This is a genomic window from Glycomyces sp. NPDC046736 (assembly GCF_040645615.1).
Lineage (GTDB): Bacteria > Actinomycetota > Actinomycetes > Mycobacteriales > Micromonosporaceae > Glycomyces.
This window is the reverse complement of sequence record NZ_JBEYYO010000010.1, coordinates 11,259-126,601: the sequence shown is the minus strand read 5'-3', so window position 1 is coordinate 126,601 and position 115,343 is coordinate 11,259. Positions and strand designations below refer to the sequence as shown.

The 115,343-nt window shown below is 70.2% G+C and carries 93 protein-coding genes (1 of these 93 only partly in view); 58 read left to right on the top strand and 35 right to left on the bottom strand.

The genetic code is table 11. The annotated features are described in order from the left end of the window. The 4 genes from AB0B28_RS12125 to AB0B28_RS12110 all read right to left on the bottom strand — a co-directional run. On the bottom strand, positions 1 to 110 hold the 5' end (the start) of the coding sequence (locus AB0B28_RS12125) for a TetR family transcriptional regulator (RefSeq protein WP_360119984.1). It extends 508 nt beyond the left edge of the window; the window shows 110 of its 618 coding nt (coding positions 1-110); its start codon is at positions 108 to 110; the stop codon falls past the left edge of the window. 9 nt (positions 111 to 119) lie between these two features. After that, positions 120 to 857, bottom strand: a complete 738-nt coding sequence (locus tag AB0B28_RS12120; protein WP_360119983.1) for an ABC transporter permease — start codon at positions 855 to 857, stop codon at positions 120 to 122. Positions 858 to 859: 2 nt separating this feature from the next. Beyond that, positions 860 to 1,630, bottom strand: a complete 771-nt coding sequence (locus AB0B28_RS12115) for an ABC transporter ATP-binding protein (protein ID WP_360119982.1) — start codon at positions 1,628 to 1,630, stop codon at positions 860 to 862. Positions 1,631 to 1,741: 111 nt separating this feature from the next. Then, positions 1,742 to 3,136 carry an alkaline phosphatase PhoX gene (locus AB0B28_RS12110; protein WP_360119981.1) on the bottom strand — a complete coding sequence of 465 codons (1,395 nt, stop codon included), beginning with the start codon at positions 3,134 to 3,136 and terminating at the stop codon, positions 1,742 to 1,744. A 278-nt stretch (positions 3,137 to 3,414) separates the two neighbouring features. Here AB0B28_RS12110 and ligA point away from each other — a divergent pair, with 278 nt between their 5' ends. From ligA to AB0B28_RS12090, 4 genes are all read left to right on the top strand, one after another. Then, the gene (gene ligA / locus AB0B28_RS12105) at positions 3,415 to 5,607 is read left to right on the top strand and encodes an NAD-dependent DNA ligase LigA (RefSeq protein WP_360120064.1); all 2,193 of its coding nucleotides are present in this window, start codon (positions 3,415 to 3,417) and stop codon (positions 5,605 to 5,607) included. A 374-nt stretch (positions 5,608 to 5,981) separates the two neighbouring features. Next, on the top strand, positions 5,982 to 8,009 hold the full coding sequence (locus tag AB0B28_RS12100; RefSeq protein WP_360119980.1) for an EAL domain-containing protein: 2,028 nt from the start codon (positions 5,982 to 5,984) through the stop codon (positions 8,007 to 8,009). Positions 8,010 to 8,105: 96 nt separating this feature from the next. Beyond that, on the top strand, positions 8,106 to 9,077 hold the full coding sequence (locus AB0B28_RS12095; RefSeq protein ID WP_360119979.1) for a sigma-70 family RNA polymerase sigma factor: 972 nt from the start codon (positions 8,106 to 8,108) through the stop codon (positions 9,075 to 9,077). A 119-nt stretch (positions 9,078 to 9,196) separates the two neighbouring features. Beyond that, positions 9,197 to 9,451, top strand: a complete 255-nt coding sequence (locus AB0B28_RS12090) for a hypothetical protein (RefSeq protein ID WP_360119978.1) — start codon at positions 9,197 to 9,199, stop codon at positions 9,449 to 9,451. A 36-nt stretch (positions 9,452 to 9,487) separates the two neighbouring features. Here the strand turns inward: AB0B28_RS12090 and AB0B28_RS12085 are convergent, their stop codons facing one another. Beyond that, entirely contained in the window at positions 9,488 to 9,907 is a 420-nt protein-coding gene (locus AB0B28_RS12085) for a VOC family protein (RefSeq protein ID WP_360119977.1), read from the bottom strand. Between the two features lie 283 nt (positions 9,908 to 10,190). Here AB0B28_RS12085 and AB0B28_RS12080 point away from each other — a divergent pair, with 283 nt between their 5' ends. The 9 genes from AB0B28_RS12080 (at position 10,191) to AB0B28_RS12040 (ending at position 18,845) form a co-directional block, all read left to right on the top strand. After that, the gene (locus AB0B28_RS12080) at positions 10,191 to 10,547 is read left to right on the top strand and encodes a DUF485 domain-containing protein (protein ID WP_360119976.1); all 357 of its coding nucleotides are present in this window, start codon (positions 10,191 to 10,193) and stop codon (positions 10,545 to 10,547) included. Continuing rightward, positions 10,547 to 12,229: a cation acetate symporter gene (locus tag AB0B28_RS12075; protein ID WP_360119975.1), complete on the top strand. Its 1,683-nt coding sequence runs from the start codon at positions 10,547 to 10,549 to the stop codon at positions 12,227 to 12,229. Before AB0B28_RS12080 ends, AB0B28_RS12075 begins: the two co-directional genes overlap by 1 nt. A 192-nt stretch (positions 12,230 to 12,421) precedes the next feature. Further along, a complete protein-coding gene (locus tag AB0B28_RS12070) occupies positions 12,422 to 13,417 on the top strand; it encodes a histidine kinase (protein ID WP_360120062.1) in 996 nt (331 codons plus the stop codon). 22 nt (positions 13,418 to 13,439) lie between these two features. Next, on the top strand, positions 13,440 to 14,192 hold the full coding sequence (locus AB0B28_RS12065; RefSeq protein WP_360119974.1) for a LytTR family DNA-binding domain-containing protein: 753 nt from the start codon (positions 13,440 to 13,442) through the stop codon (positions 14,190 to 14,192). 22 nt (positions 14,193 to 14,214) lie between these two features. Then, positions 14,215 to 14,574 carry a hypothetical protein gene (locus tag AB0B28_RS12060; protein ID WP_360119973.1) on the top strand — a complete coding sequence of 120 codons (360 nt, stop codon included), beginning with the start codon at positions 14,215 to 14,217 and terminating at the stop codon, positions 14,572 to 14,574. Next, complete coding sequence (locus AB0B28_RS12055) at positions 14,574 to 16,103, top strand: cation acetate symporter (protein ID WP_360119972.1); 1,530 nt, start codon at positions 14,574 to 14,576, stop codon at positions 16,101 to 16,103. Before AB0B28_RS12060 ends, AB0B28_RS12055 begins: the two co-directional genes overlap by 1 nt. 181 nt (positions 16,104 to 16,284) lie before the next feature. Further along, on the top strand, positions 16,285 to 17,070 hold the full coding sequence (gene erm, locus AB0B28_RS12050; RefSeq protein ID WP_360119971.1) for a 23S ribosomal RNA methyltransferase Erm: 786 nt from the start codon (positions 16,285 to 16,287) through the stop codon (positions 17,068 to 17,070). A gap of 81 nt (positions 17,071 to 17,151) precedes the next feature. Beyond that, on the top strand, positions 17,152 to 18,264 hold the full coding sequence (locus tag AB0B28_RS12045) for a response regulator (protein ID WP_360119970.1): 1,113 nt from the start codon (positions 17,152 to 17,154) through the stop codon (positions 18,262 to 18,264). Positions 18,265 to 18,293: 29 nt separating this feature from the next. Next, on the top strand, positions 18,294 to 18,845 hold the full coding sequence (locus AB0B28_RS12040) for a GNAT family protein (RefSeq protein ID WP_360119969.1): 552 nt from the start codon (positions 18,294 to 18,296) through the stop codon (positions 18,843 to 18,845). Here the strand turns inward: AB0B28_RS12040 and AB0B28_RS12035 are convergent. Next, the gene (locus AB0B28_RS12035; RefSeq protein ID WP_360119968.1) at positions 18,842 to 19,729 is read right to left on the bottom strand and encodes an oxidoreductase; all 888 of its coding nucleotides are present in this window, start codon (positions 19,727 to 19,729) and stop codon (positions 18,842 to 18,844) included. The genes AB0B28_RS12040 and AB0B28_RS12035 overlap by 4 nt on opposite strands. Positions 19,730 to 19,886: 157 nt before the next feature. On the opposite strand from AB0B28_RS12035, the gene AB0B28_RS12030 reads away from it, so the two are divergent. From AB0B28_RS12030 to gatB, 5 genes are all read left to right on the top strand, one after another. Continuing rightward, on the top strand, positions 19,887 to 21,650 hold the full coding sequence (locus AB0B28_RS12030) for an ABC transporter ATP-binding protein (RefSeq protein WP_360119967.1): 1,764 nt from the start codon (positions 19,887 to 19,889) through the stop codon (positions 21,648 to 21,650). Continuing rightward, a complete protein-coding gene (locus AB0B28_RS12025; protein ID WP_360119966.1) occupies positions 21,647 to 23,467 on the top strand; it encodes an ABC transporter ATP-binding protein in 1,821 nt (606 codons plus the stop codon). Before AB0B28_RS12030 ends, AB0B28_RS12025 begins: the two co-directional genes overlap by 4 nt. 377 nt (positions 23,468 to 23,844) lie before the next feature. After that, positions 23,845 to 24,144, top strand: coding sequence for an Asp-tRNA(Asn)/Glu-tRNA(Gln) amidotransferase subunit GatC (gene gatC / locus AB0B28_RS12020; protein ID WP_360119965.1), 300 nt, complete (start codon positions 23,845 to 23,847; stop codon positions 24,142 to 24,144). A gap of 2 nt (positions 24,145 to 24,146) precedes the next feature. Further along, a complete protein-coding gene (gene gatA / locus AB0B28_RS12015) occupies positions 24,147 to 25,646 on the top strand; it encodes an Asp-tRNA(Asn)/Glu-tRNA(Gln) amidotransferase subunit GatA (protein ID WP_360119964.1) in 1,500 nt (499 codons plus the stop codon). 4 nt (positions 25,647 to 25,650) lie between these two features. Then, complete coding sequence (gene gatB, locus AB0B28_RS12010; RefSeq protein ID WP_360119963.1) at positions 25,651 to 27,138, top strand: Asp-tRNA(Asn)/Glu-tRNA(Gln) amidotransferase subunit GatB; 1,488 nt, start codon at positions 25,651 to 25,653, stop codon at positions 27,136 to 27,138. Positions 27,139 to 27,196: 58 nt separating this feature from the next. Here gatB and AB0B28_RS12005 read toward each other — a convergent pair whose 3' ends face one another. Beyond that, positions 27,197 to 27,754: a hypothetical protein gene (locus AB0B28_RS12005; RefSeq protein WP_360119962.1), complete on the bottom strand. Its 558-nt coding sequence runs from the start codon at positions 27,752 to 27,754 to the stop codon at positions 27,197 to 27,199. Positions 27,755 to 27,884: 130 nt separating this feature from the next. On the opposite strand from AB0B28_RS12005, the gene AB0B28_RS12000 reads away from it, so the two are divergent. Together AB0B28_RS12000 and mgtE are read left to right on the top strand one after the other, a co-directional pair. Beyond that, positions 27,885 to 30,866: a BTAD domain-containing putative transcriptional regulator gene (locus AB0B28_RS12000; protein WP_360119961.1), complete on the top strand. Its 2,982-nt coding sequence runs from the start codon at positions 27,885 to 27,887 to the stop codon at positions 30,864 to 30,866. 322 nt (positions 30,867 to 31,188) lie between these two features. Then, positions 31,189 to 32,535, top strand: coding sequence for a magnesium transporter (gene mgtE / locus AB0B28_RS11995; protein ID WP_360119960.1), 1,347 nt, complete (start codon positions 31,189 to 31,191; stop codon positions 32,533 to 32,535). Between the two features lie 101 nt (positions 32,536 to 32,636). Here the strand turns inward: mgtE and AB0B28_RS11990 are convergent, their stop codons facing one another. Together AB0B28_RS11990 and AB0B28_RS11985 are read right to left on the bottom strand one after the other, a co-directional pair. After that, on the bottom strand, positions 32,637 to 34,211 hold the full coding sequence (locus tag AB0B28_RS11990; protein WP_360119959.1) for a metallophosphoesterase: 1,575 nt from the start codon (positions 34,209 to 34,211) through the stop codon (positions 32,637 to 32,639). Then, on the bottom strand, positions 34,212 to 35,363 hold the full coding sequence (locus AB0B28_RS11985; protein WP_360119958.1) for a PQQ-dependent sugar dehydrogenase: 1,152 nt from the start codon (positions 35,361 to 35,363) through the stop codon (positions 34,212 to 34,214). A gap of 131 nt (positions 35,364 to 35,494) precedes the next feature. On the opposite strand from AB0B28_RS11985, the gene AB0B28_RS11980 reads away from it, so the two are divergent. Further along, positions 35,495 to 36,406: a 2-hydroxyacid dehydrogenase gene (locus AB0B28_RS11980; protein WP_360119957.1), complete on the top strand. Its 912-nt coding sequence runs from the start codon at positions 35,495 to 35,497 to the stop codon at positions 36,404 to 36,406. 191 nt (positions 36,407 to 36,597) lie between these two features. Here the strand turns inward: AB0B28_RS11980 and AB0B28_RS11975 are convergent, their stop codons facing one another. After that, on the bottom strand, positions 36,598 to 37,029 hold the full coding sequence (locus AB0B28_RS11975; protein WP_360119956.1) for a PH domain-containing protein: 432 nt from the start codon (positions 37,027 to 37,029) through the stop codon (positions 36,598 to 36,600). A 136-nt stretch (positions 37,030 to 37,165) separates the two neighbouring features. On the opposite strand from AB0B28_RS11975, the gene AB0B28_RS11970 reads away from it, so the two are divergent. The 7 genes from AB0B28_RS11970 to AB0B28_RS11940 all read left to right on the top strand — a co-directional run bounded on the left by AB0B28_RS11970 (position 37,166) and on the right by AB0B28_RS11940 (position 46,225). Further along, a complete protein-coding gene (locus AB0B28_RS11970; RefSeq protein WP_360119955.1) occupies positions 37,166 to 37,669 on the top strand; it encodes a hypothetical protein in 504 nt (167 codons plus the stop codon). A 327-nt stretch (positions 37,670 to 37,996) separates the two neighbouring features. Then, complete coding sequence (locus AB0B28_RS11965; protein WP_360119954.1) at positions 37,997 to 40,036, top strand: ABC transporter substrate-binding protein; 2,040 nt, start codon at positions 37,997 to 37,999, stop codon at positions 40,034 to 40,036. Positions 40,037 to 40,057: 21 nt separating this feature from the next. Continuing rightward, entirely contained in the window at positions 40,058 to 41,053 is a 996-nt protein-coding gene (locus tag AB0B28_RS11960; RefSeq protein WP_360119953.1) for an ABC transporter permease, read from the top strand. A gap of 4 nt (positions 41,054 to 41,057) precedes the next feature. Further along, positions 41,058 to 42,197: an ABC transporter permease gene (locus tag AB0B28_RS11955; RefSeq protein WP_360119952.1), complete on the top strand. Its 1,140-nt coding sequence runs from the start codon at positions 41,058 to 41,060 to the stop codon at positions 42,195 to 42,197. Positions 42,198 to 42,204: 7 nt separating this feature from the next. Then, positions 42,205 to 43,242: an ABC transporter ATP-binding protein gene (locus AB0B28_RS11950; RefSeq protein WP_360119951.1), complete on the top strand. Its 1,038-nt coding sequence runs from the start codon at positions 42,205 to 42,207 to the stop codon at positions 43,240 to 43,242. After that, the gene (locus AB0B28_RS11945; protein WP_360119950.1) at positions 43,239 to 44,234 is read left to right on the top strand and encodes an oligopeptide/dipeptide ABC transporter ATP-binding protein; all 996 of its coding nucleotides are present in this window, start codon (positions 43,239 to 43,241) and stop codon (positions 44,232 to 44,234) included. Before AB0B28_RS11950 ends, AB0B28_RS11945 begins: the two co-directional genes overlap by 4 nt. Before the next feature lie 11 nt (positions 44,235 to 44,245). Next, complete coding sequence (locus AB0B28_RS11940) at positions 44,246 to 46,225, top strand: beta-galactosidase (RefSeq protein ID WP_360119949.1); 1,980 nt, start codon at positions 44,246 to 44,248, stop codon at positions 46,223 to 46,225. Here the strand turns inward: AB0B28_RS11940 and AB0B28_RS11935 are convergent. The 4 genes from AB0B28_RS11935 to AB0B28_RS11920 all read right to left on the bottom strand — a co-directional run bounded on the left by AB0B28_RS11935 (position 46,222) and on the right by AB0B28_RS11920 (position 48,853). Beyond that, entirely contained in the window at positions 46,222 to 46,719 is a 498-nt protein-coding gene (locus tag AB0B28_RS11935; protein ID WP_360119948.1) for a Pycsar system effector family protein, read from the bottom strand. The genes AB0B28_RS11940 and AB0B28_RS11935 overlap by 4 nt on opposite strands. Positions 46,720 to 46,793: 74 nt before the next feature. After that, a complete protein-coding gene (locus tag AB0B28_RS11930; RefSeq protein ID WP_360119947.1) occupies positions 46,794 to 47,318 on the bottom strand; it encodes a hypothetical protein in 525 nt (174 codons plus the stop codon). Between the two features lie 31 nt (positions 47,319 to 47,349). After that, entirely contained in the window at positions 47,350 to 48,096 is a 747-nt protein-coding gene (locus AB0B28_RS11925) for a Crp/Fnr family transcriptional regulator (protein WP_360119946.1), read from the bottom strand. 91 nt (positions 48,097 to 48,187) lie between these two features. Continuing rightward, on the bottom strand, positions 48,188 to 48,853 hold the full coding sequence (locus AB0B28_RS11920; RefSeq protein ID WP_360119945.1) for a DUF3159 domain-containing protein: 666 nt from the start codon (positions 48,851 to 48,853) through the stop codon (positions 48,188 to 48,190). A 113-nt stretch (positions 48,854 to 48,966) separates the two neighbouring features. Here AB0B28_RS11920 and AB0B28_RS11915 point away from each other — a divergent pair, with 113 nt between their 5' ends. From AB0B28_RS11915 to bfr, 4 genes are all read left to right on the top strand, one after another. After that, entirely contained in the window at positions 48,967 to 49,977 is a 1,011-nt protein-coding gene (locus AB0B28_RS11915) for a hypothetical protein (protein WP_360119944.1), read from the top strand. A gap of 182 nt (positions 49,978 to 50,159) precedes the next feature. Beyond that, entirely contained in the window at positions 50,160 to 51,167 is a 1,008-nt protein-coding gene (locus AB0B28_RS11910; protein ID WP_360120060.1) for a GntG family PLP-dependent aldolase, read from the top strand. 112 nt (positions 51,168 to 51,279) lie between these two features. After that, positions 51,280 to 51,465: a (2Fe-2S)-binding protein gene (locus AB0B28_RS11905; RefSeq protein ID WP_360119943.1), complete on the top strand. Its 186-nt coding sequence runs from the start codon at positions 51,280 to 51,282 to the stop codon at positions 51,463 to 51,465. A gap of 160 nt (positions 51,466 to 51,625) precedes the next feature. Next, entirely contained in the window at positions 51,626 to 52,108 is a 483-nt protein-coding gene (gene bfr, locus AB0B28_RS11900; RefSeq protein WP_360119941.1) for a bacterioferritin, read from the top strand. A gap of 176 nt (positions 52,109 to 52,284) precedes the next feature. On the opposite strand, the gene AB0B28_RS11895 is transcribed toward bfr, so the two are convergent. Next, complete coding sequence (locus AB0B28_RS11895; RefSeq protein WP_360119939.1) at positions 52,285 to 52,764, bottom strand: GNAT family N-acetyltransferase; 480 nt, start codon at positions 52,762 to 52,764, stop codon at positions 52,285 to 52,287. An 84-nt stretch (positions 52,765 to 52,848) separates the two neighbouring features. Next, a complete protein-coding gene (gene proC, locus AB0B28_RS11890; RefSeq protein WP_360119937.1) occupies positions 52,849 to 53,655 on the bottom strand; it encodes a pyrroline-5-carboxylate reductase in 807 nt (268 codons plus the stop codon). A 147-nt stretch (positions 53,656 to 53,802) separates the two neighbouring features. Between proC and AB0B28_RS11885 the strand changes: the two genes are divergently transcribed. The 6 genes from AB0B28_RS11885 to AB0B28_RS11860 all read left to right on the top strand — a co-directional run bounded on the left by AB0B28_RS11885 (position 53,803) and on the right by AB0B28_RS11860 (position 62,635). Further along, on the top strand, positions 53,803 to 55,215 hold the full coding sequence (locus AB0B28_RS11885) for a cytochrome ubiquinol oxidase subunit I (protein WP_360119935.1): 1,413 nt from the start codon (positions 53,803 to 53,805) through the stop codon (positions 55,213 to 55,215). 15 nt (positions 55,216 to 55,230) lie between these two features. Continuing rightward, the gene (gene cydB / locus AB0B28_RS11880; protein ID WP_360119933.1) at positions 55,231 to 56,241 is read left to right on the top strand and encodes a cytochrome d ubiquinol oxidase subunit II; all 1,011 of its coding nucleotides are present in this window, start codon (positions 55,231 to 55,233) and stop codon (positions 56,239 to 56,241) included. Next, the gene (gene cydD / locus AB0B28_RS11875) at positions 56,238 to 57,935 is read left to right on the top strand and encodes a thiol reductant ABC exporter subunit CydD (protein WP_360119931.1); all 1,698 of its coding nucleotides are present in this window, start codon (positions 56,238 to 56,240) and stop codon (positions 57,933 to 57,935) included. The genes cydB and cydD overlap by 4 nt, the downstream gene beginning before the upstream one ends. A 322-nt stretch (positions 57,936 to 58,257) precedes the next feature. After that, positions 58,258 to 59,982: a thiol reductant ABC exporter subunit CydC gene (cydC, locus tag AB0B28_RS11870; protein ID WP_360119929.1), complete on the top strand. Its 1,725-nt coding sequence runs from the start codon at positions 58,258 to 58,260 to the stop codon at positions 59,980 to 59,982. A gap of 76 nt (positions 59,983 to 60,058) precedes the next feature. Next, a complete protein-coding gene (locus tag AB0B28_RS11865) occupies positions 60,059 to 60,700 on the top strand; it encodes a 2'-5' RNA ligase family protein (protein WP_360119927.1) in 642 nt (213 codons plus the stop codon). A gap of 231 nt (positions 60,701 to 60,931) precedes the next feature. Beyond that, a complete protein-coding gene (locus AB0B28_RS11860; protein ID WP_360119925.1) occupies positions 60,932 to 62,635 on the top strand; it encodes a stealth family protein in 1,704 nt (567 codons plus the stop codon). 74 nt (positions 62,636 to 62,709) lie between these two features. On the opposite strand, the gene AB0B28_RS11855 is transcribed toward AB0B28_RS11860, so the two are convergent. Further along, positions 62,710 to 64,749, bottom strand: coding sequence for a M3 family metallopeptidase (locus AB0B28_RS11855; protein ID WP_360119923.1), 2,040 nt, complete (start codon positions 64,747 to 64,749; stop codon positions 62,710 to 62,712). Positions 64,750 to 64,889: 140 nt separating this feature from the next. On the opposite strand from AB0B28_RS11855, the gene AB0B28_RS11850 reads away from it, so the two are divergent. After that, on the top strand, positions 64,890 to 65,684 hold the full coding sequence (locus AB0B28_RS11850) for a metallophosphoesterase (protein WP_360119921.1): 795 nt from the start codon (positions 64,890 to 64,892) through the stop codon (positions 65,682 to 65,684). Positions 65,685 to 65,842: 158 nt separating this feature from the next. Here AB0B28_RS11850 and AB0B28_RS11845 read toward each other — a convergent pair whose 3' ends face one another. Further along, positions 65,843 to 66,097, bottom strand: coding sequence for a hypothetical protein (locus AB0B28_RS11845; protein ID WP_360119919.1), 255 nt, complete (start codon positions 66,095 to 66,097; stop codon positions 65,843 to 65,845). Positions 66,098 to 66,491: 394 nt separating this feature from the next. Between AB0B28_RS11845 and AB0B28_RS11840 the strand changes: the two genes are divergently transcribed. The 3 genes from AB0B28_RS11840 to AB0B28_RS11830 all read left to right on the top strand — a co-directional run bounded on the left by AB0B28_RS11840 (position 66,492) and on the right by AB0B28_RS11830 (position 69,468). Next, complete coding sequence (locus tag AB0B28_RS11840; protein ID WP_360119917.1) at positions 66,492 to 67,730, top strand: helix-turn-helix domain-containing protein; 1,239 nt, start codon at positions 66,492 to 66,494, stop codon at positions 67,728 to 67,730. A 129-nt stretch (positions 67,731 to 67,859) separates the two neighbouring features. Beyond that, entirely contained in the window at positions 67,860 to 68,684 is an 825-nt protein-coding gene (locus tag AB0B28_RS11835) for a Nif3-like dinuclear metal center hexameric protein (RefSeq protein ID WP_360119915.1), read from the top strand. 1 nt (position 68,685) lies between these two features. Continuing rightward, positions 68,686 to 69,468, top strand: a complete 783-nt coding sequence (locus AB0B28_RS11830; RefSeq protein WP_360119913.1) for a hypothetical protein — start codon at positions 68,686 to 68,688, stop codon at positions 69,466 to 69,468. A gap of 399 nt (positions 69,469 to 69,867) precedes the next feature. Here AB0B28_RS11830 and trpD read toward each other — a convergent pair whose 3' ends face one another. Both trpD and AB0B28_RS11820 read right to left on the bottom strand, forming a co-directional pair. Then, on the bottom strand, positions 69,868 to 70,929 hold the full coding sequence (trpD, locus tag AB0B28_RS11825; protein ID WP_360119911.1) for an anthranilate phosphoribosyltransferase: 1,062 nt from the start codon (positions 70,927 to 70,929) through the stop codon (positions 69,868 to 69,870). Positions 70,930 to 70,951: 22 nt separating this feature from the next. Continuing rightward, entirely contained in the window at positions 70,952 to 71,386 is a 435-nt protein-coding gene (locus AB0B28_RS11820; RefSeq protein WP_360119909.1) for a hypothetical protein, read from the bottom strand. A 189-nt stretch (positions 71,387 to 71,575) separates the two neighbouring features. On the opposite strand from AB0B28_RS11820, the gene AB0B28_RS11815 reads away from it, so the two are divergent. From AB0B28_RS11815 to AB0B28_RS11800, 4 genes are all read left to right on the top strand, one after another. Then, positions 71,576 to 72,190: a heme-copper oxidase subunit III gene (locus AB0B28_RS11815; protein WP_360119907.1), complete on the top strand. Its 615-nt coding sequence runs from the start codon at positions 71,576 to 71,578 to the stop codon at positions 72,188 to 72,190. A gap of 189 nt (positions 72,191 to 72,379) precedes the next feature. After that, complete coding sequence (locus tag AB0B28_RS11810; RefSeq protein ID WP_360119905.1) at positions 72,380 to 73,189, top strand: c-type cytochrome; 810 nt, start codon at positions 72,380 to 72,382, stop codon at positions 73,187 to 73,189. Continuing rightward, the gene (locus AB0B28_RS11805) at positions 73,186 to 74,304 is read left to right on the top strand and encodes a Rieske 2Fe-2S domain-containing protein (protein ID WP_360119903.1); all 1,119 of its coding nucleotides are present in this window, start codon (positions 73,186 to 73,188) and stop codon (positions 74,302 to 74,304) included. The genes AB0B28_RS11810 and AB0B28_RS11805 overlap by 4 nt, the downstream gene beginning before the upstream one ends. After that, positions 74,301 to 75,878, top strand: coding sequence for a ubiquinol-cytochrome c reductase cytochrome b subunit (locus AB0B28_RS11800; RefSeq protein WP_360119901.1), 1,578 nt, complete (start codon positions 74,301 to 74,303; stop codon positions 75,876 to 75,878). Before AB0B28_RS11805 ends, AB0B28_RS11800 begins: the two co-directional genes overlap by 4 nt. Before the next feature lie 231 nt (positions 75,879 to 76,109). Here the strand turns inward: AB0B28_RS11800 and AB0B28_RS11795 are convergent, their stop codons facing one another. From AB0B28_RS11795 to AB0B28_RS11775, 5 genes are all read right to left on the bottom strand, one after another. Beyond that, positions 76,110 to 77,837 (bottom strand): HD domain-containing protein, encoded by a 1,728-nt coding sequence (locus tag AB0B28_RS11795; RefSeq protein ID WP_360119899.1) that lies wholly within the window; start codon positions 77,835 to 77,837, stop codon positions 76,110 to 76,112. Between the two features lie 290 nt (positions 77,838 to 78,127). Then, entirely contained in the window at positions 78,128 to 79,873 is a 1,746-nt protein-coding gene (locus tag AB0B28_RS11790) for a DEDD exonuclease domain-containing protein (protein WP_360119897.1), read from the bottom strand. Positions 79,874 to 79,883: 10 nt separating this feature from the next. Further along, positions 79,884 to 82,241, bottom strand: a complete 2,358-nt coding sequence (locus AB0B28_RS11785; protein WP_360119895.1) for a transglutaminaseTgpA domain-containing protein — start codon at positions 82,239 to 82,241, stop codon at positions 79,884 to 79,886. Continuing rightward, on the bottom strand, positions 82,238 to 83,482 hold the full coding sequence (locus tag AB0B28_RS11780) for a DUF58 domain-containing protein (RefSeq protein WP_360119893.1): 1,245 nt from the start codon (positions 83,480 to 83,482) through the stop codon (positions 82,238 to 82,240). The genes AB0B28_RS11785 and AB0B28_RS11780 overlap by 4 nt, the downstream gene beginning before the upstream one ends. 2 nt (positions 83,483 to 83,484) lie before the next feature. Next, positions 83,485 to 84,489: a MoxR family ATPase gene (locus AB0B28_RS11775; RefSeq protein WP_360119891.1), complete on the bottom strand. Its 1,005-nt coding sequence runs from the start codon at positions 84,487 to 84,489 to the stop codon at positions 83,485 to 83,487. 320 nt (positions 84,490 to 84,809) lie between these two features. On the opposite strand from AB0B28_RS11775, the gene leuS reads away from it, so the two are divergent. Beyond that, a complete protein-coding gene (gene leuS, locus AB0B28_RS11770) occupies positions 84,810 to 87,626 on the top strand; it encodes a leucine--tRNA ligase (RefSeq protein WP_360119889.1) in 2,817 nt (938 codons plus the stop codon). Between the two features lie 174 nt (positions 87,627 to 87,800). Then, positions 87,801 to 89,228, top strand: coding sequence for an endo-1,4-beta-xylanase (locus tag AB0B28_RS11765; RefSeq protein ID WP_360119887.1), 1,428 nt, complete (start codon positions 87,801 to 87,803; stop codon positions 89,226 to 89,228). Positions 89,229 to 89,290: 62 nt separating this feature from the next. On the opposite strand, the gene AB0B28_RS11760 is transcribed toward AB0B28_RS11765, so the two are convergent. Continuing rightward, positions 89,291 to 89,761: a DNA starvation/stationary phase protection protein gene (locus AB0B28_RS11760; RefSeq protein WP_360119885.1), complete on the bottom strand. Its 471-nt coding sequence runs from the start codon at positions 89,759 to 89,761 to the stop codon at positions 89,291 to 89,293. Between the two features lie 238 nt (positions 89,762 to 89,999). Here AB0B28_RS11760 and AB0B28_RS11755 point away from each other — a divergent pair, with 238 nt between their 5' ends. The 5 genes from AB0B28_RS11755 (at position 90,000) to AB0B28_RS11735 (ending at position 95,806) form a co-directional block, all read left to right on the top strand. Beyond that, entirely contained in the window at positions 90,000 to 92,297 is a 2,298-nt protein-coding gene (locus AB0B28_RS11755; RefSeq protein ID WP_360119883.1) for a TIM-barrel domain-containing protein, read from the top strand. After that, positions 92,298 to 93,689: a xylulokinase gene (xylB, locus tag AB0B28_RS11750; protein ID WP_360119881.1), complete on the top strand. Its 1,392-nt coding sequence runs from the start codon at positions 92,298 to 92,300 to the stop codon at positions 93,687 to 93,689. It begins immediately after the preceding gene. A gap of 14 nt (positions 93,690 to 93,703) precedes the next feature. Then, on the top strand, positions 93,704 to 94,876 hold the full coding sequence (gene xylA, locus AB0B28_RS11745; RefSeq protein ID WP_360119879.1) for a xylose isomerase: 1,173 nt from the start codon (positions 93,704 to 93,706) through the stop codon (positions 94,874 to 94,876). A gap of 184 nt (positions 94,877 to 95,060) precedes the next feature. Next, a complete protein-coding gene (locus AB0B28_RS11740) occupies positions 95,061 to 95,255 on the top strand; it encodes a type II toxin-antitoxin system VapB family antitoxin (RefSeq protein ID WP_360119877.1) in 195 nt (64 codons plus the stop codon). Beyond that, on the top strand, positions 95,246 to 95,806 hold the full coding sequence (locus AB0B28_RS11735; RefSeq protein WP_360119875.1) for a PIN domain nuclease: 561 nt from the start codon (positions 95,246 to 95,248) through the stop codon (positions 95,804 to 95,806). The genes AB0B28_RS11740 and AB0B28_RS11735 overlap by 10 nt, the downstream gene beginning before the upstream one ends. A 51-nt stretch (positions 95,807 to 95,857) precedes the next feature. On the opposite strand, the gene AB0B28_RS11730 is transcribed toward AB0B28_RS11735, so the two are convergent. Both AB0B28_RS11730 and AB0B28_RS11725 read right to left on the bottom strand, forming a co-directional pair. Continuing rightward, complete coding sequence (locus AB0B28_RS11730; RefSeq protein WP_360119873.1) at positions 95,858 to 96,397, bottom strand: N-acetyltransferase family protein; 540 nt, start codon at positions 96,395 to 96,397, stop codon at positions 95,858 to 95,860. Between the two features lie 67 nt (positions 96,398 to 96,464). Beyond that, on the bottom strand, positions 96,465 to 96,953 hold the full coding sequence (locus AB0B28_RS11725; RefSeq protein ID WP_360119871.1) for an Imm1 family immunity protein: 489 nt from the start codon (positions 96,951 to 96,953) through the stop codon (positions 96,465 to 96,467). Between the two features lie 325 nt (positions 96,954 to 97,278). On the opposite strand from AB0B28_RS11725, the gene AB0B28_RS11720 reads away from it, so the two are divergent. Continuing rightward, complete coding sequence (locus AB0B28_RS11720; protein WP_360119869.1) at positions 97,279 to 100,152, top strand: BTAD domain-containing putative transcriptional regulator; 2,874 nt, start codon at positions 97,279 to 97,281, stop codon at positions 100,150 to 100,152. On the opposite strand, the gene AB0B28_RS11715 is transcribed toward AB0B28_RS11720, so the two are convergent. The 6 genes from AB0B28_RS11715 to AB0B28_RS11690 form a co-directional block, all read right to left on the bottom strand. Then, complete coding sequence (locus AB0B28_RS11715; protein WP_360119867.1) at positions 100,142 to 100,936, bottom strand: ABC transporter permease; 795 nt, start codon at positions 100,934 to 100,936, stop codon at positions 100,142 to 100,144. The genes AB0B28_RS11720 and AB0B28_RS11715 overlap by 11 nt on opposite strands. Continuing rightward, positions 100,933 to 101,889, bottom strand: a complete 957-nt coding sequence (locus tag AB0B28_RS11710; protein WP_360119865.1) for an ATP-binding cassette domain-containing protein — start codon at positions 101,887 to 101,889, stop codon at positions 100,933 to 100,935. The genes AB0B28_RS11715 and AB0B28_RS11710 overlap by 4 nt, the downstream gene beginning before the upstream one ends. A 116-nt stretch (positions 101,890 to 102,005) precedes the next feature. Further along, positions 102,006 to 102,872 carry a hypothetical protein gene (locus tag AB0B28_RS11705; protein ID WP_360119863.1) on the bottom strand — a complete coding sequence of 289 codons (867 nt, stop codon included), beginning with the start codon at positions 102,870 to 102,872 and terminating at the stop codon, positions 102,006 to 102,008. A 143-nt stretch (positions 102,873 to 103,015) separates the two neighbouring features. Next, entirely contained in the window at positions 103,016 to 103,960 is a 945-nt protein-coding gene (locus AB0B28_RS11700; protein ID WP_360119860.1) for a carbohydrate ABC transporter permease, read from the bottom strand. Next, positions 103,957 to 104,940 carry an ABC transporter permease subunit gene (locus tag AB0B28_RS11695; RefSeq protein ID WP_360119858.1) on the bottom strand — a complete coding sequence of 328 codons (984 nt, stop codon included), beginning with the start codon at positions 104,938 to 104,940 and terminating at the stop codon, positions 103,957 to 103,959. Before AB0B28_RS11695 ends, AB0B28_RS11700 begins: the two co-directional genes overlap by 4 nt. 81 nt (positions 104,941 to 105,021) lie before the next feature. Next, positions 105,022 to 106,710 carry an extracellular solute-binding protein gene (locus tag AB0B28_RS11690; RefSeq protein WP_360119856.1) on the bottom strand — a complete coding sequence of 563 codons (1,689 nt, stop codon included), beginning with the start codon at positions 106,708 to 106,710 and terminating at the stop codon, positions 105,022 to 105,024. Positions 106,711 to 107,001: 291 nt separating this feature from the next. On the opposite strand from AB0B28_RS11690, the gene AB0B28_RS11685 reads away from it, so the two are divergent. From AB0B28_RS11685 to AB0B28_RS11675, 3 genes are all read left to right on the top strand, one after another. Continuing rightward, complete coding sequence (locus AB0B28_RS11685) at positions 107,002 to 108,243, top strand: ROK family transcriptional regulator (RefSeq protein ID WP_360119854.1); 1,242 nt, start codon at positions 107,002 to 107,004, stop codon at positions 108,241 to 108,243. Between the two features lie 335 nt (positions 108,244 to 108,578). Then, on the top strand, positions 108,579 to 111,398 hold the full coding sequence (locus tag AB0B28_RS11680) for a glycoside hydrolase family 3 C-terminal domain-containing protein (RefSeq protein ID WP_360119852.1): 2,820 nt from the start codon (positions 108,579 to 108,581) through the stop codon (positions 111,396 to 111,398). An 11-nt stretch (positions 111,399 to 111,409) separates the two neighbouring features. Beyond that, entirely contained in the window at positions 111,410 to 112,381 is a 972-nt protein-coding gene (locus tag AB0B28_RS11675; protein ID WP_360119850.1) for a LacI family DNA-binding transcriptional regulator, read from the top strand. A gap of 95 nt (positions 112,382 to 112,476) precedes the next feature. Here the strand turns inward: AB0B28_RS11675 and AB0B28_RS11670 are convergent, their stop codons facing one another. Beyond that, a complete protein-coding gene (locus AB0B28_RS11670) occupies positions 112,477 to 113,202 on the bottom strand; it encodes a M23 family metallopeptidase (RefSeq protein ID WP_360119848.1) in 726 nt (241 codons plus the stop codon). Positions 113,203 to 113,578: 376 nt separating this feature from the next. Here AB0B28_RS11670 and AB0B28_RS11665 point away from each other — a divergent pair, with 376 nt between their 5' ends. Continuing rightward, positions 113,579 to 115,198, top strand: a complete 1,620-nt coding sequence (locus AB0B28_RS11665; protein WP_360119846.1) for an ABC-F family ATP-binding cassette domain-containing protein — start codon at positions 113,579 to 113,581, stop codon at positions 115,196 to 115,198. Positions 115,199 to 115,343: the final 145 nt, after the last annotated feature.

Genomic DNA, 115,343 nt, shown 5'->3' with positions numbered 1-115,343 from the left:
GAGATCGACCCGTACCCCTCGGCCGCGAACAGGGAACGGGCGGCGGCCAGGATCTCGGCCCTCGTGTCCGGGTTGCCCGACCGCCGTCCGCTTCGTTTGGTTCTCGCCACACCGAAACCCTAGTTGGTGCGCCGCCGCAGGGTCGCCGCTCCGAGCACGGTTGCGACGACGACCGCACCGAACACGATCGCGAGGTCGCCCCACATCGCGTCGGTGACCTCCGCGTTGGTCCGCACCTCGGTGAGCGCCTTGACCGCGTACGTGAGCGGCAGCGCGTCCGAGACCCCTTGCAGCCACCCGGCCATCTGGTCGGCGGGCCAGATCAGGCCGCACAGGAACAGCTGCGGGATCACGAACACCGGCATGAACTGGATCGCCTGGAACTCGGTGGTCGCGAACGCGGACACGAACAGCCCCAAGGCCATCCCCAGCAGCGCGGTGACGATGCAGATGAGGAACACCGCCCACGTCGGCCCAGCGGTCTCCAGGCCGAGGAACGCGAAGGCCACGGTGGCCGCCACCGCGGTCTGGGCCGCCGCGGCCGTGCCGAACGCGATCCCATAGCCCACCACCAGGTCGAGTTTCCCTGTGGGCGTGGTCATGAGGCGTTCGAGCGTGCCGCCGGTGCGCTCGCGCAGCAGCGTGATCGAGGTGATCATGAACATGAGCATGAACGGGAACGCGGCCAGCAGGATGAGGCCGACCTGGGCGAACACCTGCGGCGCGTCGTCCATGATGGCGCTGATCAAAGCGATGATCAGCGCGGGCACGGCCAGGATCAGCCCTACGGTGCGGTGGTCGCCCAGTAGCTGCCGGAGAATGCGCCCGGCGGTGATGAACGTGATGCGGACCGACACGGCTACTCGCCTCCTTCGAGTTCGCGGATGAGGTGCAGGAACGCGGCTTCGAGGTTTGCGGCCCGAGTCGAGGCGCGCAGCTGGGCGGGCGTGTCGTCGGCGATGAACCGGCCCTCGCGAAGCAGCAGGAGCCGGTCGCAGCGGTCGGCCTCGTCCATCACGTGGCTGGAGACCAGCAGCGTGGCCCCGCCCGCGGCGAGGTCCCTGAACTGGTCCCAAAGTTCCTCGCGGATCACCGGGTCCAGGCCCACCGTGGGCTCGTCGAGCACGAGCACTTCGGGTTCGATGACCAGCGCGCACGCGAGCGAGGTGCGGGTCTTCTGCCCGCCGGAGAGGTTCCCGGCCAGCTTGTTGGCGTGGTCGCCCATGCCGACGCGCTCGATCGCGCGCATCGCCTCGTGCTTGTCGCGCCCGTAGAGCGCGGCGAAATAGGCCACGTTGGCCTTCACCGAGAGGTCGCGGTAGATCGAGGCGTCCTGGGTGACGTAGGCGACGCGGCGGCGCAGCGGCTTCGACCCGGCCGGGTGGCCGAGCACGTTCACCGTGCCGCCCTTGACCTTCTGGGTGCCGACGACGGCGCGGATGAACGTGGTCTTGCCCGAGCCCGAGGGCCCGAGCAGTCCGGTGACCGACCCGGCGGCGATCTCGGTGTCGACGCCTCTGAGCACGGGGTTCCCGCCGCGGTCGACCACGAGTCCCGCGACCGAGATCGCGGCTTTCGGGGTGGGTGGCATGATCGCCTCCAATAATTCAACGACTGATGAATTCAACATACCATGAATTTCTGACCTGGCGTGGAACCCATGCGTGTCGCCTCAGTGAACACAGAAATCCGGCCGCGCGTCTGGAGGCACGCGGCCGGATCGACTCGGAGAAAGACTCGGTTACAGCGCCCCGGCGCTCCAAGGGCCCCAGATCGCGACCGTGCGACCCGGATCGTCGGCGCCCCACAGGTTCGCGAACAGCACCTTCCCGTCAGGAGAGAACACCGCGCCGCCCAGGTCGCCGCCCGCGACCTTCGCGAACGCGAACACCTCGCCCTCGCGCGTCATGCCCCGCAGCGCTGGCAGGCCCCGCCCGGTGTCCTCGCACAGGATCAGGCTCCCGCCCGGCGAGACCGCCATGCCCTGCGGGAACGACAGCAGCGACGCGTCAGGGGACTCGAACACCAGCTTCAACGTGCCGCCGCCGTGCCCCCGCGGCCGGTACTCCCACAACTGGCCCTCGCCCTCGTCGCCGCCCGAGACCGCCGCCAGGTACACCGCGCCGTCGGCGTAGAAGCACCCGGTCAGCCGCCCGAACACCGCCGCGCCCCGCGCCCAGCCCTGGTTGAACACCGCGAGCGGATCGTCCTCTGCCGCGGCCGGATCGGGCTCGGCGACGTCCACCCACTCGACGTACACGCCCCGCTCGGGGCGCTGGTTCACGCGCGTGTCCACATTCCACTCGCCCGCGACCTTGAGCATCTGGAGCCGCCCGCCCTCGGCCAGGTCCCCCGGCACCTCGGGCACGAACCGGTAGCACCCGGCCGTGGGCTGGTCCTCCGCCAGGTACACCGTGCCCGAACGCGGGTCCACCGCCACGTCGCCGTGCGCGAAGCGGCCCATCGACTTGAGCGGCAACGCCTCAGCCTCGCCGTCCTCGGCCGAGGGCACCTCGAACACGTAGCCGTGGGCCGCGCCCCAGCCCGCGCCGGTCCCCGCGCAGGTCGCCTCCGCGGCGAGCCACGAACCCCACGGCGTCGGCCCGCCAGCGCCCGAACCCACTACGCCCGACAGCGACTGCCAGGCCTCCTCGAAATGCGGCTCGCCGTCGCGCCAGACGATCCCGAGCGTGGTGGTCCCGCCCGCGCCGAGCGCGTCGTAGCGTCCCTCCGGGCTGCCGCTCGGCGACCCCGCGCCGGGACGGCCCCGCTCGCCGTGCCCGCGCACCAGCCGCCACTCGCCGCGCCGCCCGGTCGGGAAGCAAGCCATGCCGCCGTGCGAGGCGGGCACCGAGCCGCCGTCGCGCATCGCCGAACCGGCCGCGGAGAACACCGCGAAGTCGAAACCCTCAGGGAGCCACATCGTCTGCTCGCGGCCCGAGACCGCGTCCGAGCGCACGACCTCGCGCAGCGCGCCGTAGCCGCCGGACCGCACCCGGTCCCGCTCGCCGTCCCGCGCCGCCGCGGCGCGGGCCGCGAGGCCCTCCATCGCCGCGATCGCGAAGCGGTCGACACCCGAAGGGCCGCGCCGCAGGAAGCTCCGGCGGTTCGAGCCGCCGGTCGTCAAAGTCGCCAAAGCCTGGGCTCCTTGCTGTGCCGCCGCGCGGACCGCTGCGTCCGCGGCGGAGAGGGGGCGTTGCGGGCAGTACGCGCTGATCCTCCCGGCCGCAGTGGAGCCCCGGGGAATCACAAGGTGAACGGAAGGTGACCGCTTGTGCAACCCTGGCCCCGGACGGGATCCTCCGGCCTCCCCGAAACGTCGGACCCAGCTGACACAATGGGGCCGTGAGCACGACTGACGCAGGCGACACCGCCGGACCCGACCGCACCGCAGGTCCCCTCGACACCGACAGGCTGACGGACCTGAGCTTCGACGACGCCCGCGAACGGCACGCCGACCTCAGCGTCGAGATCACCGGGCACCGCCGCCGCTACTACGAGGACGACGCACCCACCGTCTCCGACAGCCAGTTCGACGACCTCATGCACGAACTGGTCGACATCGAGACCCGCTACCCCGAGCTCAAGAACGCCGACTCGCCCACCGAGCAGGTCGGCACCTTCTCCGAGGCCTTCGCCCCCGTGGTCCACCTGGAGAAGATGCTCAGCCTCCAGGACGTGTTCAGCCTCGACGAGGTCCAGGCCTGGGCCGACCGCATCACCGCCGAAGTCCCCGACGAGCCCTACCTCTGCGAGGTCAAGATCGACGGCCTCGCCGTCGACCTCGTCTACGAGAACGGCCGCCTCGTCCGCGCCGCCACCCGCGGCGACGGCACCACCGGCGAAGACGTCACCGCCAACGTGGCCACCATCGGCGTCATCCCGCAGCGCCTGACCGCCGCCGACGGCTTCCCCGTACCCGCGCTCCTCGAAGTCCGCGGCGAGGTCTACTTCCCGACCGCCGACTTCAAGCGCCTCAACGAGACCCAGGTCGCGGCCGGGAAAGCCCCGTTCGCCAACCCGCGCAACGCCGCCGCCGGGTCCCTGCGCCAGAAGGACCCGGAGAAGACCGCCGAACGCCCCCTGAGCTTCATCGCCCACGGCCTCGGCGCGCTCGACGGCTTCGCGCCCGAGTCCCAATCCCACTCCTACGCCGCGATCAAGGCCTGGGGCCTGCCCACCAGTCCCTACTGGCGCGTCGTCGCCACCATCAAAGAGGTCTTCGAGTACATCGCCGAATTCGGCGAGCAGCGGCACACCCTCGTCCACGAGATCGACGGCGTGGTCGTAAAGATCGACGACATCGCGGTGCAGCGCCGCCTCGGCGCGACCTCCCGCACCCCCCGCTGGGCCGTCGCGTTCAAATTCCCGCCCGAGGAGGTCAACACCAAGCTCCTCGACATCAAGGTCTCCATCGGACGCACCGGCCGCGCCACCCCCTACGCCGTGCTCGACCCCGTCCGCGTCGCCGGGTCCGAAGTCGAGTTCGCGACCCTCCACAACGCCGACCAGGTGGCCGCCAAGGGCGTCATGATCGGCGACACCGTCGTGGTCCGCAAAGCGGGCGACGTGATCCCCGAGATCGTCGCCCCCGTCGTGGCCGCCCGCACCGGCTCCGAGACCGCGTTCACCATGCCCGAGCGCTGCCCCGAATGCGACTCGGTGCTCGCCCCCGCCGCCGAAGGCGACATCGACCTGCGCTGCCCCAACGCCCGCTCCTGCCCCGGGCAGCTGCGCGAACGCCTCGCGTTCGCCACCGGCCGCTCGTGCTTCGACGTCGACCGCATGGGCTACATCGCCTGCGCCGCCCTCGTCCAGCCCCTCGAACCGGCCCAGCCCGTCCTCACCGACGAAGGCGGCGTGTTCGACCTGAAGATGGACGAGCTGCTCCCGATCCGCGTGGTCGTGCGCGACCCCGACTCCGGGCTCCCCAAGATCGACGAGAAGACCCAAAAGCAGAAGGTCGTCACCCCCTTCGCCCGCCAGGCCGACAAGAAGACCGGCGAGATCCTGCCCCGCAAGAACGCCGAGGAGATGCTCCAGAACCTCGAAGCGGCCAAGGCCCAGCCTCTGTGGCGCGTGGTCAACGCCCTCTCGATCCGCCACGTCGGCCCCGTCTCGGCGCAGGCCCTCGCCGAGCACTTCCGCGACCTCGACCGCATCGCCGAGGCCGGCGAAGAGGAGATGGCCGCCGTCGACGGCGTCGGCCCCACCATCGCCGCCGCCATCAAGGACTGGTTCGCCGTCGACTGGCACCGCGAGATCGTCGAGCGCTGGCGCGCGGCCGGGGTGCGCATGCGCGACGAGGAGCCCGACCCCTCCGAGGCGCTGCCGCAGACCCTCGACGGCCTCACCGTGGTCATCACCGGCGGCATCCCCGGCTACACCCGCGAGGGCGCGGCCGCGGCGGTCAAGGCCCGCGGCGGCAAGACCACCTCCTCGGTCTCCAAGAAGACCGGCGCGGTGGTCGCGGGGGACAAGCCGGGGTCGAAATACGACAAGGCGGTGCAACTGGGCGTCCCGATCGTCACCGGGGAGGGCTTCGAGGCCTTCCTGACCGAAGGCCTGCCCGAGCCCGAACCGGCCGCCGAACCCGAGGAGTCCTGACGTCGCGGGCCGCCAGGCGACGGGAGCGAACCAGAATGATCACAACTCGGTAACGATCCGTATTCCGGGGCGGGGGGACCCTCGTTAGTTCAGGGCAGAGTCTTCTCGTGAGTGTTGAGCGATGTGTCTCGGGCCCGGTTCCCCTTGTCGTCAACGGTCCGCCGAGTCCGAAATCGACCCCGGAGGACCCTGCCGCCGATGAATGGACAACGGTTTCTGTTACGAGCATGTCGCGCCTGGTCACAAGTGTGCCGCATGTGCCCCCGGCGTTGTCTGGGAGCGGAATTCGCGATATGACAGAGGAGTCGGCCACGGCCGTGCTTCGGTGATTCTGGCGCGTCACCGGGGAACCGCGTGGCAGTGGGAGGAGCGATATGGCCACGACGCTCATGCGCAACACTGCGCCTAGGGAGCATCCAGGCCGTTTCTACGGCTTCATGACGCTGGTCACCGCCTGCGCGGTGGTCGGTGCCGTCGCCGTGACCGCGTACGGGGGCGCGCCCGACGGGGGCTGGTTCAGTGCGCCCTTCGCGTTCTGGTTGACCGCGGGGCTGGCCCTGGTCGCCGAGCTGCGGCCGACCCGCTGGGGCGGCCTGTGGATGTCGCCGATCGCCTCGATGTACCTCGTCTACGTGCTCGCGACGATGGTGACCTGGGGATTCCTGCCCGCACTGATCGTGCAGTCGGGGGCCATCCTCCTGCTCTCGATGCAGATCGGCTCCAACGGCTGGCGCACGGTCTTCAACATCTCCCAGCAGGGCGTCGCGCTCATCCTCGCCTGGCTGGTGTGGAACGCCGTCGACGGCGGCGCGGCTTGGAACGCTTCACTGGCCCAGCTGCTCGCCGTGCTTGCCGCGGGCACGGTCTGGACCCTCACCAGCTCGTCCCTGGTCGCGACTCGGCAGGCCCTGCGCATGGGCGGCGGCTGGGGCGACCTGTTCGGGCAGTGGATCCGCAGCGAGTGGGCCCTGCGGGCCACCCAGATCGCGATCGCGCCGATCCTGGCCACGGCCGCGATGACCTCGTGGTGGCTGGTCGCGGCCTCGGCGATCCCGATCTTCAGCGTCTACCGCATCCTCCAGGCCGCGGCCGATCGCGAGAAGGAGGCCGACCACGATCCGCTCACCGGCCTGCTCAACCGCAAGGGCTTCCAGGAGGTGGTCGACGGCAAGCTCGCCGACGGGGCCGAGACCGGCACCGCCGTGGCCGTGCTCATCCTCGACCTCGACCGCTTCGCCGACGTCAACTCCGCGCTCGGCCACGAGGTCGGCGACCGGCTCCTGGTCGAGCTCTCGCGGCGCTTCACCGCCGACAAGCCCCCCGGGAAGGCCATCGCGCGCCTGGGCGGCGACGAGTTCGCGTTCGTGTGGTCCGAACTGGACGGCATGACCGACCCGCTCGAATGCGCGCGTGAGATCCGGGCCCGCCTGGACGCCCCGATCGTCCTGGGCGACGCGAGCCTCGAAGTGGACGGCTCGGTGGGCATCGCGGTGTTCCCCGACGACGGCGCCGACTTCCAGACCCTGTTCCGCCACGCCGACATCGCGATGTACGAGTCGAAGCAGCGCGCCTCGATGTTCGCCCGCTACGCCCCCGAGTTCGACCACCACTCGCCCGAGCAGCTGCTGCTCCTGGGCGACGTGCGCCGCGCCCTCGACCACCCCGACGCCCCCGGCGTGAACCTCTTCTACCAGCCGCAGGTGCGCCTGGTCGACGGCGAAGTCATCGGGGCCGAGGCCCTGCTGCGCTACCACCACCCCGAGCGCGGCGTGGTGAACCCGGCCGAGATCATCGAGACCGCCGAGCACTCCTCGGTGATGCGGATGCTCACCGAGCGGGTCGTCGACATCGCGCTGCGCCAGCTCCGCACCTGGAACGAGGCCGGCTACCACCTGCGGATGGCCGTGAACGTCTCGGTGCGCGACCTCCAGTCGCCCGAGTTCACCGACTTCCTGACCGATCGGATCGACGCCTACGGGGTGGACGCCGAGAAGCTCCAACTGGAGATCACCGAGTCGGCGCTCATGGCCGACCCGCGGCGCGTGGTCGTCAACGTCCAGCGCCTCTCCGACCTCGGCGTGGGCATCAGCCTCGACGACTTCGGCACCGGCTTCTCCTCGATGCAGCACCTGCGGCGCCTCCCGGTCACCGAGATCAAGATCGACAAGTCCTTCGTGACCACCCTGATCGACGACCCGGACAACGCCGCGATCGTCTCGACCACGATCGACCTGGGCCGGGCCCTGGACGTCGAGGTCGTGGCCGAGGGCGTCGAGGACGAGAAGGTCCGCAAGCAGCTCGAGGGCTGGGGCTGCCACGCGGGACAGGGCTGGCACTTCGCCAAGCCCATGAGCGCCGACGCGTTCGAACGCTGGATGGCCGAGCACCGCAAGGACCGCTAAGCGCCACAAGGGAGTTCGCGTGGGGCCGTCGACCTGGACCGGGCCGCTTCGGTTCGCGGCCTTCTCTTTGTCGGTGGGGTGTGCGAGGCTGTGCCTATGAACGTTGTGCTCAATGACGAGGTGCTCGCCGAGTTCGAGCCGCACCGCCGCGAGCTGTGCGCGTACGCCTATCGGATGCTCGGCTCCTCGTTCGAGGCCGAGGACGCCGTGCAGGAGGCCTTCACCAGGGCCTGGAAGTCGTACGGTTCCTTCGAGGGCCGCTCCAGCCTGCGCTCGTGGCTGTACAAGATCACCACGAACGTGTGCCTGGACATGATCAAGGGCCCGCAGCGCCGGGCCCGGCCGATGGACCTGGCCCCGGCCTCTGACGCGGGCACGCCGCTCCCGGCCCCCGAGCCCGACTACATGTGGGTCGAGCCGATCCCCGACTCGATGGCCTTCGGCGCCGACCCGGCCGCGGCCGCCGAGGCCAAGGACACGCTGCGCCTGGCGTTCGTGGCGGCCGTGCAGCACCTGCCCGCGAAGCAGCGCGCGGTGATGCTCATGCGGGAGGTCCTGCGCTTCTCGGCCGCCGAGACCGCCGAAGCCCTCCAGCTGAGCCCGGCCTCGGTCAACAGTGCGCTCCAGCGGGCGAAGGCCACCATGGAGAAGGTCCACCCCACCCCGCAGGACGAGTACAGCGTGGACGACGCCGAGGTCCGCAAGATCGTCGACGGCTACGTGAGCGCGTTCGAGGCCTACGACATGCAGGCCCTCACCGCACTGTGCACGCAGGACGCCTCGCTGTCCATGCCCCCGATCCCGCTGTGGGTCCAGGGCCACGAGTCGATCGAGCACTTCATGCTCACCACCGGCTCGGCCTGCCGCGACTCCAAGCTGGTCCCCGTGGGCGCCAACGGCATGCCCGCCTTCGGCCACTACAAGCCCAGCGACGAGCCGGGCCTGTGGCTCCCCTGGTCCATCACCATCCTCGAACTCACCGGCGGCAAGATCTCGGGCCTCAACTACTTCCTGGACACCCCGAAGCTCTTCCCGCTCTTCGACCTCCCGAACGAATACCGCGAATAACCCGTCCAGGGCCCGGCGCGCGAGCGCCGGGCCCGCCCGCCGTCCCCGTTGGAGGTTCCGGATTGGAAGAACCCGGCGAGACCCCTACTCCCGCTGAGCTCCCGAATGGAGGACTCGACATGGGCGCGTTGAAACCCTGGCACTTCTTGATCGTGCTCGCCCTGCTGCTGCTCATCGCCGCGGTCGTGGTAACCGTGGTGCTGGTCGCCAACGCCGGCAAGAAGAAGCAGTACCCCTACCCGCCTCCGTACCCGCCGCCCGGCGCGCAGCAGTGGCAAGGCCATCCGCCTCAGGCCCCGCCTCCGCCGCTCCAGCCGGGGACCCCGCCCCCGAACCAGGACCCGCCCACCGATCCTCCGTCCCGACCGATCTGACCCTGACGGCCGCCTCGCTTTGCGGGGCGGCCGGTCTCAGGCTTGGGGGTAGGGCATGTGGAACGGTTCCCATTGGTGGCCGTCGAGGTCGATGAAGGTGCGGCCGTACATGCCGATCTCGGCTTCCTGGGCGCGGCGGTCGTTCTTGACGACCTCCTCGGTGCCGCCTGCCTTGACGGCCGCGTCGGTGAGGTCGTCGACCGCGTCGCGGCTGGGCAGGGCCAGCGCGTAGGCGGCCGAGGAGTACGTCAGCGTGTCGGCGATGGGGCGCTCGGCGAACGTGGTGTAGAAGTCCTTGGCCAGCAGCATGAGGCAGATGTTGTCGTCGACCACGACGCAGGCGGCGTTCTCGTCGGTGAAGTCGGGGTTGACGCTCCAGTCGAGGGCCTCGTAGAAGCCCCGGGCCCGGTCGAGGTCGTCCACCGGCAGATTCAGGAAGATCATCTTGGTCGCCACGGGTATCACCGCTCCTAGAGTCGAATGCGCCTTCAACTGTGCAGACGAGTCCGGTTGAGCGGATTCATCGCTCGTGCGAGAAGTTCTTCTCACGCCGTTCGTCGCCCGTTCGCGGACCGCTCACCGGCACCTCGTCGCGCCCTCGCCGCAGGACGACGACGGTCCGGCGACACGCGTCACATCGATGCTTCTCTCTGCCTCATGCGCCTCCTAGGTTCCTTGTAAACCCGTCACCGTGCCGCCCAGCGACCGCACGGCAAGCCCTTCAAGGAGGAATGGCCCGATGGCAGACACGCCCACCCGCGAGGGACCCCCGCCCGAGGTCACCGAGGAACAGCTCGTCGCGATGCACGACGACCCCCGCTTCGTCGACCTCAAACGCCGCCTGTTCCGGTTCATCGTCCCCGCCACGTTCGGCTTCCTCGGCTGGTACCTGCTGTACGTGCTCCTCTCCGCCTACGCCCGCGACTTCATGGGCATCGTCCTCTTCGGGCACATCAACGTCGCGCTCCTGCTCGGCCTCGGCCAGTTCGTGTCCACGTTCGGCATCGCCTGGGCCTACTCGCGCTACGCCTCGCGCCATTACGACGACCACGCCGACGCCCTGCACGACGAGATCGTCTACGGAAGGGAAGACTGATGGAACTGCTCGCCCAGACCGGAGACGACTCCACCCGGAACCTGACGCTCTTCCTGGTCATCGTGATGACCCTCGTGACCGTGTTCATCACGATCTGGGGCCACCGCTACACCAGCACCACCGCCGACTTCCACTCCGGCGGCCGCAACTTCAAGTCCTGGCAGAACGGGTTCGCGATCGCCTCCGACTACATGTCGGCCGCCTCGTTCCTCGGCATCGCCGGGACCATCGCCCTCTACGGCTACGACGGGTTCCTCTACTCGATCGGCTTCCTCGTCGCCTGGCTCGTGGCCCTCCTGCTCATCGCCGAACTCCTGCGCAACTCCGGCCGCTTCACCGTGGCCGACGTGCTCTCCTACCGGATGCGCCAGCGCCCGGTCCGCACCGCCACGGCCATCTCCACCCTCAGCGTCTCCACGTTCTACCTGCTCGCCCAGATGGTCGGCACCGGCGCGCTCATCGCGCTCCTGCTCGGCATCCAAGAGGGCGACACCTTCATGGGCATGGACGCCGACACCGCCAAGATCGCCGGCATCGTGTTCGTGGGCGCCATCATGACCTTCTACGTCGCCTTCGGCGGCATGAAGGGCAACACCTGGGTCCAGATCTTCCAGGCCGTGATCCTCGTCGGCGGCGCCGCGCTGCTGGTGTTCTTCGTGCTGATGAAGTACAACTTCAACATCTCCGAACTGCTCGGCCAGGCCGCCGCCGCGTCCGGCCACGGCACGGCCTTCCTCGAACCGGGACAGACGTACGGCGTCGAGGTCGACGGCGACGCGATGCAGACCATGTGGAACAAGCTCAGCTTCCTGAGCCTGGGCCTCGCCCTGGTCCTGGGTACCGCGGGCCTGCCGCACATCCTCATCCGCTTCTACACCGTGCCCGACGCCAAGACCGCTCGCCGCTCCATCAACTGGGCGATCGGCCTCATCGGCTCGTTCTACCTGATGACGCTGGTGCTCGGCTTCGGTGCGGCGGCGATCGTCGGCTACGACGCGATCGTCACGCAGAACGCGGCGGGCAACACCGCCGCACCGCAACTGGCGCAGACGGTCGGCACCGACTTCGGCGGGTCGATCTTCGGCGCGGTCCTGCTCGCGATCATCGCCTCCGCGGCGATGGCGGCGATCCTCTCGACCGTGTCCGGCCTCGTGATCGCCGCGTCCTCGTCGTTCGCCCACGACCTGTACAACAGCGTCATCAAGCGCGGCAAGGCCACTGAGCAGCAAGAGGTCAAGGTCGCCAAGTTCGCCTCCATCGGGGTCGGCGCCGTCGCGATCGTCCTGGCGATCTTCTCGCAGAACCTCAACGTGGCGTTCCTGGTCGGACTCGCGTTCGCCGTGGCCGCCTCCGCGAACCTGCCCACGCTGCTGTTGAGCCTGTTCTGGAAGCGGTTCAACACCAACGGGGCCCTCTGGGGGATCTACGGCGGCCTCATCAGCGCCCTCGCGCTGGTGGTCTTCTCGCCCACGTTCTCCAGCACGCCTTCCTCGCTGCTCGGCGAAGGCGTGAACATCGCCTGGTTCCCGCTGACCAACCCGGCGCTCGTGTCCATCCCGTTCGGTCTGGCGTGCGCCGTCATCGGCACGCTCACCTCGAACGAGAGCAACCCGAGCCGGTTCGCGTCCATGCAGGTCCGGGCCCTGACAGGTGCAGGCGCCGAAAGGGCCGCCAAGCACTAGTCACGGTCGCGGGGAGGACTGGAACAGTCCTCCCCGCGCCGCCTTGGCAACCGATGCCACCTCGCCCGCGAATGTGCCCCACGTTACAGTTGCCGGGTGATCCCCGATCGCATCTACGCCTCGCTCCGCACCGCGAGGCTGACCCCTCAACGCCAGCGTCGGCGCGCGGGAAGCGCGGCGACGCTCGCTTCGCTGCGCCTGACCCGCCAGATCGGCGAAGCGCTCGCTGACGGCCTGTCCGGCAAAGGCGTCCAGGTCGCGGCCCGTCGCCTGGCCCGGCTCCTCGACGCCGAAGGGGTCGCGCTGGCCGACTGCGACCGGCTCCTGGCCGTGGCCGGGTCCATAGATTCGGAAGCGGCCCAAGGGCTCCTGGTCGAGACGCTCGACCTGCTCTCGCCGGTCACGGCCCCGCCGCTGCGGGCCGCGCCCCTCGTGGTCTCCGGCGACCTGGCCGGGTGCCTGCTCGTCTCCGGCGACGTGGGGGACGCCGAGCTCGCCGAGGCCGCCCACCTCGTCGCCACCGCTCTCGACCACGCCGACCTCGACCGCTCCCGCGAGCGCATCGCCGCCGCCGACCTGCGCACCCTCCGCGCCCAGATCTCCCCGCACTTCATGCACAACGCCCTCGCCGCGATCAGCGCCCACACCCGCACCGACCCCGAGCGGGCCCGGGAGCTGCTCACCGACTTCTCCGACTACCTGCGCTACTCGTTCGCCAACACCGGCGACTACGCGACCGTGGCCGACGAGCTCCAGGCCGTCCAGACCTACCTCGAACTCCAGCGGGCCCGCTTCGACGACCGCCTCGACATCACCGTCCGCATCGCTCCGGAGGTCCTGCCCGTGCCCATCCCGTTCCTGGTGGTCCAGCCGATCGTGGAGAACGCGGTGCGCCACGGCTTCGAGTCGCGGCCCGGCATCGGCCACATCGCGGTGCGCGGGTTCTCCGAAGGGGCCCTGTGCGTCATCGAGGTCGAGGACGACGGCGCGGGCATGGAACCGGACGACGCCAAGGCCATCCTCACCGGCAGTCGGGAAGGGGCCGGGCGCATCGGTCTGGCCAATGTGGACCGTCGCCTGCGGGCCGTGTACGGCCCCGAATACGGCCTCTGGCTCGACACCGCCCCCGGGGCCGGGACCAAGGCCACCGTGAGAATCCCCCGCTACGCCCGAGGAGTCCACCCATGACCGCGAATCGGAGCCCTCGCCGATGACCCAGCTGCGCGTGCTCGTCGTCGAAGACGAGCCCTCCACCCGCACCGAACTGGCCGGACAGCTCGCCGAGCAGCCCCGCGTGGGCGAAGTCGCCTGCGCCGCAGGCGGAGACGAGGCCGTGCGCCTCCTCGGCTCCGGTTCCTTCGACGCGGTGTTCCTCGACATCGCCATGCCCGGCCTCACCGGCATGGACGTGGCCCGCATCCTCAAACGGCTCTCCGACCCGCCCGAGATCGTGTTCGTCACCGCCTACGACAACCACGCCGTGGAGGCATTCGGGCTCGGCGCGGCCGACTACCTGCTCAAACCCTTCCGCCCCGAACGCCTCGCCGAAGCCGTGGCCCGCCTGGGCCGCCGCGCCGGACCCACGGTGGGGGAGAAGGCCGACGACCTCGCCGTGGTCCAGGTCGAACTGGCCGGACGCACCGTCTTCGTGCGCCGCGACGACATCGCCTACGCCGAAGCCCACGGCGACTACGTGCGCCTCCACTGCGCAGGTGGCGAGGGACAGCGCTCGCACCTGCTGCGCCAATCCCTCACCTACCTCGAACAGGTCTGGGACGCCGCCGGATTCGTCAGGGCCCACCGCTCCTTCCTGGTCAACCTCGCCGCGATCACCGAACTGCGAGTCACCTCCACGGCAGGCCTCGTGGCGGTGACCGACGCGGGCGAAGTCCCGGTGAGCCGCAGACACTCCCGTCTCCTGCGAGAACGCCTGCTCCAGGCCGCCAGGGACGGCGGACGATGACAGCCCGGCGGAGCGCTCGACCATGAACCAGCGTGTGCGCGTCACCAGTCCGCAGACCCGGCTCGCGCTGCGCCGCAAATCCGACGCGATGGGGCGGCTCTCGCACCTCGCCGGGCGCCCCCCGATCCCGTCCTCGGCCATCGACCTCGCCGCCGCCGAACGTGCACTCCAACGCCAACGCCGCCTCGCATTGCGCACCGCCGCCTCGCTCGTCCTCTGCCTCGCCCTCCTGCTCGCCGCCGCCGCGCTCGCCCCCGGGCGCATCGGCTGGATCGCGTTGTTCTTCGCGCCCTACCCGATCCTGCTGATCCTCGCCGCCGTCCACGTGCGCCGCGCCGAGCGGATCGAGGCCGAGCACCTGCCCGCGAAACCCGGTTCCTGATGCTCGGGATCGTCTCCATCGGCCTCGTCATCGTCGCCAGCGTCGCGATCGGCGTCTGGGGCGTGCGCGCCGCGCGCTCGACCCCCGACTTCCTCGTGGCCTCCCGCAGCATCGTGCCCGGCTGGAACGCGCTCGCCATCGCGGGCGAGTACGTCTCGGCCGCATCGGTGCTCGGGCTCGCCGGACTGCTGGTCAAGAACGGCGTCGGCGCGATGTGGTACGCCGTGGGCTTCACCGCCGGATACGTGCTAGTCGCCGCCCTCGTGGCCGGACCCATGCGCCGCAGCGGCGCCTACACCGTGCCCGACTTCGCCGAATACCGGCTCGGCTCGCCCAGGCTTCGCCGCATGTGCGGCCTGGTGGTCCTGGTGATCATGCTCCTGTACCTCCTCCCACAGTTCAAAGCCGCCGGAGTGGTCCTCGAACTCGTCTCCGGCATCCCCTACTGGATCGGCGTGGTCGGCGCCGGACTCGTGGTCTCCTCCACGATCGCCGTCGGCGGGATGCGCTCGGCCACCTACGTCCAGGCCTTCCACTACCTCGTCAAGCTCGCGTTCATCGCCGGACCGGCCGTGTTCCTCATCGTCCTCGCCGGACCCGAACGCCGCGACGCCGCGCTCGACCCGATCGTCGACGCCGACTGGACCCGCCCCCTGCTCGACCTCGACGGTTCCGGCCACGCCCTCCTCGCCACCGTCTCGGTCCTGGTCGCGACCACCCTGGGCGCTATGGGACTCCCGCACGTGGTGATGCGCTTCCACACCGTCGCCGGAGCCCGCGCCGCCCGCCGCGTGGCCGTCGGGGTGATCGTCCTGCTCAGCCTCTTCTACCTCTTCCCGGTCGTCTACGGCCTCCTCGGCCGCATCGTGACCCCCGACCCCGAAGAGACCGACGTCGTCCCCGTCCTCGTCCCCGGCGAGATCGTCCCCGGCACCCTCGGCGCGGTCCTCACCGCGCTCGTGGCCGCGGGCGCGTTCGCCGCGTTCCTGTCCACCTCGTCGGGGCTCCTCCTCGCCCTCGCCGGAGGCCTCTCGCACGACCTGTTCGGCGGGTCCCTCTCGCGCCTGCGCCTCGGCGTCGCCGTGGGCACCGCCCTCGCCGTGGCCCTCGCGCTCCCCGCCGAAGGCGTCGACATCAACGTGCTCGTCGGCTGGGCCTTCGCCGTGGCCGCCTCCACGTTCTGCCCCCTGCTCACCCTCGGCATCTGGTGGCGCGGCCTCACCTCCACCGGCGCGACCGCGGGCCTCCTGGTCGGCGCGGGCTCCTCCACCGGGGCCGCGCTGGCCTCGGTCGTGCTCGACCTCCCGCCCGGCCCGTTCGCGATCCTCCTCGCCCAACCAGCACTGTGGACGGTCCCGTTGGCGTTCGCGACCATGGCGATCGCGTCCCGGCCCGGCTCGGTCCCCGACTGGGCCGACGAGGCCGTGCTGCGCCTCCACGTACCCGGACGCCACAGCACCGGAGACACCGGGGCGATCCCGCGGGCCCGGCGCGGAAAAGGGCTCGACACCGCCCGGCCCGCCGATTAACCTCGCGGGCATGTCAGGTTCTCCCGGGTCGAACGCGTGCGCCGCGTTCGGCTCCTGCTTCATCAGGTTGCGCGCGGCGGCCTAGGCCCCGCAAGCGTCTCACCCGACCCTCGGTCGGGTCCTCAACCCTGCGCGGCGCTAGGCGAATCACCGTCCTGATTCGACTACCCGGAGAACTCCCATGTCCCGCAGTCATCTTCCGCGCGCCTCGAAGCGCAAGCGCCTGTCCCAGAACTTCCTCACCGACGCCGCCCTCGCACGCCGCATCGTCACCGAATCCGGGGTCGGGCCAAGCGATCTCGTCGTCGAGATCGGCCCCGGCGGCGGCATGCTCACGCGTCCGCTGCTCGAACGCGCAGGGAGCGTCCTGGCCTACGAGAAGGACCGCCACTACGCCGAACGGCTCCGCTCGCGCCTGGGCCACCACGACCACTTCACGGTGCGCCTGGGGGACTTCCGCGACGCCGACGCACCGGACGAGCCGTTCGCCGTGGTCGCCAACGTCCCGTTCGCCATCTCCACCGACATCGTGCGCTGGTGCTTCGACGCCCGCGCCCTCACCAGCGCCGACCTCTTGGTGCAGCGCGAGTTCGCCCGCAAGCACGCGGGCGGCTACGGGCGATGGTCGAAGCTCGCGGTGACCGCCTGGCCGCACCACCGCCTCAGCCTGGGCCTGCGCGTCCACCGCGAGCGCTTCGATCCCGTTCCGGCCGTGGACGGCACGATCCTGCGCATCGAGCACCGCGAACGACCCCTCTTGCCCGCCAGGGCGATGCGCGACTACCTCGACCTGGTCGACCTCGGCTTCGCCGGGGCGGGCGGCTCGCTCACGGCCTCGCTGCGCCGCGTCGTCCCTCCCCGGCTCGCCTACCGCGCGTGCGCCGAAGCGGGCATCGCCCGCGACCAGCCGGTCGGCCTGGTCCCGCCCGACCGCTGGATCGCCCTGTTCAAGGCGCTCGACAGTTAGAAGGACACGGGGTACCGGTCCGGTTGCGGTTGCCGTTTAAGGTGGACTTGCCCGGCCCGGTACCCCCATCTTGGAGCCTCCATGAGCGAAGCCATCTGGATCGAGCTGATCAAGGTGCTCCCGGCGTTCCTGTGGATCGGTTTCGGGTTCATCGCCCTGGCCATCGCGAAGCGGATCTTCACCGCGCAGGCCCCGCGCATGACCAAGGTCGAGACCCCTTGGGTCACCGTCGAACTCGCCCAGCAGGCCATCGAGCAGGCCACCGTCCGCGGCCCCGAACCGGAGCCGGTCCGCCCGGACCCGGACTTCGGGCTGTGGCCCCCCGGTCCGGAAGGAGCCGAACCTCCTCACGACATGGGCGGCGAAGCCGGGCATGACGGGCCGCTCGCGGCCCCGCCCTACGACCCGAGCCCGCCCGGATACGCGCCGCGGCAGCGCCAGCCGGTAGGCGCGACGCCCCCGGCGGACGACAAGGCCACGAACGACACTCCCGACTCCACCGAACCGTCCGCGCCTCAGTCTCAACCGCCGGTTGAGCAGGGCGAGACGATCCCTGTCCCACCGGACCTTGAACCCCTCCCGGTGACGAGGCCCCCGGATTCCGCCTTCCGCCGCCGCTCCCCGTATCCGCCGCTGTACTCGAACCCGCCCTACAACCGCGAGCCCCTGCCCGAGCTCCCGTACGGCCCGCAGGCCCACGCCCTCGGGGTCTACGGCCGCCCGCCCTCGGACGCCCCGAAGGGCCTGCGCGCGGCCAAGCGCCTCGCCTACGCGGCCGACCGCCTCCAAGGCGGCGCGATCCTGTGGGTCGACGACCAGCAGGAATGGAACGAGCCGCTCATCCGCCTGTTCCGCACCGCCGGGATGACCGTCGACGCGGTGTCCTCGACCGACGAGGCCCTGCACGAACTGCGCCGGGGCCAGTTCGACCTGGTCATCACCGACATGCGCCGCGAGCGCGAACCGGGCGGCGACGACGCGGGCACCGAACTCCTCGACCGCATGGTCGCCATGGGCGTCCCGACCCCGGCGGTGTTCTTCTCCGACCACCCCGGCGTCCAGACGAACCTCCACCCGCGCGCGGTGATCGCCACGAGCGACCCCGAGCAGCTGGTGGACACCGTGGTCGACATCGTCGGCACCCGCTCCCGCCCGGCCCCCTCGACCTGGCTCGACCGCATCCGAGGCACCTGACCGGTGACGGGCGCGGCTACAGTGCCCGAATGGCATTGACCCGCGCGACCCCGCTCCACCTACGGCCCTGGACCGGGGACGACCTCCCCGCCGTCCTCGACGCGCTCGCGAGCCCCGACATGGACCGGCAGTTCCCCAAGCGCGACACCGACGAAGCGCGCGCCCAGGCCTGGCTCGACTGGGCCACCGGCCTGACCGCGCGGCCCGCCGGGTTCGCATTCGCTGTGTGCGGCGAGGACGACCGGCCGGTCGGGAACGTCGCGGCCGCGAACGTCGATGCCCACGACGTCGCCTGGGTCTCGTACTGGACCGGCCCGAGAGGCCTCGGCATCGCCGCGGCCGCGCTCGCCGGACTCGTGCCCTGGCTCCACGACGCCGCCTCCATCGCACGCCTCGAACTGGGCCACCGCCGCAACAACCCCGCCTCCGGCAAGGTCGCCGAACGCGCCGGGTTCCTCCACGAAGGCGCCGAGCGCGGCAAGCTCGCCTACGACGGCCAGCGCTACGACACCCTCCGCTGGGCCCGCCTCGCAGGCGACCCCAGGGCCGAACCCGACCGCCCGGTCGAGATCCGCTTCTAGAACCGGTATTCGACCCCGGTCAACTCCTCCGAGAGCTCCCAGAGCCGCCGCGCCGCCTCCAGGTCCCGGCCCGATCGCGCCGGACGCACCACCGCCGGGTACCCCTTGCGCTGCTTCCTGCCGTCGGGGCCGATGTACTGGCCCCCTTCGGCTTTCGGGTCTGTCGCGGCATAGAGCTGCGGCAGCGCCCCCAGCTCGGCGCTCTGGCAGATCAACGGCATCACCATGCGCGCCACCGCGGGCAGCGGCTGCGGATAGCTCTTCACCAGGTCCGTCGAAGCCAGGCCCGGATGCGCCACGAGACTGCGCACCGGACTCCCGGCAGCACGCAGCCGCCGGTCGAGCTCCAGCGCGAACAGCATGTTCGCCAGCTTCGACTGCGCGTAGAACTTGAACGGCCCGTAGCCGTCCGCGCCCGTCAAGTCCTCGAAACGGATCCGGCCCCTGCCGTGGGCCAGGGAGCTCACGACCACCACCCTCGGGTCCGCGCCCTCCGCGAGCCGGTCGAGCAGCAGCCCGGTCAGCGCGAAGTGCCCGAGGTGATTGGCCGCGAACTGGCTCTCGTGCCCCTGCGGGCTCAGCCTGCGCGGCGGGCACATGATCCCGGCGTTGTCGACCAGCAGGTCGAGTCCATTGTCGTACCCGTCGGCGAACGCCCGCACCGAGTCCAGGTCGGCCAGGTCCACCCGCCGCACCTCGACGCTCCCGCCGATCGCCTCGGCGGCCCCGCGTCCTTTGGCCTCGTCACGCACCGCCAGCACCACGTGCGCGCCGCGCCGCGCGAGCTGCCTCGCCGTGGCGAACCCCAGGCCCGAATTCGCTCCCGTCACGATCGCCGTCCGCCCCGACTGGTCGGGAATGTCGTCGCTGGTCCACCCGGTCATGCGCGCTCCTCACTCGTCGCGTCGAGTCTCCCTCCCTCCGAGAACACCGAGGGTGTCAGGGCTCACCCCAAGCCCGGATCGCACGAAACCCCAGCTCACCGCCCCGGTGCTATGTAAATGGTTTGCCGTTGTCAGACCCCGGCTTTACGCTCGGCAAGTGAGGTTCCTCCGCGCTCCCGAACTGCCGCTCGACGACCCCCTCAGATCCGAGGGGTTCAGGGCTGCCCGCGCGCTGCCCGCCGGCGACGCCGACTTCAAGCCCGCCCCCGGCACGCCCTGGCGCTACATCGTGTGGCTCGCCTCGCGCCGCAAAGGCCTCATGACCGCCGCGCTCGTCACCTCCGGGATCGCCCTCGGCGCGCTCCCGGTGCTGCCGTTCTTCCTGACCGGCGCGGTCGACGACGGCCTGCGCGAACGCGACTGGGGCGCCCTGGTGGCCTGGTCCCTCGGGATGGTCCTGGCCGGGTTCTTCACCGCCGCCGCGATCGTGGTCTCCCACCGCCTCACCGTGTACTGGCGCATGGACGCCGCCTACCGCACCCTCCAGCTCGCCACCCGCAAGGTCAACCGCCTCGGCGACGACCTGCGCCGCCAGGTCACCACCGGCCAGGTCGTCTCGGTGGGCGCCACCGACATCAACCGCATCGCGTGGGCCGTGGACTCGCTCTCGCCCATCGCCGGGTGCGGCATCGGCCTCATCGCCGTGGGCGTCCTGCTGTTCAACACCTCCGTGGCCCTGGGCCTGACGATCTTCATCGGCGTGTTCATCGTCGGCATCGTGACCGGCCCGGTCCTCACCAAGCTCCAGTCCAGCCAGGAGCGCTACCGCGAACGCGTCGGCGACATCGCCGACCGCGCCTCCGACATCGTCTCCGGCCTGAGAGTCCTGCGCGGCATCGGCGGCGAGGCCCGCTTCAACGCCTCCTACCGCAAGGACTCCGACGCGCTGCGCGAAGCCGGATACAAGGTCGCCGGACCGGCCGCGTGGCTCAACGCCCTCGGCGAGGGCGCCCCCGCGATCCTCCTCGGCGTGGTCATCTGGATCGCCGGACGCCAGGTCGCCTCCGGGGACCTCACCCCCGGCCAGATGGTCGCCGCGTTCGGCTACACCGGTGCGCTCATGCTGCCCGTCCACTGGCTCATCGGCTGCTCCTACCGCATCATCGAAGGCCGCGTGGCCGCCGGGAAGGTCTGCGAACTCCTCGCCGTCCCCGAACGCGAAGCGCCCGAACAGGTCCTGCCCGGCCCCCGCGAAGGCGCCGAACTCCACGACCCCGAATCCGGGCTCACCGTCGCCGGGGGCGAACTGCTCGCCGTGGCCTCGGCCGACTCCGACCAGATCGCCACCGTGTTCGACCGCCTCGGCGGCTATACCGACTCCGGTGCCCGCTTCGGCGACGTGCCCGTGGCCCAGCTCGACCGCGACGAACTGCGCCGCCGCGTCCTGGTCGCCGAACACGACGCGTATCTGTTCGCCGGGACCGTGGCCCAGATCGTGGCCGCCCGCGACGGGCACGACCGCGTCGAGACCGCCGTCGAGGCCGCCTCCGCGGCCGACGTGGTCGAGTCCCTCCCCGAAGGCCTCGACACCGAGGTCGACAACCAGGCCCGCACCCTCTCCGGCGGCCAGCGCCAAAGGCTCCGCCTCGCCCGCGCGATCGCCGCGCACCCCGAGACGCTGTTGCTCCACGAGCCGACCTCCGCGGTCGACTCCCACACCGAGGCCCGCATCGTCGATCGCCTGGCCGAGGCCCGCACGGGCCGCGCCACCGCGATCGCCACCACCTCGCCGCTGTGGCTCGGCCGCGCCGACCGCGTCGCGTTCGTCCACGGCGGCAAGGTCGTCGCCACCGGCAGCCACCACGAACTGGCCGCCCAGAACCCCGACTACCGCGCACTCGTCACCCGGGAGGCCCAGTGACCTCGTCCCGCACGAACCAGCTGCCGGTGGCCGACACCCCGGCGGTGCGGCGCGCCTTCTTCCGGCTCATCGCCTCCGAGAAGCGCCGCGCCACCACGGCCGTGGGCCTGCACCTCGTGGCCGCCGTCGCCGCCGCCGTGGCCCCGATCCTCTTGGGCCGCATGCTCGACGAGCTTTCCGCAGGGTCCGGGGCCGCAGAGATCGACCGCCTCGCGCTCGGCCTGGTGGCCTCCATCGTCGCCGTCGTGGTCTTCACCTGGGCCGGGACCTTCGTCTCCCACCGCCTCGGCGAGCGCCTCTCGGCCACGATGCGCGTCCAGTTCGTCGAACGGTCCCTGCGCCTGCCGATGCCCGTGGTCGAGCAGGCCGGGTCCGGCGACCTCATGACCCGCTCCTCGGCCGACGTGCCCGAGGCCGGGGTCCTGTTCCGCGACGGCCTCCCGCAGATCATCGTCTCCCTGCTCAAGGTCGTGGTCTTCCTCGCCGCGATGCTCTGGGCCAGCCCGCTCTTGGGCCTGTGCATGCTCGTCATCGTGCCGCCCCTGTGGGTCGGCACCGCCTGGTACCTCAAGCGCGCCCGCGCCGGCTACCTCGCCGAACGCGAGGCCGAATCCGGGATCGGCGACACCATCGGCGCTTCGGCCGACGGCGCCCGCACCACCGAGGCCTACCGCCTCGGCAAGGACCGCGACCAGGCCGGCGACCGCACCATCGCCCGCCAGTGGAAGGCCTCCAAGTACACCCTGTACCTGCGCAGCGTCTTCTTCCCGTTCCTCGACGGCTCCTACGCCCTGCCCACCGCCGCGGTCCTCATCGTCGGCGGCGCGTTCTACTTCAACGGCACGGTCACCATCGGCACCGTGGCCGCCTGCGCGGTCCTCACCCGCCAGATCCTGTTCCCGATCGACCACCTCCTCATGTGGGTCGAGAAGGTCCAGCGCGGCCTCGCCGCGATGGCCCGCATCGAAGGCGTGGCCGAAGCCGAGGACACCGAGCAGGACGCCACCACCCAGCGGCCCGCCGACGGCGCGGTCGAACTCGAAGCGGTCCGCTACGCCTACCCCGCGAGCCCGCGCGACGTCCTCCACGGCGTCTCCCTGCACGTCCCCGCCGGGCAGCGCCTCGCCGTGGTCGGCCCCTCCGGCGCGGGCAAGTCCACGCTCGCCCGGCTCATCTCCGGCTCCGACGTGCCCCGCGAGGGCCGCGCCGTCATCGGCGGCGTCGACGTGGCCGATCTGCCCCTCGACGAGCGCCGCAAACGCGTCACCCTGGTCACCCAGGAGCACCACGTCTTCACCGCCTCGTTGCGGGACAACCTCATCCTCGCCAACTCGGGCGCCACCGACGAGGCGCTGAACGAGGCTCTCGCCGCGGTCGGCGCCGACTGGGCCTTCGAGCTGCCCGACGGGCTCGACACCGCCCTCGGCGGCAAGAACCGCGAGCTCGACGCCGCGAGCGCGCAGCAGATCGCGCTGGCCCGGATCATCCTCGCCGACCCCGACGTGGTGATCCTCGACGAGGCCACGGCGATGCTCGACCCCCGGGCGGCCCGCGACACCGAGCGCGCGCTCGGCGCGGTCCTGGAGGGGCGCACCGTGATCGCGATCGCGCACCGGCTGCACACCGCGCACGACGCCGACCGGATCGCGGTGGTCGAGGACGGAAGGGTGGCCGAGCTCGGCAGCCACGACGAGCTGATCGCCCTCGGCGGGCACTACGCGGGGCTGTGGAGCGCCTGGCACGGCGAGAGTGAGACCCCCGCCAAGACCGGCGGCGGCGCCCCCGAGAACGAACTCGCCGGAGTGCACTCGCAATAGCGCGAAGGCCTTCCCGCGCAATCGCATTGCGCACAAAGGAAGGCCTGGGAACGAACCAGGCCCCGGGCTTTCGCCCGGGGCCTGTACTGGCTCGAGAACACCACCACAAGTCGGAACACCCACCGACTCGTTCTTAGCAAGGAAACAGAAAGGAAACCAGGAAACCCGTTCCGAACCAGTATCGAGAGACTATCACGTCACATTGGCCGTGGCTAGAGGGCGATATCCGGTCGGCCTGATTCATGCCAACTGGTTTTCGCGATCCGTTCATCACACCGCGAAGCCCACACCGCCGGTGCCCGCCTCCGGGAGCGGTGGCGCACGGCCTAGACTCGACTGGTCTTCCCGCAGCTAGTAACCGTTAGGAAACACCTGTCGTGAGTACGATTTCACGCGAGGAGGTCGCGCACCTGGCGCGGCTGGCCCGCCTCGAAGTCACCGATGACGAGCTCGACGCCTTCGCCGGCCAGCTCGACGTCATCCTCGAATCGATGAAGACGCTCGCCGAAGTGGACACGGACGGCGTCCAGCCGACCTCGCATGCGGTGCCGCTGGTGAACGTGTTCCGGGAAGACCAGCCCCAGCCGTCCCTGCCCCGCGACGCCGTGCTCTCCGGGGGCCCCGACACCGCCGAGGACCGCTTCCGCGTCCCGCGCATCCTGGACGAGGAGGCCTAGCCGTGAGCCGCATCATCGACAGGACCGCCGCCGAGCTGTCCGCCGACATCCGCGAGGGCCGCCTGACCTCGGTGGAGGTCACCACCGCGTTCCTCGACCGCATCGAAGCGGTCGACGGCGAGATCAAGGCCTTCCTCCACGTCGACCGCGAAGGCGCGCTCGCCACCGCCCGCGAGGTCGACGCCGACATCGCCGCGGGCAAGGAGACCTTCCCGCTCGCCGGGGTCCCCATCGCCGTCAAGGACGTCGTGGTCACCGAGGGCATGCCGACCACGGCCGCCTCGAAGATCCTCGAAGGCTGGATCCCGCCCTACGACGCCACGATCGTCGAGCGCATCAAGGCCGCGCGGATGCCGATCCTCGGCAAGACCAACATGGACGAGTTCGCGATGGGCTCCTCCACCGAGTACTCCGCGTTCGGCGCGACCCGCAACCCGTGGGACACCGGCCGCATCCCCGGCGGCTCCGGCGGCGGCTCGGCCGCGGCCGTGGCCGCGAAGATGGCCCCGCTGGCGATCGGCACCGACACCGGCGGCTCGATCCGCCAGCCCGGCGCGGTCACCGGCACCTTCGGCGCGAAGCCGACCTACGGGTCAAACTCCCGCTACGGGCTCATCGCGTTCTCGTCCTCGCTGGACACGCCCGGTCCCGTGGCCCGCAACGCCCTCGACGCGGCGCTGCTCCACGAGGTCATCTCCGGGCACGACCCGAGGGACTCGACCTCGATCGACGCTCCCGTGCCCCCGGTCGCCGAAGCGGCCCGCGCCGGGGCGAGCGGCGACCTCACCGGCGTCAAGCTCGGCGTGGTCAAGGAGTTCGGCGAAGGCGACGCCGCCGCCGAGCCGGGCGTCGTCGCGGCCTACCAGGCCGCCGTCGACCAGCTCGTGAAGCTCGGCGCGGAGATCACCGAGGTCTCCTGCCCGTCCTTCACCTACGCGCTGCCCACGTACTACCTCATCGCGCCCTCCGAGGCCTCCTCGAACCTCGCCCGCTACGACGGCGTGCGCTACGGCCTGCGCTCCGGTGACGACGGCAAGCACTCGCTCGAAGAGGTCATGAGCCTCACCCGCGAAGCCGGGTTCGGCCCCGAGGTCAAGCGCCGCATCATCCTCGGCACCTACGCGCTCAGCGCCGGGTACGTGGACGCGTTCTACGGCAAGGCCCAGCTCGTGCGCACCCTCATCAAGCAGGACTTCGAGAAGGCCTTCGAGACCGTCGACGCGCTGATCAGCCCGACCACCCCGTTCGTGGCCTTCAAGTTCGGCGAGCGCACCGGTGACCCGTACCAGATGTACCTCGCCGACCTCTACACGATCCCGTCGAACCTCTACGGCGGCCCGGGCGTCTCGGTGCCGGTGGGCCTGTCCGAGGGGATGCCCGTGGGCCTCCAGGTCATGGGCCCGGTCCTGGGCGACGACATCACCTACCGCGTCGCGGCCGCCCTGGAGTCCACGCAGGACACCCTCCTCGCCGACACCGCGCCCGAGATCGAAGGGAACTAAGCACATGACGAAACTGAACACCTTCGAGCAGGCCGTCGCCGACTACGAGCCCGTGCTCGGCCTCGAAACCCACATCGAGCTCGACACCCGCACCAAGATGTTCTGCGGCTGCTCCACCGCGTTCGGCGCCGAGCCCAACACCCAGGTCTGCCCGGTCTGCCTCGCGCTGCCGGGGGCCCTCCCGGTCGCCAACAAGGCCGCCGTCGAGGCCACGATTAAGATCGGCCTGGCGCTCAACTGCCGCATCGCCGAGTGGACCCGCTTCGCGCGCAAGAACTACTTCTACCCCGACATGCCGAAGAACTTCCAGACCTCCCAGTATGAGGAGCCGCTCTGCGAGGACGGCTACGTCGAGGTCGTCGTCGACGGCGAGGTCCACCGCGTCGAGATCGAGCGCGTGCACCTCGAAGAGGACACGGGCAAGACCCTCCACGTGGGCGGGGCCACCGGCCGCATCCACGGCGCGACCGAGTCCCTCGTGGACTACAACCGCGCGGGCATCCCGCTGGTGGAGATCGTGACCCGGCCCGTGCCCGGCACCGGGGCCCTCGCCCCCGAGGTCGCCCGCGCCTACACCGCCGAGCTGCGCGACATCGTCCGCTCCCTCGGGGTCTCCGACGTCCGCATGGAGCAGGGCTCCCTGCGCTGCGACGTCAACCTCTCGCTGAACAAGCCCGGCGAGGAGTGGGGCACCCGCACCGAGACCAAGAACGTCAACTCGCTGCGCTCGGTCGAGCGTGCCGTGCGCTACGAGGTGCGCCGCCAGTCCGCGCTCCTGGACGCGGGCGAGCGGATCTTCCAGGAGACCCGCCACTTCCACGAGGCCACCGGCGAGACCAGCCCCGGGCGCTCCAAAGAGGAGGCCACCGACTACCGGTACTTCCCCGAGCCCGACCTGGCCGTCATGGAGCCCTCCCGCGAATGGGTCGAGGAGCTGCGCGCCGCGCTCCCCGAGCTGCCGCGCAAGCGGCGCGAGCGCCTCCAGGCCGCATGGGCCCTGGGGGACAAGGAGATGCAGTCGGTGGTCAACGCCGACGCGGTCGAGCTCATCGAGGCCACGGTCGCGGCCGGGACCACCGCGTCCGGCGCGGTCAAGTGGTGGCTCGGCGAGCTCTCGCGCCGCGCCAACGAGTCCGGCGACGAACTCGGCGCTCTGGCGATCACGCCCGAGCAGGTGGCCGAGCTCCAGGGCATGGTCGACGACGGCCGCCTCAACGACAAGCTGGCCCGCCAGGTCATCGACGGCGTGCTCGCCGGAGAGGGCTCCCCGGCCGAGGTCGCCGCCAAGCGCGGCCTGGAGGTCGTCTCCGACACCGGCGCTCTCGAAGCGGCCGTGGACGAGGCGATCGCGGCCAACCCGGCCGTGGCCGACAAGATCCGCGGCGGCACCCACGCGGCCGCGGGCGTCCTCATCGGCGCGGTCATGAAGGCCACCAAGGGCCAGGCCGACGCCGGGACGGTCCGCCAGATCATCATCGACAAACTGAGCTGACGAACGCGAAGGGCCCCTGCCGCGAGGTGTTCGGCAGGGGCCCTTCGCGTGCCTGCGGTCAGGCGATCTCCAGGTAGTACGCCTTCTGGTGCACCCACTTCTCGACGTCCCTCACCCACAGCAGCGCCCCGTCGAGGCCCTCGCTCGGAATGTCGAGGCACCACTGGTTGGTGATGGTCTCGCCGTCGTCGGCCGCGCCGTTCGTGTGGAGGCCGGGCGCTACGGTCGGGCACTCCTCATAGAGCACGCCGTCGATCCAGAGCCCGACGAGGATGTCGTTCGGGAGGCTGTTGAGCTCGTCGTCGCCGTGGTAGGTGCCTTCGAGCGTGATCGTGGCGAGTTGGTCGTGGTCGGGCTCGGCGCCGAAGAAGTTCGCCGAGTCGAGCTCGGCGGTGGCGTCGAGGTCGACTTCGAGGACCTTGAGGTCCCACCCGTAGACGTCCAGGACCGCGTCGGCTTCGAGCGGGTCGTCCGGGCTCGTCCCGGCCTCGGGTTCGTCGGCCGCGCCCTCCTCGCCGTCGCCGCACGCCGCCAGCGCCGCCAAGGCGATCACGCTCGCGACCGCCGCGAGGCGGGTCCTCCACGGGAGCAGGGTCTCTCGTTGCTGGTCGCGCATGCTGGGCCTTTCGGGTCGGGCACGGGATTCGACGGTGGCGAACCTATCCGGCCGGACTTGTCAACCACTTGCCGAGCGCGTCTCGCCTTCTCGATAGGGTTGACGGCACGCGCGATCGAACGGAGCGACGGTGGGTGAGGTCGGCTTCCGGGCGCTGGGGCCGCTCGAAGTCAGCAGGGGGAACGGCCCGGCGATCAAGCTCGCGCCGATGCGCCGCCGCCTGCTCGCGACCCTCCTCGCCCGCGCCGGGCACCAGCTCTCCGTCGACCAACTCGCGAACGCGCTGTGGGAGGCCGACCCGCCGCCCAGCGCCACCGCGGGCATCCACGTCCACCTCCATCGCCTCCGCCGCGACCTCGGCGAGTCCGGGCACATCACCCGCGGCGCGGCCGGATACCAGATCAGCGTCACCGCCGCCGAGTTCGACGCCAAGCGCTTCACCGACCTCGCCGTCCGCGCCGCCCGCGAGCGCGCGGGCGGGCGCACCGAGACCGCGTTCGACACCGTGCGCGAGGCCCTCGCGCTGTGGCGAGGCGAACCCTACGGCGGCGTGCCCCGCACCGGGGCCGTGGCCGCCGCGGCCGAACGCCTGCGCGAGCAGCGGCTCACCGCCGTCCAGGCCATGCACGAACTCCAGCTCGACCTGCGCCGCCACCACGAGGCCGTCGCCCCGCTCACCGACCTGGCCGCCGCCCATCCGCACAACGAGCGCTTCGCGGCCTTGCTCATGCTCGCCCTCCACCGCTCCGGACGAAGGGCCGAAGCCCTTGAGCTGTACCGGGTCCGCCGTCGCCAGACCGTCGAGCGCCTCGGCCTCGAACCCGGAGCGCTCCTGCGCCGCATGCACGAGGCGATCCTCCGCGCCGACGACCGCCTCGAACGCGTGGCCACCGCGAGCCTCGAACGGGTCTGGGAGCCCGGCGCCCTCGCGCCGCGCCCCACCGCGCCCGTCCCGCGCGAGCTGCCCCGCCCGCCGCACCCCTTCACCGGCCGGGACGCCGAGCTCGCCGCCCTCGACGACCTGGCCGCGAACGCGCCCGCCCCGCTGGCCCTCATCACCGGCATGGGCGGCATCGGCAAGACCGCCCTCGCCGTCCACTGGGGACATGACCGCGCCGACCGGTTCCCCGACGGCCAGCTGTACATCGACCTGCGCGGCCACGGCCCCGACCCGTTGCCGCCGATCGAGGCGCTCACCGCGATGCTCGCCTCGCTCGGGGTCCCCGCCGCCCAGATCCCCGCCGACCTCGACCGGGCCGGCGCCCTCTTCCGCACCCGCACCGGCGACCGGCGGCTCCTGATCGTGCTCGACAACGCCGCCGACGCCGCACAGGTCCGCCCCCTCCTGCCCGGCGGCGCGCGCACCCTCACCGCCGTCACCAGCCGCCACCGCCTCGGCTCCCTCGTGGCCTGGAACGGCGGCACCCCGATCCCGGTGAGCCCCTTGGGACCCGAAGCGGCAGGCGACCTCCTCGCCCGTCTCACCGAGCTGGCGCCCGAACAGGCCCGGAGCCTCGCCGAACTGTGCGGGTTCCTGCCGCTGGCGCTGCGCATCGCGGCCGCGAACCTCGCCGAAAGCGGCGACGCCGACCTCCTCGCGCACCACGCCGCCGCCGGCCTCGACGCCCTCCAGATCGACGGCGACACCGTGGTCCGTGCGGTCTTCGACGCCTCCTACCAGGCCATGCCCCCCGAAGCCCAGCGCCTGTTCCGCCTCTTCGGCACGGCTCCAGGGACCGACCTCTCCGCCGAAGCGGCCGCGCACCTCGCGGGCCTGCCCCTCGAAGTCGCCGAAGCGACCCTCGACCGGCTCGTCTCGGCCCACCTCGTCGACCCCCACCGCGCCGGTCGCTACCGCCTCCACGACCTCCTCGGCCTCTACGCCGCCGAACGCGCCGCCGAGGACCCCGAACCCGAACGCGCCCAAGCGATCGAACGCCTCTTGACCTGGTGCCTCCGCTGCGCCGAGGCCTGCCATGAGCGCCTCTACCCCTCCTTCTTCCGCCTCCCGGCCCCCGAAGCACCGGCCCCTGACGACTTCGACGCGCAGGCCTGGCTCGACGCCGAGCACGCGAACCTCGTCGCGGCCGTGCTCCACGCCGCCGAGCACGGCCCGCGCCCGCTCGCGTGGCGGCTCACCGACCTCCTGCGCGGCCACTTCTGGCTCGGTGTCCACGGCCGCGACGGCGAACGCACCGCCCGCGCCGCGCTCGCCGCTGCCGAGGCCGAAGCGCACCTCCCCGGCCAGGCCGTCGCCGAACTGAGCCTCACCAGCGCCTTCCTGCGCTCGGGCCGGTCGGCGACCGCGATCGGCCACGGCCTGCGCGCCGCCGAACTCGCCGAAAGCGCCGGGCTCCCCACCTGCCGCGCCTCCGCCGAACTGCTCGTGGCCCAGGTCTACGCCGACCTCGGCCGCCTCGAAGAGGCACTCGTCCACGGCCGGACCGCCCTGCGCCTGCACCGCGAACTCGACCACCCCGAGTTCCAATGCACCGACCTGGTCGAGCTCGGGGTCGCCCACCTCCACCTCGGCGACCTCGACGCCGCCGTCGACCACTTCGAGCAGGCCCTCGAACTCGCGGCGGCCACCAGCCGGTTCACCTTCGAGGCCAACGTGCGCGCCCACCTCGCCGACGCCCTGCGCCTGCGCGGCGACCTCGACCAGGCGCTCGCCCACCTGGACGAGGTGCTCCAAGCGGACGCGGCCCGCATCGGGCAGCGCAGCAGCCGCAACGCTCTGGCGGCCCGCGTCCACCTCGCCGCCGGGGACGTCGAGCGGGCCTTCGCGCACGCGGCGGCGGCCCTCGACGGCCTCGACGCGCTCTCGGACCGCCGCCTCGAATCCTCGGCCCGCTCGGCCATGGCCGCGGTCCGCGCCGCCCGCGGCGAGCCGGCCGCGGCCGTGGCCGACTACGACCGCGCGCTCGAACTGGTCGGGCGAGGCGCCGAGTACTACCGGGTCGAGGCCCTGTGCGGCCGCGCCGCCGCCCTGGCGCACCTCGGCGACTCGGGCCGAGCGGTCGTCGACGCGTCCGCGGCCTTGGAATCGGCCCGCGCGTGCGGCTACCGCCTCCTCGAAGCCCGCGCCCGCGACCTCCTCGCGTCTGCCTGAATACATTTCGTATTCGCTGTCCGTTCAATCCCAGTGTGAGCCGCGAGTCTCCGGGAACCCCGGAGAGCGACGATGTTCACAAGGGGTTGCTAATGTTGACTGCGCTTGGCCACAGTGCCCTGAACTCGGGCACAGCCGCGACCAGAGGAGGTGAGAGGCATGGGCGACGAAGGTTCCAGTCGAGATACCGGCGCGTTCTCCCGGAATTCCTCTTACCGTGCCCCGTGTCCTCTTACATTGGAGCGGGCGGCCTGACCTTTGGCGATCACTCCGCTTACGCGTTAGGGGCACGGCCCTTTCCTCGTATTAGGAGGTGGCTGACATGGCTCAGATCATCCAGCCCATTTCGCCAGCGGCCATGGACGAACTCGCGGCACTCCGTCTGGAACTCGCCGACACCTCGACCGTGGAGATAGCCGAAGAACTCCCGCGCATCGACCTCGAAGACCAGGCGCTCCGGTTCCGGCTCCTCCCCAAGGACCGCGCTCTGGCCGTCTTCGAAGAGCTCGACACCGTCCACCAGCAGGAACTTCTCGACGGGCTCAAGACCGAGTACGTGCGCGACCTCCTCGACTCCATGGAGGCCGACGACCGGGCCAAGCTCTTCGACGAGATGCCCGCCAAGGTCGCCACCCGCTTCCAGTCCCAGCTCAGCCCCTCCGAACGCCGCCTGACCGCGCAGCTGCTCGGCTACGAGCCGGAGTCGGCCGGGCGCATCATGACCCCCGACTACATCTCGCTGCGGGCCTCGATGACCGCCGCGGCCGCGATCGAGCGCATCCGGCACGTGCGCGAGCGGCCCCGCCACCTCGACGTCCTCCCGGTCACCGACGGGCACCGCAAGCTCATCGGCACCGTCACGCTCGCCGACCTCGTCACCTCGGGCCCCGACACCCCGGTCGGCGACCTCATGACCGACGAGCACTTCCAGGTCGCCACCGACACCGACCAGGAGGCCGCCGCGCGCCTCATCCAGGAGGCCAACCTCAACGCGCTCGCCGTGGTCGACCACGAGGACCGCCTGGTCGGCATGATCACCGTCGACGACGCCATGGAGATCCTCGAAGCCGAAGACACCGAGGACGCCGTGCGCGCCGGTGGTTCCGAGCCGCTGGAGCGCCCCTACCTCTCGGCGGGCGTGTTCATGCTCGCCCGCAAGCGAGCGGTATGGCTCCTCGTGCTCGCCGTCTCGGCCTCGCTGACGGTGACCGTGCTCAGCTACTACGAGTCCTACCTCGCCAACGTCACCGTCCTGGCCGTGTTCGTCTCGCTGCTCACCGGCACCGGCGGGAACTCCGGCTCCCAGGCCTCGGTCACGATCATCCGCGCCATGGCCGTCGGCGAGGTCCGCTTCTCCGACGCCCTCAAGATCACCTGGCGCGAGTCCCGCGTGGGCTTCCTCCTCGGCGCGATGCTCGCCATCGTCGGCGGCCCGGTGGTCGGGTTCGTCTACGGGCCCCAGATAGGCCTCATCATCGCCCTGACGCTCCTGGTGATCTGCACCTGGTCCACGTTCGTCGGGTCGCTGCTCCCGCTGGTGGCCAAGAAGGTCGGCATCGACCCGGCCCTGGTCTCGGCGCCGATGGTCTCGACCCTGTGCGACGCGACCGGCCTGCTCATCTACTTCTCGCTCGCGGCCCTGGTCCTGGGCCCGACCCTCACCGGCTGAGACGCGAGGCCCCCGGCGCCGTGCCGCGCCGGGGGCTTCCGCGTCTCATACCACGAATCCCAACCGGGATCGCGGCCGAAGTCCGCGCCCCGCAACGGGACTCATTCGTCCTCGGGCCGAGCCGGCAGCCCCTCTTGGAGCTCTTCCTCGTTGATCTGGTCGTCCAGCGGGATCACCGTGCGGTCGAGCGTGATGTCCGACTGGCCCACCGTCCCCACCGAGATCGAGTCGTACGCGGTGAGCGCCTTGGTGACCGGGTCGAAGTAGAGCACGTCCATCTCCATCTTCTTCGGCTCGTCGGACTCGAACACCCGCAGCCCCGCCGCCCCGGTCGAACCCTCGACCATCAGCGTCGTGCCCTCGCCCAGGTCGTGCACCGCCCGCGAGTGCGTGTGCCCGGCCAGGACCAGCGGCACCACCCCTGCCAGAGGATCGGCCATCGGCGGCTCGTGCACCATCGCCAGGTCCGCCCCGCCCGCTTCCTCGATCGCGTCCGCGAGGCGCTGCCCCGACTCGGTCAGCATCTGCTGCGCGTACTCACTCGAGGGCTGCGCGCCCTTGTCCGGCGTGAACCGCGGATCGGCCACGCCCGCGAAGTTCAGCCCCGCGATCTCGCGCACCTCCCCGTCGAGCACGATCACGTTGTCGTACGCCGCCAGCGCCGCCACCGTGGTGGCCGAGTCGTGGTTGCCCTTGACGAACACGTACGGCGCGTTGATCTGCTGCACGCCCTGCGAGAAGATCTCGGCCTCCTGCTCCGAGCCCCAGTCGTTGAGGTCCCCGGTGTCGGCCACCGCGTGGATGTCGAACTGGTCGACCACCGACTCCATCAGGTGCCACGCCGAGGGGTTCAAGTGGATGTCCGAGACGTGCAGGACCCGGATCGAGTCGTCCTCGATCTTCAACTGCGGCATGTTCATCGCCAGCGCGTAGAACTCGGAGATGTTCGTGACGAACTTCTGGAGGTTCGCCACGTACTGTTCGTAGTTCTCGGCGATGTCCTCGGCGTTGCCCACCACGCCCGGCGCGTACGCCAGCAGGCCCTCGTAGCGCGGCTGCGAGATCGACTCGGTGCGCAGCGTCCCCGCCGCGTACCCCACCAGCGCCGCGGTCACCGCCAGTGCCGTCACCCCCGTCATCAGCGTGCGCCGCATGTTCCGGAACGCCAGAGCGCCCACCAGCAGCCCGCACAGCGTGACGATCGCCAGCGCCTCCACGGCCACCCGCGTCACCGCCTCCGACACGTCGGCGGCCAGGCTCTGCGACGCCGTGGTCACCCCGCCGGGGGTGTTGATGATCGCCTGCGCCTGGACCGGGTCCACCGCATCCAGCTTGAGGTTCAGCCCCACCGGGCCGTCGTGCGAGTCGAACACGACCGTGCCCAGCGGCGGGATCGTCACCACCGTCTCGCCGTGGATGTCCGGGTGCAGCGCCACCGTGGTCTCGAACGGCCCGATGTCGGCCTTGGTGCCGCCCACCAGCGCGAGCCCGCCCGCGGCCGAGGCCGTGCCCACCACGAGGATCGCCGCAGCCACCGCTACCCGGCGCACCCAGCCGTTCGACCTGGCCCTGGAAAAGCCCGACCTGACGGCGCCCCAAGCGGTCTCGATCCCGTGCCAGACGGCGCGGGAGGCGGATTCGACGCGGTGCGCCGCGCCGGCGAGCCGGTGGTTCATCTAGACCCTTCCTTGTGCGGCATAGCTGGTCGCGAAGCGGAGAATGCGGTCGTCGGCCTCGTCGGCGGTGCAGCCGCGCTCCTCGGAGCACCGGCCGTCCCGGTTCGAGGTGGTCACCCAGACCATCCCGTCCGGGCCCACGGCGATCGATCGTAGTCGACCGAACTCGCCCACGATCGTCGCTTGCGGCTCGCCCGTCACCGCGCCTTGCGCGTCGAACTCGACCACCCACAGGCGCTGGCCGCGCAGGCACGCGGTGATGAGCGTGCTCTCGACGAACACCGCGTCGGCGCACGAGGCCTCGACGGGGTCCCACGCGTAGACCGGGTCGACGTAGTCCTCGTCGCCGCCTTCGCCCTCGTAGCGGGGCCAGCCGTAGTTCCCGCCCGGTTCGATCAGGTTGAGCTCGTCGGCGAAGTCCTGCCCGAACTCGGTGGCGTACAACCGCTCCGCGGGGTCCCAGGCCAGGCCTTCGACGTTGCGGTGCCCCATCGAGTACATCGGGGAGTCCGCGGTCGGGTTCCCTTCGGCCGGTTCGCCTTCGGGGGTGATGCGGAGGATCTTCCCGCCGAGCGAGTCGGGGTTCTGCGACGTGGCGCCGTTGCCGCCGTCGCCGGTGGCCGCGTACAGGAACCCATCGGGCCCGAACGCCAGAGCGCCGCCGTTGTGGTTGGGCCCGGAGGGGATCCCGGTGAGGACCGGCTCGGGCTCGCCTCCGTCTTCGAGGGCGATGCTCGCGATCCGGTTGTCGTCGTCGGTCGTGTAGTAGGCGAAGACCAGGCCGTCCTCGGCGTAGTCGGGGGAGACCGCGAGGCCGAGCAGCCCGCCTTCGCCGGTGTCGTCGACCTCGATCTGCAATAGCTCTTCGGGTTCGCCCACGGTGCCGTCCTCGGCCACCGCGATCGCGAGGATCCGCCCGGTGGGCCGCTCGCCCACGATCGCGGTCCCGTCGGGCAGGAAGTCCAGGCCCCAGGGCACGTCGAGGCCCTCGGCGACCACGTCCATGAGGGTGGCGGGCTCCTCGGGCCCGGCCGAGGGCTCGGGGAGCTTGGGGGGCTCGCCGGTCTCGGGCTCGGGCGGCTCCCCGAACGAGCACGACGCGAGCGTGAACGCCAGGGCGGTGGCCGCCGCGGCAGAGAGCAACCTGCGCATGGGCACAACCCTATCGGCTGCCCACGACGATCCCGCCCGCCCCGATTCGGGGGCTTCGCTCCCTGCCACGCGCTCCGGTTCCCCACTCGGGGCCCGGTTCAACCATCGCCTGGTCGATTACGCTGGGGCGCGTGAAAGTCTGGATCGCTCACGAAGAGGGCCGCGCGCTGCTGGGCCCGCTCCCCGAGGACGTCGAGGTCGAGGTCTACGACGGCCGCGGCGACTACCCGTCCGACCCCGCGACCGTGGAGTTCTGGGTCCCGCCGTTCCTGGCCCGCTCCAAGGTCACCGCGCCGCTGCGGGACATGGCCTCGCTCAAGGCGATCCAACTGCTGAGCGCCGGAGCCGAGGTCTGGGTCCCGGTCGTGCCGCCGCACGTGGCCCTGTGCGACGCGCGCGGGGTGCACACCGCCGTCACCGCCGAGTGGGCGGTGGGCGCGGTGATCGCCTCGATGCGCGGGTTCGACGTGTTCGCGCGCAAGCAGACCCGCCACGAATGGAAGGTCGAGTGGACCACGACCGCGGTCGGCAAGCGCGCGTTGATCGTGGGCGCGGGGGACATCGGCGAGCGCGTGGCCACGGTGCTCACCGCCCTGGGCATGGACGTCGAGAAGGTCGCCCGCCGCGAACGCCCCGGCGTGCATCCCATCGCCGCGATCGAAGAGCTGCTCCCGGACTTCGAGGTGGTGATCCTCATCCTCCCGCTCACCGAGGCCACGACCGGCCTGGTGGACGCGAAGTTCCTGTCCCGCATGAAGGACGGCGCGCTCCTGGTCAACGCCGCGCGCGGCCCGATCGTGGACACGGACGCGCTGGTGGCCGAAGTGGCCTCGGGCCGCCTGCGCTGCGCGGTCGACGTGGTCGACCCCGAGCCGCTGCCGGAAGGCCACCCGCTGTGGGACCTGGAAGGCGCCCTCATCACCCCGCACGCGGGAGCTTCAGTGGACGGCACCCTCGACCGCGCCTACGCCCCGGTGGGCCCGCAGATCCGCCGCTTCGCGGCGGGAGAGCCGCTGGAGAACCTGGTCAGCGACGGGTATTAGGCGACCGGGCGGGCGCGGCTCGCCGCGGCCCGGTCCGGGTCCGAGTGCGCGAACGGCTTCGCGCAGCCGCTCGCAGTCGGAGAACGAGCGCTGCGGGCGAACGAATCGGTGCCGCCTCGCCGAAAGCCCGTGGGCTCCGCCGCTCGCTTCGCCGCGAGCCGAGCGACTCGGCTTACGCCCCGTCGACTCGCTTACGCCTCGCGGAGTTCCTGGCCTCCGATTTCGAGCACCTTCGGCAGGTTTTCAGGCTTGAGCGGGGCCAAGGGAACCTGGGACTGGTCGTCCAGTATCGCGGCGACGCCTTCGTCTCCGGTGGCGAAGCCGTCGATGTGGTGCCACTCGATGAGGCGGCTGGAGAACATGCCGCGCAACGTGATCCCCTCGGTGGTCACGTCCACGCCCGAGCGCCACGCCCACATCGAGATCCCGACCGGGGCCAGCAGCAGCGCCGCGCCCACGACCGCCGAGAACGCCCCCCACAGCGGCTGCTCCGCCATGAGCGCGAACGCCAGCGGGCCCACCGTCAGCCACGCGACGAAGGCCGCGCCGGTGATCGTGGCCGAGCGGCGGACGCGCAGGCGGCGGTTGCCGCCGCGCGCTTTGGAGGCCTCAATGCTCGTCATGCCACCAGCGTGACACACCCGAACGCGTGGGCTGCGGCCCGGCCGGTCCGGTTTCTGTCGGATTGTCGCTTGACGCGGGCGCTCAGCGTGGCACGATCACCTCATCGGCAGTGCGACAAGCCTGGTGGGGGTGGAAGTGGCCGTCAAGATCACATTCCGTCCTACGCCGCGCCAAGTGTTCGGCCGCGCGCTCTTCCTCTCGCTCTTGGCCCTCGTCGTGGCGCTCGTGCCCGCCGCGGCCTACATGCTCTTCGTCGGCCACTGGTACCACTGGACCCTGCTCGGCCTCGTGCTCGTGGCCGCCGCGGTCGCGGCCACCGTGGCCTACCTCGGCGCCCGCAGGCGCGGCACGGTCCTCGACGAGCACGGCATCCACCCCCTCGAACCCCCTGAGTCCCAAGGCGACCGCTACGCGCCCTGGACCGAGGTGGCCGACATCCGGGCCGAGCGCCGCGCCGGGCGCACCGTCCCGGTGGTCTACCTCCGCGACCCGCGCCACAAGCCCTGGCGCCTCCAGGCCCCGTACTCGGGCCGCGGGCTCTCGGCAGACGACGCGCTCGACGAGAAGATCTTCGTGATGCGCAGCCTCTGGGAGGGCTACCGCCGCGGGCCGAGGCCCGGGCGCCCCCAGCGCGGTTGAAGATCGACCGACTTCGCTGCGTCAGTCCCCGATTCCGGACCGAAACTTTCGAAACTTTTCACTGCCGCGAACGAGGAATGCGATTGCCATTCGTGACCCTATCGTGACCTCTATGGCGACTCACCAGCCTTGACGCTGTTTTGGTGTTCCCGTAGTCTCACCGCTATTACCGAAAGTTTTCGGTGCAGTTCCGGAAATAGTTCAACAGTTTCGGTATTCGACGGGCCGCGAAGCACCCGTCGGAACCCCCGCGCTCGGCGTCCCTCGATCGCCGAGTCTCTGCATGTCGGCCGTCCGGCCGCGTGAACACGGAAGGAGCGCTCACCGATGAGCACTCAGCAGCCCCTTGAAAGCGTCTTCCAACGACGGGGCGGCCGGTCCGCGAGCGCCGCCTGGCCCTCGCTCACCCGCCGCGGCCTCGTCCTCTCCGGCGGCGCGGCCCTCACCGCCTCGGCCGCCGGTTGCAGCTGGTTCTCCACCGACCCCGAGTCCGAAGGCGGCGGCGGCGACAAGGGCCCCGAGGCCCCCATGCTCGCCGAGCGCGTCGAAGCCGGCGACCTCCCGCCGGTCGCCGAGCGCCTCCCCAAGGAGCCCCTCGTCGTCAAGGCCACCGAGGAGATCGGCCAGTATGGCGGCACCTGGAACACCGTCATCAACGGCGCGGCCGACGGCCCGTGGCTGTGGCGCACCATCAACGACGGCCACCTCCTCGAACGCAACCGCGCGTGGGACGAGATCGGCATGAACATCGCCTCGGGGTTCGAGCCCAACGAGGACGCCACCGAGTTCACGATCACCCTCCGCGAAGGCGTCAAGTGGTCCGACGGGGAGCCGCTGACCACCGCCGACGTCGAGTTCGGCTACCACAACGTGGCCCTCAACACCGAACTGACGCAAGGCGTCCCCGGTGAGCTCGCCTCCGTCGACGGCACGCCCGCCGAGCTGGAGATCGTGGACGACTACACCTTCATCGTCCGCTTCAACAGCCCCAAGCCGCTCTTCCGCGACGACATGGCCGCAGGCACCTCGGGCCAGCGCTTCACCATGTACCCGCGCCACTACCTGGAGCAGTTCCACACCGACTTCAACGCGAACGCCGAGCAGGAGTCGATCGACGAGGGCTTCGACGGCTGGGTCTCGCGCTTCACCTCCAAGGGCAACCTGTGGAACTTCCTGTGGGAGAACCCGGACCTGCCCACGCTGCTCCCGTGGATCTGCAAGAAGCCGATCTCGGACGCCGACTACGCGCTGTTCGAGCGCAACCCCTACTACTGGAAGGTCGACGAGGACGGCAGCCAGCTCCCGTACCTCGACGAGGTGCGCTTCAACATCGTGGCCGATGTGGAGACGATGTTCGCCCACGCCGTCAACGGCGACTACCAGTTCCACTCGAGGCACTTCAACGACAACGCCCACCGCGCCGACGCCGTCGACGGCGAGGCCAACGGGAACTACACCGTGGTCGACCTGGAGTCGACCTACTCCAGCGACATGAACATCGCGTTCAACATGAACCACCGCGACGCCGGACTGCGCGAGGTCTTCAACGACAAGCAGCTGCGCATCGCGCTGTCGCACGCGATCGACCGACAGGAGCTCATCGACGTCCTGTGGAACCGCGTCGGCGAGGCCGGCCAGGCCGCGCCCCGGCCCGAGTCCCGCTTCTACGACGAGGCCTTCGACACCCAGTACCTCGAATTCGACCCCGACCTGGCGAACTCGATCCTCGACGAGGCCGGGTACGCCGCGGGCTCGGGCGGCACCCGCGTGGCCGCGAACGGCACGCCCCTCGAATTCACCGTGGCCGTGGCCGACGACGCCCTCCTGGGCTCCATCTGGGTCAACGCGCTCGACATGATCGTGGATATGTGGGCCGCCGTCGGCGTCAAGCTCCACATCGGGGGCCAGCCCCGCGAGAACTGGCAGAACCTCGTCAACGAGTTCGACTACGACCTCACCGTGTGGACCGGCGACGGCGGCTACCTCGACGAGACCGTGGCCGTGCAGTGGTACATGGCAGGCGGCCCCGCCGGCGGCGCGATGTTCGCCCGCCAGTGGTCCGAGCTCTACACCAACGGCACCACCCAGGAAGCGCTCGTGGCCGAACCGCCCGCGTGGGTCACCGAGCAGTGGGACCTGTACGACCAGTTCAAGGCCGAACCCGACGAGGCCGCCCGCGACGAGATCTTCAAGCAGATCCTCGCCATCGCCAAGGACGAGTTCCCCGCCATCGGCACCGTCCGCGGCCAAGGGGCCTGGGCCATCGTGTCCAACGACCTCAAGAACGTCGGCGGCTCCATGCCGGAGAACCCCACCTACGGGACCCCCGGCCCGGCCGCCCCCGAGCAGTGGTTCATCGCGAAGTAACCGGACTGGGGGAACTGACAAGTGGTTCGATACCTGGGTCGCCGTGCGCTCTACATGGCGGCGACACTGCTGGCGATCTCGCTGGTGGTGTTCGTGATCATCAATCTGCCGCCCGGCGACTACGTGACCGCCCTGCAGGTCAAGTACTCCGTGCAGGGCCAAGGCCTGTCCCCGCAGGACGTCGAGAACCTGCGGGCGCGCTACGGCCTGGACGGCAACCTGTTCCAGCAGTACTGGCACTGGTTCACGCAGATCGTCGTGCACGGCGACCTGGGCATGTCCTTCGAGTTCGAGAAGCCCGTGGCGCAGGTCATCGGCCCGCGCCTGGGCGCGACGCTCGGCGTCTCGTTCCTGACCCTGCTGGTGACGTGGGGACTGGCCTTCCCGATCGGGGTCTACTCGGCGGTCAAGCAGCACTCGATCGGCGACTACACCGCCACCACGATCGGGTTCCTCGGCCTGGCCGTCCCGAACTTCCTCATCGCGCTGGTGTTCATCTACTTCAGCGTCACCTGGTTCGGGTCCGTCCCCTCAGGACTGTGCTCGCCGGAGTGGTGCGACGCCTCCTGGAACCTCGGGAAGCTCCTCGACCTGCTCGGCCACCTGTGGATCCCGATGATCGTCATCGGCACCGCCGGGGTCGCCGGGCTGGTGCGGATCATCCGCAACAACCTCCTCGACGAGCTGCGCCGCCCCTACGTGACCGCCGCGCGGGCGCGCGGGGTCCCCGAGGGCGCCTTGCTTCGCCGCTACCCGCTGCGCGTGGCGCTCAACCCGTTCGTGTCCACGATCGGGTGGGTCCTGCCGCTGCTCCTGGTCGGCGACATCGTGGTCGGCCAGATCCTCAGCCTGCCCACGCTCGGCCCGGTCCTCTTGGGCGCCTTGAAATCCCAGGACATGTACCTGGCCGGGTCGATCATCATGGTCCTCAGCGTGGTGACCGTGTTCGGCACGCTCATATCCGACCTGCTCCTGGGCTGGCTCGACCCCCGCATCCGACTCGGACACCAGAGGTGAGGCGATGACCCTGAAAGCTCCCGAAGGCGCCGCCGAACCGATCGGCGACGCGACCCGCACCCGCGCCCCGCAGCGCAAACTCGTCTGGTGGGCCTTCAAACGGCACCGGCTCGCGCTGGTCTCGGCCTGGTTCCTCGCCGCCATGCTCATCGTGATCGCCTTGTGCGAGTTCGTGGCCCCCTTCGACAACCGCCACCGCGACTCCGAGTACACCACCGCCCCGCCGCAGGTCCTCAAGCTCTGGGACACCGACGGACCCGACGGGTTCCGCTTCGGCCTCCACGTGGACGGCTACACGTCCGAACAGGACCCGCGCTCGCTGCGGATCACCTACGAGCCCGACCCCGCCGACCGCGTCGACGTGGGACTCTTCGTCAAAGGCGAGGAGTACGAGCTCTTCGGGCTCATCCCGATGGACCGACACCTCATCGGCCCCAAGGACATGGAAGACCCGATGTACCTGCTCGGGACCACCACCGACGGCCAGGACCTGCTGAGCCAGCTGGTGTACGCCACCCGCGTCTCGGCCTCGGTCGGCATCATCGGCGTGATGCTCGCGTTCGCGCTCGGCATCGTGCTCGGCGCGATCTCGGGCTACTTCGGCGGCTGGGTCGACAACGGGGTACAGCGGATCATCGAGCTGATCATGGCCGTACCCTCGATTCCACTGTGGCTCGGCCTGGCCGCGGCGCTCCCGGCGCAGATGGGCCCGGTCGCGAGGTACTTCATCATCACCACGATCCTTGCGCTGGTGGCGTGGACGGGCCTGGCCAGAGAAGTGCGCGGCCGGTTCCTCGCGATGCGCTCCGAGGAGTTCGTGACCTCGGCGCTGCTGGACGGCTCCAGCCACGCGCGCGTCATGTTCCGGCACATGCTGCCCTCGTTCTCCTCGCACATCATCGCCGCGCTCTCGCTGTCGATCCCGTCGATGATCCTGGCCGAGACGGCCCTGTCGTGGCTGGGCATGGGCCTGCGCTCGCCCGCGGTCTCGTGGGGCGTGCAGCTCCAGGACGCCAGCAAGTGGAGCGTGCTCTCGGGCGCGCCGTGGCTCCTGATCCCGGGCGTGGCCGTCGTGCTCGTCGTCCTCGCGTTCAACTTCGTCGGCGACGGCCTGCGCGACGCCGCCGACCCCTACAAGCACTAGGTTTGACATGGACCAGCGACCACTGCTCGAAATCTCGGGGCTGCACACCGGCTTCGACACCTTCGACGGGAAGGTCCGCGCCGTCGACGGCGTCGACCTCGAAGTCCACGCGGGGCGGACCCTCTGCGTCGTAGGGGAGTCCGGCTGCGGCAAGTCGGTCACCGCCCGCTCCATCCTGCGCCTGCTGGAAGGCACCGGGACCGTCGACGCCGGGACCGTGACCTGGAACGGCGACAACATCGCCGGGACCGGCGAGTCCTTCGACGTGCTCTCCCTGGAGGCGGGGGACAAGCGCCTCCAGAAGCTCCGCGGCGGCGACGTGGGCATGATCTTCCAAGAGCCCGCGGCCTCGCTGCTGCCCTTGCGCACCATCGGCGCGCAGCTGATCGAGACCCTGCGGATCCACACCGGACTCGACAAGAAGGCCGCCCGGGCCAGGGCCATAGAGCTGCTCGACTCGGTGGGCATCCCCGACCCGCACCGCCGGGTCGACGCCTACCCGTTCCAGCTGTCGGGCGGCATGTGTCAGCGCGCGATGATCGCGATCGCCCTGTGCGCCAACCCGACCCTGCTCATCGCCGACGAACCGACCACGGCTCTGGACGTCACGACCCAGGCCCGCATCCTCGACCTCATCCGCTCGCTCCAGGCCGAGCACCACATGGCGGTCATGTTCATCACCCACGACCTCGGGGTCGTGGCCGAACTCGCCGACGAAGTGGCCGTGATGTACCTCGGCCGCGTGGTCGAGCGGGCCAGCGTCGAGGAGCTCTTCGCCGATCCCAAGCACCCCTACACGAAGGCGCTCCTGGCCTCCGTCCCGGTGCTCGGGCGCGACCGGGGCCGCGACCTGCCCACGATCCCCGGCACGGTCCCCAACCCGCTGCACCGCCCGAGGGGCTGCTCGTTCCACCCCAGGTGCGCCGAGGCGATCGCCGGGACCTGCGACGTCGACGCCCCGCCCGAGGTCCGCCTCGGCTCGCGGACCGTCGAATGCGTCCTCTACGAGTCGTTCGAAGACACAGTCGAAGGAGCCTCGGCATGACCGACCCGCTGCTGGAGGTCCGCGACCTCCACGTCCGCTTCCCGGTGCGCCGCAACCTCTTCGGACGCGTCACCGCCGAGAACCACGCCGTGTCCGGAGTCGACCTCGACCTCCTCCCCGGCGAGACCCTCGCCCTGGTCGGCGAGTCCGGCTGCGGCAAGACCACATTGGGCCGCACCATCGTCGGGGCGCAGAAGGCCACCAGCGGCACCGTCCGCTTCGAGGGCCGCGACCTCACCGCGATGAAGGCGCGGGAGCGGGCCCCGTTCCGGCGCCAGATCCGGATGGTCTTCCAGGACCCGTTCTCCTCGCTCAACCCGCGGATGACGCTGCGGCAGATCATCGGCGACCCGCTCGTGGCCACCGGCGAGGCCCGCGGCTCCGAACTGGAGGACCGCATCGCCACGATGATGCGCCGCGTGGGCCTGAGCCCGGACTACATGGACCGCTACCCGCACGCGTTCTCCGGCGGGCAGCGCCAGCGCGTGAACATCGCGCGGGCGCTCATCGTGGAGCCGCGCCTCGTGGTCGCCGACGAACCGGTCAGCGCGCTCGACGTCTCGGTGCGCGCGCAGATCCTCAACCTCCTGCGCGAACTCCAGGCCGAGTTCGGGCTCACGTACCTGTTCATCTCGCACGACCTGTCGGTGGTCGAGAACCTCGCCGACCGGGTTGCGGTGATGTACTTCGGGCGGATCGCCGAGCTCGCGAGCACCGCCGAGCTCTACGAGCGGCCGCGCCACCCCTACACCGAGGCGCTCATGTCGGCCGTGCCGATCCCCGACCCCGCGCTGCGCGGACGCGGGACGCGCATCCTCCTGCCCGACGAGCTGCCCGACCCGTCGAACCCGCCGCCGGGCTGCTCGTTCGCGCGCCGCTGCCGCTACGCCGAGGACCGCTGCGCCACAGGCCATGTCGACCTCGACGACGGGGTGCGCTGCGTGCGGCGCGGCGAACTGGACCTGCAAGGCATCGTGACACCGTCCACTTGAGAAAGGCCTCGATGGCACACCCGAACTCCGACATCATCCCCACCGTCGACGGCCTCGCCTACGGCGGCGACTACAACCCCGAGCAGTGGCCGCGCGAGGTCTGGGACGAGGACGTCCGCCTCATGCGGGAGGCAGGGGTCAACCTCGTCAGCGTCAACATCTTCGCCTGGGCCGGCATCAACCCCGGCCCCGGCGTGTGGGACTTCGAACGGCTCGACGCCATCATGGACCTGCTCGCCGAAGGCGGCGTCAAGGCCGACCTGGCGACCTCCACCGCGTCCCCGCCGCCGTGGTTCTCCCAGCGCCACCCCGAGACGCTCCCGGTCGACGCCGAAGGCCGCCGCCTGAACTACGGCGCGCGCGCCGAGTACTGCCCGCACGCGCCCGTCTTCCAAGCGGCCGTAGTGGAGATGGCCACCCGCCTCGCCGAGCGCTATGCCGACCACCCGGCGCTGGCCATGTGGCACGTGGGGAACGAGTACTACCGCTGGTGTTACTGCGACGCGGCCGCCGACGCCTTCCGCGTCTGGCTCGAAGAGCGCCACGGGGACCTCGACGGCCTCAACCGGGCGTGGGGCACCACGTTCTGGTCCCAGACCTTCACCGACTGGTCGCAGGTGCTCCCGCCGCGCATCAGCGCCGAGACCCCCAGCCCCGGGCACGTGCTCGACTGGCAGCGGTTCGGCTCCGACGCGCTGCTGAAGCTCTTCCGCTCCGAGGCCGACGCGATCGCGCGCCGCTCCGGCAAGCCGATCACCACGAACCTCATGGTCACCGGCAACTTCTCCCGGCTCGACTACCACCGCTGGGGCGAGCACGTCACCGGCCCGGGGCGGCTCGTGGCCACCGACCACTACCTCATCCCCGAACACGACGACGACATCGAGGCCCCCGCCCAGGTCGCGTTCGGCGCCGACGCCTCCCGGGGTCTGGCCGGCGGGTCCCCGTGGCTGCTCATGGAGCAGTCGACCAACAGCTCGGCCTGGCGCGGCGGCTACTTCGCCAAGCAACCGGGCGACCAGCTGCGCCACTCGTTGTCCTATGTGGCCCGAGGGTCGGAGGGCGCGATGTACTTTCAATGGCGCGCTTCGCGTTACGGCACCGAGCGCTGGCACTCCTCGATGATCACCCACGGCGGCACCGACTCCAAGGTCTGGCGCGAAGTGGTCGAGTTCGGCGGCTGGCTCAAACGCCTCGCCGAGGTCAAGGGCTCCACAGTGGTCTCTCGCGCCGCGATCCTCCTCGACTTCGAATCCGCCTGGGCCGCCGCGACTCCCGGCCAGCCCTCAGCCGACATGGCCACCTATCCCGAGATCCGCCGCTGGCACGCGGCCCTGTGGCGCAAGGGCGTCACGACCGACCTGGTCAACCCCGAATGGGACCTCAACGGCTACGAGTACGTCTTCGCCCCGCACCTCTACGTCCTCGAATCCGACGCGAACCTCCGCGCCTACGTCGAATCCGGCGGCACCCTGGTGGTCGGCCCCTACTCCGGCATCGTGGACCGCGACGACCACGTCCACGAAGGCCTCCCCGGGGCGCTGCGCGACCTCATAGGCGTCCGAGTCGAAGAATTCTGCCCGCTCCCCAAAGGCGCCACGATCACCCTCGACGACGGCACAGAAGGCCACACCTGGTCAGAAGCCGCCCACCCCACCACCGCCGAAGTGGTCGCCTCCTTCACCGACTACCCCGCAACCGGAGCGATCTTCCACCGCCACCTCGGCAAAGGCCAAATCTGGTACCTGTCGACCCGCCCCACGGACCTCGCCACCTTCCTCACCAACATCGGCCTCCAATCCGACACCCCCGAGACCCTAGAACTGGTAACCCGCCGCCACGAGGACGGCCGCACCTACCTCTTCGCAATCAACCACGGCCAAACCCCAACCCCCATCCCCGCAGAAGGCCAAAACCTCCTAACAGGAACCCCCTGGACAAGAACCGACCACCTCCAACCAGGAGCATCAGCAGTAATCCGAATCGCCTAACGCAACCCCCACGCGATCGCCGCGGCGATCATGAACACCGCGGCAACACCGAAGCAGCTCATGGCCGCCCGAAGCAACCGAAACTTGATCAACGCCAACGCCGAAAGCACCGCGAGCTGCTTCGCATTGGCGCGAAGCATCCGCTCAGGATCCCGAGCCGCCTCAACCGCATGGGCAGCAATCCGCTCAGCAGACCGGTGCGCACTAGCGCGAATCCCGGTGTCCCCAGCAGGCAGCCGAGGCCAGACGACGGTCCCCAGACACCCGATGCCGCTCAATGCGAACACCGCGCCGATCCAGGCGAACACACTGGCGGCCCCCGACGGACCGGTTAACGAGGGAGCCGCGAGCAGTAGCACTGCAAGTGGAATGGTCCCGGCGGCCAGCAGCGAGGCCTTCGTGTCCGCGTGGGTGATCATGAGCCGCGAGTGCTCGATGCTGTGGTGCAGTTCGGTGGCGGCGGCATCGAGTTCGGCGTCCGAGATGTTGTCCACGACGACCTCCACAGGTTCGGGGTTTCAGAGCATTGTCGCAGTTTCAGGTCTCGTCCGGTGTCCTTGAGTTCTGCTCAGACACTCGCGAGCGCCTTTTCGCGATCCGCGCTGAGGAGAACGGGCGTGAGGGGCAATTGCCTCTGCGCGCCTTCGCTTCTTGCGATGACCGCCAGGTCTCGGCGGTCCTTCGGGCGGTCGAGCTTTTGCTTGTACGCCTTCAGGTCCGCGAGCGTCATGTAAGGGAGCCCGTCGATGCGCTCGGCGCGGTCGATGATCGAATCCGATTCGAGTCCGGGCATGAACCAGTGGTCGCAGACCTCGACCAAGCCTTCGAACAAGCGCACGACCCTCGCGCCGCTCACCGCTGTCCGCTCGGTGTAGCCGCGACCGACCCGAGCGAGCTCCCGTGCCCGACTCCAGGTCTCCCCGCGAGCGACGATGTCGATGTCGGACAATCGCCGCCGGAATCCGGTCGCCATCAATCTGGCACTGCCGGCGAGTACGAAATCCGCCGGATCGAATCCTTCGTCGCGGACCAGTCGCCACACCAGTCCTAGAAGCTGAGCGCCATCATGGGTGCCGTTGGAGGCATCCGCCACGTCGGTTCCTTCTCCTTCGACGGCAATGGGTTCATCGAGGTGGCGGGCCGAGGCGATGTCGGGCGCGTCTGCCCGGGGCGTATTGGTAGCGGCCGGCATCGTGAGTTAAATGCCGTCGATCGTCGCGTTGGATCAGTCGCTCGATCGCCTCCGGGTCGCGGATCAGCAGGCTTCCGCGGGCGGTGGCCACGGTTCCCGCTTCCCGCATTCGTCTCAGCACGACCGCCGCGGTTTCGCGTGAGAGCCCACTGAGGGAACCCAGGTCCCGCTGTGTCACCCCGGTGATTCGAATGCCGTCGCCGGTTTCCTGACCCATCCCGGCGTCGATCAGTCGCACCAGGCCCTTCGCGATCTTGTGCTCGCTCGTCGTCGCCGACTCGACTTCGGGTAGGTCTTTGGCGACGATCCGGCCGGCCAGGTGCTTCAGCATCGCGAGGTTCGCCCGCGGCTCGGACATCAGGAATTCCATCCATGCCGCACCCGGGATCACGTGCGCCTCGACGTCGTTGAGTGCGATCAGGTCGGCCGTGCGCGGCTGCTCTGTCATCGCGGCGAGTTCTCCCACGATGCTTCCCGGGCTGAAGATGTAGGCGATCGACTTCGGTTCGCCCACCACCGCTTTGATGTGGCCCTGTCGCAGGTAGAGCACGAAGTCGGACTTGTCGCCTTCGCGGACCAGGATCGTGCCGGTTCCGTAGGCCACCGGGTGGCCGGTGGGCAGCAGGCGGGTGAGTTCCTCTTGTGTGAGGAATCCACTCATCTGTGTGTTGCCTGACATGTTCTTAAGTGTAGAGCTACACACAAGGATTTTCGGGGACGCGACCGGCGCGTGTCGGGAACCCGACTTCTGTTCGGATCGCTTGGGGTGCTTACGGAGCGGCCGTTTCGACCGTGACCGGGTGGCGAAGGCCCGGGTGGTTCGGGGGGAGGGTCGCCTTGATGATCCAGCCGCTGACTATGAGGCAGAGGATGAGGAGGGGCCAGGAGAGGAGCACTTGGAGCAGGCCTCCGGCCACCACCGCGAAGGCCTCTTCGTCGCTGTTCCAGAATGGGGTGAAGACCGCCACGCGGAGCGTGTACATCGCGACCCAGGCCCAGGACGCGAGCGAGTACGCGCGCAGCAGGTCGGGGTCGCGGCGCCAGTGGGTCTTCTGGCCCAGGAGGGCGCCGACGATGAGGCCGAGGAGTGGGCGGCGGAAGACGATGAAGCCCGCCCAGACCAGGGCGCTGGCGGCGTTCGAGACGATGCGGGGGAGGAGGATGTCCTGGGCGCGGCCGGTGTAGAGGACGATCAGGCAGGCGACCGCGACGCTGAGGAGTCCGAGGATCACCGCGCGCGGTTTCTGCCGCTGCGCCAGGCGGATCGAGGCGATCGCCACCGCCGAGGCGAGGGCCGCGGCGGCACCCCAGGCGATCGAGTTGCCGGTCAGGAGCCAGGTGAGGATGAACACCACGAGCGGAGCGGTGGCGTCGAAGGCGCCGCGCTTGCCGCCTAGTAGGCTGACTAGCGTGTCTTGCCGCACAGTATCGGACAACTGCCAACCCCTAGTTCTGAATCCCGTTACGAAGGCAAGGCTACCCTAACCGCAGTGGCACCCCGGGCCTGCGGCCCGCAGCCCCACCTACGGACGGATTGGCACGGTACCGGATGCTCGGCACACATCGGATCAGCGAAGCACAGCTCGTCGACCTGCTCCGCCGTGCCAGGAAAACCGACTTCGGACGCTGGAACAAAGCCGACCTCCAGCGCGCCATGACCGACCTGGGCTGGCAGGTCCGCTCCGCCGAAGTCGACATCGGCATGTGGCGCGCCGAGACCGGCTACGAGACCGGCAACGCCATCGCCGACTCCGTCCCGCCCCAGACCCCCGTCTCCGGCCGCGCCGACTTCTACTCCATCGAGGTCATGGTCCTCCGCTCGGCCGAACGCGGCCGCCAAGGCGAGAACCACCGCACGCTCATCTTCCGCGAAGTCCTGCGCACCATGCTGGGTGAGCTCGGCGCCCCCGAAGTCCGCGGCGGCGACGGCGGCCCCTGGATCCGGTGGTATCGCGACGGCCTGATCTTCGAGCTCCACCTGCGCCGCTTCCACGGCGGCGTCACCCTCCGCCTGCTCGCCCCCGACCTGTTCGAGCAGCTCGAAGCCCACGCCGTCGGCAAGGGCGATGTCTCGGGCTGGGCCGCCTACGCCCGCCCCGGCACCCACCCCTCCGAACCGGCCTGCCACGACATCGGCGAGTTCACCGAACGCCTCAGCTCCCTCCTTCAGGACATGGCCGCCGACGTCCCCGTCGTCGACACCTCCGGCACCGTCCTGCTGCGCACCGGCGACTGGTCGGCCCGCTACGTGGCCGCGTTCGTCGACGGCGGCCTGCGCGTCGAGGCCAGCGCCGCCGTCTCCGGCTCGTGGCGCTCGGGCCTGTCGAACCTCCCGAGCATGGGCTTCCGCGCCCCCAGCGGCGCCCAGCCCAACTGGTCGCGCTCGTTCAACTCCACCGACCGCACCGCCACCAGCCAGGCCGCCCACATGATGGTCGACGCCCTGCGCGCCTTCGGCATCCAAGACCTCTTCGACATCGTCTACGACGGCTTCACCGCCGACGGCGAACGCATGTACCTCCCGGTCCTCGGCATCGGAAACGGCGACAACCCCTACTAAGGGGGTGCGGGCGAGCCCCGGCTGGCCGCTATCCGGCCCATTCGCCCGCTCGCTTCGTTGTCGGCCCTCCGAATACAACACCGGTATTCGGAGGGCCTTCCGCCTTGCGAGCGAACGAATGGACTCGGATACCGACCGACCCGGGGCTCGCCCGCACCCCCTAGCGTTAGGGTCGACGCATGATCGTCGACCTCCGCTCCGACACCGTGACCCGCCCGACCCCGGGCATGCTCGCCGCCATGACCGCCGCCGACGTCGGCGACGACGTCTACGGCGAGGACCCCACCGTGAACGCCCTCGAAGCCGAGGCCGCGGCCCTGTTCGGCAAAGAGGCCGCCGTGTTCACCCCCAGCGGCTCGATGGCCAACCAGATCGGCGTCCAGCTCCTCGTCCCGCCGGGGGAGGAGCTCCTGTGCGACGTCAAGTCCCATGTGGTCAACTTCGAGATGGGCGCGGCCGCCGCGCTCGGCGGCGTCTCCTCGCGCACCTGGGCCGGACCCGCCGGACGCATCGAACCCGAGCGGATCGAACCCCTCATCAACCTCCCCGGCGGCTACGCCACCACCACCCGCGCCCTCGCCGTGGAGAACACCCACAACATGGGCGGCGGCACCGTCCAGCCCATCGAGCGCCTCCGCGAACTCAAAGCCCTCGCCGACGCCTACGACCTCGGCCTCCACCTCGACGGCGCGCGCATCTGGAACGCCCACGCCGCCACCGGCGTGCCCCTCGCCGAGTACGGCCGCCTCTTCGACACCGTCTCGGTCTGCCTCTCCAAAGGCCTCGGCGCGCCCGTCGGCTCCCTGCTCATCACCGACGCCGATCGCGCCGCGAAGGCCCGCGTCATCCGCAAGCGCCTCGGCGGCGGCATGCGCCAGGCCGGGTTCCTCGCCGCGGCCGGGCGCTACGCGCTGGCCAACCACATCGAGCGCCTCGGCGAGGACCACGCCCGTGCGCTGCACCTGGCGCGGGCCCTGGAGCCGTTCGGGCTCTGCGACGCCTCACAGGTCGAGACCAACATCGTGCTCCTGCGCGTCCCCGAGATCGGCCGCCTCGCGACCGCCGCGGCCGAGCAGGGCGTGCGGATCTCGGTGCTCGGCCCCGACTGGGGCCGCATCCTCACCCATTTGGACGTGGACGACGCGGCCGTCGAGCACGCCGTGAAGGTCCTGACCGAACTGGCCGGGTAGTTCCGCCGTTCGGCCCGGGGTGATCCTCCCGTTGGGGGTTGCCGCATCGATGCGATCGAAGGTAGGTTAGGCAAGCCTTATTCAGTTGAGCCTTACCTCCGGAGGTCGGTGCGTGTACGCCTGCATCTGCCACGCGGTCCACGAGACCGAGGTCCGCGCGTGCATCAGCGCCGGCGCGCACACCGAAGAGGCCATCGGCGAGGCCTGCGACGCGGGGACGAGCTGCGGCACCTGCCACGAGCGACTCGTGGACATGATCGAGACTTATTTCACCGAATCGGTTCCCGCGCCGGCCTGAACCGCCGGGCTTGTCGGGATTTTCCGGGCGCTTTAGGCGCTCCTCCGTTAGGCTAGGTTGTCCTATTTTAGGTATTCCTGGCTGGATATGCGTACCGAATCGGCCCTAGTCTGGGGTCGTCGGCCGGGCGGCCGACGCGGACTTGGAAGGGCGGATTGCCATGCAGGGCGACCAGCGCGTCATCGAATTCCTCAACGAGCAGCTGACCGCGGAGCTGACCGCGATCAACCAGTACTTCCTGCACGCCAAGATGCAGGAGCACTGGGGCTACACGAAGCTGGCGAAGTACACCAAGACCGAGTCGATCGACGAGATGCGCCACGCGGAGATCCTGACCGACCGGATTCTGTTCCTCGACGGCATGCCGAACTACCAGCGCCTGTTCCCGCTGCGGATCGGGGCCACGGTGGAGGAGATCTTCCGCTGCGACCGCGAGATCGAGGTGGAGGCGATCGACCGCCTCAAGCGCGGGATCGAGCACATGGAGTCGGTCAAGGACTACGTTTCTCGGGACCTCTTCCGGAGCATTCTCGAAGACGAGGAGCACCACATCGACTACCTCGACACGCAGCTGGCGATCATCGAGAAGATCGGCGAGGGGCTCTACATCCAGTCCCTCATCGAGCAGCCCGAGGGCGAATGAGCAGCGAATACACGTGAAAACGGGGGCCGGCTTCGCAGCCGGCCCCCGTGCTTCACTCTTGCGGCGGAGCCCCTCACGTCTCCACCACAGTGGTGGGCCGCCGCCTTGCGGGCGCCGCCCCGAGGATCGTAACATATCAGTACTTTGAATGGAAGTTTCCGAAACTTCCGGAGCGTTCAGGTCCCGGCGCGGCGCATCGGGACGTGCGGGATGCCGTCCTCGATGTACTCCTCGCCGTCCTCGGCGAACCCGTGCTTGCGGTAGAACCCGGCCGCGTACACCTGCGAGTCGAGCACGACCTCGGCCGCCGGGCCCACCGAGTCGAGCGCCGCGGCCATGAGCCGGCCGCTGAGCCCCGAGCCCCGCTCGGCCGGGACGCAGCACACGCGTCCGATCCGCCATCGCTTGAGCCCGTTCGAAGACGGGGCCGCCGGGCCGTGCCCGCCATGGTCGCGCAGCAGCCGCAGGCACGCGGCGGCCGTGCCGTCCTCGCCGTCGATCCAGAAATGGGTGGTCTCCGGATCGGTGTCGAGGTCGTCGAGGTCCGGGTAGGGACACTCCTGCTCGACCACGAACACCGACTGCCGCAGCCTGGCCAGGGCGAACACCGCGGCACCGTCGAGTTCGGCGAACCGTCCTTGTCGAATTTCGCGCATACCCGCCATTAGAACAGCGTTCGCATCCGCATGGTTGGACGCCGACGCAGGTGTGAACGAGCCAGGCGGCGGTCGCTCGTCCGCCTACGCGTATTCGTCGGCGATCTCGCGGGCCCGGTCCCTCGCCGCCTCGATCGCGTCGGTCACCGCCGAGCGGGCCCGGTGCTTGTCGAGCTGCCTCACGGCGTTGATCGTGGTCCCGGCGGGGGACTCGACCGCCTCGCGCAGCTCCACCGGGGAGCCGCCGCTCTCGCGGAGCATCCGGCCCGCGCCGAGCGCGGTCTGGGTGACCAGCTCCGAGGCCACCGCGCGCGGCAGGCCCATGAGCACCCCGGCCTCGGTCATCGCCTCGGCCAGGTAGTAGAAGTACGCCGGTCCCGAACCGGAGATCGCCGTGACCGCGTCCTGGTGCTTCTCCTCGACCACGAGCGTGCGGCCCAGCGGCTTGAACAGTTCCAGGGCCGCGTCCAGGCAGGCCGCGTCGGCGTGGGTGCCCGGTGAGAGCACGGTCATCGCCTCGTCGACCAGCGCCGGGGTGTTCGGCATCGCGCGCACGACCGGGGTCCCGTCGGGCAGACGCTTCTCGAAGAACGCCACCGGAAGTCCCGCGCAGATGCTCACCACCGGGGCCTTCGCGGTGAAGGCCCCCGCGAGCTCTTCGAGCAGCGCCCCGGCGTCCTGCGGCTTGACGGCCACGACCACCACGTCCGCGTCCCGCACGGCCTCGGCGTTCGGCTCGACCCGCACGCCGTAGGCCTCGCGGAGCTCATCGGCCCGCGCTTCGCTTCGGGCCGTGGCGATCACCGCCTCCGGCGACCAGCCCGCCCGCAGCAGGCCCGACACGATGGCCTGCCCCATCTTCCCCGCCCCGAGCACGGTGACCGTCCGCATATCGTCTCCTCACGCAATCGACTGCCCCCTCGATTGTGCCTCGCGCCCCGGATCCGAAAAATCATCCTGTCGCGCGTTTCGTCTCCTGGGACGGGACGGGCTGCCACGATAATCGAACCCAGGCACTCAATGGACGATTGGGGCGATATGGACGTTCTGGACCTGGCCCGGATCCAATTCGGGGTCACCACCGTCTACCACTTCCTCTTCGTACCAGTCACCATCGGCCTCTCGCTCCTGGTCGCGATCCTCCAGTCCCTCTGGCGCGCAACCGGAAAGACCACCTACCTCCGCGCCACCAAGTTCTGGGGCAAGCTCTTCCTCATCAACATCGCGATGGGCGTGGTCACCGGCATCGTGCAGGAGTTCCAGTTCGGCATGAACTGGTCGGCCTACTCCCGCTTCGTCGGCGACATCTTCGGCGCGCCGCTCGCGTTCGAAGCGCTCGTCGCGTTCTTCCTCGAATCCACGTTCATCGGGGTGTGGATCTTCGGCTGGGACCGCCTCAAGCCCGGCCTCCACCTCGCGTGCATCTGGCTCGTGGCCGTCGGCACCATCGCCTCGGCGTACTTCATCCTCGCCGCCAACGCGTTCATGCAGAACCCGGTCGGCTACCAGCTCAACGAGACCGCCGGAAGGGCCGAGCTCACCGACTTCGGCGCCGTCCTGGCCAACCCGGTCGCGCTCGCCTCGTTCCCGCACACGATCTTCGCGTCCTGGCTCACCGCCGGGGCCGTGGTCGTCGCCGTCTCCGGCTACCACTTCATGCACCGCCGCGACCTCGACGTGCACCGCCCCGCGATGCGCCTGGGCATCCTCACCACCCTCGTCGGCGGCATCGGGCTCGTCCTCTCCGGCGACGCCCTCGGCAAGGTCATGACCGCCACCCAGCCGATGAAGATGGCCGCCGCCGAAGCGCTCTACCAGACCTCGTACAACGCGCCGTTCTCCGTGCTCACCGTCGGCACCCTCGACGGGCGCCACGGCACCCCGATCATCGAGATCCCCGGCCTGCTCTCCTACCTCGCCACCGGCTCGCCCCAAGGCCGCGTCGAAGGCATCAACGACCTGAACGCCCAGTACAACACCATGTTCGGCCCCGGCGACTACGTGCCGTACATCCCGGTCACCTACTGGTCCTTCCGGCTCATGATCGGGTTCGGGCTCCTCGCGATGGCGATGGCCCTCATCGTCTGGTGGTCCACGCGCCGGGGCCGCCTGCCCGCCCACCGCCTGTTCTGGCCCGTGGTCATGTGGACGGCCGCCGCCCCGTTCCTGGCCAACAGCGCCGGGTGGATCTTCACCGAGATGGGCCGCCAACCCTGGGTCGTGTTCAGCCTCTACCAGACCTCCGAGGCCGTGTCGCCACGCGTGGGCATGGCCACCGTGGCGATCTCCCTCATCGGGTTCACCCTCGTCTACCTCATCCTCGCCGTGGTCGCCCTCAAGCTCTTCCTCAAGTTCGCCAAGGCCGGACCGCCCACAGAGGAGGACGCGCTCGCCTCCGCGCGCGGCCCCTCCGACGACGACTCGGACAAGCCGATGGCCTTCGCCTACTGACCGAGAGGACGCTCCATGGATCTGACGACGCTGTGGTTCATCGCCATCGCCGTCCTGTTCACCGGCTACTTCGTCCTGGAGGGCTTCGACTTCGGGGTGGGTGTCCTGCTGCCGGTGCTCGGCCGCGACGACCGCGAGCGCCGCGCCATGATCAACACGATCGGCCCGGTCTGGGACGGCAACGAGGTCTGGCTCATCACCGCCGGCGGCGCGATGTTCGCCGCGTTCCCGCACTGGTACGCGAGCCTGTTCTCCGGGTTCTACCTGCTGCTGTTCCTCATCCTCATCGGGCTCATCATCCGCGGCGTGGCCTTCGAGTACCGCGGCAAGGGCGACTCGCCGCAATGGAAACGCAAATGGGACCGCTGCATCCTCGTCGGCTCGATCGTGCCCGCGTTCCTGTGGGGCGTGGTGGTCGCCAACCTGGTGCGCGGCGTCCCCCTCGACGCGAACTTCGACTACACCGGGACCTTCTGGGGCCTTCTCAACGGTTACGCGCTCCTGGGCGGCCTCACCACGCTGCTGCTGTTCACCACCCACGGCGCGTACTTCCTGCACCTCAAGACCGCAGGCGACCTCTCCGAGCGCGCCCGCGGCCTGGGCCTTCGCTTCGGGGTGGCCACCGCGATCCCGGCGCTGGCGTTCCTGATCTGGACCCAGATCGCGTTCGGCAACAGCCTGACCCTGGTGCTCATCATCCTCACCGCGCTCACGCTCGTGGCCGGTCTGGCCCTCGACTACTCAGGCCGCAGCGGGAAGGCCTTCGCGGCCACGGCGGTCACGATCGCCCTCGCGTCCGCCGCGCTGTTCTGCGCGCTGTGGCCCGAGGTCCTGCCCTCGACCAGCGACCCGGCGAACAGCCTCACCCACGAGAACGCCGCGGCCACCGAGAAGACCCTCGGCATCATGACCTGGGCCGCCGCCGTGTTCCTACCGATCGTGCTGCTCTACCAGGGATGGACGTACTGGGTGTTCCGAAAACGCGTCTCCGTCGACCACATCCCGGCCGAGAAGGCCAAGGCATGACCGCCCTCGCACCCGACCGCGGCTCGGGCACGTTCGACCGCCGCCTCCTGCACCGCGCCCGCGGGGCCTCCGTCTACATCGGAGTGTGCGCCGGGCTCGGCCTCGCCCAGACCGCGTGCGTGATCGCCGGGGCCTGGCTCATGGCCTCGCTCATCGCCGGGGCCTTCGCCGGAGGCGAGGACCTCGATGCCCTCGGGCCGCAGCTCATCGCGCTTGCGGCGGTCCTCTGCGCCCGCGCGCTCCTCGCCTCGGTGCAGGAGGCCGCGGCCAATCGCGCGAGCGCAGGAGTGAAGTCCGGCCTGCGCCGCCAAGCGCTCGAACGGCTCATGCGGCTGCCTTCAGGGGAACGCCACACCGGGGAGACCGCGCAGCTCCTGGTACGCGGGATCGACGCGCTGGACGCGTACTTCGCGCGGTACCTGCCCCAGCTCGTACTGGCCGCGCTGGTGCCGCTCGCGGTCGTGGTCGTCATGCTCACCGCCTATCCGCCCGCCGCGCTCATCGTGCTGGTCACGCTACCGCTGATCCCGTTGTTCGGCATCCTCATCGGCCGCTACACGCGCGCCCGCGCCGACCGCCAGTGGGCCTCGACCGCGCATTTGGCGCACCACTTCGCCGACCTCGTGGCCGGGCTGCCCACGCTCAAGGCCTTCGGCCGCGCCGGGAAGCAGACGGGCGCGATCGAGGCCACGACCAGCGAGTACCGCAGGCGCTCGATGGGGTTGCTGCGCATCGCGTTCTGCTCCGCGCTGGTGCTCGAACTGGCCGCGAGCCTGTCGGTGGCGGTCGTGGCGGTGACCGTGGGCGTGCAGCTCGTGGACGGCGGCCTGGCCGGGGCCGCCGGGCTTCAGACCGCGCTGCTGGTGCTGATCCTCGCGCCCGAGGCGTACCTGCCGTGGCGCAACGTGGGCGCGCAGTACCACGCCAGCGCCGAAGGCCTCGCCGCCGCGGAGCGGGTCTTCGCGATCCTCGACGCAGATCCCGAACGCCCGGCCGCTCCGGCCCCGGCCCCGCGCACCGCTTCGACCGCGCTGCCGAGCGCCCCGTTCATGCCGCCGCCGCTCGAACGCGCGCCGACGATCATGTTCCGCCGCACCGTGTTCGCCTACCCGGGGCGCGAGCCGCTGCCCGAGGTGAGCTTGACGGTCCCGGCCGGGCAGACGACGGTGCTGACGGCGCGTTCGGGCGCGGGCAAGTCGACGCTCATGGCCGCGCTGCTGGGATTCCGCGAACCGGTCTCGGGCTCGATCGCGTTCGACGGCGCGGACATCGCAGGGCTCGACCTCGCGGCAGTGCGCCGCTCGATCGCATGGCTCCCGCAGCGTCCGGTGCTCATCGACGGCACGGTGGCCGACAACGTGCGCCTCGCCGTCCCCGGCGAGGCCTCCGATCCGGCGGTGGCCAAGGCGATCGCAGAGGCAATGGCCCCGGACGCCCGCCGCAAGGTGGCCTCGAACGGCGCGGGCCTGTCAGCGGGAGAGGCCGCCCGGGTGGGCCTCGCCAGGCTCCTACTGCGGGCCGACCAACTCGACACCCCGGTACTGCTCCTCGACGAACCGACCGCCCACCTCGACGCCGACACCGAGCAAGCGGTCATCGACGCGCTAGCCCCGTACCGCGAGAACCGAACGGTCGTCATCGCCTCCCACCGCCCAGCACTGCGAGCGATCGCGGACCGGGAGGTGGCGTGGTGAGCACGCGGAAAATGCGAAACACGATGCGCGATGGCAACGCGATCGGACCGGGGCCCACATACGCCCGGCGGAGTGCGCTCACTCTGACGGCGTGTGCGGCCGCTGATGAGCGGGGGCGCAACGCGATAGGGCCGAGGTCTGCGTGCGCTCGGGGATACCGATCCGCTTCGGGCTGCCGATCGGCATGCATCGCGGCCGATCGGGTGGCTTGCGTGCGCAACGCGAATGGGCCGGGGCCCGATTCCCGCCGACAGTGCCGCGTCGCTCCGATCGCTTCGCGCCGCCTCGCAGCGCCAGTGACCGCCGACCGAAAGGTGACCTCGTGAGCATCCTCAAGCAGGGCGACACGATCGCGCTCCGGCTCGGCCTCGGTGCGACTCTCGGTGCACTCTCGCAACTCAGTGCGCTGGCGCTGCTCGCCGTCGCCGCCTATCTCATCTCCCGCGCCTGGGAGCAGCCGCCGATCCTCTACCTGATGGTCGCCATCACCTCGGTACGGCTCTTCGGGATCAGCCGCGGCGTGCTCCGCTACACCGAACGCCTCGTCTCCCACGACGCCGCCTTCCGCGGCCTCGAACGCCTCCGCGTGGCCGTGTGGCGCAAGCTCGTCCGGCTCGCTCCCGCCGGGGTTCCCGTGTGGCGCACCGGCGACCTGCAAGCCCGACTCGTCGACGACGTCGACGGCGTGGGGGACCGGTGGCTTCGCGGTGCGCTCCCGCTCACCAGCGCCGTCATCACCGCCACGGTCGCCGTCGTCCTCCAATGGACCTTGCTGCCCGCGGCCGGGATCGTGCTCGCCGTGTGCCTGCTCGCCGCCGCGCTCGTCGGGCCCGCGCTCGCCACCTGGGCCTCCCGGCTCGCCGCGCGCACCACCGCCGAAGCCCGTGGCGACCTCACCGAAGGCGTGCGCTCCTGCCTCCACGGCCGCGAGGAACTCGTCGCCGCCGGGACCGATCACATCGCCCTCGAACGCGTCCTCGAAGGCGACGAGCGCCTGCGCCGCGCCCACGCACGCATCGCCTGGACCGCCGGGCTCGGGCAGAGCGCCGGGCTGGCCGCGATGGCCGCCGCCGTGTGCGGTGCGCTGTGGACCGGCATCCCGGCCGTAGGCGCCGGGGCACTCGACGGGGTCCTCCTCGCCTGCATCGCCCTCGTCCCGCTCGCCGCGTTCGAACCCGTGCTCGCCCTGCCCGCCGCCGCGCAGCAGACCGCCGCCGCCAAAGCCTGCGGCCGCCGACTCCTCGACATCACCCGCGCCACCGAGCCGCGCCCCGACCCGATCGAACCGATGGACTTCGAACCCAACCCGCTCGGCGGACCCCCGTTCGTGGAGATCAAACGCCTCTCGGTCACCTGGCCCGGCGCCGACGGACCGGCCCTGCAAGGCTTCGACCTCACCGTCCAACCCGGCGAGCGCGTCGCGATCATGGGCCCCTCCGGCTCCGGCAAGTCCACCCTCGCCGCCGCCCTCATGGGCTTCCTGCCCTACGAAGGGAGCCTCCGCCTCGGCGGCGTCGAACTCAGCGAATACGACGGCGACGACCTGCGCACCACCGTGGGCCTGTGCTCCCAGGACGCCCACGTCTTCGACACCACCCTCGCCGAGAACCTCCGCCTGGCCCGCACCACCGCCACCGACGCGGACCTCACCCGCGCCCTGCGCTGGGCCGGACTGCGCGACTGGCTCGACGCCCTCGACCGCACCGCCGACGGCCTCGGCACCCCGCTCGGCGAACACGGCCGCACCGTCTCCGGCGGCGAGAGGGGCCGCATCGCCCTCGCCCGCTGCCTCCTCGCCGACCGCGAGATCCTCATCCTCGACGAACCCGACGCCCACCTCGACTCCCAGACCGCCGAACGCGTCCTGCGCACCGCCGCAGCAGCCCTCGAAGGCAAGACCGCCATCATCATCACCCACCGGCCCCTGCCCGAAGGCGTGGTCGACCGCGTCGTCGACCTCCGCCCGCCCGTCCCGACACCGCGTGACGCGCCGAACAGTCCGCTATTGGACCGGGCCTCCACTGGGTACACTCCCGGGACGGCGTGACCGAGAACGGCCACCGCCGACGGCGCCCGCCCGGGCCGCCGGGACTCCAGAATCGCGCTAAGGCATTGATGCAGCAGTGAACACATCTGCGCCCACACCCGGATCCAAGCCCCCCGCCTCGGGGCAGCGCTGGCCCGAGGGCTGGACCAAACTCCACGTCTACCTGACCGATCTCGACCAGGTCAAAGCCGTCGCCGAGTCCTACCGCGACGTGATCGACCAAGCCGAGGGCGACCGCCCGGTCCCGCACGAATGGCTCCACGCCACCGTCGCCTCGGTCGAATGCGACGCCGCCGCCATCGCCGAACCGGTCAGGCAGCGCCTGATCGAACGCCTCCGCGAGAGCGCCGCCCAGATCCCGGCCTTCCCGCTCACCATCGGCCCCGCCCTGGCCGCGACCGGCGCGATCATGCTCGACACGTTCCCCGGCAACGGCTTCGACCGCCTCGTCGCCGCCTGCGTCGAGGTCATCGACGAGGTCGTCGACGGCAACGTGGGCCGCCCCTCCGGGGGCCCGGGCCACGTCTCCCTCTCCTACCGCTCCGACGACGTCGGCGCCGACACCCAGCGCGGCGCGATCCAGAACCGCCTCCGCGACGTCCGCCCAGGTAGGACGGAAATCACCGTCACCGGGGTGGATCTGGTCCGAGTCATCCAATCCGCCGACGCCGCGACCTACACGTGGGAACACGTCGCCCGAATCCCCTTGGGCGCGTAGGGAAAACGAAAGTCCACCGGGCGCGCCCCCATCGGCGCGCCCCAATCAGTTGACGCCTGAGACGCGTATCTGACACCATTTCGTCACCGGCATGTGGCCTACTGTTGAGACACGTGTCAGAGACCGGCCACGTGGCGTTCAGGCGTGGTCATCGACGACCCCCTCCCACCTGCCGGCAGATTCCCGGACCACCCGGAGCGGCGCATCGCCGTCAGTGTCAGGAGGTGTCGATTGTTCGCAGCCAATGACCGTCGTATCGCAACCCGTTCGACCGAATTCGCTCCATCGCTTGAAGTTCCGCCGCTTGACGAGGCGACCGAACCCGGCTTCGACCACCCCGTCGAGGCCCGCGCGCACGTCACCGAGCCCTACGGCTTCTTCACCGACCTCGCCTGCGGCCACGTCCTCCACGACGGCGAGATCCGCCCCGCCTACGCCCTCGCCGAACCCACCCCGCTCGAAGTCTGGCGCCGCAACCTGGAGATCGTCACCGCGATCCTCACCGCCGCGGGCGTCGACTTCTTCGCCGTGCCCGGCTTCAGCCTCACCCGGCCCGTGCTCGCCGTCGACGCCGCCGACCGCCACCGCGTCTGCACCGCGCTGGCGATGCTGTGCGATTCGACCGGCGGGCGCCTGACCGTGCCCGAGCCGGCGTTCCGCGAGTCGGAGCTCGACCTGAACCGTCCGAAGTGGGCCCGCCGCGCCGACATGGGCGACGTGCCACTGGTGCGCGCGTCGTGGCTGTGGACCGACGGCGGCCGCGATCTGGTCTTCGGCCCCGACTACGGCTGCGACGTCGAGTTCTGGTCCGACACCGGCGACGGCCACCTGCTGGCCCCGCGCCACAACCGCGTCAGCCCCGTCGTGCGACAGAGCGGCCCCCGGGTGTCGGCCCCCGGGCGGCTGTTCACCGCGCTGGCCCACGGCCCCAAGGCGATGCTGCCGCCGGTCGCCACGCGCCAGGAGTTCGCGCGCCCCGCGCCCGACTACGTGGACTTCCCGATCGACGTGGTCTACACCTGGGTCGACGGCGCCGACCACGCGTGGCTGCGCCGCCGCGCCGAGGCCGATTTCTCGCCGTACCACGCCGAGTCGGCCAACGCCTCGCGCTTCATCGACCGCGAGGAGCTGCGGTTCTCGCTGCGTTCGCTGCACTTGAACGCGCCGTGGGTGCGCCACGTCTACCTGGTGACCGACCGGCAGCGCCCGCACTGGCTCGACGCGGACGCGCCGGGCATCACGGTCGTCGACCACGCCGACCTGTTCGACGACGCCGAAGCGCTGCCCACATTCAACTCCCACGCGATCGAGACGCAGCTCCACCGCATCGAGGGGCTCTCGGAGCACTTCCTGTACTTCAACGACGACATGTTCGTGGGCCGTCCGGTGGGGCCGCAGGCGTTCTTCGAGCCGAACGGGCTGGCGCGGTTCTTCCCGGCGCAGACGTTCATCGGGATGGACCCGGTGAGCCGGGCCGACTCGCCTCCCAACGCGGCCTTCAAGAACGACCGGGCGCTGCTCGAAGGGGCCTTCGGGCGGACCATCTCGCGGATGATGCGGCATGTCCCGTATCCGTTGCGGCGCAGCGTGCTCGCCGAGGTCGCGAAGGAGTTCGACGCGGACATGGCCCGCACGGCCCGCAGCGCGTTCCGGGACGTGGCCGACGTGTCGACGGTGACCCTCCAGCACTACTACGCGTACTTCTCGGGCCGGGCCGTGGCGGCCCAGACCCGCGCGGCGTATCTGGAGCTGGGGACCCCCGACGTGGCCGAGCGCTTCGACCTCCTGTTGGAGCGGCGCGACCAGGAGACGTTCTGCATCAACGACTCCGGCCTCACCGAGGAGCAGGCCGAGGAGCGCTCGGCGCTGATGCGGCGATTCCTGGAGTCGTACTTCCCGGTCCCGTCCCCGTTCGAGCGCCCGCTGGCGTTGTAGGCGAAGAGGCGCACGACCTCGTGCGGCAATGGTGAAGGGCCCGGAGCGAAAGTTCCGGGCCCTTCACCGTGCGGCTACTTCAGGCCGCGCCGCTCCAATAGCGGTTCGATCTCGGCGTCGCGGCCGCGGAAGCGTCGGAAGGACTCCATCGGGTCGATGGAGCCGCCCTTGCTCAGCAGCGTGGCGCGGAAGTGGTCGCCGTTCTCGCGGGTCAGGCCGCCGTTGGACTTGAACCACTCCACGGTGTCGGCGTCGAGGATCTCCGACCAGATGTAGGAGTAGTACCCGGCGGCGTAGCCGATGGAGATGTGCGCGAAGTAGCCCGAGCGGTAGCGCGGGGCGATCTGCGGCAGGTAGATCCCGGCCGCTTCGAGCGCCTGGCGCTCGAAGGCCTCCACGGCCGCGGCCGGGTCGTCGCCGCCGTCGGGGACCTCTTCGGGGGTGAGCCGGTGCCAGGCCTGGTCGAGCAGGGCCGCGCCGAGGTATTCGGTGGTCGCGAAGCCGAGCCCGAACTGGCTGGAGGCCTCCCACTGGGCCAGCAGCTCGGCCGGGGCGGCCTCGCCGGTCTCGTGGTGGCGCGCGTAGTTGGCCACGACCTCGGGCCACAGCTCCCACATCTCGTTGACCTGCGAGGGGTACTCCACGAAGTCGCGCGGGGTCGAGGTCATCGAGGTCTTGGGGTAGCGGCAGGCCGAGAGCAGGCCGTGGAGCGCGTGCCCGAACTCGTGGAACAGCGTCGTCACGTTGTCGACGGTGACGAGCGGGGGCTGCCCCTCCGCGGGCCCCACGATGTTGAGGTTGTTGACGACGACCGGCTTGTTCCCGGTGAGGTCGGACTGGACGACGAGCGGGTTCATCCACGCGCCGCCCTTCTTGGAGTCGCGGGTGAAGAAGTCGCCCACGAACAGGCCCAGCGGCTCGCCGTCGTCGAAGACCTCCCACACGCGGGCCTCGGGGTGGTAGCCCTGAAGGTCTTCGCGCAGTTGGAAGGTCAGTCCGAACTCCTTCTCGGCGGCGTGGAAGACGCCGTCGACGAGGACCCGGTCGAGTTCGAGGTAGGGCTTGAGCGCTTCGGCGTCGAAGCCGTACTTCTCCTGGCGGACCTGCTTGGCGTAGAACGACCAGTCCCACGCGGCCAGTTCGAACCCGCCCTGCTGCGCGTCCACGACCTCTTGGAGGTCGGCGGCTTCGCGCTTGGCGTTGCGCACCGCGGCCTCGGCGAGGCCGGCGAGCCGCTCGGCGATGATCTCGGCGTTCCCGGCGGTGCCGTCGGCGGCGATGTAGGCCGCGAAGTGGTCGAAGCCGAGCAGGCGGGCCTTCTCGGCGCGCAGCGAGATCATCCGCAGCAGGGTGGCGGCGTTGCCGCGCCCGCGCCCGATGGTGGCCTTGTAGAGGCGTTCGCGCAGGTCCCGGTTCTTCAGATCCTCAAGGAGCGGGTGGCGCGAGAAGTTCGACTGCGTGATGAGCCAGCCGTCGAGCCCGCGGTCCTTCGCGGCGGAGGCGGCGGCCCCGATCTGGTCGGCGCCCAGGCCGTCGAGTTCGGCTTCGTCGGTGACGTGGACGGCCGCGTCGTTGATGTCGGCGAGGATCTGCTGGTTGAACTTGGAGGCCAGTTCGGCCAGTTCGGTGTTGATCGCGGCGAGGCGCTCCTTGCCCGCCTCGTCGAGCGCGGCCCCGCCGCGGACGAACTCGGTGTGGTACCGCTCGAGGAGCCGCGCGTCCTGCTCGTCGAGGCCGAGGTCGTCGCGGCGGTTCCAGATCGCGTCGATGCGGGCGAACAGCTCGGGGTTCATCAAGATCGCGTCGGAGTGCGCGGCGAGCTTGGGGCTGATCTCGGTCTCGACGGCGTTGATCTCGTCGTCGGTGTCCGAGGAGTTCTTGTTGTAGAACACCAGGCTGACCCGCTTGAGGATGCCCTGGCCGGACTCCTCCAGCGCCACGACCGTGTTCTGGAAGGTCGGCTCCTCGTCGCTCGCGGCGATGGCGGCCACGGCTTCGAGCTGCTCGGCCATGCCGGCCTCGAACGCGGGCAGGTAGTGCTCGGTCTTCACGCTCGCGAACGGCGGCAACTGATACGGCAGGTCGGACTTGGTCAGGAACGGGTTCTCGGTCACGGAGGCTCCTCGCTGGCTGAGTCAGGCGGTGGCCGAATCCTATTCCGCGCACCTGCCGCGCGGCAAGTTGGTTCGCCTGCTCGCAAGGTAGGGCCCGACATCCTCACCGCGCGGCCTCGCGTCGGATTAACATCGACGCCATGCCTGATACGAGTCCGCTGTTCGTGGCCAGCGACATCCACGGCCACTACGACGCGCTCGTGGAGGCGCTACGCGACCGGGATCTGGTCGACGAGGACGCCCGTTGGACCGGCGGGGCCGCCCGCCTGTGGATCCTCGGCGACCTGTTCGACCGCGGCGAGGAGGGCGTGGCCGTGGTGCGGCTGCTGCGCAGCCTCGCCGAGGAGTCGGCCGCCGAGGGCGGCTCGGTCGACACGCTCATCGGCAACCACGAGGTGCTCGTGCTCGGCTCGCGGCGCTTCGGCGACGTGGCCTTCACCGACGTCGACGGCCAGGACCGGCAGTTCCTCCACTGGTGGGTCCTCAACGGCGGCTTCGAAGACGAGCTCGGCGACCTCACCGAGGACGAGGTCGAGTGGCTGGAGACCCGCCAGGTGATGCACGTGGCCGACAAGTCCCTGCTGATCCACGCAGACACCGAGTCCTATCTCGGGTACGGGCGCAGCGTCGAGACCGTGAACGCGGCCGTGCGCGCCGTCATGTCCTCCGATGAGCCCGAGGAGTGGTGGCAGCTCTTCCGCGAGCTGACCCGCCGCCACGAGTTCCTCGGCGAGGGCGGCCCGGCCCGGGTGCGCGGGATGCTCCGCACGTTCGGCGGCGAGGAACTCGTCCACGGCCACTCCACGATCCCCGACACGACCGAACTCGAACCGAGCCAGGTGACCCAGGCCCGCCGCTATTGCGAAGGCCTCGTGCTCAACGTCGACGGCGGCGTCTACCAAGGCGGCAAGTGCCTGGTGGTCCGCCTCGACTGACCGGAGACGGCCGCCCGGGTGGAATCGGGCGGCCGCCGCCATCGGGCGCGTCAGTGCGGGGACGACGCGCGACATCCGGCCGTCGCGGGCCGGTCGAGAGGGGGCAGGGACCGCGACGCGGGAGACACCGCCGCGGTCCCCGGGGGGAGCGGGGGCTTTCAGTCCTCGCTTTGCGCCGCGAACAGGAACCGCGCGACCGGCGGCGCGGTCGCCGCGCGCCCTGCCCTCGACTCGACCCACAGCGTGAGCGCCACGGCCCCGCCGATGCCGACCACGATCCATCCGGCGAGCGGCGAGAAGGCGATCGCGTAGCCCGATCCGGCCCCGATCGCGGTGGCGAGAACGGCCGACAGCACGGCCCTGCGAAGCGCGCGCCGATGTTCGCGGCGCTCGACGACTCGGTTGTGTCTCATATCTGACACAACGACTGAACCCCTTGAATCGACACGTTGCATGTGCAGATTTCCCGCGTTCGGGCGACCGAAAACGGTCATAAGCCCAGATGGGCGACATTGTTCCGAGTCGAGTGAGCCACACTGTGATCAAGGTCCCGCGCAGCGTGACAACGGAAGCTGACGACCGTTGTGCGCGAACGCGAAAGACGGTAAACACATAGTGACGGGACGACGAGGCGGCATCACGACGCCGCAGGCCAAACCGAACTCGCCTCCCGCCGCGGCGGCCGCGAACGTCTGGTCGCGCCAGCGGCCGCCACAACGAACACACGCGACAACCGAACATTGCACCGGCACAACGGGGCCCGGCCCCGACGTCCGCACGCAACTCCTAGAGACGGTGGGGTCTGACATGGAGTCCGAAACGCAACCCATGGGGAGGCGTGTCGCCTATTGGCGACAACGCCGAGGCATGTCCCAGCAGGTCTTCGCCGACCGCATCGGCAAGTCCAAGAGCTGGGTCGACAAGATCGAACGCGGCGTCCGCCGCCTCGACAAGTACTCGGTCATCACCGAGCTGGCCGAGGCGCTCAGCGTCGACGCCGGCCAGCTCCTCGGCCGCGAACCCCGAAGGCGCCCAGGCCTGGGCGGCTGCCTCGACCAAGTCGAAGTCGAATCCATCCGCCAATCCCTCGAACGCTACGAACGACTCGGCCGCTTCCTCGAAGCCGCGCCGATCGACCCGACCCCGATCCCGCAACTGCGCGGCGCGGTCAACTACTGCTGGCTCGCCTTCGAGAAGGGCCACTACCCGGTCGTGGCCCGATCGCTCATCCAGCTCCTGCGCGACACCCCCGTCGCCGAGGACAAACCCGTCGGCGGCACCGCCGCCGACGCCGCCGAACTCATGACGCAGGTCTACCAGATCGCCTCCACGGTCCTTCGCAAACTCGGCGAGGCCCAGCTCGCCTGGCTCGCCGCCGACCGCGCGATCTCGGCCGCCAACCGCGGCAACGACCCGCTCCTGGCCGGCATCGCCACCACCCGCGTCGCCAACGCGCTCAGGGCACTCGGGCGCTACCAGGCCGCACTCGACCTCAACGTCCAAGTCGCCCACGGCCTCATCACCGAGACCGGCGGCGAAGCCTCCACGCCCGCCGAGATCAGCGTCTACGGCGCGCTCCTGCTCCAAGGCGCCATGGCCGCCGCCCTCGCCGGGGACAGCGACACCAGCGACGACCTGCTCGACAGCGCCTCCCGCGCCGCCGGCATCCTCGGCCGCGACGCGAACTACTACTACACCTCGTTCGGGCCGACCAACGTCATGCTGCACCGCGCCGCCGCGTTCGTCGAACTCGGCGAAGGCGCCGACGCCCTCGCCGTCCACGACCGCATCCCGCCCGCCGCGCTGGCCGACCTCGTGGCCGAACGACGCTCGCACCACCACCTCGACATGTCGCGCGCGTGCGTCCAGGTGGGGGACATCGAGATGGCCGGAAGGCACCTGGTCACCGCCGACCGCAACGCCCCCTCCGAGATCCGGTGCCGCCCGCACGCGATCGAGTTGATCGACCAGATCCTCCACCGCACCAAGGGCGAACCGCTCCCGGAGATGCGCCGCCTCGCCGAGGAGGTCGGGGCCCTGAGCTGAACCCGCGGGCGGCGGGCTCCGCGGCACGGGAGCCCGCCCCGCCCGCACGAGGTGCCCGGAGCCGCCGCTGCTCAGGCTCCGGGCACCGCCCGCCCCCCGTCCGGAGCGGGGCGTCAATAGACTCCAGGGATGCGCACGTTGAGCGAGATCACCGCCGCCCTCGACGACCTCTACCCGAGGCGATGGGCCCAGGACTGGGACCGGGTCGGCCTCGTCTGCGGACGGGGCGGCAACTCGGTCGGCCGCGTCCTGTGCGCCGTGGACGTCGTGCCCGCCACCGTGATCGAGGCGATCGAAGCCGACTGCGACCTCATCGTGGCCCACCACCCGCTGCTCCTGCGCGGCGTCTCCAGCCTCGACCCGGCCGCCGACTACAAAGGCGACCTCGTCCACACCCTCATCGAATCCGGCATGTCCCTCTACGTCGCCCACACCAACGCCGACGTTGCCAGCCCGGGCGTCTCCGACGCCCTCGCCGACCGCCTCGGCCTGGTCGACCTGCGGCCCCTGCGCCCCCTCGACGGAGCCGAGCACGAAGACTCGGGCCGCGGGATCGGCCGCATCGGCCGCCTGCCAGAACCGATGACCCTCGCCGACCTCACCGCCCGCGCCGCGGCCGCGCTCCCGCCCACCGTGTGGGGCGTGCGGGCCGCGGGCGACCCTGAACGGCTCGTCAGCACCGTCGCGGTCTGCGGCGGCGCGGGGGACTCCTACCTCGCCGACGCGGCCGCCGCGGGCGCGAACGCGTATCTGACCGCCGACCTCCGCCACCACCCCGCCAGCGAGGTCCTGGCCCAGAGCGGCCCGGCCCTCATCGACGCCGCCCACTGGGCCACCGAGCGACCGTGGCTCGATACTGTTGCGGAGCAACTGTCTCGTCTGGTCGAGGACGTGATCGTCTCCGACATCGACACCGATCCGTGGACCATCCACCAGAAATCCGGGGTGAACTGAGTTGAAAGCCGACCTTTTCGATCAGCGTCGACTGCTCGAACTCCAGGCGGTGGACACCCAGCTCACCCAGCTGGACCAGCGCCGCCGCAAGCTCGACGACGACCCGGCCTTCGCCGCCGCCGGCCAGCGCCTGAGCGCCCTGGCCGACAAGGCCGCGAACCTCTCGGGCGACCTCGCCGACCTCGACCGCGACATCGAACGCGTCGAACGCGAAGTCGAGCTGGTCACCAAGCGCGCCGACGCCGACCGCACCCGCATGGCCTCCGGCGCGGCCACCGCGAAGGAACTCGAAGGCCTCCAGAGCGAACTCGAATCCCTCGCCCGCCGCCAAGGCACCCTCGAAGACGACCAGCTCCAACTCATGGAGCGCCGCGAAGCCCTCGACGCCGAACTCGAAGAGACCCGCCGCCAGGTCGACCAGGCCCGCGCCGTCCTCGCCGACGCCGAAGCCGAGCGCACCCGCAGCCTCGAGGCGATCGACACCGAGGCCGCCGACGCCGCCTCCACCCGCGAAGCCCTCGCCATCAACATCCCCGACCGCCTCGTCGAGCTCTACGACCGCATCCACGCCAAGCAACCGATAGCCGCCGCCGAACTCGTCGGCCGCCGCTGCGGCTCCTGCCGCATCGAAAAGTCCCCAGCCGACATGATCCCCATCAAGTCCGCCCCCATCGACGAGGTCCTGCGCTGCGAAGAATGCGGCTGCGTCCTCATCAGAACCGAACTCCCGCAGTCGAAGCCGACCACGCTCGCCTCCGAGGACGAACTCAAGAAGTACCAATAGCCCGAACGGAAGCGGGACGGCAGGCGCTTTGCGCCCGCCGCCCCGCAGTCGTTCGGCGGCCGGGCCGGGCCGGGCGGGGACGGGCCGCGTGGGGCGGGGCGGGGTGCGGGCGAAGCGGCGGTCAGGAGCGGCGCTGAGTGGCGCGCGGTCGCTTTGCGGCCGTGGCGGGCCGTGGCTTGGACGTGGCTGAGGCGGTGAGCCGGATGCGGGGCAGCAGGCGCAAGGCGCTCGCCGCCCCGCTTCCGTTCGGCGGCCGGTCCGGGCCGTGGCGGGCCGGGGCGTGGACTCGGCCGAGGCGGTGAGACGAAAGAGGCGCCCGTCCGCGCACTCGGCCACCTGCGCCCGTGAACGCCGAGAGGGGCGAAGCGCTATCGACGCTTCGCCCCTCTCGTTCGTCTTCTACTGCTTGCTGAACGCCGCCCAGCGCTCGACCAGCGCCGTCGCCGCACCGCCGTCGACCGCCTTCGCCGCGAGTTCCAGGTTTCGGATCAGCAGGTCTCGGCGGATCTTTTCGTCGTGGAGGTCCACGCCGTCGATCAGGCCCTGACGAGAAGCCAATGCCGCCGCCGCGTTCAGCAGCACCGCATCGCGAGCCGCACCGGTCTCGCCCGCGAAGACCTGGCGCGCGACGTTCGTGTTGAACTCGATGTCGCCGCCTTTGAGCGCCTCGGGACCGGCCTTCATCAGCCCGAACTCGGTGCTGTTGATCGTGCCCTGCGAGACCCGGCCGCCCGAGGCGATCCATTCCGACGTCGTGGCCGACGTCGAGATCTCGTCCAGGCCGTCGTCGCCGCGGACCACGAACACCGAAGCGCCCCGCGCCGCGAACACCTGCGCCATCAAAGGCGCCTTCACCGGGTCCGCGCAGCCGATCAGGCCCGCCGCGGGCTGGCCCGGGTTCGTCAGGGGGCCAAGGAGGTTGAACACCGTGGGGATGCCCAGCGCCGCCCGGACCGGACCGGCGTGGCGCATGCCCGGGTGGAACGTGCGCGCGAAGCAGAAGCCGATCCCGATCTCGCGGACCGAGGCCTCGACCCGCTCGGCCGACGCCTCCAGGTCCACCCCGAGCGCTTCGAGCAGGTCCGCGGAACCCACCGTCGACGACGCCGACCGGTTGCCGTGCTTGATGACCGGCACACCCGCGGCCGCGACCACGACCGCCGCCATCGTCGAGATGTTCACCGAGTTCGAGCCGTCGCCCCCGGTGCCGACGATGTCCACCGCCACGCCCAGGTCAGACAGGTCCAGACGAGTGGTCTCGGCGAGCATCCGGCCCGCGATCGCACCTATCTCCTCTGGCGTCTCACCCTTTGAGCGCAGCAGCACCGCGAACGCCGCGAGTTGGGCCGGATCGGCATTGCCCGCCATGATCTCGGCCATCGCCCAGTCGGCGCTGGCCTCGTCGAGATGGCCGCCGCTAGAAAGCCGCGCGAGGACATCAGGCCAGGTCGCATTCGACATGAGCACTCCAAAGGGAGGAAGGTCAGGCGGCGCGCTGCGCCGGCGCCGCGCCTTCTGCGCGGCTGACCAGCAAGTCTACTACCGTCTGGCCCGTGGTCACCGGGTTGAGCGGGTGCATCAGCACCGCGTCGGCCCGCGACCACGCCGCCAGCCAGCGGTCCGCGGCCCGCGCGACCACCACGGCCAGCGTCGGCGGCTCGTCGAATTCGTCGCGGAGTTGGCGCGCGATGCCCAGGCCTCCGGCGGGCTGCGCCTCCCCGTCGAGCAGCACGAGGTCGATCTCGTACTTGTCGATGAGGGACACCGCCTCGTCGTACGCTCCGGCGACCGCGTACTCGATGCTGATCCCCTCGACCGGCTCCTCGCCGATCGCAGAGCGCATCTGTTCGATGACGGCGGGTCGATGGCTGTAAAGCAGAACCGAGAACTGCGACGTTGAGGTACTCACGCCTCGCATATTAAACCGGCCACACCGAAATGGGAAGACCGGAGCGCCCACTTCCGCCCCGACGACCGCCTACATAGGCCGAACCCGGCATGACCTGGGAACACGATGGGAGGAGTCGGTGAGCCTACCGCCGCGCGACACGCGCGAAAAACACACCCCATGCACAGCTTGGGCCCAACGGAACGTAATAATGTGCGCGTGACTGCCGCCGAAGCAACTATCGACCCCAGCCGAATCCACTCACTGACGCGGCCCAATGTCGTCAGTGTCGGCACCATCGTGTGGTTGAGCAGCGAACTGATGTTCTTTGCGGGCCTGTTCGCGATGTACTTCTCGATCCAGGCCTCCGCGCCGGCGATCTTCGAGGAGGGCTACCACCACCTCGAGATCCCCTACGCGCTGGTCTTCACGGTGATCCTCGTGGCCTCGTCGGTCACCTGCCAGCTCGGGGTGTTCGCCGCCGAGCGCGGTGACGTGCACAAGCTGCGACTGTGGTTCGCGATCACCTTCATCATGGGTCTGATCTTCATGCTCGGCCAGGTGAACGAGTATCGGAACCTGGTCGGCGAAGGATTCGCGATCTCGACCGACGGCTATTGGACGATGTTCTACCTGACCACCGGTTTCCACGGTCTCCACGTGACCGGCGGCCTGGTGGCGTTCATCATCTACCTGATCCGTTCGACGATGGGACGCTTCAACCCCGCTCAGGCCACCGCGTCCATCGTGGTGTCCTACTACTGGCACTTCGTCGACGTCGTCTGGATCGCGCTGTTCGCCGTGATCTACTTCCTTCCGATGGCCCAGTACTGACAACCGCCTCGGCCGCTCGGCGCGTCCCACCGGACCCGCCCGCGACCGAGGTCGAACCCGGCCCCGGCCCCGCGCCGAGGCTCCATCCGAGAAATGCGACGGCCGCCGCCCGGTGGCGGCCGCCGGCCGGGCAGGGACCGAACAGGGTCCGGCCCGGTCCGACAGCTAGATAAAGGTGAGGCAACAACCGTGGCTGCATCAGCGAAACGCCGCCGAGGCTGGCGCAAGCGCCTCGGCGCGCTCGCCAGGTTCACCGGCGCACTGGTCATCGTCGGAGGGCTCTACTCGGTGTTCTCGCCGAGCCTCTACGCCCAGGAGTCCGAGGCCAACGCGATCGACGCCGAGGTCGTCAAGGGTCAGGAGCTCTACGACACGAGCTGCATCTCCTGCCACGGCGCCAACGGCGAGGGCGTCGAAGGGCGCGGACCGAGCCTCATCGGCGTCGGTTCGGCGGCGGTCGAGTTCCAGGTCAACACCGGCCGCATGCCGATGGCCGCGCAGGGAGCCCAGGCCCCCTACCTCGACGACCCGGTGTTCACCGAGGAAGAGGCCGAGTGGCTCGGCGCGTACATCGAGTACCTCGGCGGCGGTGCCGCGGTGCCCGACGACCTCGAGATCCTCGTGGCCGACGCCGACGTGGCCGAGGGCGGCGAGCTCTACCGCGTCAACTGCTCCTCCTGCCACGGCTACGCCGGCGGCGGCGGCGCGCTCTCCTCGGGCGCACACGCCCCGACCCTCGAAGGCGTCACCGACGAGGAGCTCTACCAGGCGATGCTCACCGGCCCGCAGAACATGCCGGTGTTCGCCGACAACGAGCTCACCCCCGAGCAGAAGGCCGACATCATCGCCTACGTCCAGTGGATCGTCAACGACGACAAGGACCGCGGCGGCGTGTTCACCCTCGGACGTTTCGGTCCGGCCACCGAAGGCGTGGCCATCTTCCTGGTCGGCATGACCGCGCTCCTGCTGACCACGCTCTGGATTGCAGGTAAATCGTGAGTGCCCACAACGACAGTGCCCAAGGCGGCGAGCCCGTGGACCTGAGCGACCCGAAGCTGTCCCGCTTCGAGGTCTACAAAGAGGGCCTGCGCCGCGACGACATCGAGATCATCCACTACGAACCGCGCTTCGCCAAGCCGGGGACCAAGGCCGAGAAGCGCATGGAGCGCATCGTCTCGGGTCTGTTCCTGCTCTCGGGTCTGTTCGCGCTCGCTTTCGTGGCGGCGTACATCTTCTGGCCCTGGGAGTACGAGGGCCTGGCGACCTGGCGCGACCCCGAGACGTGGTACACCCCGATCCTGGGCACCACGCTCGGCTTCTCGCTCCTGTTCTTCGCGGTCGGGGTCCTCACCTGGGCCAAGAAGCTCCTCCCGATCGAGGAGCTCGTCCAGGACCGCCACGACGGCGGCTCCGAGCCCGACGATCGGCGCATCGCCGAGTCCACGGTGGACACCGTGGTGGAGGACATGGGCCTGCGTCGCCGTCCGTTCCTGGTCAAGACCGCGCTGCTCGCGGCCGCGCCGCTCGGCCTCGCCGCCGTGGCGCCGCTGGGCGCGCTCCTCAAGGACCCGGGCGACATGTACACCGTGACCGGCTGGAACGCCGAGCGGTACAACGACGGCAAGCCGATCCGCCTGATGATGAAGGACGGCGCCCTGGTGCGCCCCGACATGATCTCGGCCGGCGGTCAGATCACGGCCTTCCCGGCGATCGACCACGGCGCCAGCAACGAGTTCCCGACCGCGCCGGTCCTGCTCATCCGGCTCCGCGAGTCGGACGCGGCCACGCTGCACGAGAACCTGTACCCGATGTACCAGGAAGTCGACGCCCTGTGGGGCAACTTCGTGGCCTACTCGAAGATCTGCACTCACGTCGGCTGCCCGGCCAGCCTCTACGAGCAGCAGACCCAGCGCCTGCTGTGCCCGTGCCACCAGTCGCAGTTCAACGTGGTGGACAACGCGGCCCCCGTCTTCGGCCCGGCGACCCGGCACCTGCCGATCCTGCCGCTCGACGTCGACGAAGAGGGCTACTTCATCGCCACTTCGGACTTCCTGGTGCCTCCGGGCCCGGCGTTCTGGAACCGCCCGTCCCTCCCCGAGGAGGATGAGAAGTGAAACGCCGCAAAGGCACTAGCGACAGCCTGCTGACCAAGGCAGGCGGCGAACTCGACGACCGCTTCAAGCTCGCGGGCCCGGCCCGGGTGCTGATGAACAAGGTCTTCCCGGACCACTGGTCGTTCCTGCTGGGCGAGATCGCGATGTTCTCGTTCATCCTGCTGCTGCTCTCGGGCACGTTCCTGGCGCTGTTCTTCGAGCCCTCGATGGTCCACGTGACCTACAACGGCGCGTACGTCCCGTTGCAGGGCGTGGAGATGACGCAGGCCTACGCCTCGGCCCTGGACATCTCGTTCGAGGTGCGCGGCGGCCTGTTCATGCGCCAGATGCACCACTGGGCCACGCTGCTGTTCATGGCCTCGATCCTGGTCCACATGCTCCGGATCTTCTTCACCGGCGCGTTCCGCGCGCCGCGCGAGACGAACTGGATGATCGGCATCCTACTGTTCTGGGTCGGCTTCTTCGAGGGCTTCTTCGGCTACTCGCTTCCCGACGACGGCCTGTCGGGCACCGGCCTTCGCATCATGGAGGGCATGACCGCCTCGGTGCCGTTCATCGGCCCGTGGGCCTCGGCCGCGCTGTTCGGGGGCCAGTTCCCCGGCACCTCGGTGATCTCGATGATCTACATCATCCACGTGTTCGTGTTCCCGCTGATCCTCTTGGGGCTCATCGTGGTCCACGTGGGCCTGGTGTTCGCGCAGAAGCACACGCAGTGGCCCGGACCGGGCCGCACCGAGCACAACGTGGTCGGCTACCGGATGTTCCCGAACTACATCATGAAGCAGGTCGGCTTCATGCTGTTCATCTGGGGCGTCATCGGGGCGATGGCGGGCCTGTTCCAGATCAACCCGATCTGGCTCTTCGGGCCCTACGACGTCGCGGTGGTCTCGTCGGCCTCGCAGCCGGACTTCTACGTCATGTACCTGGACGGCCTCATCCGCCTGTTCCCGGCGTGGGAGTTCAGAGTTCCGCCGTACTTCACGCTCCCGGCCGTGTTCTGGCCGGCGATCGCGGGCATGGGCCTGTCGGTCCTGCTGCCGCTGCTGTACCCGGCGCTGGAACGGCGGTTCACCAAGGACCGCGGGCACCACAACCTGCTCCAGCGTCCGCGTGACAACGCCGGCCGAACCAGCCTGGGCGTCATGGTCGTGGTCTTCTGGATCATCGGCGTGATCTCCGGTGGCAACGACGTGTTCGCCGAGAAGTTCCAGATCAGCCTGAACGCGATGACCTGGGCCGGCCGCATCCTGATCGTGGTCTTGCCGATCATCGCGTACTACGTGACGTACCGGATCTGCCTGGGCCTCCAGCAGCACGACCGCGAGGTGCTCGCGCACGGCCTGGAGACGGGCATCCTGATGAGGGACCCGGACGGGCGCTTCTACGAGGTGCACCAGCCGCTCGCCGAGCCCGACGAGCACGGCCACACCGAGCTGGAGTACAACGGCTGGGTGGTCCCGAAGAAGATGAACCGCATCGGGGCTCTGGAGCCGGCCGACAAGGGCTTCTTCAAGTCGATCGAGGAGCCGGAGGAATCCGGCCGCCGCGACGAGATCGACTCGGGCAAGCACTAGCGAGACGAGATGAAGGGCCCCGCCGGAAGGCGGGGCCCTTCGTCGTTGAGCGGCTCAGCGCGTTCTGTACGTGAGGAAGTCTCGATCCGGAGGTGCCCCCGGGTCAATCGTCGCGCGAGGGTGCGACAGGGGGGTGTCGCGGTTGAATGCGAGTCTTCCTCGATGTGGAAGCGCCCCCGATTCAATGGTCGCTCGGGGGTGTGACAGTGGTTCTATGCGAGGTGCATTCGCCTAGAAGCGGTCGACGGTGGTGATGAGCTTGTCCGCCAGTTCGTCCGGGTCGAGCTTCTCCCTCGCCAAGGCCAGGTAGAGCGAGTCGAGGTCGGGGTAGCCCAGGGAGGACGCCACGCCGTGGAGCGGCTGCTCTCCGGCTAGGCCTCTGCCGCGGGCGATGAGGGCCCTCCACAGGCGGTTCTTGCCCGCTTTGAGTTCGTCTTCGAAGCGCTGCATGGGGATCACGGGGAGCTCGCCGGTGGAGTCGAGGTCGTCGATCGCGCCGAACCAGTCGTTGATGTGCAGCTGCGCCTCGGGAGTCTTGGCGTGGTCGAGCCACTGCTTCGAGGGCCCGTACGGCTGCTCGGTGGTGAGGACCAGCTCGACCGTGTCGCCGTCGCGCAGCGGTTGCGAGACCGGCGCGATCTCGCCGTTGACGTAGGCCGCGATGAGCCGGTGGCCCTTGGCTGGGCCCGAGCAGTACGCCACGTCGACGGCGGTGGAGGCCTTGGGGACCAGCACCTGCTCCCCGTCGCCGGTGAAGACCAGGATGTCCTGGTCGGCGAGGTCGCAGCGCAGCGAGTGCAGGAACTGGCCCGAGTCGGCCACCTCGTGCTGCCAGTCCAGGAGCCGCTGGAGCCACGGCAGCTGCACGTCGACCGGGTTGGCCCCGCTCTGGCGCAGCCCGGCCACGATGCCGATCTCGGCGGTCTCGTGCATTTCCTTGGTGCGGATGAGGAACTCGACGGCCTCGCCGCCCGGCCCGGCCACGGCGGTGTGGATCGACTGGTACAGGTTGAACTTCTTGGCCGCGATGAGGTCGCGGAACTTGCCGCCGAGTGGCTTCCAGACCTTGTGGATCGCACCGAGCGCGGCGTAGCAGTCGGTGGCGGGCCCGTCGACCACGATCACCAGGCGCGGCGGGTCGGCCGGGCCGGTGCCGGGGTGCTTCTGCATCTCGCGGTAGACCGAGTACGGGTGCCTCGGCCGGTCCTGGAGGGTGGCGGTGACCTTGAACTCGCGCAGGGCCCGGCGCACCTGGGGCACGATGAGGGCCACTTTGCGGTTGCGGTCGGTGTCGGAGCCGATGTGCTCGCGGATGGCCTGGAAGACCTCCGGTTCGAGCGTCTCCAGGACGATGTCCTCCAGCTCGCGCTTGATCACGTAGAGCCCGAGCCGGTCGGCCAGGGGGATCAGCACGTCCTTGGTCGCTTCGGCGATGCGGATCTGGCTGGGGCGCTTCTTGAACTTGATGGTGCGCATGTTGTGCAGCCGGTCGGCCAGCTTGATGACCATGACGCGGATGTCGCGCCCGGCGGTGAGCACCAGTTTGCGGAACGTCTCGGCCTCGGCGGCCGAGCCGAGGTGGATCTTGTCGAGCTTGGTGACGCCGTCGACCATGACCGCGATCTCGTCGCCGAAGTCGCCGCGCAGCGCTTCGAGGGAGTAGCTGGTGTCCTCGACGGTGTCGTGGAGGAGCCCGGCGGCGATGGTGGCGGTGTCGACGCCGAGTTCGGCGAGGATGGTCGACACGGCGATCGGGTGGGTGATGTACGGCTCGCCCGAGCGGCGGGCCTGCCCGCGGTGCATCTGCTCGGCGATGCGGTAGGCGCGGCGGACCAGGAGCATGTCGGGCTGCTCGCAGTGGGCACGGTGAGCCGCTTCGAGCTGCGCCACCTTTCCCGCGAGGTCCCACGGGTCGTCCGGTTTGGCAGACCGAGTAGCCGAAAGCAATGCGCGCAACATGAAAGCCTCCGATGCCCAAGGTTGACCGCATTCTAGATGTACAACGATCCTTGGAGAGAATCGACACTAGACACTGTCGGATTTCGGCATTTCCATAGCCACGTACGGAACACGGACAGTACCAGCGCCCTGGGAGAATCGACACCCCAAGCGCCGCAACGACATGCGAGACGCCTTGCGCCCGAAATGTCGGCGACGCCGCCGTCGACCAGCGAAAACACGCGGTGCGAGAGCGGCGACAGAGCGTCGCGCGACCTGTCCCACCATGTGGTGAGGTGCGCCATGCGCGGTCAGCGCTGCCAGGGGTTCTCTGGTTTGGGGAGGGTGCCGGTCCAGCGTTCGGGGCCGTCGAGGCGGGTCGCCCAGGTTCCCTCTGCGTGGACGATGCGGACTTCGGGGCGGGCGAGCCAGTCGAGGAGGAGGCGGGTCTCGGCGGCGTGGGCCGCGTCCACGACGTCTTCGACCGGTTCGATCGCGCGGGAGGTCTCTCGGAGTTTGGCGATGTGGGGCATCGGGTCGACGCGGGGCGGGGTGCGGATCGCGCCCGCGAGGAGGCCGTGGCGGATCACCGCGACCTCCCAGCCGCCGCCCTTGGCCCGACCCGCCGCCACGAGCTCTCCGGCCGCCACAAGGCTCCTGACGCGGTGCGTGGCCGCGGCGAGGGACAGGAACGCCCCGAGTTCGTCTCGGCGCTCTGCGGCGGCCTCGAACCGCTCGGACTCGGCCAGTTCGGCGAGGCGCTCGCCGATCGCCTCGGCGACCGGCGCGGGGTCGCCGTCCATCGCCCGCGCGGCCCGTTCGGCGATCGAGGCGTACTCCTCGACCGAGACCGTGTGGCGGCACGGCTCGGCGCACCGCCCGATCTCCCCGAGCACGCACGAGGGCGACAACCGCTTGGGGGACAAGCGGGTCCGGCACGAGCGGATCGGCATCGCGGCCTCGATGGCGTTGATCGCGGCCTGCGCCTGCGTCCCGGAGGTCGGCCCGAGCCGCGGGGTGCCCGGCGCGGGGGGCTTGCGCGAGACCTGAAGGCGCGGATACGGTTCGTCGGTGAAGCGCACCCAGCTGCGGTGCTCGGGGAACTTCGCGGCCCGGTTGTACGGCGGCTTGCCGCCCGAGATGAGCCGCAGTTCGGCCACGCCCGCTTCGAGCCGGTGCGCGCATTCGACGACCTCGACGCGCTCGGCCGACGCGAGCATGTCCCGCAGCCTGCGCCGCTGCTCCGCGGCCGAGAAGTAGCTGCGCACCCGCGCGGCCACGTCGACCGACACGCCGATGTACAGCGCCCGGTCGTCGGCGTCGCGGAAGATGTACACCCCCGGCGAGCGCGGCAGGCCCTCGGCCAGGTGCCGCTTGCGCCGTTGCAGCTCAGAGGGAATCGCCCGGCAGAACTCCGACAGCTCCGCGTCGGTGACCACGCCGTGCCCGGTGGCCCGCTCGATGAGGCCGTGGAGGACCGTGACGGTGGCCTTCGCGTCGTCAAGGGCCCGGTGGTTCGGGGTCACCGGGGACCCGAACAGCCGCGCCAGGGTTCCGAGCCGCCGGTTGGGGACCTCGCTCTTCTCGGTGAGCCGCCGCGCCAGGACCACGGTGTCGACCACGGGCGGGCGCGGCCAGCGCGTGTCGGTGAGCTCGCACGCGTGGCGCAGGAACCCGATGTCGAACCCGGCGTTGTGGGCCACCATGGTCGCGCCGTGCGCGAATTCGAGGAACGCGGGCAGGACCGCCTCGATCCCCGGTGCGTCGGCGACCATGTCGTCGGTGATCCCGGTCAGGCGGGTGACGCGCGGGTCGATGGGCTCGCCGGGGTTGACGAGGGTCGCGAACTCGCCGATGACCTCGCCGCCCTTGACCTTGACGGCCCCGATCTCGGTGATCCCGCACGCGTCGGCGGCCAGCCCGGTGGTCTCCAGGTCGACGACGCAGAACACGACCTCGGACAGCGGGGTCCCGAACGAGTCGAGCGCCGGCTGGGTGAAGCCCTCGACCGTGCCCGCCGTGCGTGATGCGCCGGTGACCGAACCGCGTCTGTCCATGCCCGCAACCTTAGGTGCGGCCTGTGACAGACCCGCCCCCGCGGCTGTTCGAACGTCGCCGACGCCGCATCGCGGCCCGCAGACGCGAGGTCACCGGCGTCGAGCGGCGGGCCGAGCCCGCCTCGGATTCGCTTCCGGGCCTGAGCTTCTCGGCGAGCGACGCGGGCCAGAACCTGGCTCTGCGCCTGCGACCCGGTTCGGCGGCCTTGTCCAGTTCGGAATGCAGGTCGTGCACAGCGTCGGCGAGCCCTGCCGGGTCGGCGCCCCTGGGGGAGTATCGGTGGAGGGCCATCGCCGAGCCGAGGCGGGTCGCGGCCTCGCGCGCCGCGGGGGCCTTCTGCGCGAGGACTCCGGCGGCCTGCCTCGGGGTGAGCGTGTCCGGCAGCGAGATGCCGAAGTCCGCGGCCAGGTCGGTGGTCTCGTCCCACGCGGTCTTGGCGGTGATCCGGTCCGGGGCGAGGCGTCTGCGCCGCATCGCGCCGCGCAGCAGCATCGGCACGAACGGGACCGCCAGGAGCGGCACCACCAGCAGCCACCTGGGGTCGATGCTCACCCCCGAGCCGCCGCCCGCGGCGTCGGCGGTGGCCTGCGCGGTCGGGTCCTGCCCCTCGGGCACGCTCGGGTTCTCGGCCGAAGGCGTGGCTCCCGAGGGCGTGTCGGTCGGGCCGGCGCTCTCGCCGGGCTCGGGGCTGGGGCCCTCGACCGCTTCGGCGGGCTCGTTCGCCCACGGGAAGTTCACCGATCCGGGCACGCCCGAGGCCGGGGTCGGGTCGAACGGGATCCAGCCGGAGCCTTCGTAGTACACCTCGACCCACGCGTGGTAGTCGCGGCTGGTGAGCACCCACGACTCGCCGTCGCGCGAGCCCTTGGACATGCCGATGACGACGCGCGCGGCCACGTCGGCCTCGCGCAGCATCCAGGCCATCGTGGCGGCGAACTGCTGGCAGTAGCCCCGTTTGGTCTCCAGGAAGTCGAGGATCGCCTCGTCGTTGCCCGCGTCGCCGGTCTGGAGCGAGTACATGAATCCGTTCTCGACCGACAGGAAGTCCTCCACCGCGAGGACCTTCTCGTGCACGGTGTTCGCGCCGCGAAGCTCCTGGTCCACGATCGCGGTCAGGTCCGGCACGTTCGGGTGTGCGGTGTTGGCCTCCCACCGTTCGTCGCCGGGGTCCATGCCGAGAGCCGCGGCCAGCACTTCGGCTTCGGGCGTGGGGTCGGTGTAGGTGAGGGTGTAGGACGAGACGTCGCCCATGTCGGTGTCGTCGCCGATGATCACGTCGGTGTCGGCGTCGATCGACCAGTCGCCTTCGATGTCGAGGCTCTGGGGGTTGCCGTACACCGGCACCACCGGTGCGGTCATCTCCAGGTTCTCGATCTGCGCCTCGTAGACCGTGCCCGAGGAGCCGTCGTCGTCGAGCGAACTGAGCGGTTTGTTGCCCCTGTACTCGTTGGGGCCGAAGCCGTCGCCGGTCAGCTGGTCGAGCACGTGCATGCGCAGGTAGCGCGGGTTCGGGTCGTTCGTGGTCACCCGCAGGACGTCCACTTCGGTCGGCTGGTTCAGTGAACCGGACAGTTGCGCCCACGGGTTCACGTCGCCGAGCCCGTACGCGTCGCCTTGCCCGTTGAAGTTGTTCTCGACCCGGTTGACCAGGCCGTCGGTGTCCACCGGGACCACGGCGAGCGCCAGCAGCGTGGCCGTGACGAACCCGACCGCCGACCAGCGCGCCGTGCGTGCCAGCGGCGAGGGGAAGCCCTGCCCCACGAGCTGCCCGGTGCCGGTGAACCGGTGCCCGAACGAGGAGACGCGCCGCAGGTTGTCGTCGCCGAGGATCCACAGGTACGCGATGGCGGGCAGCACGAACCAGAACCACGCGGTGGCCTCGGGCGCGACCGAGACCGGCACGAGGTACATCGTCAGCAGCGTCAGGCCCGCCAGCGCCGGGGTCCGCAGGCCCACCACGAACATGTCGTGGAGGATCGCGACGACGCCGACCCCGATCAGGGTCAGGAACAGAATGCCGCCCTCGGCCGCCACCGGCGGCGTGTTGACGACGATGTCCCGCACGCCCGAGGCGCCCAGTTCCGCCCAGTACGTGAAGGTGGCCGGGGTGGGGATGATCAGCAGGAGCGAGGTCCCGCCCGAGAAGCCCGCGGTGAGGACCACGAGCAGCGCCGCGGCCATGCCGAGCGTCTGGAGGCCCTGCCCGCGCCCGGCCGCGCGGATGAGCGCACCGGTCAAGGCGATGATGCCGATCGTCAGCATCACCGGGAACGTCCAGGCCAGGCCCTCGAACACGCCGATCAGCGGCGTCAGGGTCAACGCCAGCGTGCAGGCCGCCACCACGGTCGCGTGCCGCTGTCCGCTCATCCGAGATTCCTCCACGCGCCCAGGCGGCTCCACACGCGGCGCAGCTCCGTCCCGGCCACGACCGGGATCACCTGCCAGCCCGCGTTGACCAGGGCCGACACCGCGGCCATGTGCTGTTCGGCGAACGCCCGCTCCCGCGGGTCGTTCCGGTGCTGCCCGCCGTGCGGGATCCACTTGATCGGGTCGACCACGAACGCCGTGCAGTGCCCGCCGCGCCTGGCCAGCCGCCCCAGCGACGCGCCCTCGTCAGGGGTCACGTGCCCCAGGAACGCCACGATGCCCGACACCGACCGCGACCGCTGCGCCTTCTCGACCATCTGCCCGATCGGCGCCTCAGGGGCCGCGTTCACCGTGGCCAGGTACCGCATCGCCTGGCTGTAATCGCCGCGGCGGCATTCGAAGTCGCGATGCGAGGTGATCAGCCACGGGTCGATCCCGTCCCGCGAGAGCCGCACGACGGCCGACGCGGCCGCGTCCACCATCCACTCGAAGCTCGACAGCTCGCCGCGGTGCGCGCCTCGGCGCACGTCCAAGAGCACCGACGCGTTGTTCTCCCACGGCTGCTCCTCGCGGCGGACCATGAGCTGGTCGCGGTGCGCGCTGGCCTTCCAGTGGACGCGGCGCATGTCGTCGCCGTTGCGGTACTCGCGCACCGCGATGTCGTCGTTGCCGGTGATCGCGACCGCGTGCGCGGCCGCCTCGCTCGACGACATGCCCGCCCCGCCCGGCAGCAGCAGGCTCGGCAGCGGCTGGATCCGCGGGGTGACGATCAACTCGGTCGTCACGGGGAACTCCTGGACGGCCATGGCCATCCCGAACGCGTCGGCGGTGCGGACGGTCAACGGCCCCAACTCGTACGCGCCGCGCGTGCTCGGGGTGATTGTGTAGTTGACGACGCTCCTCGCCCCGGGCGCGAGCCGTTCCAGCACCAGGCGCGGGCGGTTGCCCAGGCGGTAGGGGATGCGGTCCTCCAGCATCAGCGCCGGGGGACGGCGCCGTCCGATGTTCTGGATCCCCAGGCGCACCTGGGTCGACTGCCCGGCCTCGACCTGCGCGGGGTTGAGCACCCGGTTCGATTCCAGCGAGGGCCGCGTCCAGCGCAGCACCACCACCCCGCCGAGCGGCAGGACCGCGGCGAGCACGGCGGCCCGCAGCAGGTCGCCCTCGCCCACCGCGAGCGCGGTGAGGCCGACGACCACACTCACCGCCAGCAGCGTCTTGCCGCGCCCGGTGAGCTCCACGCCTAATACCTTCCCGGGTGGGACACCACCGGGACGTGCCTGAGGATGTCGGACACGATCGCCTTGGTGTCCCCTCCGCCCATCGTGGTCTCCGTGGTGGGGATGAGCCGGTGGGCGAGCACCGGCACGGCCAGCTGCTGCACGTCGTCGGGGAGCGCGAAGTCGCGCCCGTCCATCGCCGCCAGCACCTGCGTGCACCGCAGGAGCTGCAAGGTCGCGCGCGGGCTCGCGCCCAGGCGCACTTGCGCGTTGGTGCGCGTGGCGGCCACCAGGTCCACCACGTACCGCTTCAGTTCGGGGGCCAGGTGCACCGCGCGGGCGGCAGCGACCATCCGCACGATCATGTCCGCGTCGGCCACCGGCCGCAGCGCGTCCAGCGGGTTGTACTCCTCGCGGCGGTCCAGCAGCGCCAGTTCGGCGTTGACGTCGGGGTAGCCGATGGCCAATCGGGCGGCGAACCGGTCGCGCTGCGCTTCGGGCAGCGGGTAGGTCCCCTCCATCTCGACCGGGTTCTGGGTCGCGATCACCATGAAGGGGCTGCGCAGCTTGTACGTGTTGCCGTCGACGGTGACCTGGCGTTCCTCCATGCATTCGAGCAGCGCGGCCTGGGTCTTGGGGCTGGCCCGGTTGATCTCGTCGCCGAGGATCAGGTTCCCGAAGATCGCCCCGGGCTTGAACACGAAGTCGCGTTTCTCGGGGTCGAAGATGCTCACGCCCGTCACGTCGGAGGGCAAGAGGTCGGGGGTGAACTGGATGCGCCGCACCGAGCAGTCGACCGACCTGGCCAGCGCCTTGGCCAGCTGCGTCTTGCCCACCCCGGGGACGTCTTCGAGGAGCAGGTGCCCTTCGGCGAGCATGACCGCGATCGCGAGTTTGATCGTGTGGGACTTGCCCTCGATCACCCACTCGACGTTCGTCAGGATCGCCTCGGCCGTCGCCTTGAACTCCTGGGGAGTGAGCGACGCAGGAGGCGGTGACGGCTGCGATGGGGACGACTCGAAGGTCAAAGGTCCTCCCGGGGTCGGTGGTGAGGTGGGATTCCGCGGTGTGGGACACCGCGCCGCCGGACACGATGTCACAGGACGTCGATCGCCGCGACTGTCGCTTGTCCCTCATCGTACTCGTGCGCGCCCAAGCCCAATGTCTCGCGCCGCCGCCGTCCCGCTGGGCTACACTGAACCCATGTCTCGGCGATTCGAGCTGCTTACGTAGCCGTGCGGGCAAGATCCCAGCACGGCGACCCCAGCGTGTCTGGGGTTTTTTGCTGTCTAGGGTCGGCTCGCCGCCGCAGGAACCACCAGCCGTACCCAGACCACAGGATCCAGTCATGAGCGAACCCGCACACCGTTACGATGCCGAGCTGGCCAACGCGATCGAACCGCGCTGGCAGGACCGCTGGGAGACCGAGCAGACCTTCCGCGCCCCGAACCCGGTCGGGGAGCTGGCCGAGCCCGACCACCCGCGGGCCGGGGCGCCCAAGAAGTTCGTGATGGACATGTTCCCCTACCCCTCGGGGGCCGGGCTGCACGTGGGCCACCCGCTGGGCTACATCGCGACCGACGCGTACTCGCGGTACCTGCGGGCGGCCGGGTACAACGTGCTGCACCCGCTGGGCATGGACGCGTTCGGGCTGCCCACCGAGCAGTACGCGGTGGCGACCGGCCGCCAGCCCGCCGAGATCACCGCCGAGAACATCGAGCGGTACCGCCGCCAGCTGCGCATCGTGGGCATGGGCTACGACAACCGCCGCGGGTTCGCCACCACCGACCCCGACTACTTCAAGTGGACGCAGTGGATCTTCCTGCAGATCTTCAACTCCTATTACGACACCGAAGCCGACAAGGCCCGGCCGATCGCCGACCTGGTCGCCGCGTTCGAGTCCGGTGAGCGGCCCACTCCCGACGGCCGCCCCTGGGCCGAGCTGAGCGACGTCGAGCGCCGCCGCATCGTCGACGGCCACCGCCTGGCCTACGTCACCGAGGCCCCCGTGAACTGGTGCCCCGGCCTGGGCACCGTGCTGTCCAATGAGGAGGTCACCTCCGAGGGGCGAAGCGAGCGCGGCAACTTCCCGGTCTACACGCGCACCATGAAGCAGTGGATGATGCGCATCACCGCCTACGCCGACCGGCTGCTGACGGACCTGGACGCCCTGGACTGGACCGAGTCGCTGAAGTCCATGCAGCGCAACTGGATCGGCAAGTCCGTCGGCGCTTATGTGGACTTCGCGACCTACGCGGGGGACATCCGGGTCTTCACCACCCGGCCCGACACCCTGTTCGGCGCCACCTACATGGTCCTGGCCCCCGAGCACCCGCTGGTGGACGCCCTGACCGCCGAGGCCTGGCCCGCCGAGGTCCCCGCGGCCTGGACCGGCGGCCACGACACCCCGGCCGCCGCCGTCGCGTCCTACCGCGCCCAGGCCGCGGCCAAGACCGACGTGGAGCGCCAGGCCGACGCCAAGCAGAAGACCGGCGTCTTCACCGGCGGCTACGCCACCAACCCGGTCAACGGCCAGACCGTCCCGGTGTTCATCGCCGACTACGTCCTGGCCGGCTACGGCACCGGCGCGATCATGGCCGTCCCGGCCCACGACGAGCGCGACTTCGACTTCGCCAAGGCCTTCGAGATCCCGATCGTCCAGGTCATCTCGGACGGCACCGAATGGGACCGCCAGGCGGTCCTGTCCAGCACCGCCGGGACCTGCGTCAACTCCGGTTTCCTGGACGGCCTGAGCGTCGCCGAGGCCAAGACCGGCATGATCGAGTGGCTGGTCGAGCACGGCCGCGGCGAGGGCGCGACCACGTTCCGCCTGCGCGACTGGCTGTTCAGCCGCCAGCGCTACTGGGGCGAGCCCTTCCCGATCGTCTACGACGAGACCGGCCTGCCGGTGGCCCTGACCGAGGACCAGCTGCCGGTCGAGCTGCCCGAGATGGACGACTTCTCGCCCAAGACCTTCGACCCCGAGGACGCCGACACCGCGCCCGAGCCGCCGCTGGGCCGCGCCAAGGACTGGGTCGAGGTCGAGCTGGACCTGGGCGACGGCCCCCGCACGTACACCCGCGAGCTGAACACGATGCCCAACTGGGCCGGCTCCTCGTGGTACGAACTGCGCTACACCGACCCCAAGGCCGCCGCGGTCATCGCCGACCCCGCCAACGAGTCCTACTGGATGGGCCCGCAGGACGCCGACGACGTCGGCGGCGTGGACCTGTACATCGGCGGCGTCGAGCACGCGGTGCTGCACCTGCTGTACGCCCGCTTCTGGCAGAAGGTCCTGTTCGACCTGGGGTACGTCTCCAGCCGCGAGCCCTTCCGCCGCCTGTTCAACCAGGGCTACATCCAGGCGTACGCCTACACCGACGACCGCGGCGTGTACGTCAATGCCGAAGAGGTCGAGGAGGAGTCCGAAGGGGTCTACACCTACAAGGGCCAGAAGGTCAACCGCGAGTACGGGAAGATGGGCAAGTCGCTGAAGAACGTCGTCACCCCCGACGACATCTGCGCCCGCTACGGCGCCGACACCTTCCGCGTCTACGAGATGTCGATGGGCCCGCTGGCCGACTCCAAGCCCTGGGAGACCCGCGCGATCGTGGGCTCGCAGCGGTTCCTGCAACGGCTGTGGCGCAACATCGTCGACGAGGAGACCGGCGAGGTCACCGTCTCCGAGGACGAGCCGACGCCCGAGACCCTGCGCGAGATCCACAAGACCGTGGCCGGGGTCCGCGAGGACTACGAGCACCTGCGCATGAACACCGCCGTGGCCAAGCTGATCACGCTGAACAACCACGTGACGGGCCTGAACCCGGTGCCCCGCGCCGCGGCCGAGGCCCTGGTGGTCATGGTCGCGCCCGTCGCGCCGCACATCGCCGAGGAGCTGTGGGAGCGCCTGGGCCACGAGGGCGGCATCGCCTACGTCGACTTCCCCGAGGCCGACGAGCGGTACCTGGTCGAGGACACCGTGACCTACCCCGTGCAGATCAACGGCAAGGTCCGAGGCCGCATCGAGATCGCCGCCGACGCGGGCGAAGACGCGGTCAAGGCCGCCGCGCTGGCCGAAGAGAAGGTGGCCGCGAACCTGGCGGGCAAGGACGTGAAGAAGGTCATCGTGGTCGCGGGCCGCATGGTCTCGATCGTGGCCAAGTAAAATCGTATAGGATATATCCTATAGGGCGCGGACCCGGAGGTCCGCGCCCTTCGCGTTTCTCCTATTGACGCATGTCAATGCCTCCGATAGGCTGTGCCCATCTTTGGGAGCGCTCCGCTCCCGCTTGAACAGCCTCGTTCCCTCACGCGCGGCACCAGACCGAGGAGCTTCTCCGTGCTGCTTAACCGACCGCCACAATCCCGAAGGCGCCGCCGCGCGCTGCTCGCGGGCGTCGTCACCGTCGCCACCGCGGCCCTCGGGCTCGGCCTCTCCACCCAGTTCGCCAGCGCCCAGACCACCCTGCGCGGCGCGGCCGACGAACTGGGCAAGGACATCGGCGTCGCCGTGAACTACAACCTGCTCCAGAACGACGCGACCTACCGCAACACCGTCGCCACCGAGTTCAACTCGCTGACGGCCGAGAACGCCATGAAGATGGACGCCCTCCAGCCCAGCCAGGGCAACTTCACCTTCGCCCAAGGCGACGCCATCGTGGACTTCGCCCAGGCCAACAACCAGACCGTCCACGGCCACACCCTGGTGTGGCACAGCCAGTCCCCGTCCTGGGTGCAGAACCTCTCCGGCACGGCGCTGCAAACGGCCATGGTCGACCACATCAACACCGTCATGGACCACTACGAAGGCGACGTCCAGTCCTGGGACGTGGTCAACGAAGTCGTCAGCGACAACAACGGCGCACTGCGGGACTCCTTCTGGCTCAGAGGACTCGGCGAGGGCTACATCACCACCGCGTTCCAGACCGCCCGCGCCGCCGACCCCAGCGTCGACCTCTACATGAACGACTACTCCATCGACGGCATCAACGCCAAGTCCGACAAGACCTACGAGATCGCCCAGGGCCTCGCCGCCCAGAACCTCATCGACGGCGTCGGCTTCCAGGCCCACCTCATCCTCGGCCAGGTGCCCTCCAACATGGAGGCCAACCTCCAGCGCTTCGTCGACCTCGGCCTCAAGGTCCGCGTCACCGAACTCGACATCCGCATCCAGATGCCCGCCGACGCCAGCGAACTCCAGCAGCAGGCCAACGACTACCGCCGCGTGACCGAGATCTGCGCCGCGCTGGCCGACTGCTCGGGCGTCACGGTGTGGGGCCTGCGCGACGGCGACTCCTGGGTCCCCGACGTCTTCCCCGGTGAGGGCGCGCCGCTGCTGTTCAACGACGACTACAGCAAGAAGCCCGCGTACGACGCGGTGCTGGACGCCCTCGGCGGCGACGGTTCGGGCGACCCCGACCCGACCGACCCGACCACGCCGCCGACCACCCCGCCTCCGACCGGCGACGGCTGCACGGCGACCCTCTCGGTGCAGAGCCCGTGGAACACCGGCGCGACCTACGCCGGGACGGTGACCGCGGGCCAGGCCCTGAACGGCTGGACCGTGACATGGACGTGGCCCGGCTCGGAGCGCATCTCGAACGCCTGGAGCGTGGAGGGCAACCTGACCGGACCGACGGTGACGGCCACGAACGCCGGTTACAACGGCAGTCTCGCGGCCGGGCAGTCGACCACGTTCGGGTTCAACATCACCAAGCCCGACGGCGCGACCGCGTCGGTCCCGACGGTCACCTGCACCGCCTCGTAGACCCGTCTCTTCGCACAGGGAGGGGCCGGGACGCAGCAGCGTCCCGGCCCCTCCTGCGAGTCTCAGCCCAGTTCGGCCTGGAACATCCAGCTCTGCTTCTCCAGTTCGGCGGTGACGCCGATGAGGAGGTCCTGCGTCACCGGGTCTGCCGACTCGGTGACCTCGATGCGCTCGCGCATGTTCGCGATGATCGAGGTGTAGGCGTCGATCATGAGCGTCACGACCTCGGTGTCGCTGATGGTGCCGCCGTGGATCTTCGGCACCGAGGAGGTCTCGGCGACCGTGGCCGCGCGCCCGTCGGCGCTGACGCCGATCGCGATGGCGCGCTCGGCGACCAGGTCGGTGGCGTTGCGCGCGGCGACCACGATCTCGTCGAGCTGAAGGTGGAGCGAACGGAAGTTCTTGCCGTAGACGTTCCAGTGCGCCTGCTTGCCGACGAGCGACAGGTCGACGAGGTCGACGAGCGCGCCTTGTAGGGCGGTCGCGGTGATATCCCGGTTCTCGTCGGTAAGGCTGGAGCGGACGGTCGACATCTCGGTACCTCGCAGTTGTCGTGGAACGGCAGGGTCACCGCTCAGGTTAGCCGCCCGCCGCTCCCGGGGTGGGGAAGTCGGCCACAGCGCGGGAACGGCGATTCGCGGGCCGCCGACGCCCAAGGGTCACATAATGCTTACGGTGGACGGGCCCGGTCGCAATTTGTTGGATTAGTCGATAAACTAAAGATCGCCGTGCCGCAGAGGCCCGAGCCGTCCGCACCCTGAGGAGCACCGAATGCCTTACCGCCCGCCGCTGGTCGCCCGTGAGTTCTTCGTGGCCGACCCCCCGGAGCTGCCCCAGCGCGCCACCGGCGAGCAGGGCCTGTCGGCCGTGGCCCGGGCCGAAGTCGTCGAGTCCGGCCCCGCCTCGGTCCTGCTGAAGGCCGCCACGACCGCGGGGGAGGAGCTCTTCGTGGGCCTCGCCGCGGTCGCCGAAGGCGTGGTGCGCGCCCGCCTCTCGGCCGATCCTGACGCGAGGCCCGACGCCGAGCGGATCATCGAGCTGGTCCACGCCGGAACCTACGCCGACGCGAAGGTCATCGTCGAAGACGGCACGGTCACCGTCGACGCGGGCTCGGTGCGCGCCGTCGCCACGCTCGACGCCTGGTCGCTGCGCTACACCGACGCCTCCGGGCGGACCCTCGTGGCCCAGAACCCGGGCGAGGAGGACATCTCCGGGCGCCTGCGGACCCTCCCGTTCGGCCGGTCCCTGGTCGAGGGACAGCCCGTGGCCTACCACGAGTCCTTCACGGCCGCACCGGACGAGGCCTTCGCCGGGTTCGGCGAGCGCTTCGCGCCGCTGAACGCGCGCGGGCAGCGGCCGCTGATGTGGAACTTCGACGCGTTCGGCTCGGAGTCGATCCGCGCCTACAAGAACGTCCCGATCTACGTCTCCGACCGCGGCTACGGCGTCCTGGTCAACTCGGGCGCCCCGGTCGAGTTCGACGTGGCCCAGCAGACCCACGCGGCCGTCGAGATCATCGTGCCCGACGCGGTCCTGGAGTACTTCGTGCTCGCCGGGACGCCGCTGGAGGTCCTCGACCGCTACGACGGGCTCACCTCGCGTCCGGCGCTGCCTCCCAAGTGGGCCTTCGGCACCTGGATCTCCTCGGGGTTCTTCGAGGACAGCCGGGCGCAGGTCCTGGAGCGGGCCAAGAAGATCCGCGAGCGCGGCATCCCCTGCGACGTCCTCCACCTGGACACGTTCTGGCAGACCGACGGCCACTGGTCGGACATGCGCTGGGACCCCGAGAACTTCCCCGAGGCCCCCTCGCTCATGGCCGAGCTGGCCGATCAGGGCTTCAAGGTCTGCCTGTGGATGAACTCCTACATCTCCTACAAGTCGCCGCTGTTCGCGGTGGCCGACGCGGCCGGGTACTTCCTCAAGGACGCCAAGGGCGAGACCTATGTGGCCGACACCTGGCACGGCTCGTTCCCCGCGTGCGGCATCGTCGACTTCACCAACCCCGAGGCCACCGCGTGGTGGAAGGACCTGCTGCGCGGGCCGCTGCGCGACGGCGCGGCGCTGTACAAGACCGACTTCGCCGAGGGCGTGCCCGCCGACGCGGTGGCGCACAACGGGATGACCGGCACCGAGCTGCACAACGTCTACACGCTGCTCTACAACGACGCGGTGTGCGAGGTGACCCGCGAGATCCACGGCTACGAGTTCGTGTGGGCCCGCTCCTCGTTCCTCGGCGGCCAGCGCCACTCGGCGCAGTGGTCGGGCGACGTGCAGACCACGTGGGCCGGGCTGGGCGGCACTATCCGCGGCGGCCTCTCGCACGGCCTCTCGGGCGTCCCGTTCTGGTCCCACGACACCGGCGGATTCAACGGCACGCCCACCGACGACTTGTACGTGCGCTGGGCCCAGTTCGGCGCGCTCTCGCCGCTGCTGCGCTACCACGGCACCACCACCCGCGAGCTGTGGGAGTTCTCCGAGGAGGCCGAGCGGCTCGCGGTGGAGTCGCTGAAGCTGCGCTACTCGCTCGCGCCGTACCTGTACACGGCCGCGGTCAGGGCCTCGCGCACCGGCGAGCCGGTGCTGCGCGCCCTCAACGTCGACGACCCGGCCGACCCGGTCTCGTGGACGGCCGACCAGGAGTTCCGCCTCGGGACCGACCTGCTGGTGGCCCCGGTGAACGACCCGTCCGGCGAGCGGAAGGTCTACCTACCCGAAGGCACGTGGATCGACTTCTGGACCAAGGAGGTCCACGAGGGCGGGCGCTACATCGACACCAAGCACGGCCTGGAGACCTTCCCGGTGTTCGTGCGCTACGGGGCGATCATCCCGCGCGTCGAGCCCGGCGAGACCTTCGGCGACGGGCCCTTCGCGGGGATCACGCTCGAACTGTGGGGCACCCCGCAGCGGGGGATCACGCTTTCGGACGTCGACGGCGATACCACCGTGGATGTGGAAACAGTTTCAGAAACTGTTGTGACCCTGGTTTCGACGGGTCCCGCGGACCTCGCTAATGTGAGGGTGATCGATGTCGCGGGCAAGCCCGCGGAGGCGAAGCTGGAGCGTAAATAGATGAGCCTTGTGGCCGGAGTCGACTCCTCGACTCAGTCGACGAAAGTCCTGCTGGTCGAGTCCGAGACGGGCGAGATCGTCGACTCCGGTCGCGCCTCCCACCCCGAGGGCACCGAATGCCCGCCCGAGGCCTGGTGGGAGGCCCTGCAAGAGGCCGGACGCGGCATCCTCGACCGCGCCGAGGCCGTGGCCGTCTCCGGGCAGCAGCACGGCATGGTCGCCCTCGACGCGAACAACGAGGTCGTGCGCCCCGCCCTGCTGTGGAACGACACCCGCTCGGCCCCCCAAGCCGAGCGCCTCACCGCCGAGAGCGGCGCCGAGGCCTGGGCCGACGACACCGGGCTGGTCCTCGCCGCGTCCTTCACCGCCACGAAACTCGCCTGGCTCGCCGAGCACGAACCCGAGAACGCGGCCCGCACCGCCTCGGTGATGCTCCCGCACGACTGGCTCACGATGCGCCTGCGCGGCGCGAGCGCCGCCGAGGCCACGACCGACCGCTCCGACGCCTCCGGCACCGGCTACTGGTCGCCCCGCACCGGCGCTTACGTGCCCGAACGCCTCGTCCAGGCCTTCGGCCGCGAACTCGCGCTCCCGCGCGTGGCCGCCCCGAACGAGATCGTCGGCCGCACCCCTGGGGGCGCGGCCGTGGCCCCCGGCACCGGCGACAACGCCGGGGCCGCGCTCGGCCTCGGTCTCGAATCCGGCGACGTCGTGGTCTCTCTCGGCACCTCCGGGACCGTCTTCGGCGTCTCCGACGTGCCCGCCGCCGACCCCTCGGGGCTCGTGGCCGGGTTCGCCGACGCCACCGGCCGGTACCTGCCGCTGGTCTGCACCCTCAACGCCGCGCGCGTGCTCGACACGTTCCGCGAACTGCTCGGTGCCGACCACGCCGAGTTCGACGCGCTCGCACTCGCCGCCGAACCCGGCTCGGGAGGCCTGACCCTCCTGCCATACCTCGACGGCGAACGAACCCCCAACCGCCCCAGCGCTACTGGAGTCCTGGCGGGGATCACCACGGGCGCGACCCGCGCCGACCTCGCCCGCGCGGCGGTCGAAGGCATGCTCTCGGCCCAGGCCGACGGCCTCGCCGCCCTTGCGGCCCAAGGGCTCACGGCCTCCCGGGTGCTCCTCATCGGCGGCGCTTCAGCTTCAGAAGCGGTGCGCCGCATCGCCCCCACCGTGTTCGGCGTCGAGGTCGATCTGCCGCCCTCGGCCGAGTACGTGGCCCTGGGGGCCGCGAAGCAGGCGGCCTGGGCGCTCTCCGGCGCGGCGCAGCCGCCGAGCTGGCGCATCGGCGACACCGAGCGGCTCACCGGCAAGGCCGCGACCGCAGTATCCGAGCAGTACGGAACGCTCCGGGACGAGACCGCTTCCTGGGCTTCCCACCGATGAGCAAAGGACTGAACATGACTGACAAGTACACGCCGGTTCCCGAGGACAAGTTCTCGTTTGGGATTTGGACGGTGGGTTGGGCGGCGCAGGATGTGTTCGGGTCGGCGACGCGGGCGCCGATGAGTGCGGACCGGGCGGTGCGTGAGCTCGCCGCGATCGGCGCTTACGGGGTGAATTTCCATGACAATGACGTGTTCGGTTTCGATGACTCCGAGGCGGAGAAGGAGGCGAAGGTCGCCGCGTTCCGTAAGGCCCTGGATGAGACGGGTCTGAAGGTCACGACCGCGACCACGAATCTCTTCAGCCACCCGGTCTTCAAAGACGGCGGGTTCACCGCGAACGACCGCGACGTGCGCCGGTTCGCGATCAGCAAGGTGATGCGGAATATCGACCTGGCGGCCGAGTTGGGTGCTGAGGTGTATGTCGCGTGGGGTGGTCGTGAAGGTGCCGAGTCGGGTGGGTCGAAAGATGTCCAGTCGGCGATGGCGCGGATGAAGGAAGCGTTCGATGTCCTGGGCGAGTATGTCGTCTCGCAGGGGTATGACCTCAGGTTCGCGATCGAGCCGAAGCCGAACGAACCCCGCGGGAACATTCTCCTCCCGACGCTCGGTCACGCGTTGGCGTTCATCAACGAGTTGGAGCGCCCCGAGTTGGTGGGGATCAACCCGGAGATCGGGCATGAGGAGATGGCCGGGCTCGACTACGCGGCCGGGATCCGGCAAGCGCTGTGGCACGGGAAGCTCTACCACATCGATTTGAATGGGCAGACTGGTCCGCGGTATGACCAGGACCTGCGGTTCGGTGCCGGGAATGTCGGCGGCGCGTTCTGGACCGTCGACGCGGTCGAAGAGGGCATCGCGAAGGGCCAATACACGGGTCCGATCCACTTCGATTTCAAGCCCCCGCGCACCGAGGACGACAAGGGCGTGTGGGTCTCGGCAGCGGCGTGTATGCGCAACTACCTGATCCTGCGCGACAAGGTCAAAGCGTTCCGGGCCGACCCCGAGGTACAGGCAGCGCTCAAGGCCGCGCGGGTCGACCAACTCGCGGTCCCGACCCTGGCCGAGGGTGAAACCTGGTCGGACGTGAAAGACGTTGAGGTCGACGTCCAGGCTTTGGCGGCGAAGGGCATGGCGTTCGAGGCCCTGGACCAACTCGCCCTCGAACACCTCTACGGCGTTCGTTAGCGTCTACGATTTCAACGACGGTGGCCCCGGAGTTTTGCTCCGGGGCCACCGTCGTAACGATATCTTGTTCTAGTAGTTAGAGATGTCGAGAAAATTTGCTCAAGGAGGCGACACGCCGCAAATGAAGGTATGATCGATCGTATTGAATCGGTATGGTCAGGAGGTGAAAACGATGACTAGAACAGTGATCAATCTCGATGACGACCTCCTTGATCAGGCCAGCGTGATCTTCGGAACGAAGACCAAGGTGGCGACCGTCAATGCCGCGCTCAAGGACGCGGTCGATCGCCGGAAGCGGCGGGAGCTCTTCGACTGGATCGCAGGGGGCGGCCTTCCCGACTTCGGCGACGAGGAGCTGATGGAGCGGGCGTGGCAGTAGCGAAATTCCTGGTCGACAAGAGCGCCTACTGGCGTATCCAGCAACCGCTGGTCGCTTCGCGTCTCGGCCCACTGCTCGACCAGGGCCTCCTCGGCCTGTGTCGCATCGTTGAAATGGAGATGCTGGTGAGCGCCCGGAACTCCGTGGAATCGGATTACATCAGGGGCACCTTCGTCGGACACGAGCGGCTGACCATGCCCGACGAAGTCTGGGACCGCGCTTCTGAAGTCCAGAACGCGCTCGTCGGCAAGGGCCTGCACCGCAAGGTCGGCATTCCCGACCTGCTCATCGCCGCCACGGCGGAAAGGCATGGCGTGACCGTCCTCCACTACGACAAGGACTTCGACCGGATCGCCGAGGTCACCGGGCAGGCCGTCGAGTGGGTCGTTCCCCCCGGCGAAGCCGACTTACCCCCGCAATGCACGGAAACGGGCCCGGAGCTTTTGCTCCGGGCCCGTTTCTCAACCCCACACCCATCAGTTGGAACGACGAGCGCCGTAAGGCGTTCGTCCCCCTCAGGAGGATCGCTTTCCCCTTGCCCTGAACATTAGGGGGCGAGGTGGCGCGTTCACCGGGAGAATCATCAGAGTTCCATTGGAACCTCAGCGGTCGGCCGGGGCAGGCGGGACGGGCGGGTCGGTGAGGTCTGCCAGTTGCCGCTGCCAGATGCCGACGCTGTGCCAGGCGCCGCGCTTGTACCCGGCGTCGCGGATGGAGCCGAGGAGTTCGAAGCCGAAGCGCTCGTGCAGGGCCTCGCTGCCGGGGTTGGGCTGCGTTATCTGGGCCATGACGCTGCGGAAGCCCTGCTTCTCCAGGCGCGCGAGCAGTTCGCGGTACAGCAGCGACCCGATGCCCAGGCCCAGGTGCGCGGGGGAGAGGTACACGGTCGCCTCGGCGGTCCATGCGTACGCCTGCTTCGGGCGCCACGGCCCCGCGTACGCCAGGCCCGCCACGTCCCCGCCGGTCTCGGCCACCAGGTACGGGTACTGTCCGGCGGCGCCTTCGAGCTGTGCCGCCCACTCCTCGGCCGTGTAGGGCTCGGTGCGGAAGTTCGCGTCGGACTCGGCGATGTAGTGGTTGAGGATCGCCGCGGCGGCGGGCGCGTCCCCGGCTCGCGCGAAGCGCACTTCGGTGGTGCTCATGGCCGAAGCCTATCGGGCCGTACCGGCCGGTAACCGCCGTGATCCCGTCAAGCGGACGACTGCCGCGTCACCACATCGTGCTCGGGCGCCACGCGCAGTTCGTGGGCCGCAGCCCGCCCGTGGCCCTGAAGTCCTCGACCGCCCGCGCGAGCGTGCTCAGCGCGATGTGCGAGTCGGCCGGGAACAGGCTCTCGGTGTCCATGTCGCGCACCAGCCGCACGCCCTTGCCGTGTCCGTCTTCGGAGTAGGTGATCCACGCGCCCGGGCCGTAGTCCTCGCCGCCGGGCCCGTAGTAGGACAGCGCGCCGACCTCGCTGGCGCGGTCGGCGATGATCTTGAGGCCGTGGTCGGGACGCCCGCCCGGTTCGTACCCGGGCCGGTCCCTCACGTGAGCGGTCGCGACCTGCACCAGGTCCGAGGCCAGGATCGTGGCCACCGCCGCGGCCACCCCGCTCGGGTCGTAGGCGAGGAGGATCCGCGTCCCGTTGTCCCTGGTGCAGAGCTGGAACTCGGCGCAGTAGCCGGCGACGTGCGCGCCCGCGGGACCAGCGCTCATCGGAGGTGCTCCTTCCGGGTCGGGGAACGCGGTCGAGCGCGACGGGGAGTCGCGCTGGGATTCGAGTCGGATCGCCATGTCGGACACCACACCTCGCAAGGGCCGCAGAAAGTCCGGCTCCCCCAAAGGAAGCCGATTGGGGTTTGTAGACGACAGTACGTGCGCGATCATGCCATTTCGCCGATCAGTCGGGAAGCCGACAGAAGTCCCATGACGTGCTGTGACAACCTGTCCATGCAAGTCGCAGTTTCCAATCTGGATCGCGAATCGTCACCGGGGCCGGACCCGCCCCCGCCCCTGACCGCCAGCGCGGCAAGATAGAACGATGCGAGTGGAGCTGCTGGGACCATTGCGGGTGCTGGACGAGACCGGGACCGAAGTGCCCGTCCCGGCCGGACGCCAGCGCGCGCTCCTCGCCCGCCTCGCCCTCGACAGCCCCCGCGCGCTCAGCGCCGACACTCTCATCGACGCCGCCTGGCCCGAAGGCGCCGCCGCCCCCGCCAACGCCGCCGGGGCCCTCCACACCCAACTCTCCCGCCTGCGCCGCCTCCTCGGCGACCGCATCGTCTCCGGCCCCGGCGGCTACCGCCTCACCGACGCCGACACCGACGTGGCCGACTTCGAGCGCCTCGCCGCCCGCGCCGAGACCGCCGCCCGCACCGGCGCCCCCGCCACCGTGCGCCACCTCGCCGAGGCCGCCCTCGAACTCTGGCGCGGCCCGGCCCTGGCCGACCTCGAACACGCCTTCGCCGACACCGCCCTGGTCCGCCTCACCGCCCGCCGCGAGGCCGTCGCCGCGCTCCTCCTCGACGCCCGAATCCACCTCGACGGCGCCGACACCGTGCTCGCCGACCTCGCCGCCCGCCACGCCGCCAACCCTCTCGACGAACCCGAGGCCGCCCGCTACATGCGGGCCCTCGCCGCCTCCGGACGCCAAGCCGAGGCCCTCGCCCTGTTCGAGACCGTCCGAGGCGCACTCGCCGACGACCTCGGCGTCGACCCCTCGCCGGTCCTCACCGAGGCCCACCTCGACATCCTCCGCGGCACCGCCCCGGCCCCCACGCACCCCAAGGCGAACCGCATCTCCCAACCGCTCACCGCCTGCATCGGCCGCGAGAGCGAGCTCGCCGCCCTCCCCGAACTCCTCAAGGCCGGTCGCCTGGTCACCCTCACCGGCCCCGGCGGCACCGGCAAGACCCGCCTCGCCCTCGAAGTCATCCGCCGTATCGGCCTGGGCGGCCGCGACGTCGGCATGGTCGAACTCGCGCCCGTCGCCGACCCCTCCCGCCTCCCCGAGGTCTTCATCGACGCCCTCGGCCTGGGCGAATCCATCCTCGCCCGCGGCGGCGACGACCCGGCGACCCGCCTCGAAGAGGCCCTCTGGAACCGCGAACCGACCATCGTGGTCGACAACTGCGAACACCTCGTCGAAGACGTCGCCGCGCTCCTGGCCTCCCTCCTGGGCCGCGTCCCCGGCCTGCGTGTCCTCGCCACCAGCCGCGAAGCCCTCGGCATCACCGGCGAGACCGTGTTCGACGTCGGCCCCCTCCCCACCCCCGAACCCGACGCCGACCCCGCAGACCTCGCCTCCCACGCCGCGATCCGCCTCTTCGAAGAACGCGCCCGCCAAAGCGACCCCGCGTTCACCGTCGACGAATCCAACGCCCGCACCGTGATTGAGATCTGCGCCGCCCTCGACGGCCTCCCGCTGGCCATCGAACTCGCCGCCGCCCGCCTGCGCGCCATGAGCCTCGCAGACCTCGCCGCGCGCCTCGGCGACCGCTTCGGCCTCCTCGGCCGCGGCCCCCGCACCGCCGCCCCCAGGCAGCGCACCCTCCGCGCCGTCGTGGACTGGTCCTGGGACCTCCTCGACCCCGCCGAACGCGAAGCCCTCGCCCGCCTCTCGGTCTTCAACGGCACCGTCGACCTCGACGCCGCCTGCGAAGTCTGCGCCACCGACGCCGACGCCATCACCGGCCTGGTCGACAAGTCCCTCGTCCAGCACCTCAGCGGCGGCCGCTACCGCCTCCTGGAGACCGTGCGCGAATACGCCGCCTCCCGCCTGGCCGAACGCGGCGAGACCGCCGAGTACTACACGCGCCACGCCGAGCACTACGCCCGCCTCGCCGAAGCCGCCGAACCCCACCTCATGAGGGCCGAACAGGTCGAATGGCTCGACCGCCTCGCCCTCGACCACGGCAACCTCACCGCCGCCATCCGCCGTACCATCGCCTCGGGCGACGCGAACCTCGCCCACCGCGCCGTGGCCCCGGCCTCCTGGTACTGGTGGATGCGCGGCTACCGCCGCGAAGGCCAGGAACTCGCCGCCCAGGTCCGCGGCATGGAAGGCCCCGTCGACCCGCTCCTGCGCGCGAAGGTCGCCATGGCCGGCAACTGGGCCATGTGGGCCGGCTCGCTCGACCCCGCCGCCGTCGACGCAGGGTACGCCGAGGCCGAACGCCTCATCCAAGCCCACGACCTCGGCCGATCCGAACCCATGACCCAGATCGTGCCCATCATCCGCGCCCTGCTCGCCGGTGACGAGGCCCGCCTGCGCGCCATCCTGGACTCACTCGACCGCGAACAGGACGCCTGGGTCCGCGGCGTGGGCCTGCTGTTCGTCTCCGACTTCTCCGGGCGCGCGGGCCGCCTCGAACTCGTCGAAGCCGAACTGGGCGAGGCGCTGGCGATCTTCGAGCGGATCGGGGAGCGCTTCGGGCTCATCCTGTCCCTCCAGGCCGTGGCGGGCGTCCGGATGGCCGCGGGGGACTACGCCGAAGCCAGGCGCCTGCTGGTGCGCGCCGTCGAGGCCGAGGCCGAGTTCGGCGCCGACCTGGCCGACTCGGTGGTGGCCGAGACGCTGTGGCGCATCGACGCCGAGCACGGGGACGACCCGGCCTCGGTGCTGGAGCGGATGCGGGCGATGACCGGGCGGGCCGAGCGGATCGGCAACGACGAGAACGTGGTGGCCTCGCGCATCTCGGCCGCGATCTGCCTGCGCCGCTTGGGAAGGGTCGCCGAGGCCCGCGACGAGCTCTTGGACGCCGAGGCCGCGCTGCCGCAGTTCCGCGACTTCTCCGACGTGGCGTTGCAGCTGTACCGCCAGCTCGTGGACCTGGCGCGCGAAACCGGCGACCCGGATCTGGAGATCCGGGCCGCCGGGATGGTTAGCGGCAGCGAGTGGCCGTTCAGCTTGTGAGCTTGCGCCGGTAGGCCCGCAGCGAGAGCGGCACGAACACCGCCAGGATCGCCGCGCACCAGGCCAGGAGCGCGAGCGTCTCCGAACCCGGCGTCCCTCCGCTGAGGAACATCCGCATCGTGTCGGCCAGGGCCGTGAGCGGGTTGGCCGAGGCCCACCACTGCACGGGCCCGGGCAGCGTGTCCTTCTCGATGAAGATCGTGGACGTGTACGCCAACGGCATGAGCAGGCTGATCATCCAGGTCTGGATCTGCTCCTCGCTCTTGGCGGTGAGCCCGACCAGGGCCATCGTCCAGGACGCGGCGAACAGGAACAGCAGCAGCGCGAGCGCGGCCCCTGCGGTCCCGAGCACGCCGCCGTCCGAGCGGTAGCCGATCGCGAACGCCACGCCGCCGACCACGAGCAGCGCCCACGTGTGCTTGACCATGTCGGCCGCGATCCGCCCGGCCAGCAGCGCGAACCGCGAGACCGGCATCGCGGTGAGGCGGTCGAACACCCCTTCCTTGATGTCCCCGTACAGGCCCAGCCCGGTCGCGGTGATCGCGAAGAACAGACCCATCGCGATGATGGTCGGCCCCGCGTACTGGAGGAAGTCCTTCCACGAGCCCATCATCTGGCCGCCCATGAAGAACGTGATGGACAGCAGGATCATCAGCGGGATCATGAAGAACTCGATGAGCTGCGCGGGCTGGTGCCGGATCGAGGCGAGCGACCGCGCGGTCATCGAGGCGGCCTGGGCCAACGGCCCGCGGGTGGTGGTCCAGGTGGTGGTCGCGGTGGTCATGCTGCGAGCTCCTTCTGCTTCGTCTCGGCGGTGTGCCCGGTGAGGGTCAGGAACACCTCGTCCAGGGTCGGTTCGTGCAGGCCGAACCCGGTCAGGTCGATCCCGGCCTGCCCGACCCGGGCCATCACGGCCTGGGCCTCCCCGGCATGTGCGACCGGCACCACGAGATCGCCGTCCTCTTGGCGCGACTGCGCCCCGATCGCCCAGTCGGCGAGCTGCGCGAGCTGGCCGAGGCTCTCGGGCCTGGCGGGGGACAGGCGCAGGACCTGGCCGCCGACGGTCTGCTTGAGCTGGGACGGGGTGCCCGAGGCGATGACCTTGCCGGTGTCGATCACCGCGATCGAGTCGGCGAGCTGGTCGGCCTCCTCCAGGTACTGGGTGGTGAGCAGGACCGTGGTGCCCTCGGCGACGAGTTCGCGGACGATGTCCCACAGCCCGCCCCGGCTCTTGGGGTCGAGGCCCGTGGTCGGCTCGTCGAGGAACAACACCTCGGGCCTGCGCACGATCGACGCGGCCAGGTCGAGGCGGCGCCGCATCCCGCCCGAGTACTTGTCGGCGGCGCGACCGGCCGCGTGCGCCAGGTCGAACCGCTCGATGAGCTCGTGGGCGCGCTGCCTGGCCTGGCGGCGGGACGCGCCGAGGAGCCGGGCGATGAGCATGAGGTTCTGCTCGCCCGACAGGGCCGGGTCGAGACCGGCGTACTGGCCGGTGAGCCCGATGCGCTCGCGCACCTTCCCGGCCTCGGCGGCGACGTCGTGGCCGAGCACGCGGGCCGTCCCGGCGTCGGCGGTGGTGAGCGTGGACAGGATCCGCACGGCGGTGGTCTTGCCCGCGCCGTTGGGGCCCAGGACGCCCAGGACGGTGCCGGGCGCGGCGGCGAGGTGGACGCCGTCGAGGGCGCGGACCTCGCCGAAGGCCTTCACCAGCCCTCGGACTTCGATCGCGTACTTCATGGGGTGCCTCTCTGGTTCGCTTGCTGTGGAACCAGATTGCGACCGCGGCCTCTCACCGGGCTTTCACGGGGCTTTCACCGCCGGTTTCACCGGCCTGTCACCGGTGTATTCCCAGTTCAGACCCCTTCGGGCAGGAACGCGATCAGCCCTGCGGCCACCGCGGTCATCTCCGCACCGGACGCCGCCTCGTCCACCACGGTCTCGTCGAACGTCCCGAATATCGCCGCGATGTAGCGGTCGTCCGAGCCGATCGTGCCGGTCGAGAGCAGGTACCGGTCGGGCTTGCAGCAGCCCCAGCCCTGCTTGGCCGCCCAGTCGAGTCCGGCCGCGGCCTCGGGGATGCCGAACGTCTGGTCGTAGCCGTCGGACCCGAACTCGGTGGTCTGGGCCATCGCGTCGAGGATCACCGCGCGGGCCTCCTCGGGCAGCTCGGTGAGCACGTACTCGTACATCCGCACCGCGTCCGAGGCCGACATCAACGTGTCGCCCCAGCGGCCCGGATCGGTCGACGGCGTCGTGAACCGGAGCCCCATCGCCGCGGCCTGCTCCTCGACCACGGCCGTGCGGTCGACCATGCCCCACAGGTCGTTCGCGATCGCGTCGTCGCTGCGGGAGATCATCTCGGCCACCCGGCCCGGGTCGGCCCCGCGCTCCAGAGCGCCCACCGCGATCAGGATCTTGACCACCGACATCGTCTGCTTCGCCTCGTCGGGGTTGTGGCTGAGCAGGTACTCGCCCGAGGCCGTGTCGTACAGCACGAAACTGAACTCGCCGGTCAGCCCTTCGAGCAGCTCCGCCGCGTACTGCTCGGGGTCGATCTGTTCGGGCTCGGGTTCGGGCGCGAACGAGATCGTGCCCTCCGGCGCGGGGATCATCGTGAGCGCGCCGACCGTGAGGGCCGCGGCGCAGACCACGGCGGCCACGGCCCACGCCCATGTTCGGCCGGTGAGCACACCGCGGGCGGCACTTGAGGGAGCATCCATGAGGGACCTGTTTCCGGCGTAGGGACGAGCCGTTACGGCAGTGCGGAGTCTAACAATCCGCCGCCGCCGACAGTCGAGTCAGGACCCGGACACAGCCCGGAAAAAGGCCGCCCCGCGGCGCGAGACGGCCCTTGTCCGACGATTCAGCCCTTGATGGCCCCGGTGATGACGGCCTTGGTGAAGTGCTTCTGGATGAACGGGTACATGATCACGATCGGCACGATCGTGCACACCACGACCGCCATCTTCAACGCGGCGGTCGGCGCGGCGGCCGCGGCCTGGTACTGGCTCGCCTGCGAGGCCGCGCCGGGCAGGCCCTGGGTCGACATGAGCATCCGCTGGAGCACCACCTGGATCGGCTGGACCTCCTGGCTGGGGATGTACAGCACCGCCTGGAAGTAGATGTTCCAGTACATGACCGCGTAGAACAGCGCGATGACGGCCAGGATCGCCTTCGACATCGGCAGGACGATCTTGAACAGGGTCCGGAACTCGCCCGCGCCGTCCATCCTGGCCGCGTCCAGGAGCTCGCCCGGGACGCTGTTCATGAAGAACGCCCGCAGCACGATCAGGTTGAACGCGTTCATGGCCATCGGCAGGATCAGCGACCAGTAGCTGTTGAACAGGCCCAGCGACTGCACCACCAGGAAGCTCGGGTACAGGCCCGGCGCGAACAGGAACGTGAACAGCACCAGCATCAGCAGCGGCCGGTGCAGCAGCGTCCCCGGACGCGAGAGCCCGTAGGCCGCGCCGATGGTGATCACCATGCTGATGGCGGTGCCGCCCAGCGTCAGGGCCAGCGTCAGCAGCAGCGACTCGGTGAGCGCGCCGCCCGAGAAGATCTCCTCGTACGCCTTGAGGCTGACCTCGGTGGGGATGAGCAGCAGGTTGCCGCCGGCGCGGGAGAGCGCCTCCTCGCTGGCGAAGCTGGTCGCCACGACCGCCCAGATCGGCAGCACGATCGCGGCCGCGTAGCAGACCAGGAACAGCGCCTTGACCGTCTTGCCCAGGAGCGACGGCTCCTCGTCCCAGGACGGGCGCTTGTTGGCGCCGCGCCGCGGCTGGATCCGAATCTCGTTGGTGGTCATGACTTCTGGTAGATCCCTTGCTCTCCGAGGCGGTGGGCCACGCTGTTGGCGATGAGGATCAGGATCAGCCCGATCACGCCCTTGAACAGGCCCGCCGCGGTGCCGAAGGACTCGGACTGGGGCCCGATGATGCTGCGGTAGTAGACGAAGGTGTCGAGCACCTCGGTCGCGCCGAAGCCGACCGATTCGCGTTGCAGCTGGTACTGCTCGAACCCGACGGTCAGGATGCCGCCGAGTTGGAGGATGAGCAGCAGCACGATGACCGGCCGGATGCCCGGAAGCGTGATGTGCCACATGCGCTTCCAGCGTCCCGCGCCGTCGACCGCCGCGGCCTCGTACAGGCTCGGGTTGATCGAGGCGAGCGCGGCCAGGAAGATGATCATGCCCCAGCCCGCGTCCTTCCAGGCCCACTGCATCCAGGCCAGGAACACGAACGAGTCGCCGTTGGTCATGAAGCTCAACCGCTCGCCGCCGGACTGGAGCAGCAGGTTCGAGACCAGGCCGTCGGAGCCGAGCATCTGCACGAACACGGTCACGACCAGGACCCACGAGAAGAAGTACGGCAGGTACACCACCGACTGGAACAGGCTGCGGACCTTGGTCGAGACCACGCTGTGCATCACCAGCGCCAGCGCGATCGACAGCGGGAACACGAACGTCAGCTGCGCGAGCGCGAACTTGAGCGTGTTCCCCAGCGCCGGAAGGAAGTACGGGTCGGAGAACAGCCGCTCGAACCAGGCCAGTCCCACGAACGGGTTCTCCCAGAACGGCCGGTGCGGACTGTAGTCCATGAACGCGATGATGTTCCACGCGCTGGGCCAGTAGAAGAAGATCGCCAGCTGCGCCATGGCGGGCAGCGTGAGCAGGAGCAGGGGCCAGTCGTGGCGGAGCCGCTGCCCCAGCGTCCGCCTGCGCTTGACGAGGGGACGCGCTGCGGGGGCCGACGCGGCTCCCTGAACTGAAGTCTGGAGTGCTGCCATCGTGATGTCGGTATCCGGTCCGGTTCGCGGTCAGGGGAACAAGGTGGGTGCGGCCGGGCGGAGACCCGCCCGGCCGCCGGACTACTCGCCGTGCAGCGCTTCGTAGACAGCGGTGAAGTGCTCGCGGCCCTCTTCGCCGCCGTTCTTGAGGAACGTCTCGACGATCGAGGGGACGTCGGTGAGTTCGGCGCGCCCGAAGGCCACGTCGTTCTCCTGGTCCATGCGGCTCTGCGAGGCGGCGGTGTAGGCCGCGGGGGCCTCGACGCGGACGCCGGCCCAGATGTCCTCCTCGAAGTACTCCTTGAGCGCGGCGTTCTGGTCGAACAGCGCCTGGACCATCGCGGGCGGGCCGGTCAGGAACTTCTGGACCTCGCCGGAGAAGGTCTTGTAGTTGACCGGGGCCTGGACGACGCTGACGCCCAGCTCGGTGAAGACCGGGGTGCCGTCCTCGCCGTAGTTGAAGTGTGTGCCCTCGACGCCGTACTCCAGCAGCTCCCATTCCCGGGTGCCGTAGGGGGACGAGCAGAAGTTCGCCACGTCGAGCAGCTCTTCGACCTGCTCCTGGGAGAGGTCCTTGTTGAGGAAGACCCAGCCTTCGACGTCGGCCTTGGCATGCACGAGCGGCGTGCGCCCCTCGACCGCGATCGCGCCGAGCGCGCCGATGCCGCCGGGGGCCTCGCCGTTGGCGACCCAGTCGGTGTACTCGCTCCAGAAGGTCATGCCGTCCTGCTGGAACAGGCTGGTGCCGGCTTTGAACAGCGCCTTGGTGTCGAGGGTGCCGCTGGCGATGTCGGGGTGCTGGAGCTTCTCGTCGTGCAGGATGCGGCGGAACTCGAGCCATTCGGTGTACTCGGGGCGCTCGCAGTTGTGCACGAGCTTGCCGTCGATGTAGGCCCAGCCGTCGCCCGAGGCGAGCCCGAACCAGGCCGAGGTGAGCCAGTCGGTGCCCAGGAACGCCCACTTGCCGGCCGCGTCGTCGGAGAAGGCGCGGGCCACGTCGAGCAGTTCGGCGGTGGTCGTGGGGACGTCCATGCCGAGCTCGTCGAGCAGGTCGGTGCGGTAGAACATCGCGTTCTGGGTCCCGCCGAGCATGGACCCGGGGATGCCGAAGATGCGGGCCGACTCGGGGTCGTCGGGGTCGGTCGACCACACGGCCTTGCCCCAGACCTCGTCGCCGAGGCCGGCCAGGAGCGGCCAGCGGTCGGAGATGTCTCCCGAGACGATGTCGGTCAGGTCGTAGAAGGTGTTCACGACCGTCTCGCGGAAGTCGGGGTGGGCGTACAGCATCCAGCTGAAGATCTGGATCCCGTCGCCGAACTCGTTGGCCTGCAACCACTGCTGCGAGGTCTCGGCGTAGGTGTTGCCGTCGGCGTGGCGGAGGTTGACCACGGTGCCGCCCCACGCGTCCTGGACGGTGGCGTAGTAGTCGTCGCCGGTCGAGGGCGCCTCGCCCCACATGGGGACGGTGATCTCGTACGTGCCCGATCCCGAGGGCGTGTCGGTGATCGCCTGGACCGGCTCGGGGTAGGAGGTGAAGCCCGAGGGGTGGTTCGGCGGCTCGCCGATCAGGTCGGGCTCCAGCGGGAGCTTCCACTCCTTGTACTCGGGAAGGAAGTCGAACCCGGTCTGGACCTGCGAGGAGCCGCCGCCCGATTCGATGTCGCTGCAAGCGGCCATGACGGGGAGGCCCGCGATGCCCGCGGCGCCGATTCCGGCGGCCTTGAACAGGGATCGGCGCCGGAGGGTCGACCCGTCTGAGGGAGAAGCCACGTTGCTGTCCTTTCGGTCGTGAAGCTGTGAGGGATTTCGAGGAGTGAGGCCGGTAATTAGTTCGGCTATTCGATAAACTAAAGTAGCGCACGGTGACACCCCGCACAAGCCAGGGGTCGAGCGAAACGAGCGCGGATTGATCACGATTGGGGAACGGGCCTTGTGGTGGAGCGCTTGCGTGCGCCACTGTCGGGGACTGCTCGACGACCGTTGGTCGCCATCCACGACAATGCCAATCGAAGGCGTGAACCAACGGCCGACGGCGGGCGCGAAGACAGCAGGAGGACGAACATGGCGATGCGCATAGCGGCGAAGTCGGCCGGGCACGGCGACGAAGCGCCGCGACGCGCCAAGCGCGCCGACTTCACGGACGTGCGGGCCAACAACCTCGGCTTCGTGCTCCGGCAGGTCCGCGCCGAGGGCCGCTGCTCCCGCGCCGACCTCGCCGCCAAGACCGGCCTGAACAAGGCCACCGTGTCCTCACTGGTCGCCGAGCTCATCGAGCGCCGCGTCCTGCGCGAGTCCGGCTCGGTCATCGGCAACATCGGCCGCCCCGCGGTGCTGCTGAGCGTCGACACCGGCTACTACGCCTCGCTCGGGGTCGAGATCAACGTCGACTACATGACCCTCGTCGCCGTCGACCTGGCCGGGAACCGCCTCCTGTCCTGGCGCCGCGCCCACGACGGGGCCGGGTCCACGCCCGGGCGCTCGGTCTCGGTGCTGGCCGCCCTCGCCAAGCGCGCGGTGGACAAGATGGACGCCGAGGGCCGCCAGATCCTCGGCCTGGCCGTGGCCGTCCCCGGCATGATCGACAACGAGGGCGCCGTCCAGCGCGCCCCGATGCTCGGCTGGAGCGACTTCGACCTGACCGGGCGCCTGCGGGCGGCCATGCGCGACCCCAAGCACGCCGTCACGGTCGACAACGACGCCAACCTCGGCGCGGTCGCCGAGCAGCGCTTCGGGTCCTGGGCCGGCGTGTCCAACATGATCTATCTCACCGGCGAGATCGGACTCGGCGCGGGCTTGATCGTCGACGGCGAACTGCGCCGCGGCGCAACGGGTTTCGCCGGGGAGATCGGCAACCTCCTGGTCGAGATCGACGGCCGCGTCGGACGGGTCGAGGACTTCGCGGGCGTCCGCGCCGTGCTCGACGAGCTGTCCGAAGCCGACGACATCGCCGGAGCCGAGGTCGAGGCCGAAGTCGAGGACATCGTCACGCGCGCCCGCGCGGGGGAGGCCCGCGTGGTCGAGGCCCTGGAGCGCATCGGCCGCTCGCTCGGCGCGGGCGTGGCCCTCGCCGTGGACCTCCTCAACCCCGAAGTCGTGGTCCTCGGCGGCCACTACCAGGCACTGAGCCCTTGGATCAGCCCCGCGGCCGAGACCGAGCTGGCCGCGCGCACCCACGCCTCGGGCGCGGGCGGGGCCGAGATCGTGGTCTCGGCGCTCGGCCACGAGGCCCCCGCGCTCGGCGCGGCCACCGGCATCCTCAACGACATCGACGCAGGGAAGATGCCCACCCCGCTCGGACGCTGATCCTATATCATATATCCTATAGGATCAGTGGCGTCGACCTGAGAGTCGGCGTTGTTTCAGAACTGTTACCCCGCCTGTTTTCGCAGGCACCAGGCCCGCGTTGCGGGCGAAACCGTCACCTTTCCTCGCCGCAGCGGCGTCCGCGCCTTGACTCCGGTCGGGCCCGGGTGTAGAAATCTTGCATTCCTCAATCGAAGCGCTTCGACAAGGTTCTTCACTGAAAACTCGGGCCGGTCACCCGGCTCGCGTCGTCGAAGCGCTTCGACGGACCACAACTCGGCCCCTCACCGGCCCCGCACAGCCAGCGACAGCGAAGTCCACCAAGGAAGTCCCACATGAACGAGCCGCGTCCCGCCTTCCGCGACCCCGACCTCTCCCGCGAGGACCGCGTCGCCGACCTCCTCGCCCGCCTCACCCTCGACGAGAAGCTCGGCCTCCTGCACCAGTACCACCGGCCGGTCGAACGACTCGGCATGGGCCCCTTCAAGACCGGCACCGAAGCCCTCCACGGGCTCGCGTGGCTCGGCGAGGCCACCGTGTTCCCGCAGGTCGTGGCCCTCGGCGCGACCTGGAACCCCGAGCTGGTCGAACGCGTGGGCGCGGCCGTGGCCGACGAGGTGCTCGCCTTCCACCGCAAAGACCCGGTCAAGGTCGGCCGCAACGTGTGGGCCCCCACCGTCAACCCGCTGCGCGACCCCCGCTGGGGCCGCAACGAGGAGGGCTACTCCGAGGACGCGTGGATGACCGGCGTCATGGGCGCCGCCTACGCACGCGGCCTCAAGAGCGACGACGGCTCGACCTGGAAGACCGCCCCCACCGTCAAGCACTTCCTTGCCTACGGCAACGAGGTCGACCGTTGCGTCACCTCCTCGAACCTGCCGCCCAGAGTCCTGCGCGAGTACGAGTTCGCCGCCCACCGCCCGGCACTGGCGAGCGGCGACGCGGTCGCGGTCATGCTCTCCTACAACCTCGTCAACGGCCGCCCCGCGCACGTGACCCCCCTCGTCAACACCGACCTGCGCACCTGGGCCGACGGCGAGGTCTTCGTCGTCTCCGACGCCTACGCGCCCAACAACCTCGCGGGCCTCCAGGGCTACTTCGAGGACCTCCCCACCGCCTACGCCGCCGCCGTCAAGGCCGGACTCGACTCCTTCACCCAGGACGACGACCGCCCCGCCGAAGTCCTCGCCCACCTCCAGGCCGCCCTCGACCGCGGCCTGCTCGCCGAAGCCGACGTCGACACCGCGGTGCGCCGCAACCTCTTCGTACGCTTCGGCCTCGGCGAGTTCGACCCCGAGGACCCCTACGCCGACCTCGACCACGACGTGGTCGACTCGCCCGAGCACCGCGCCCTCGCCCGCGAGGCCGCCGCACAGTCGATCACCCTCCTGGCGAACGATGGGCTCCTCCCGCTCCAGGCCCCGAAGAAGATCGCCGTCGTCGGCGCCCTCGCCGACGTCCAGATGCAGGACTGGTACTCCGGGACCCTCCCGTACGCGATCACCGCTCGAGCGGCGCTGGCCGAACGCGCCGAGGTCGTCCACGCCGAGGGCTTCGACCGGATCCGCCTGCGCCACAAAACCGGCTACGTCACCGTGGACGGCACCGACCTCGCGATCACCGACGCCACCGGCCTGGCCGCGCAGTTCGACCTCCTCGACTGGGGCGGCCTCTCCTACCTGATCCGCAGCGCGGCCACCGGCAAGGTCGTCAACGCCTCCAAGGACGGCCGCGTGGCCACCGACTCGGACGGCCCGCACGAGTTCGACGTGACCGAGACGTTCCGCATCGCCGAGATCGAAGGCGGCAAGGTCGCGTTCCGCCAGATCCACAAGGCCGAGGACGCCGAGGCCGGGCAGTGGCTCGGCGTGGCCGAGGACGGGACGCTGCGCCTGTGCCCCGACCTGGCCGAAGCGGCCGCGTTCGACTTCGAGTTCGTGACCAAGGGCCACGAGCAGGCCGCCGCGCTCGCCGCCGACGCCGACGTGGCCGTCGTGGTCATCGGCGACCACCCGCTGATCAACGGCCGCGAGACCGAGGACCGCACCGACCTGTTCCTCCCGCAGTCGCAGGAGTGCCTCCTGCGGCAGGTGATGGAAGCCAACCCGAATACGATCCTGGTCATGTCCTCGTCGTATCCGTTCGCCCTGAACTGGGACGGCACGCGCCCGCCCGCGGTGCTGTGGTCGGGCCACGGCGGCCAGGAGTGGGGCCCGGCCCTCGCCGCGGTCCTCTACGGCGACCGCGACCCCGAGGGCCGCCTCCCGCAGACCTGGTACACCGACGCCGCCGAGCTGCCCGCGCTGCTCGACTACGACATCATCGCCTCGGACGCGACCTACCTCTACTACCTCGGCCAGCCGCTCCACCCCTTCGGGCACGGCCTTTCCTACGCCGAGTTCAAGTACGCGAACCTCACCGTCGACACCGAGACGGCCCGCCCCGGCGAGGACCTCACCGTCACCGTCGAGGTCACCAACACCTCCGGGCGCGACGGCGTCGAGGTCGTCCAGCTCTACTCCCACCAGTGCGGCTCGCGCGTCAAGCAGCCCCTGCGGCAGCTCCGCGGCTTCGAGAAGATCCGCCTCGCCGCAGGAGAGACCCGGACCGTGACCTTCACCCTCGCCGTGGACGACCTCGCCCACTGGGACAACGTCACCGGCCGCATGATCGTCGAGAAGTCCCGCCAGCGCCTCATGATCGGCCGCTCCGCGACCGACATCGTGCTCTCGGCCTCGGTGCGCGTCGACGGCGAGGTCGTCGGCCCCCGCGACCTCACCGCCCCCTTGGCCGCCACCGCGAACGACGCCTACGCGGGCGTGCTGTGGCGCGACGAGAACCGAACCTCCGGCGACGTGATCGCCGCCGAGGAGGCCGGCGGCTGGATCATGCTCGGCGACTGCGACTTCCAGGACGGGCGCTACACGAGTGTGACCGCCCGCGTGGCCGGACTGGCCTCGCAGCTGACGCTGCGCGCCGACGACCCGCTCGACGGCGACGTGCTCGCCAAGATCGACACGCCCGCCACCGGCGGCGTCTACGACTACGCCGACGTCACCGTCGACCTGGTCGCCCCCGCCGGGGTCTGCGACCTCTACGTCACGTTCGAGGGACCCGTGCGCCTCTCGACCCTGCGCTTCGGGACGGCGTCCTAGTGGCCCGCGGCGTGACCATCGCCGACGTGGCCGCCCGCGCCGAGGTCGCCGCCAGCACCGTCTCCTACGTGCTCAGCGGCAAACGCTCGATCTCCCCCGAGACCGCCGGGCGCGTCATGCGGGCGGTCGCCGAACTCGGCTACCACCCGCACGCCGGGGCCCGCTCGCTCGCCTCCCGGCGGGCCGGGGTCCTCGCGATGATGCTGCCCCTGCGCGACGGCATGCACCTGCCCGTCCTCATGCAGTTCGCCTCCGGCGCGGTCACCGAGGCCCGCCGCCACGACCAGGACGTGCTGCTCATGACCGCCGACGAAGGCCCCGCGGGCCTGGCCCGCGTCGCCGCCTCGGCCATGGTCGACGGCCTCATCCTCATGGACGTCGAACTGCGCGACCCGCGCGTGGAGACCCTGCGCCGACTCGGCCTGCCCAGCGTCCTCATCGGCTTCCCCGCCGAAGCCGACGGCCTGACCTGCGTCGACCTCGACTTCACCGCCGCCGGACGCGTCTGCGCCGACTACCTCGCAGGCCGCGGCTGCGAGGACATCGCGCTGCTGGGCGCCTCCGAAGCGGTCTACGCCCGCCGCACCGGCTTCGCCGAACGCGTCCGCGACGGGTTCCTCTCGCGCCCCGGCCCCCGCGCCGAGGCCTGGCCCTGCCCCGACGAACCGGTCGCCGTGCAGCGCACCGTCAAGGAACTCCTCGCGGCCCGCCCGGGCCTGACCGGCATGGCCGTGCACAACGAGCCCGCCGTCGGGCACGTCATGCACGCCCTCGCCGACGCGGGCAAGCACGTGGGGGAGGACTTCCACGTGGTCGTCATCGGCCCCGACGAGGTCGCCGAACGCGTCCACCCGCAGCTGCCCTCGGTGCCCGTCCCCGCCGAGATCCTCGCCGAGACCGCCGTGCGCCACCTCATGCGCAAGCTCGACGGCCTCCCCGTCCCCGACGCCACCCTCGTCGAACCGCAGCTCACCGTCCGCTGAGACGCCGAACGGCGGCCCCGGGAAATCGCGCTCATGCGGCTCGCTGAGCGTTTTCCCGGGACCGCCGTCTTTTCGGGGAGAGAGTTGAGTCTCTGTCAGCCGACGTCGACGCCCTGGTCCTGCAACCAGGTGAGCGAGTCGACCTTCTCGCCGTCCAGCAGCACCTCGAAGTGCAGGTGCGGGCCGGTCGAGCGGCCGGTCGAACCGGAGAGCATGACCGTCTCGCCCTTCTCGACCTTGTCGCCCACGTTCACGAGGATCTCCGAGGCGTGCGCGTAGCGCGTCTCGATGCCGTTGCCGTGGTCGATGTACAGCACGTTGCCGTAGCCGCCGGGCTCGAACCCGACGTAGGTCACGGTGCCCGCACCGGCGGCGACGATCTCGTCGCCGGTCCAGTTCGCGAAGTCGGTCCCGCCGTGAAGGCGGCCGTCGCGCTGGCCGAAGTGGGAGGTGATGCTGGCGGTGGACGGGGTCGTCCACGGGTTGGCGGCCGCTTCGGCCTCGGCGATGGCCTGCTTCTCGGCTTCGGCGGCGGCCTCGGCCGCGGCTTCGGCGGCTGCCTGCTCGGCGGCTTCGGCCTCGGCCTGCGCCTGCGCTTCGGCCTCAGCCTGCGCGGCGGCCTCGGCGGCGGCCTGCTCCTCGGCGGCCTTCTCGGCCTCGGCGTCCGCGGCCATCTCGGAAAGGATCTCGTCGACCTTCCAGGAGGCCTGCACGACCGTCCCGTGGTCCCTGGTGTTGCCTTCATCGGCCTGTGCGCTCTGACCGGAGACCGCGGCGACGGCCCATCCGATCACGATCGCGCCGAGAAGTCCTCCCGACACGAAACGCCAACTGTGACGCTCGCGACGGATGCGGCGGATCCGGTCGATGACCCGGCTCCGGCGGCTGTTCATTTCGGTGCCCGCGGATTCGCGGTTCTCGTCATGTATGCCCATAGCGCGGAGAAACGTATCCGACCCGATCCCGACAATCGGCCCATGACCAGGCGATACAACGTCCAAACTGGTCCCCTTGCGGGCCAGGTCGGCACCCCGGGGCGGCCGAACCTCCTCCGAAAGGAGGAGGGAGAACACGGAGCGTGATCATGCGACTCCGTCGCGTCCCCCGATTGATATCGACATGACCGTGACGCAGGCCGCCGCCTAAACTTGGAAGGTCTGGGCCGATTCGGCCCGCCGTCGCCTGAAGGAGTGCCCCATGATCACCGCTGCCGGTCTCGAGCTGCGCGCCGGTTCGCGCATCCTCCTGTCCGGGGCCGATCTGCGGATCCAGCCCGGCGACAGGATCGGCCTCGTCGGACGCAACGGCGCCGGCAAGACCACCACCATGAACGTCCTCGCCGGCCTCACCCAGCCCTACACCGGCAAGATCGAGAACAACGGGCCCTTCGGCTACCTGCCCCAGGACCCGCGCTTCGCCGACCTCACCCAGACCGCGTCCAACCGGGTCCTCTCGGCCCGCGGCCTCGACCAGCTCCTATCCGACCTCGCCAAGACCGAGGCCGAACTCGCCGAGGTCGCCGACGACGCCAGGCGCGACAAGCTCGTGAACCGCTACTCGCGCCTCGAAGAGCAGTTCTCGGCCCGCGGCGGCTACCAGGCCGAGTCCGAGGCCGCCCGCATCTGCTCCAAGCTCGGCCTCGAAGACCGCATCCTCGCCCAGTCCCTCCAGACCCTCTCGGGCGGCCAGCGGCGCCGCGTCGAGCTCGCCCGCATCCTCTTCTCCGACGACGGCGACGGCATCCTCCTGCTCGACGAGCCCACCAACCACCTCGACGCCGACTCCATCAACTGGCTGCGCGGCTTCCTCGCCGCCCACAAGGGCGGCCTGGTCCTCATCACCCACGACGTCGAACTCCTCGACGAAGTGGTCAACACCGTGTGGTTCCTCGACCCCACCCGCTCGGTCATCGACATCTACAACCTCGGCTGGAAGGCCTACCAGCGTCAAAGGGCCGAAGACGCCGAACGGCGCCGCCGCGAGAGGGCCAACGCCGAGAAGAAGGCCGCCACGCTCACCAAGCAGGCCGCGAAACTCGGCGCGAAGGCCACCAAGGCCAAGGCCGCCAAGGGCATGATCCGCCGCGCCGAGGAGATGCTCGACAACCTCGAAGAGGACCTCGTGCAGGAGAAGGTCGCCGACGTGCGCCTCCCGCAGCCCGCCCCGTGCGGCAAGGTCCCCCTCACCGCGTCCGGGCTCTCCAAGTCCTACGGCTCGCTGGAGATCTTCACCGGCGTCGACCTCGCCATCGACCGCGGCTCCCGCGTGGTCATCCTCGGTCTCAACGGCGCGGGCAAGACCACCCTCCTGCGCATGCTCGCCGGGACGCTCGAACCCGACACCGGCGAAGTCGAACCCGGCTATGGCCTGCGCATCGGGTACTTCGCGCAGGAGCACGACACGCTCGACCACACCGGCACGGTCCTGGAGCAGATGCAGTCGGCCGCCTCGGACTCCGGCGCCGACCTGCCCGACTCGGAGCTGCGGAAGATCCTCGGCGCGTTCCTGTTCCCCGGCGACGACGTGCACAAGCCCGTCGGCGTGCTGTCGGGCGGCGAGAAGACGCGGCTGGCGCTGGCGAGCCTGGTCTGCTCGGGCGCGAACGTGCTGCTCCTGGACGAGCCCACGAACAACCTCGACCCGGCGAGTCGCCAGCAGGTCCTCGACGCGGTCGACGGCTTCAGCGGCGCGATCGTGATGGTCACCCACGACCCGGGCGCGGTCGAAGCCCTCCGCCCCGAACGGGCGATCCTCCTGCCCGACGGCGACGAGGACCTCTGGTCCGACGACCTGATGGAACTGGTCGAACTCGCCTGAGCGAACGCGAAGGGGCGGGCCGTCTTCGGCCCGCCCCTTCGCGTGTCGCTTCGCGTGTCGCTTCGCGTGTCGCTTCGCGTGTCGCTTCGCGTGTCGCTTCGCGTGTCGCTTCGCGTGTCGCTTCGCGTGTCGCTTCGCGTGTCGC

What these genes read in the sequence shown, in the direction of transcription:
- AB0B28_RS12115 (WP_360119982.1), bottom strand. Translation starts at nt 1,630, where the DNA reads ATGTTGAATTCATCAGTCGTTGAATTATTGGAGGCGATCATGCCACCC.
- AB0B28_RS12100 (WP_360119980.1), top strand. Translation starts at nt 5,982, where the DNA reads ATGGCCACGACGCTCATGCGCAACACTGCGCCTAGGGAGCATCCAGGC.
- AB0B28_RS12095 (WP_360119979.1), top strand. Translation starts at nt 8,106, where the DNA reads ATGAACGTTGTGCTCAATGACGAGGTGCTCGCCGAGTTCGAGCCGCAC.
- AB0B28_RS12090 (WP_360119978.1), top strand. Translation starts at nt 9,197, where the DNA reads ATGGGCGCGTTGAAACCCTGGCACTTCTTGATCGTGCTCGCCCTGCTG.
- AB0B28_RS12080 (WP_360119976.1), top strand. Translation starts at nt 10,191, where the DNA reads ATGGCAGACACGCCCACCCGCGAGGGACCCCCGCCCGAGGTCACCGAG.
- AB0B28_RS12075 (WP_360119975.1), top strand. Translation starts at nt 10,547, where the DNA reads ATGGAACTGCTCGCCCAGACCGGAGACGACTCCACCCGGAACCTGACG.
- AB0B28_RS12065 (WP_360119974.1), top strand. Translation starts at nt 13,440, where the DNA reads ATGACCCAGCTGCGCGTGCTCGTCGTCGAAGACGAGCCCTCCACCCGC.
- AB0B28_RS12060 (WP_360119973.1), top strand. Translation starts at nt 14,215, where the DNA reads ATGAACCAGCGTGTGCGCGTCACCAGTCCGCAGACCCGGCTCGCGCTG.
- AB0B28_RS12055 (WP_360119972.1), top strand. Translation starts at nt 14,574, where the DNA reads ATGCTCGGGATCGTCTCCATCGGCCTCGTCATCGTCGCCAGCGTCGCG.
- erm (WP_360119971.1), top strand. Translation starts at nt 16,285, where the DNA reads ATGTCCCGCAGTCATCTTCCGCGCGCCTCGAAGCGCAAGCGCCTGTCC.
- AB0B28_RS12045 (WP_360119970.1), top strand. Translation starts at nt 17,152, where the DNA reads ATGAGCGAAGCCATCTGGATCGAGCTGATCAAGGTGCTCCCGGCGTTC.
- AB0B28_RS12040 (WP_360119969.1), top strand. Translation starts at nt 18,294, where the DNA reads ATGGCATTGACCCGCGCGACCCCGCTCCACCTACGGCCCTGGACCGGG.
- AB0B28_RS12035 (WP_360119968.1), bottom strand. Translation starts at nt 19,729, where the DNA reads ATGACCGGGTGGACCAGCGACGACATTCCCGACCAGTCGGGGCGGACG.
- gatB (WP_360119963.1), top strand. Translation starts at nt 25,651, where the DNA reads ATGACGAAACTGAACACCTTCGAGCAGGCCGTCGCCGACTACGAGCCC.
- AB0B28_RS12005 (WP_360119962.1), bottom strand. Translation starts at nt 27,754, where the DNA reads ATGCGCGACCAGCAACGAGAGACCCTGCTCCCGTGGAGGACCCGCCTC.
- mgtE (WP_360119960.1), top strand. Translation starts at nt 31,189, where the DNA reads ATGGCTCAGATCATCCAGCCCATTTCGCCAGCGGCCATGGACGAACTC.
- AB0B28_RS11990 (WP_360119959.1), bottom strand. Translation starts at nt 34,211, where the DNA reads ATGAACCACCGGCTCGCCGGCGCGGCGCACCGCGTCGAATCCGCCTCC.
- AB0B28_RS11985 (WP_360119958.1), bottom strand. Translation starts at nt 35,363, where the DNA reads ATGCGCAGGTTGCTCTCTGCCGCGGCGGCCACCGCCCTGGCGTTCACG.
- AB0B28_RS11975 (WP_360119956.1), bottom strand. Translation starts at nt 37,029, where the DNA reads ATGACGAGCATTGAGGCCTCCAAAGCGCGCGGCGGCAACCGCCGCCTG.
- AB0B28_RS11965 (WP_360119954.1), top strand. Translation starts at nt 37,997, where the DNA reads ATGAGCACTCAGCAGCCCCTTGAAAGCGTCTTCCAACGACGGGGCGGC.
- AB0B28_RS11955 (WP_360119952.1), top strand. Translation starts at nt 41,058, where the DNA reads ATGACCCTGAAAGCTCCCGAAGGCGCCGCCGAACCGATCGGCGACGCG.
- AB0B28_RS11950 (WP_360119951.1), top strand. Translation starts at nt 42,205, where the DNA reads ATGGACCAGCGACCACTGCTCGAAATCTCGGGGCTGCACACCGGCTTC.
- AB0B28_RS11945 (WP_360119950.1), top strand. Translation starts at nt 43,239, where the DNA reads ATGACCGACCCGCTGCTGGAGGTCCGCGACCTCCACGTCCGCTTCCCG.
- AB0B28_RS11940 (WP_360119949.1), top strand. Translation starts at nt 44,246, where the DNA reads ATGGCACACCCGAACTCCGACATCATCCCCACCGTCGACGGCCTCGCC.
- AB0B28_RS11925 (WP_360119946.1), bottom strand. Translation starts at nt 48,096, where the DNA reads ATGTCAGGCAACACACAGATGAGTGGATTCCTCACACAAGAGGAACTC.
- AB0B28_RS11915 (WP_360119944.1), top strand. Translation starts at nt 48,967, where the DNA reads ATGCTCGGCACACATCGGATCAGCGAAGCACAGCTCGTCGACCTGCTC.
- bfr (WP_360119941.1), top strand. Translation starts at nt 51,626, where the DNA reads ATGCAGGGCGACCAGCGCGTCATCGAATTCCTCAACGAGCAGCTGACC.
- AB0B28_RS11895 (WP_360119939.1), bottom strand. Translation starts at nt 52,764, where the DNA reads ATGCGCGAAATTCGACAAGGACGGTTCGCCGAACTCGACGGTGCCGCG.
- proC (WP_360119937.1), bottom strand. Translation starts at nt 53,655, where the DNA reads ATGCGGACGGTCACCGTGCTCGGGGCGGGGAAGATGGGGCAGGCCATC.
- AB0B28_RS11885 (WP_360119935.1), top strand. Translation starts at nt 53,803, where the DNA reads ATGGACGTTCTGGACCTGGCCCGGATCCAATTCGGGGTCACCACCGTC.
- cydB (WP_360119933.1), top strand. Translation starts at nt 55,231, where the DNA reads ATGGATCTGACGACGCTGTGGTTCATCGCCATCGCCGTCCTGTTCACC.
- cydD (WP_360119931.1), top strand. Translation starts at nt 56,238, where the DNA reads ATGACCGCCCTCGCACCCGACCGCGGCTCGGGCACGTTCGACCGCCGC.
- AB0B28_RS11850 (WP_360119921.1), top strand. Translation starts at nt 64,890, where the DNA reads ATGCCTGATACGAGTCCGCTGTTCGTGGCCAGCGACATCCACGGCCAC.
- AB0B28_RS11845 (WP_360119919.1), bottom strand. Translation starts at nt 66,097, where the DNA reads ATGAGACACAACCGAGTCGTCGAGCGCCGCGAACATCGGCGCGCGCTT.
- AB0B28_RS11840 (WP_360119917.1), top strand. Translation starts at nt 66,492, where the DNA reads ATGGAGTCCGAAACGCAACCCATGGGGAGGCGTGTCGCCTATTGGCGA.
- AB0B28_RS11835 (WP_360119915.1), top strand. Translation starts at nt 67,860, where the DNA reads ATGCGCACGTTGAGCGAGATCACCGCCGCCCTCGACGACCTCTACCCG.
- trpD (WP_360119911.1), bottom strand. Translation starts at nt 70,929, where the DNA reads ATGTCGAATGCGACCTGGCCTGATGTCCTCGCGCGGCTTTCTAGCGGC.
- AB0B28_RS11820 (WP_360119909.1), bottom strand. Translation starts at nt 71,386, where the DNA reads ATGCGAGGCGTGAGTACCTCAACGTCGCAGTTCTCGGTTCTGCTTTAC.
- AB0B28_RS11795 (WP_360119899.1), bottom strand. Translation starts at nt 77,837, where the DNA reads ATGTTGCGCGCATTGCTTTCGGCTACTCGGTCTGCCAAACCGGACGAC.
- AB0B28_RS11790 (WP_360119897.1), bottom strand. Translation starts at nt 79,873, where the DNA reads ATGGACAGACGCGGTTCGGTCACCGGCGCATCACGCACGGCGGGCACG.
- AB0B28_RS11785 (WP_360119895.1), bottom strand. Translation starts at nt 82,241, where the DNA reads ATGAGCGGACAGCGGCACGCGACCGTGGTGGCGGCCTGCACGCTGGCG.
- leuS (WP_360119889.1), top strand. Translation starts at nt 84,810, where the DNA reads ATGAGCGAACCCGCACACCGTTACGATGCCGAGCTGGCCAACGCGATC.
- AB0B28_RS11760 (WP_360119885.1), bottom strand. Translation starts at nt 89,761, where the DNA reads ATGTCGACCGTCCGCTCCAGCCTTACCGACGAGAACCGGGATATCACC.
- AB0B28_RS11755 (WP_360119883.1), top strand. Translation starts at nt 90,000, where the DNA reads ATGCCTTACCGCCCGCCGCTGGTCGCCCGTGAGTTCTTCGTGGCCGAC.
- xylB (WP_360119881.1), top strand. Translation starts at nt 92,298, where the DNA reads ATGAGCCTTGTGGCCGGAGTCGACTCCTCGACTCAGTCGACGAAAGTC.
- xylA (WP_360119879.1), top strand. Translation starts at nt 93,704, where the DNA reads ATGACTGACAAGTACACGCCGGTTCCCGAGGACAAGTTCTCGTTTGGG.
- AB0B28_RS11730 (WP_360119873.1), bottom strand. Translation starts at nt 96,397, where the DNA reads ATGAGCACCACCGAAGTGCGCTTCGCGCGAGCCGGGGACGCGCCCGCC.
- AB0B28_RS11725 (WP_360119871.1), bottom strand. Translation starts at nt 96,953, where the DNA reads ATGAGCGCTGGTCCCGCGGGCGCGCACGTCGCCGGCTACTGCGCCGAG.
- AB0B28_RS11720 (WP_360119869.1), top strand. Translation starts at nt 97,279, where the DNA reads ATGCGAGTGGAGCTGCTGGGACCATTGCGGGTGCTGGACGAGACCGGG.
- AB0B28_RS11715 (WP_360119867.1), bottom strand. Translation starts at nt 100,936, where the DNA reads ATGACCACCGCGACCACCACCTGGACCACCACCCGCGGGCCGTTGGCC.
- AB0B28_RS11710 (WP_360119865.1), bottom strand. Translation starts at nt 101,889, where the DNA reads ATGAAGTACGCGATCGAAGTCCGAGGGCTGGTGAAGGCCTTCGGCGAG.
- AB0B28_RS11705 (WP_360119863.1), bottom strand. Translation starts at nt 102,872, where the DNA reads ATGGATGCTCCCTCAAGTGCCGCCCGCGGTGTGCTCACCGGCCGAACA.
- AB0B28_RS11700 (WP_360119860.1), bottom strand. Translation starts at nt 103,960, where the DNA reads ATGACCACCAACGAGATTCGGATCCAGCCGCGGCGCGGCGCCAACAAG.
- AB0B28_RS11695 (WP_360119858.1), bottom strand. Translation starts at nt 104,940, where the DNA reads ATGGCAGCACTCCAGACTTCAGTTCAGGGAGCCGCGTCGGCCCCCGCA.
- AB0B28_RS11685 (WP_360119854.1), top strand. Translation starts at nt 107,002, where the DNA reads ATGGCGATGCGCATAGCGGCGAAGTCGGCCGGGCACGGCGACGAAGCG.
- AB0B28_RS11680 (WP_360119852.1), top strand. Translation starts at nt 108,579, where the DNA reads ATGAACGAGCCGCGTCCCGCCTTCCGCGACCCCGACCTCTCCCGCGAG.
- AB0B28_RS11665 (WP_360119846.1), top strand. Translation starts at nt 113,579, where the DNA reads ATGATCACCGCTGCCGGTCTCGAGCTGCGCGCCGGTTCGCGCATCCTC.